The organism is Gillisia mitskevichiae, assembly GCF_003634585.1.
Lineage (GTDB): Bacteria > Bacteroidota > Bacteroidia > Flavobacteriales > Flavobacteriaceae > Gillisia > Gillisia mitskevichiae.
In genome coordinates, this window is sequence record NZ_RBLG01000003.1 from 1 (window position 1) to 115,343 (window position 115,343).

The 115,343-nt window shown below is 33.9% G+C and carries 97 protein-coding genes and 3 pseudogenes (1 of these 100 running past the window's edge); 49 read left to right on the forward strand and 51 right to left on the reverse strand.

The genetic code is table 11. The features are described 5' to 3' along the window. Positions 1-507: 507 nt before the first annotated feature. A complete protein-coding gene (locus BC962_RS10910; RefSeq protein WP_121346069.1) occupies positions 508-1,227 on the reverse strand; it encodes a DUF4294 domain-containing protein in 720 nt (239 codons plus the stop codon). Between the two features lie 157 nt (positions 1,228-1,384). Between BC962_RS10910 and BC962_RS10915 the strand changes: the two genes are divergently transcribed. Next, positions 1,385-2,473 carry a M42 family metallopeptidase gene (locus BC962_RS10915; RefSeq protein ID WP_121346070.1) on the forward strand — a complete coding sequence of 363 codons (1,089 nt, stop codon included), beginning with the start codon at positions 1,385-1,387 and terminating at the stop codon, positions 2,471-2,473. A gap of 221 nt (positions 2,474-2,694) precedes the next feature. Here the strand turns inward: BC962_RS10915 and BC962_RS10920 are convergent, their stop codons facing one another. Beyond that, positions 2,695-3,336 carry a hypothetical protein gene (locus BC962_RS10920; RefSeq protein ID WP_147405651.1) on the reverse strand — a complete coding sequence of 214 codons (642 nt, stop codon included), beginning with the start codon at positions 3,334-3,336 and terminating at the stop codon, positions 2,695-2,697. A gap of 596 nt (positions 3,337-3,932) precedes the next feature. On the opposite strand from BC962_RS10920, the gene BC962_RS10925 reads away from it, so the two are divergent. Beyond that, the gene (locus tag BC962_RS10925; RefSeq protein WP_121346072.1) at positions 3,933-5,012 is read left to right on the forward strand and encodes a DNA topoisomerase IB; all 1,080 of its coding nucleotides are present in this window, start codon (positions 3,933-3,935) and stop codon (positions 5,010-5,012) included. Here BC962_RS10925 and BC962_RS10930 read toward each other — a convergent pair. Continuing rightward, a complete protein-coding gene (locus BC962_RS10930; protein WP_121346073.1) occupies positions 5,009-5,686 on the reverse strand; it encodes a hypothetical protein in 678 nt (225 codons plus the stop codon). The two genes, BC962_RS10925 and BC962_RS10930, sit on opposite strands and share 4 nt — an antisense overlap. A gap of 173 nt (positions 5,687-5,859) precedes the next feature. Here BC962_RS10930 and BC962_RS10935 point away from each other — a divergent pair, with 173 nt between their 5' ends. Further along, positions 5,860-6,618: a glycoside hydrolase family 16 protein gene (locus BC962_RS10935; protein ID WP_121346074.1), complete on the forward strand. Its 759-nt coding sequence runs from the start codon at positions 5,860-5,862 to the stop codon at positions 6,616-6,618. A 4-nt stretch (positions 6,619-6,622) separates the two neighbouring features. Here BC962_RS10935 and BC962_RS10940 read toward each other — a convergent pair whose 3' ends face one another. Next, a complete protein-coding gene (locus BC962_RS10940; RefSeq protein WP_121346075.1) occupies positions 6,623-7,588 on the reverse strand; it encodes a phosphoribosylaminoimidazolesuccinocarboxamide synthase in 966 nt (321 codons plus the stop codon). A 60-nt stretch (positions 7,589-7,648) separates the two neighbouring features. After that, positions 7,649-8,602, reverse strand: coding sequence for a PhoH family protein (locus tag BC962_RS10945; RefSeq protein ID WP_121346076.1), 954 nt, complete (start codon positions 8,600-8,602; stop codon positions 7,649-7,651). 198 nt (positions 8,603-8,800) lie between these two features. Between BC962_RS10945 and BC962_RS10950 the strand changes: the two genes are divergently transcribed. From BC962_RS10950 to dnaN, 5 genes are all read left to right on the forward strand, one after another. After that, positions 8,801-9,634, forward strand: a complete 834-nt coding sequence (locus BC962_RS10950; protein ID WP_121346077.1) for an SAM hydrolase/SAM-dependent halogenase family protein — start codon at positions 8,801-8,803, stop codon at positions 9,632-9,634. After that, positions 9,635-9,931 carry a putative quinol monooxygenase gene (locus BC962_RS10955; RefSeq protein ID WP_121346078.1) on the forward strand — a complete coding sequence of 99 codons (297 nt, stop codon included), beginning with the start codon at positions 9,635-9,637 and terminating at the stop codon, positions 9,929-9,931. It abuts the gene before it with no gap. A gap of 31 nt (positions 9,932-9,962) precedes the next feature. Further along, on the forward strand, positions 9,963-10,700 hold the full coding sequence (gene gldF / locus BC962_RS10960; RefSeq protein WP_121346079.1) for a gliding motility-associated ABC transporter permease subunit GldF: 738 nt from the start codon (positions 9,963-9,965) through the stop codon (positions 10,698-10,700). Positions 10,701-10,703: 3 nt separating this feature from the next. Then, a complete protein-coding gene (gene gldG, locus BC962_RS10965) occupies positions 10,704-12,377 on the forward strand; it encodes a gliding motility-associated ABC transporter substrate-binding protein GldG (protein ID WP_121346080.1) in 1,674 nt (557 codons plus the stop codon). A gap of 190 nt (positions 12,378-12,567) precedes the next feature. Further along, complete coding sequence (gene dnaN, locus BC962_RS10970) at positions 12,568-13,686, forward strand: DNA polymerase III subunit beta (RefSeq protein ID WP_010232309.1); 1,119 nt, start codon at positions 12,568-12,570, stop codon at positions 13,684-13,686. Positions 13,687-13,773: 87 nt separating this feature from the next. Here dnaN and BC962_RS10975 read toward each other — a convergent pair whose 3' ends face one another. Beyond that, positions 13,774-15,201: a capsule assembly Wzi family protein gene (locus tag BC962_RS10975; RefSeq protein WP_121346081.1), complete on the reverse strand. Its 1,428-nt coding sequence runs from the start codon at positions 15,199-15,201 to the stop codon at positions 13,774-13,776. Between the two features lie 346 nt (positions 15,202-15,547). Beyond that, the gene (locus BC962_RS10980) at positions 15,548-15,886 is read right to left on the reverse strand and encodes a DUF4870 domain-containing protein (RefSeq protein WP_121346082.1); all 339 of its coding nucleotides are present in this window, start codon (positions 15,884-15,886) and stop codon (positions 15,548-15,550) included. Between the two features lie 108 nt (positions 15,887-15,994). Here BC962_RS10980 and mnmE point away from each other — a divergent pair, with 108 nt between their 5' ends. From mnmE to BC962_RS16385, 3 genes are all read left to right on the forward strand, one after another. Next, positions 15,995-17,410, forward strand: coding sequence for a tRNA uridine-5-carboxymethylaminomethyl(34) synthesis GTPase MnmE (gene mnmE, locus BC962_RS10985; RefSeq protein WP_121346083.1), 1,416 nt, complete (start codon positions 15,995-15,997; stop codon positions 17,408-17,410). Positions 17,411-17,632: 222 nt separating this feature from the next. Then, positions 17,633-18,775 (forward strand): tyrosine-type recombinase/integrase, encoded by a 1,143-nt coding sequence (locus tag BC962_RS10990; RefSeq protein WP_121346084.1) that lies wholly within the window; start codon positions 17,633-17,635, stop codon positions 18,773-18,775. Between the two features lie 388 nt (positions 18,776-19,163). Then, a complete protein-coding gene (locus tag BC962_RS16385; protein ID WP_183075497.1) occupies positions 19,164-19,484 on the forward strand; it encodes a hypothetical protein in 321 nt (106 codons plus the stop codon). Positions 19,485-19,491: 7 nt separating this feature from the next. Here BC962_RS16385 and BC962_RS11000 read toward each other — a convergent pair whose 3' ends face one another. Both BC962_RS11000 and BC962_RS11005 read right to left on the reverse strand, forming a co-directional pair. Next, positions 19,492-20,721 carry a type II toxin-antitoxin system HipA family toxin gene (locus BC962_RS11000; RefSeq protein ID WP_317127956.1) on the reverse strand — a complete coding sequence of 410 codons (1,230 nt, stop codon included), beginning with the start codon at positions 20,719-20,721 and terminating at the stop codon, positions 19,492-19,494. A 30-nt stretch (positions 20,722-20,751) separates the two neighbouring features. Continuing rightward, complete coding sequence (locus BC962_RS11005; RefSeq protein ID WP_121346087.1) at positions 20,752-21,039, reverse strand: helix-turn-helix domain-containing protein; 288 nt, start codon at positions 21,037-21,039, stop codon at positions 20,752-20,754. A 290-nt stretch (positions 21,040-21,329) separates the two neighbouring features. Here BC962_RS11005 and BC962_RS11010 point away from each other — a divergent pair, with 290 nt between their 5' ends. The 6 genes from BC962_RS11010 (at position 21,330) to BC962_RS11035 (ending at position 25,615) form a co-directional block, all read left to right on the forward strand. Then, positions 21,330-21,614 (forward strand): helix-turn-helix domain-containing protein, encoded by a 285-nt coding sequence (locus BC962_RS11010; protein ID WP_121346088.1) that lies wholly within the window; start codon positions 21,330-21,332, stop codon positions 21,612-21,614. 81 nt (positions 21,615-21,695) lie between these two features. Further along, positions 21,696-22,814, forward strand: a complete 1,119-nt coding sequence (locus BC962_RS11015; RefSeq protein ID WP_245984155.1) for a virulence-associated E family protein — start codon at positions 21,696-21,698, stop codon at positions 22,812-22,814. Between the two features lie 355 nt (positions 22,815-23,169). After that, positions 23,170-23,871: a toprim domain-containing protein gene (locus tag BC962_RS11020; protein WP_245984157.1), complete on the forward strand. Its 702-nt coding sequence runs from the start codon at positions 23,170-23,172 to the stop codon at positions 23,869-23,871. A 107-nt stretch (positions 23,872-23,978) separates the two neighbouring features. Then, positions 23,979-24,275, forward strand: coding sequence for a mobilization protein MbpA (mbpA, locus tag BC962_RS11025; RefSeq protein WP_121346091.1), 297 nt, complete (start codon positions 23,979-23,981; stop codon positions 24,273-24,275). After that, positions 24,272-25,150, forward strand: coding sequence for a relaxase/mobilization nuclease domain-containing protein (locus BC962_RS11030; protein WP_121346092.1), 879 nt, complete (start codon positions 24,272-24,274; stop codon positions 25,148-25,150). Before mbpA ends, BC962_RS11030 begins: the two co-directional genes overlap by 4 nt. A gap of 12 nt (positions 25,151-25,162) precedes the next feature. Then, complete coding sequence (locus BC962_RS11035) at positions 25,163-25,615, forward strand: DUF6730 family protein (RefSeq protein ID WP_121346093.1); 453 nt, start codon at positions 25,163-25,165, stop codon at positions 25,613-25,615. A 290-nt stretch (positions 25,616-25,905) separates the two neighbouring features. Here BC962_RS11035 and BC962_RS11040 read toward each other — a convergent pair. Continuing rightward, positions 25,906-26,618 (reverse strand): annotated as a pseudogene (locus tag BC962_RS11040) (hypothetical protein); the annotation flags it as partial. A gap of 413 nt (positions 26,619-27,031) precedes the next feature. Here BC962_RS11040 and BC962_RS11045 point away from each other — a divergent pair. From BC962_RS11045 to BC962_RS11060, 4 genes are all read left to right on the forward strand, one after another. Next, positions 27,032-28,372: a TolC family protein gene (locus BC962_RS11045; protein WP_121346094.1), complete on the forward strand. Its 1,341-nt coding sequence runs from the start codon at positions 27,032-27,034 to the stop codon at positions 28,370-28,372. 1 nt (position 28,373) lies between these two features. Next, a complete protein-coding gene (locus BC962_RS11050) occupies positions 28,374-29,429 on the forward strand; it encodes an efflux RND transporter periplasmic adaptor subunit (RefSeq protein WP_121346095.1) in 1,056 nt (351 codons plus the stop codon). Positions 29,430-29,439: 10 nt separating this feature from the next. Further along, positions 29,440-32,601 (forward strand): efflux RND transporter permease subunit, encoded by a 3,162-nt coding sequence (locus tag BC962_RS11055; protein ID WP_121346096.1) that lies wholly within the window; start codon positions 29,440-29,442, stop codon positions 32,599-32,601. Positions 32,602-32,685: 84 nt separating this feature from the next. Beyond that, positions 32,686-33,285 (forward strand): TetR/AcrR family transcriptional regulator, encoded by a 600-nt coding sequence (locus BC962_RS11060; RefSeq protein ID WP_121346097.1) that lies wholly within the window; start codon positions 32,686-32,688, stop codon positions 33,283-33,285. Positions 33,286-33,362: 77 nt separating this feature from the next. On the opposite strand, the gene BC962_RS11065 is transcribed toward BC962_RS11060, so the two are convergent. The 8 genes from BC962_RS11065 to BC962_RS11100 all read right to left on the reverse strand — a co-directional run bounded on the left by BC962_RS11065 (position 33,363) and on the right by BC962_RS11100 (position 43,445). Continuing rightward, positions 33,363-34,223, reverse strand: a complete 861-nt coding sequence (locus tag BC962_RS11065; protein WP_121346098.1) for a lysophospholipid acyltransferase family protein — start codon at positions 34,221-34,223, stop codon at positions 33,363-33,365. 389 nt (positions 34,224-34,612) lie between these two features. Then, on the reverse strand, positions 34,613-35,227 hold the full coding sequence (locus BC962_RS11070) for a phosphatase PAP2 family protein (protein WP_121346099.1): 615 nt from the start codon (positions 35,225-35,227) through the stop codon (positions 34,613-34,615). Beyond that, positions 35,224-36,381: an adenylate/guanylate cyclase domain-containing protein gene (locus BC962_RS11075; RefSeq protein ID WP_121346100.1), complete on the reverse strand. Its 1,158-nt coding sequence runs from the start codon at positions 36,379-36,381 to the stop codon at positions 35,224-35,226. The genes BC962_RS11070 and BC962_RS11075 overlap by 4 nt, the downstream gene beginning before the upstream one ends. Before the next feature lie 29 nt (positions 36,382-36,410). Then, a complete protein-coding gene (locus tag BC962_RS11080) occupies positions 36,411-37,250 on the reverse strand; it encodes a phospholipase A (RefSeq protein ID WP_121346101.1) in 840 nt (279 codons plus the stop codon). A 40-nt stretch (positions 37,251-37,290) separates the two neighbouring features. Beyond that, the gene (locus BC962_RS11085) at positions 37,291-38,682 is read right to left on the reverse strand and encodes a TolC family protein (RefSeq protein WP_245984161.1); all 1,392 of its coding nucleotides are present in this window, start codon (positions 38,680-38,682) and stop codon (positions 37,291-37,293) included. Further along, positions 38,642-41,758, reverse strand: a complete 3,117-nt coding sequence (locus BC962_RS11090) for an efflux RND transporter permease subunit (RefSeq protein WP_121346102.1) — start codon at positions 41,756-41,758, stop codon at positions 38,642-38,644. Before BC962_RS11090 ends, BC962_RS11085 begins: the two co-directional genes overlap by 41 nt. Before the next feature lie 15 nt (positions 41,759-41,773). Beyond that, positions 41,774-42,865 carry an efflux RND transporter periplasmic adaptor subunit gene (locus tag BC962_RS11095; protein WP_245984163.1) on the reverse strand — a complete coding sequence of 364 codons (1,092 nt, stop codon included), beginning with the start codon at positions 42,863-42,865 and terminating at the stop codon, positions 41,774-41,776. Then, positions 42,855-43,445, reverse strand: coding sequence for a TetR/AcrR family transcriptional regulator (locus BC962_RS11100; RefSeq protein WP_121346103.1), 591 nt, complete (start codon positions 43,443-43,445; stop codon positions 42,855-42,857). Before BC962_RS11100 ends, BC962_RS11095 begins: the two co-directional genes overlap by 11 nt. Positions 43,446-43,636: 191 nt before the next feature. Between BC962_RS11100 and BC962_RS11105 the strand changes: the two genes are divergently transcribed. The 7 genes from BC962_RS11105 (at position 43,637) to BC962_RS11135 (ending at position 49,732) form a co-directional block, all read left to right on the forward strand. Then, complete coding sequence (locus BC962_RS11105; RefSeq protein ID WP_121346104.1) at positions 43,637-44,200, forward strand: TetR/AcrR family transcriptional regulator; 564 nt, start codon at positions 43,637-43,639, stop codon at positions 44,198-44,200. A 339-nt stretch (positions 44,201-44,539) separates the two neighbouring features. Then, entirely contained in the window at positions 44,540-45,025 is a 486-nt protein-coding gene (locus tag BC962_RS11110) for a glutathione peroxidase (protein ID WP_121346105.1), read from the forward strand. A 4-nt stretch (positions 45,026-45,029) separates the two neighbouring features. Beyond that, a complete protein-coding gene (locus BC962_RS11115) occupies positions 45,030-45,806 on the forward strand; it encodes an SDR family NAD(P)-dependent oxidoreductase (RefSeq protein ID WP_121346106.1) in 777 nt (258 codons plus the stop codon). 34 nt (positions 45,807-45,840) lie between these two features. Beyond that, positions 45,841-46,827, forward strand: a complete 987-nt coding sequence (locus BC962_RS11120; protein WP_121346107.1) for an aldo/keto reductase — start codon at positions 45,841-45,843, stop codon at positions 46,825-46,827. 271 nt (positions 46,828-47,098) lie between these two features. Then, on the forward strand, positions 47,099-48,130 hold the full coding sequence (locus BC962_RS11125) for an aldo/keto reductase (RefSeq protein ID WP_121346108.1): 1,032 nt from the start codon (positions 47,099-47,101) through the stop codon (positions 48,128-48,130). Between the two features lie 91 nt (positions 48,131-48,221). Further along, positions 48,222-48,683: a PaaI family thioesterase gene (locus BC962_RS11130; RefSeq protein WP_183075499.1), complete on the forward strand. Its 462-nt coding sequence runs from the start codon at positions 48,222-48,224 to the stop codon at positions 48,681-48,683. A 239-nt stretch (positions 48,684-48,922) separates the two neighbouring features. After that, positions 48,923-49,732, forward strand: a complete 810-nt coding sequence (locus BC962_RS11135) for a DODA-type extradiol aromatic ring-opening family dioxygenase (protein ID WP_121346110.1) — start codon at positions 48,923-48,925, stop codon at positions 49,730-49,732. 89 nt (positions 49,733-49,821) lie between these two features. Here the strand turns inward: BC962_RS11135 and BC962_RS16510 are convergent. From BC962_RS16510 to BC962_RS11165, 6 genes and pseudogenes are all read right to left on the reverse strand, one after another. Next, positions 49,822-50,160: pseudogene (locus BC962_RS16510) on the reverse strand (IS1595 family transposase); the annotation flags it as partial. Between the two features lie 22 nt (positions 50,161-50,182). Then, positions 50,183-50,842 carry an IS1634 family transposase gene (locus tag BC962_RS11145; RefSeq protein ID WP_317127960.1) on the reverse strand — a complete coding sequence of 220 codons (660 nt, stop codon included), beginning with the start codon at positions 50,840-50,842 and terminating at the stop codon, positions 50,183-50,185. Positions 50,843-51,094: 252 nt separating this feature from the next. After that, positions 51,095-51,253, reverse strand: a pseudogene (locus BC962_RS11150) (TolC family protein); the annotation flags it as partial. 358 nt (positions 51,254-51,611) lie between these two features. Further along, the gene (locus tag BC962_RS16600) at positions 51,612-51,827 is read right to left on the reverse strand and encodes a hypothetical protein (protein WP_317127957.1); all 216 of its coding nucleotides are present in this window, start codon (positions 51,825-51,827) and stop codon (positions 51,612-51,614) included. 53 nt (positions 51,828-51,880) lie between these two features. Further along, the gene (locus tag BC962_RS16605) at positions 51,881-52,105 is read right to left on the reverse strand and encodes a hypothetical protein (RefSeq protein WP_317127958.1); all 225 of its coding nucleotides are present in this window, start codon (positions 52,103-52,105) and stop codon (positions 51,881-51,883) included. Between the two features lie 797 nt (positions 52,106-52,902). Further along, positions 52,903-53,496: a hypothetical protein gene (locus BC962_RS11165; protein WP_121346113.1), complete on the reverse strand. Its 594-nt coding sequence runs from the start codon at positions 53,494-53,496 to the stop codon at positions 52,903-52,905. 345 nt (positions 53,497-53,841) lie between these two features. Between BC962_RS11165 and BC962_RS11170 the strand changes: the two genes are divergently transcribed. Next, a complete protein-coding gene (locus BC962_RS11170) occupies positions 53,842-54,687 on the forward strand; it encodes a universal stress protein (protein WP_121346114.1) in 846 nt (281 codons plus the stop codon). 215 nt (positions 54,688-54,902) lie between these two features. Here the strand turns inward: BC962_RS11170 and BC962_RS11175 are convergent, their stop codons facing one another. Further along, positions 54,903-56,057, reverse strand: coding sequence for a porin (locus BC962_RS11175; protein WP_121346115.1), 1,155 nt, complete (start codon positions 56,055-56,057; stop codon positions 54,903-54,905). A gap of 612 nt (positions 56,058-56,669) precedes the next feature. Here BC962_RS11175 and BC962_RS11180 point away from each other — a divergent pair. Then, entirely contained in the window at positions 56,670-56,879 is a 210-nt protein-coding gene (locus tag BC962_RS11180; RefSeq protein WP_010228566.1) for a hypothetical protein, read from the forward strand. A 322-nt stretch (positions 56,880-57,201) separates the two neighbouring features. On the opposite strand, the gene BC962_RS11185 is transcribed toward BC962_RS11180, so the two are convergent. Together BC962_RS11185 and BC962_RS11190 are read right to left on the reverse strand one after the other, a co-directional pair. After that, a complete protein-coding gene (locus tag BC962_RS11185) occupies positions 57,202-57,813 on the reverse strand; it encodes a hypothetical protein (RefSeq protein WP_121346116.1) in 612 nt (203 codons plus the stop codon). A gap of 44 nt (positions 57,814-57,857) precedes the next feature. After that, a complete protein-coding gene (locus tag BC962_RS11190; protein ID WP_121346117.1) occupies positions 57,858-59,705 on the reverse strand; it encodes an adenylate/guanylate cyclase domain-containing protein in 1,848 nt (615 codons plus the stop codon). 620 nt (positions 59,706-60,325) lie between these two features. Here BC962_RS11190 and BC962_RS11195 point away from each other — a divergent pair. Continuing rightward, on the forward strand, positions 60,326-60,916 hold the full coding sequence (locus tag BC962_RS11195; RefSeq protein ID WP_121346118.1) for an HD domain-containing protein: 591 nt from the start codon (positions 60,326-60,328) through the stop codon (positions 60,914-60,916). A gap of 108 nt (positions 60,917-61,024) precedes the next feature. Here BC962_RS11195 and BC962_RS11200 read toward each other — a convergent pair whose 3' ends face one another. The 7 genes from BC962_RS11200 to BC962_RS11230 form a co-directional block, all read right to left on the reverse strand. Further along, positions 61,025-61,246 (reverse strand): CDGSH iron-sulfur domain-containing protein, encoded by a 222-nt coding sequence (locus BC962_RS11200; protein WP_121346119.1) that lies wholly within the window; start codon positions 61,244-61,246, stop codon positions 61,025-61,027. An 84-nt stretch (positions 61,247-61,330) separates the two neighbouring features. Then, positions 61,331-63,181 (reverse strand): glycerophosphodiester phosphodiesterase, encoded by a 1,851-nt coding sequence (locus BC962_RS11205; protein ID WP_183075500.1) that lies wholly within the window; start codon positions 63,179-63,181, stop codon positions 61,331-61,333. 5 nt (positions 63,182-63,186) lie between these two features. Beyond that, positions 63,187-64,623 (reverse strand): glycosyltransferase family 2 protein, encoded by a 1,437-nt coding sequence (locus BC962_RS11210; RefSeq protein ID WP_121346121.1) that lies wholly within the window; start codon positions 64,621-64,623, stop codon positions 63,187-63,189. After that, positions 64,624-65,697: a HEAT repeat domain-containing protein gene (locus BC962_RS11215; protein ID WP_121346122.1), complete on the reverse strand. Its 1,074-nt coding sequence runs from the start codon at positions 65,695-65,697 to the stop codon at positions 64,624-64,626. It lies immediately after the preceding gene. Positions 65,698-65,764: 67 nt separating this feature from the next. Further along, a complete protein-coding gene (locus BC962_RS11220) occupies positions 65,765-66,127 on the reverse strand; it encodes a response regulator transcription factor (protein WP_121346123.1) in 363 nt (120 codons plus the stop codon). Further along, entirely contained in the window at positions 66,127-66,882 is a 756-nt protein-coding gene (locus BC962_RS11225; protein ID WP_121346124.1) for a response regulator transcription factor, read from the reverse strand. The genes BC962_RS11220 and BC962_RS11225 overlap by 1 nt, the downstream gene beginning before the upstream one ends. Before the next feature lie 43 nt (positions 66,883-66,925). Further along, a complete protein-coding gene (locus BC962_RS11230; RefSeq protein ID WP_121346125.1) occupies positions 66,926-71,656 on the reverse strand; it encodes a PAS domain-containing hybrid sensor histidine kinase/response regulator in 4,731 nt (1,576 codons plus the stop codon). A 283-nt stretch (positions 71,657-71,939) separates the two neighbouring features. Between BC962_RS11230 and BC962_RS11235 the strand changes: the two genes are divergently transcribed. Genes BC962_RS11235 through BC962_RS11245 form a run of 3 tightly spaced genes read left to right on the forward strand, consistent with a single transcriptional unit; the run spans position 71,940 to position 73,560 of the window. Then, on the forward strand, positions 71,940-72,497 hold the full coding sequence (locus tag BC962_RS11235; RefSeq protein WP_121346126.1) for a hypothetical protein: 558 nt from the start codon (positions 71,940-71,942) through the stop codon (positions 72,495-72,497). A gap of 2 nt (positions 72,498-72,499) precedes the next feature. Further along, positions 72,500-72,919 (forward strand): hypothetical protein, encoded by a 420-nt coding sequence (locus BC962_RS11240; protein WP_121346127.1) that lies wholly within the window; start codon positions 72,500-72,502, stop codon positions 72,917-72,919. 11 nt (positions 72,920-72,930) lie between these two features. After that, on the forward strand, positions 72,931-73,560 hold the full coding sequence (locus tag BC962_RS11245) for a class I SAM-dependent DNA methyltransferase (RefSeq protein WP_121346128.1): 630 nt from the start codon (positions 72,931-72,933) through the stop codon (positions 73,558-73,560). 9 nt (positions 73,561-73,569) lie between these two features. On the opposite strand, the gene BC962_RS11250 is transcribed toward BC962_RS11245, so the two are convergent. The 4 genes from BC962_RS11250 to BC962_RS11265 form a co-directional block, all read right to left on the reverse strand. After that, positions 73,570-74,166, reverse strand: a complete 597-nt coding sequence (locus tag BC962_RS11250) for an HD domain-containing protein (protein WP_121346129.1) — start codon at positions 74,164-74,166, stop codon at positions 73,570-73,572. A gap of 17 nt (positions 74,167-74,183) precedes the next feature. Then, positions 74,184-74,723, reverse strand: a complete 540-nt coding sequence (locus tag BC962_RS11255) for a phosphatase PAP2 family protein (protein WP_121346130.1) — start codon at positions 74,721-74,723, stop codon at positions 74,184-74,186. A 168-nt stretch (positions 74,724-74,891) separates the two neighbouring features. After that, positions 74,892-76,151, reverse strand: coding sequence for a sensor histidine kinase (locus BC962_RS11260; RefSeq protein WP_220660185.1), 1,260 nt, complete (start codon positions 76,149-76,151; stop codon positions 74,892-74,894). A 1-nt stretch (position 76,152) separates the two neighbouring features. After that, positions 76,153-76,827 carry a response regulator transcription factor gene (locus BC962_RS11265; protein ID WP_121346131.1) on the reverse strand — a complete coding sequence of 225 codons (675 nt, stop codon included), beginning with the start codon at positions 76,825-76,827 and terminating at the stop codon, positions 76,153-76,155. A gap of 281 nt (positions 76,828-77,108) precedes the next feature. Between BC962_RS11265 and BC962_RS11270 the strand changes: the two genes are divergently transcribed. Genes BC962_RS11270 through BC962_RS11280 form a run of 3 tightly spaced genes read left to right on the forward strand, consistent with a single transcriptional unit; the run spans position 77,109 to position 80,124 of the window. Beyond that, entirely contained in the window at positions 77,109-77,822 is a 714-nt protein-coding gene (locus tag BC962_RS11270) for a glycosyltransferase (RefSeq protein WP_121346132.1), read from the forward strand. After that, positions 77,819-78,451, forward strand: coding sequence for a lipid-A-disaccharide synthase N-terminal domain-containing protein (locus BC962_RS11275; RefSeq protein ID WP_121346133.1), 633 nt, complete (start codon positions 77,819-77,821; stop codon positions 78,449-78,451). Before BC962_RS11270 ends, BC962_RS11275 begins: the two co-directional genes overlap by 4 nt. Before the next feature lie 44 nt (positions 78,452-78,495). Further along, a complete protein-coding gene (locus BC962_RS11280) occupies positions 78,496-80,124 on the forward strand; it encodes an ArnT family glycosyltransferase (RefSeq protein WP_121346134.1) in 1,629 nt (542 codons plus the stop codon). Positions 80,125-80,133: 9 nt separating this feature from the next. On the opposite strand, the gene rimK is transcribed toward BC962_RS11280, so the two are convergent. Both rimK and BC962_RS11290 read right to left on the reverse strand, forming a co-directional pair. Further along, positions 80,134-81,009: a 30S ribosomal protein S6--L-glutamate ligase gene (rimK, locus tag BC962_RS11285; protein WP_121346135.1), complete on the reverse strand. Its 876-nt coding sequence runs from the start codon at positions 81,007-81,009 to the stop codon at positions 80,134-80,136. Between the two features lie 195 nt (positions 81,010-81,204). Beyond that, positions 81,205-81,627, reverse strand: coding sequence for a lipocalin-like domain-containing protein (locus tag BC962_RS11290; protein ID WP_121346136.1), 423 nt, complete (start codon positions 81,625-81,627; stop codon positions 81,205-81,207). A 207-nt stretch (positions 81,628-81,834) separates the two neighbouring features. On the opposite strand from BC962_RS11290, the gene BC962_RS11295 reads away from it, so the two are divergent. Next, the gene (locus BC962_RS11295) at positions 81,835-82,410 is read left to right on the forward strand and encodes a pseudouridine synthase (RefSeq protein ID WP_121346137.1); all 576 of its coding nucleotides are present in this window, start codon (positions 81,835-81,837) and stop codon (positions 82,408-82,410) included. Here BC962_RS11295 and BC962_RS11300 read toward each other — a convergent pair. The 4 genes from BC962_RS11300 to BC962_RS11315 are packed head-to-tail and all read right to left on the reverse strand — an operon-like array spanning position 82,405 to position 89,424. Further along, a complete protein-coding gene (locus tag BC962_RS11300) occupies positions 82,405-82,983 on the reverse strand; it encodes a biliverdin-producing heme oxygenase (RefSeq protein WP_121346138.1) in 579 nt (192 codons plus the stop codon). The two genes, BC962_RS11295 and BC962_RS11300, sit on opposite strands and share 6 nt — an antisense overlap. Next, a complete protein-coding gene (locus BC962_RS11305; protein ID WP_121346139.1) occupies positions 82,973-83,530 on the reverse strand; it encodes a response regulator in 558 nt (185 codons plus the stop codon). The genes BC962_RS11300 and BC962_RS11305 overlap by 11 nt, the downstream gene beginning before the upstream one ends. 39 nt (positions 83,531-83,569) lie before the next feature. Further along, positions 83,570-85,777: an ATP-binding protein gene (locus BC962_RS11310; RefSeq protein ID WP_121346140.1), complete on the reverse strand. Its 2,208-nt coding sequence runs from the start codon at positions 85,775-85,777 to the stop codon at positions 83,570-83,572. 20 nt (positions 85,778-85,797) lie between these two features. Then, positions 85,798-89,424, reverse strand: a complete 3,627-nt coding sequence (locus BC962_RS11315) for a chemotaxis protein CheB (RefSeq protein ID WP_245984166.1) — start codon at positions 89,422-89,424, stop codon at positions 85,798-85,800. A 264-nt stretch (positions 89,425-89,688) separates the two neighbouring features. Between BC962_RS11315 and BC962_RS11320 the strand changes: the two genes are divergently transcribed. Next, entirely contained in the window at positions 89,689-91,923 is a 2,235-nt protein-coding gene (locus BC962_RS11320; RefSeq protein ID WP_121346142.1) for a M3 family metallopeptidase, read from the forward strand. Between the two features lie 77 nt (positions 91,924-92,000). Here BC962_RS11320 and BC962_RS11325 read toward each other — a convergent pair whose 3' ends face one another. The 3 genes from BC962_RS11325 to BC962_RS11335 form a co-directional block, all read right to left on the reverse strand. Then, positions 92,001-92,213: a hypothetical protein gene (locus tag BC962_RS11325; protein WP_121346143.1), complete on the reverse strand. Its 213-nt coding sequence runs from the start codon at positions 92,211-92,213 to the stop codon at positions 92,001-92,003. 198 nt (positions 92,214-92,411) lie between these two features. Continuing rightward, the gene (locus BC962_RS11330; protein ID WP_121346144.1) at positions 92,412-92,624 is read right to left on the reverse strand and encodes a hypothetical protein; all 213 of its coding nucleotides are present in this window, start codon (positions 92,622-92,624) and stop codon (positions 92,412-92,414) included. A 19-nt stretch (positions 92,625-92,643) separates the two neighbouring features. Next, positions 92,644-92,907, reverse strand: a complete 264-nt coding sequence (locus BC962_RS11335) for a zinc ribbon domain-containing protein (RefSeq protein WP_121346145.1) — start codon at positions 92,905-92,907, stop codon at positions 92,644-92,646. Positions 92,908-93,372: 465 nt separating this feature from the next. On the opposite strand from BC962_RS11335, the gene BC962_RS11340 reads away from it, so the two are divergent. The 6 genes from BC962_RS11340 (at position 93,373) to BC962_RS11365 (ending at position 98,681) form a co-directional block, all read left to right on the forward strand. Next, positions 93,373-93,861, forward strand: coding sequence for an Hsp20/alpha crystallin family protein (locus tag BC962_RS11340; RefSeq protein ID WP_245984168.1), 489 nt, complete (start codon positions 93,373-93,375; stop codon positions 93,859-93,861). Positions 93,862-93,999: 138 nt separating this feature from the next. Continuing rightward, on the forward strand, positions 94,000-94,854 hold the full coding sequence (locus BC962_RS11345; protein ID WP_121346147.1) for a universal stress protein: 855 nt from the start codon (positions 94,000-94,002) through the stop codon (positions 94,852-94,854). 84 nt (positions 94,855-94,938) lie between these two features. Continuing rightward, the gene (locus BC962_RS11350) at positions 94,939-95,361 is read left to right on the forward strand and encodes a hypothetical protein (RefSeq protein ID WP_121346148.1); all 423 of its coding nucleotides are present in this window, start codon (positions 94,939-94,941) and stop codon (positions 95,359-95,361) included. A gap of 458 nt (positions 95,362-95,819) precedes the next feature. Beyond that, positions 95,820-96,623, forward strand: coding sequence for a pyrroline-5-carboxylate reductase (gene proC / locus BC962_RS11355; protein ID WP_121346149.1), 804 nt, complete (start codon positions 95,820-95,822; stop codon positions 96,621-96,623). A 39-nt stretch (positions 96,624-96,662) separates the two neighbouring features. Next, positions 96,663-97,433, forward strand: coding sequence for a glutamate 5-kinase (gene proB / locus BC962_RS11360; RefSeq protein WP_121346150.1), 771 nt, complete (start codon positions 96,663-96,665; stop codon positions 97,431-97,433). A 48-nt stretch (positions 97,434-97,481) separates the two neighbouring features. Then, positions 97,482-98,681, forward strand: a complete 1,200-nt coding sequence (locus BC962_RS11365) for a glutamate-5-semialdehyde dehydrogenase (protein WP_121346151.1) — start codon at positions 97,482-97,484, stop codon at positions 98,679-98,681. A 203-nt stretch (positions 98,682-98,884) separates the two neighbouring features. Here the strand turns inward: BC962_RS11365 and BC962_RS11370 are convergent, their stop codons facing one another. Continuing rightward, the gene (locus tag BC962_RS11370) at positions 98,885-102,925 is read right to left on the reverse strand and encodes a T9SS type A sorting domain-containing protein (protein ID WP_121346152.1); all 4,041 of its coding nucleotides are present in this window, start codon (positions 102,923-102,925) and stop codon (positions 98,885-98,887) included. Positions 102,926-103,113: 188 nt separating this feature from the next. Here BC962_RS11370 and BC962_RS11375 point away from each other — a divergent pair, with 188 nt between their 5' ends. The 4 genes from BC962_RS11375 to BC962_RS11390 all read left to right on the forward strand — a co-directional run bounded on the left by BC962_RS11375 (position 103,114) and on the right by BC962_RS11390 (position 110,577). Further along, positions 103,114-104,991, forward strand: coding sequence for a M61 family metallopeptidase (locus tag BC962_RS11375; protein WP_121346153.1), 1,878 nt, complete (start codon positions 103,114-103,116; stop codon positions 104,989-104,991). Between the two features lie 233 nt (positions 104,992-105,224). Further along, positions 105,225-107,225 (forward strand): cation:proton antiporter domain-containing protein, encoded by a 2,001-nt coding sequence (locus BC962_RS11380; protein WP_121346154.1) that lies wholly within the window; start codon positions 105,225-105,227, stop codon positions 107,223-107,225. A 136-nt stretch (positions 107,226-107,361) separates the two neighbouring features. Further along, positions 107,362-109,032: an AarF/UbiB family protein gene (locus BC962_RS11385; RefSeq protein WP_121346155.1), complete on the forward strand. Its 1,671-nt coding sequence runs from the start codon at positions 107,362-107,364 to the stop codon at positions 109,030-109,032. 51 nt (positions 109,033-109,083) lie between these two features. After that, complete coding sequence (locus tag BC962_RS11390; protein WP_121346156.1) at positions 109,084-110,577, forward strand: S10 family peptidase; 1,494 nt, start codon at positions 109,084-109,086, stop codon at positions 110,575-110,577. Between the two features lie 58 nt (positions 110,578-110,635). On the opposite strand, the gene thrC is transcribed toward BC962_RS11390, so the two are convergent. The 3 genes from thrC to thrA form a co-directional block, all read right to left on the reverse strand. Continuing rightward, positions 110,636-111,931, reverse strand: a complete 1,296-nt coding sequence (thrC, locus tag BC962_RS11395) for a threonine synthase (protein ID WP_121346157.1) — start codon at positions 111,929-111,931, stop codon at positions 110,636-110,638. 73 nt (positions 111,932-112,004) lie between these two features. After that, complete coding sequence (locus BC962_RS11400) at positions 112,005-112,928, reverse strand: homoserine kinase (RefSeq protein ID WP_121346158.1); 924 nt, start codon at positions 112,926-112,928, stop codon at positions 112,005-112,007. A 2-nt stretch (positions 112,929-112,930) separates the two neighbouring features. Then, positions 112,931-115,343, reverse strand: the 3' portion of a protein-coding gene (gene thrA / locus BC962_RS11405; RefSeq protein ID WP_121346159.1) for a bifunctional aspartate kinase/homoserine dehydrogenase I. Its footprint extends 35 nt past the window's final position; the window shows 2,413 of its 2,448 coding nt (coding positions 36-2,448); the start codon falls outside the window, past its right edge; its stop codon occupies positions 112,931-112,933.

Genomic DNA, 115,343 nt, shown 5'->3' on the forward strand with positions numbered 1-115,343 from the left:
CTTTTACTCTCAAAATTTACATCGTATTCTCACTAATCAAGGAACTTTTTGTACCGCTAAACGCGGCTGCAAATATACCAACTTTAATTTCATTCTAGCAAACTTATTTTGAACTTTTTTTTAGTTAAATTTTAACCTTAAAAACGCTCGTGTCTCCCAGTATACAATGAACTTCACCTCCCAAATCAACTACTCGTTGATCGCTTAGCGGGTGCAAATATACGTCCTCTTTTTTCTTACCCGCAAACTTTTACTAAAGTATTTTTTAAAATAATTTTAATCTTTTCTTAATACTTTGGTAATACGAGAGTTACCGGGAAAGTTTTTTTCTTCATTTACGGGACTGAAAGGTTTTTAATATAATAAAAGGCATCAGTGATGCCCAAGCGTTAGGGATTGAAGCGGTAGCTCCTAATGAAACAACGTGGAATTGGGACTACAGGCGTAAAGCCCGACCCCGAACTTTGGGAGGGGAAACGCACAAAAAAGAAATGAAATAACTAAAAACTATCTACCCGAGGTCCATTTATTGGTAAGCTCATGGAAATTAAAATCTAATAGACTAGGTTGAGGCTCTAATATTTTAGATTGAAAAGAGCGCTGAAGAATATCTTCTATTAAATAATCTTCTTGATTTGATTCTGGATGGTACTCTTCTTTTAATGATATATCAAATAGACTTGCTGTAGAATTATACCAGAAAGCACGCCAACCACTTTTTAGTTCTCTAATAAGTTCGAAAGCCGTTTCGCCAGTTTGCCTATGAATGAGCTTTACTAGAATCTGACCTTCTGTGCGGGTTAACTTTTTAAGTTCTGCAGAGAATTGATCATCTATATAATTTTGTACTATTTTAGTATATCTCTTTCTATCCCGTTTAGTTTTAATTCTATCTAATCTAGATTCTAGTTCTAATAATCTTTCTGAAGCCAATTTAGCATAGGGATAAACCTTTCTGGTTTTTCTCCTTAATATAAGGTAACGTCTTCTTGCCTTATCTGAATCGAACTTTATTCTACCAAGAATTAGCACCTCATCTAAATCTATTGTCTCCCGAACAACAGTATCTCCCATAATTATAAAATACTCCCTTTGAATAGTATCCTGCTCTGGATTGTTAGTCTGGCTCCATGCACTTGTACCTAACAAAAGAAAATAGAAAATATATGTTAGCTTAAATTTCAAATTACAATCTTTTAAATTTTGATTATCATTTACTAAAACCATTCCAAATTTACAATTATTGCACTTGCATAAAATTTTATTCTTATTAAATTCGTGCTAAATATTAGGTAAAATTGTTCCTTTTAGCTTATAATAGGAATGTTGCTGGCTTCATAATAGATTAAAGAACCAGTTATTTAAAGAAATAATAAAATATACTATGACTAAGAAAGAATTGCTTGACAAAGATTCTATGGAATTCCTTGAAAAATATCTAAACAACGCCTCCCCTACAGGTTATGAATGGGAAGGACAAAAAATTTGGATGGATTATCTAAAACCATATGTAGATGAATTTATTACCGACACTTATGGTACTGCCGTAGGTGTGATTAATCCGAAGGCTAAATTTAAAGTAGTAATTGAAGGTCATGCAGATGAAATTTCTTGGTATGTAAACTATATATCTGACGAAGGCTTTATATATGTAATAAGAAACGGGGGAAGTGATCATCAAATAGCTCCTTCTAAAAGAGTAAACATACATACAAAGAATGGAATTGTAAAGGGTGTTTTTGGATGGCCAGCTATTCACACTAGAAATAAAGAAAAAGAAGAAGCACCTAAATTAGACAATATTACAATAGATGTAGGCTGTTCTACTAAAACTGAAGTTGAAGAATTAGGAGTACATGTTGGTTGTGTGATCACTTATCCGGATGAATTCTTTATACTTAATGATAACAAATTTGTTTGCCGAGCTTTAGATAATAGAATGGGAGGTTTTATGATCGCACAAGTTGCTCGCTTACTGAAGGAGAACAAGAAAAAATTACCTTTCGGATTGTACATTACCAACTCTGTACAAGAAGAAATTGGTTTACGAGGAGCTGAAATGATCACTCAGCGTATCAAACCAAACGTGGCAATTGTGACAGATGTTACTCATGACACTACCACACCCATGATAGATAAGAAAGTTAATGGCTATGCGAAAATTGGTGCTGGTCCTGTAGTTTCATATGCTCCGGCTGTCCAAAATAAGTTAAGAGAATTAATTATTGATACAGCAGAGAAGAAAGAAATTCCTTTTCAAAGAAATGCAGCATCTCGCGCGACTGGTACAGATACCGATGCATTTGCCTACAGTAATGGAGGTGTAGCATCTGCACTTATTTCTTTACCACTACGCTATATGCATACCACAGTAGAAATGGTACATAAAGACGATGTAGAAAATGTGATTAAATTAATCTATGAAAGCCTATTAAATATTAAAGACGGAGAAACTTTTAGTTATTTTGAATAAATCATTTATCTGAAACAAAAAAAAGGCCGCTAAATAGCGGCCTTTTTTTTTGTTTTTATTTTCACTTTACTTTCAATCTAATGGGGTTAATTTCCATAACTCCAAACGGCAAACTTTAAACAATGTTAAAATTATTTGTAAAGATAGTATCGGATAACATTTGAAAGTATTTCGGAAATATCTTTGTTTTATTTCCACAATCATAAATGATAAATTAAATTTTAATCATTCCCATAGAATTCCAAAAAGTGTTTGATCTTATCTATGTTATTTACGTTATGTGATTTTAAATAATTTTCGGCTACGGAATTTCCAGCAAATAATTGTTTTAAATCCTTAGTTCTGAGGTGAATTTCTTTCATCTCATTATCTTTAAGAATATAATATTTATAATCCTGAAAAATTAATATGTTATCAATTCCCATGATATCGCTATTTTTCCTTGTAGCTGCAAGGCTCGGTTTAGCTAAGAATTTCAAATTCTCCCTATTAAAGTATTCTAAATAATATGATTTTTTATTTGCTTCTTCTTTTAATAACAAGCCATAATCTCCAAAATCATATTTAATATTATCAATTTTAGGTAGAATTCTTGTTTCAGAACCGGGAGTGAGCTTTATTTCGACAATATCCTCCAGAAGATTATATCTTAAATAAGCGGCTTGTGAAGATCCATTCTGGATATCTAAAACATTACCAAGTACAAAATCGTCATTTAAATAAATGCTCCCTTCATACTTGTTGTATTTTTCATAACGATCATCATTAGGAAAATATGTAGTATATATTATACTTGGTGGTATCTGGGAGAACATTGTTAAATGAAAAACCGAAAACGCCAAAATAAAAAAAGTCTTTTTCATATTAGAAAATTTATTTATTCAACAAGCTCGCATATCTTGTCGAGCTGAAAATTTATACATCTCCTATTAATATAACTATTTTTTATAATTCTACCAATTCTATAAATAACAGCTATTTAACTAAGCTTACATAAAGTTGATAACTACAGAACAGTTTTTAATACAAAAGCATTTCCTTTAATAATTGCTTCCCTCCTACCTTTCCTTTATATTAATAGACAATAATTTATAATTGCTTACAATGTGAGAGTAATGTACATCCAATAAGAAGAAGAATTTATTTCAACTTTTAGATAACTGATTGGGCATACCATAGAATCCACTGTGATTGCGGGTGATTTACTCGGATGTTTTTGCTGAATAACGATTAATTCATTGTCTTGTTCATAGATCCTCGCAATGTGGGATACACAAGCCTTCAGATATCTATAATAGAAGAAGCGACTTTCAGTTATCTCGACTAAGGAACAAAGTTCATTATAATTTAAAACACTTGTTTATTTTAAAAAAAAGCAATCGTTTTTTAATTGCGAGAATTTTCACAAATAATTATAATCTGTTTGTTTTGAATCGTTTTATCTTTAAATAAAAAATCGATGACCTTAACAAGTGAAGAAATTGATGATCTAATAAACGATCCTGCACAGGCTGCGAGTATTGCAAATCTTATCTATATTTCTGAAGCCAATCTTAGCGTAGAAAGAAAAAAGAGAGGTCGTGGGTATATCTTTAATAGAAATGGCAAGAAGGTTTTAGCAGGAAGGGAACTAGACAGGTATAAAAGTTTAGTAATTCCTCCCGCCTGGAGAAATGTGAGAATTTCTCATCTCCCAAACGGACATCTACAAGTAGTTGGCTTAGATGAGAAAAGCAGAAAACAATATATGTATCATCCCACTTGGTCTGAGTTAAGAAATAAAACCAAATTCTTTAAAATGATCACTTTTGGAAAATCTTTACCAAAGATTAGAAAAGCGGTGGATGAGGATCTTGATATACCACAAATGAACGAGCGTAAAATCCTTGCTTTAGTAGTTCGCTTAATGGAAGAAACACATATAAGAGTAGGAAATGAATATTATGCTAAAAACAATAAGACCTATGGGTTAAGTACTCTAAGAACACGACATGTAAAAACTTCTAAAAGTAAAATGAAATTTGAGTTCATTGGAAAAAAAGGCAAGGAACACTCAATAACAATCACAAATAAAAAATTGATCAAATTAGTGAATCAATGCGAAGAAATTCCAGGATGGGAATTATTCAAATTTTATGATGAATTTGGAGAGAAACAAATAGTAGACAGTGCTATGATAAATAACTACATACAAGAAATTAGCGGCGAAAGTTTTACAGCTAAAGATTTTAGAACTTGGGCAGCTTCTAAAATATTTTTTGAAACTTTAAATGAAATTGGATATGAGGAAGATGAAAAGGCAAATTCAAAAGCAATATTAGAAGCTATAGATGCTGCCGCACACGGTTTAGGAAATACAAGATCGGTTTGTAGAAGTTATTATGTTCATCCATTTATCACAGAAAATTATGAGAATGGACAGATCGTTTCTTATTTCAACAAAATAAAAGAGGAAGAATTTAGTAATTCTTCCTCTTTATCTAGTTCAGAAAAAATAATGCTAGATATGATAAGTGCTTATGAAGTGGAACTAAATTAAGAACCTAGACTTTCATAAAAATCAATCATTTTTTTCACATCATTTATATCTTTAATTTTATTATCACTAAAATATTGCTTCATTTCTTTAGATGAGGGAAGAATATTCTTAAAATCTTTTTCTCTTAATTTAATTTCCTGAAGCTTATTATCCCCTAATCCAAAATAATAGTTTATCCCAACATTTAAACTTGCAGGTGTAGCTTTTTGATATCCAGTTTTTGCTGCTTGGGCTTGAGTAATAGTTACAAATGGTTTTCCAATAAAAGTAACCTTATCACTTTGGTGGTATTTATTTACAAAACCTTTTACCAGACCAACACCCTCAACGTTATAAGATCCTAAAACATAAGAATAGTCTTTTAATTGATAGATGAATTTTTGCTGTCTAGGAAGGATATAAATATCTGATTGACTAGGTGAAACTTTTACTTCCACTTGATCATCTTTAACATTATACCTAAAATATGCATTTTGTTGATTACCCCCTACTTCTTCTATAATCCCGGGAGTAAACATCTCTTCAAAATAAGGAGAGCCAACAATTTCCGATTCTACACTTTTCTTGGTTTGCACCTGCATAGAAGAATTACTAGGATTAAAAGGATCTCGCTGAGCGTTTGATGATGTAATTCCGAAAATAGCTAATAAAATAAAAGTCAGAAATTTAGTCATATTTTATGTTTTAGTTTTTTATAAATATTCAACAATTATACCATAAATATCACAATTACTATAAGAATGATAGTTTAATAATACTTAAAGATAGATCCTTAATAATTTTGTGGTTTTATTTTTAAATTAATGGCATACTTTTAGCAAGTCCTCATCATTTGAAAGTTATATAAATGCGAACATTAATCTATTTATTTTTATTAATATCCCCTTTTATGCAATCTCAGGAGCGTAGTCTAGTTTGGGCAGAAGAGTTCGATGGGCAAAAGATCGATACCGATATTTGGAATTTCAACAAAGGTTTGGGTCATAATAATGAACAGCAATATTATACATCGAGATCTAAAAACATTCGAATTGAAGAAGGTCTGCTAGTAATTGAAGCCAGGAAAGAGGATCATAAGGGATCTAAATATACTTCAGGGAGAATAAATACGATAGATAAAAAGCTTTTTAAATATGGAAGAATTGAGATAAGAGCGAAACTACCTGAAGGTAAAGGGACTTGGCCAGCAATATGGATGTTGGGAGAAAACAGAGAGCGAGATGGTTATCCCGCTTGTGGGGAAATAGATATTATGGAACATGTTGGGAAATCTCCAACAGAGATCCATGGAGCAATTCACTACCCTGAATTAGATAATAAGGAATTAAACTCTTCGGCAAAAAGCTTTGAAATTCCTTCATCTGAAGATGACTTTCATACTTATGCGATAGAATGGGATGAAAGAAGCATCAATTATTTTATAGATAATAAACCGTATCACAGCTTTAATATTGACGATGCTGAGAGAGAAGGGCGAGACAATATTTTTCAAAAGCCATTTTATCTAATAATAAATTTAGCTCTTGGAGGAAAATGGGCCGGAGAAATAGACGATTCCATTTTTCCAGCCCGTTTTTATATAGATTATATAAGGTATTATATATAGACCTTTAATTCTTAACCTTTCTGTGTTTTAAGTAATCCAAAACGTTGCTTTCTATACGATCCTCAATATTGGAAATATCTGCTTTTTCGAACGGGAAACCCGTTATCTTTTCATAAAGCTCTATATACCTTTCTGAAACAGAATCTATGTAATCATCGCTCATTTCTGGAACTGTCTGACCCTCCAAACCTTGAAAATTATTTTGGATGAGCCATTGTCTTACAAACTCTTTAGACAATTGCTTTTGGATCTCTCCATTTTTCTGTCGCTCTTCATAGCCTTCAGCATAAAAATATCGAGAAGAATCTGGCGTATGGATCTCATCTATCAATACAATCTCTCCATCTATAGTTTTTCCGAATTCGTATTTAGTATCTACCAGAATTAAACCTCTAGAAGCAGCAATTTCAGTTCCTCTTTGGAAAAGTTTTTTGGTGTAATCCTCAAGAATCTCATAATCTTGTTTAGTAACGATCTGACGTTTTAAAATATCTTCTTTTGAAATATCTTCATCGTGATCTCCCATTTCAGCTTTGGTAGCAGGAGTAATAATGGGAACAGGGAATTTATCATTTTCCTTCATACCATCTGGCATAGAAACCCCGCAAAGTATACGTTTTCCTGCTTTATATTCTCTTGCTGCATGACCAGATAAATATCCGCGAATTACCATTTCCACTTTAAATGGCTTACATTTTTTCCCGATCGCCACATTAGGATCTGGGGTTGCTTCTAACCAATTAGGAACAATATCCTGAGTGGCAGCCATCATTTGAGTGGCGATCTGATTTAATATCTGGCCTTTATAAGGGATTCCCTTAGGCATCACCACATCAAAAGCAGAAAGCCTATCTGTGGCAACCATAACTAAAAGATCGTTTTCTAAATAATAAACTTCTCTAACTTTTCCTTTATAAACTTTAATTTGTCCTGGAAAATTGAAATTGGTGTCTGTAATACTGTTCTTCATGAATACTATAGAATCTCTTTATAGAGATCTCTTTATTATTTAATTATATTCTGTAATAAACTATTCTGCATGTTCTATTTTCTTGTAAGCTGCAATAATGCTTTTAACAAGCTTATGTCTTACAACATCCTTATCGTCTAAATAAACCATTCCAATACCTTTGGTATCCTTAAGTACAAGTAAAGCTTCTTTTAAACCAGATACAGTTCTTCTTGGGAGATCAATTTGCCCTGGATCCCCAGTGATCATGAATTTTGCATTTTTTCCCATTCTAGTTAGGAACATTTTCATTTGTGCATGGGTTGTATTTTGACCCTCATCCAAGATAACGAAAGCATTATCTAAGGTTCTTCCACGCATAAAGGCTAAAGGAGCTATCTGTATAATCCCTTTTTCAATAAATACCTCTAATTTTTCATGCGGAATCATATCCCTAAGCGCGTCATATAGTGGCTGCATATAAGGATCTAGTTTCTCTTTTAGATCTCCAGGTAAAAATCCTAAATTCTCTCCCGCTTCTACAGCAGGTCTCGTTAAGATTATACGTTTTACTTGTTTTTCCTTTAGTGCTTTAACCGCAAGTGCTACTCCCACATATGTCTTTCCTGTTCCCGCGGGACCAATTGCAAAGATCATATCATTCTTCATAGCTAATTCTACCAATTTGCGCTGATTGGCAGTTTGAGCTTTTACCAACTTACCTCCTACTCCATGAACCAAGGTTTGTCCACTTTCGGTAGATGTTGAATAATCTTCTCTTCCATTGCTGGATAAAACACGTTCAATGACATTTTCATCCAGCGTATTGTACTTACTAAAATGATCTAATAACATTGTAAATCGCCTATCAAACTCCTCTAACATGTCTTCATCCCCATAAACCATGATCTTGCTGCCGCGAGCAACGATCTTTAGTTTTGGGTAATATTTTTTAAGAAGTTCAATATGTTCATTTTGTTGTCCAAAGAAATCTCTTGGGCTAATTTCGGAAAGTTCGATAATGAGTTCGTTCAAAAGCAGTCGGTTTAATGTTAGATTTTTATATCAATTTCAGTTTTTACTGTAGTAACAATGTAAGATATTACTTGTTTAAAAATGTCAATTTTTATATAAATTTCTTCCGGATTTGGATGAAATAAATTTATCTTCGCCTGTGTTACAAACTTACAATAAATAACAAGCTTCAGCTTTAAAAAATATCAACAATTGTCTATGGCGATCATTACTTTAACGACAGATTTTGGGGAAAAAGATCACTTCGCTGGGGCCGTTAAAGGAACTATTTATTCAGAAATGGATGATGTTAGAATTGTTGATATTTCGCATTCTATCTCTCCATTTCATATAACAGAGGCTTCTTATATTATAAAAAATGCTTATAAATGTTTCCCAAAGGGCAGTATTCATATTATAGGAATAGATTCAGAATTAACTCCAGAAAATAAACATGTAGCCATCTTACTGGATGACCATTACTTTATTTGTGCAAACAATGGAATTCTTTCTTTAATTGCTTCAGAAATTAAACCAGAAAAGATCGTAGAGATCAATATACATAACACAGTAGAAACTAATTTCCCTGTATTAGATGTTTTTGTAAGAGTAGCTTGCCATATCGCTCGCGGAGGCACCTTGGAAGTAATTGGAAAATCCATAGAAAGCATTAAATATTTAAAGGAAATAGAACCATATATTAATTCTGAAAAAAATCAGATCATTGGACATGTTCTTTATATTGATAACTACGGAAATGTAGTAACCAATATTACCAGAAAAATATTTGAGAACGTTGGTAAAGGAAGAAAATTTAAGATCACGGCACGAACTGCTAAATTCTCTAATATTTATAATACTTATAGTGATGCTATAGATTTTAAACAGGATAAAGACAAGCGAGAAGAAGATGGGAAAAAACTAGCCATCTTTAATTCTGCTGGGTATATAGAACTTGCCATTTACAAAAGTAATCCTAGCACTGTAGGAAGTGCTTCCACTTTATTTGGGTTGGAATTAAGGGATACGGTAACCATTAAATTTGAATCTTAAATGTTTGTACGCATAGTTAAAATGGGCTTTGTACCAGAAAAAGTAGAAACTTTTTTAAGTGATTTTGAAGCTATAAAATCTAAAGTTAGAGGATTTAAAGGATGTCTTTTTTTAGAACTATATAGAGATAAAAACAATACAAATCAGTTTTTTACGTATAGTTATTGGGAAGATGAACAGGCTCTACAGAACTATAGAGATTCCGATCTCTTTAAAGGAGTCTGGAAAAACACAAAACAATATTTCAATCAAAAACCAGAAGCTTGGAGTGTAGACAAATTAGTAAGTCTAGATTAAGAATTAAGGTTTAAAAAACACATAAGCAGCATTGATAGCGATCCTCAATAAAGAAATTCGATCATTTTTTTCTGCTCCAACAGGCTATTTAGTAGTTGGAATATTTTTGACGCTTTGTAGTCTATTCTTATTTGTATTTAGTGGCTCCTATAATATTTTGGATAATGGTTTTGCAGATCTTAAACCTTTTTTTGATCTCGCTCCCTGGATCTTTCTGTTCCTAATCCCAGCTATAACGATGAAATGTTTTGCTGAAGAAAACAAGCAAGGCACTATGGAATTATTGTTAACCAAACCCATTGGGACTTGGAATTTAGTAATAGGGAAGTTCTTTGGAGCTTTTTTAGTTACCTGTATTGCCATTCTTCCATCTTTATTTTATGTAATTACTATTTACCAGCTTGGTGATCCAACCGGCAACTTAGATATTGGTGCTACTCTGGGGTCTTATCTAGGTCTATTACTATTGGTCGCAACATATACTTCAATAGGAATTTTTGCTTCAGTATTTACAAATAACCAGATCACGGCATTTATAATTGCTGTGTTTTTATGCTTTTTATTATTTTTTGCTTTTGAAGGTATTGCCGACTTTAAGCTATTTGGAAATACTAATTATGGAATTGAATATTTAGGGATGAGTTATCATTATAAAAGTATGAGTCGCGGGGTAATAGATACTCGAGATATTATCTATTTTTTGAGTCTTATCACCCTCTTTATCTCATTTAGCTATTTCAGGATCAATTCAACTAAAACTAAAGTCTAGCTCTTGAAAAATTTAAATAAATACAAAGGGCTGTTTATTGTGATAATCGCTTTATTGGTTATAAATAATATTGCTTCCAAAGTGCATTCCAGATTCGATCTTACGCAAGATCATAGATACACCCTATCGCCTGCAGCTAAAACAATTATAGATAAAATTGAATCGCCTATTATAATAGATGTATTCTTGAAAGGCAGTTTTCCTCCTGAATTCAGAAGATTACAAAATGAAACAAGACAATTTTTAGAAGAGATGTCTGCCTATAATTCCAATGTGAAATTTAATTTTATAGACCCTTTAGCTGAAGGTGATGATGCGAATGCTGTGGCTCAGGAATTTTACGAATTAGGAATGACACCAGCTCGTATAAGTATAATGGAAAATGGGAAAGCGAGCGAATCTCTTATTTTCCCATGGGCAATAGCTAATTTTAATAATAAAACTGTAAAAATCCCACTACTTAAAAATAAGTTGGGAACAACAGATGAGGAGCGCGTAAATAATTCTGTACAGCAAATGGAATATTCTTTTGCCGATGCCATTGGACAATTAGTACAGCCTAAAAAGAAGAAAATCGCTATCATGCGCGGTAATGGAGAATTTGGTGATGCTTATATCGCAGATTTCATCAAAACCATTAGACAGTATTACTTTGTAGCTCCTTTTACCTTAGATTCTGTTGCCAACTACCCTAATAAGACATTAGAAGACTTAAAAGAATTCGATCTTATTATTGAAGCGAAACCCACACAAGCCTATTCTGAGAAGGAAAAAATGGTTTTGGATCAATACCTAATGAATGGAGGAAAATCCCTGTGGCTGATAGAGCAAACTGCTATGGAAAGCGATAGTTTATTCAATCAAAGCGGAAGTGCATTTGCCCTACCAAGAGACCTAGGTTTAAATGACTTTTTCTTTTCTTATGGCCTACGGATCAACCCTGCCTTAGTAAATGATATTTATTCGGCACCTATTATTTTGGCTAGTGGAAATGGAAATGATACCCAGTTCTCCCCTTACCCTTGGTTTTACAGTCCGCTTACCACTTCTCCAAACTCACACCCTATAATTAATAATATTGAAGCAGTAAAATTTGACTGGGCCAACCCAATAGATATTTTGGGTAACAATATTAAAAAAACAGTATTACTATCCAGTTCTCCTCAATCTAAAATAGAAGGAACTCCGCGGGAAATAAGTCTAAATTTAATAAATACTAGGCCTGATCTTTCTACTTATACTGCAGGAGAATTACCTATGGCCGTATTATTAGAAGGTGAATTTAAATCTGTCTATAAGAACAGGGTAAAACCCTTCGAACTGGATGTTGCTATAGACAATGGAAAATCCACTAAAATGATCGTAATATCCGATGGGGATGTTATAAAAAATCAGCTTCAGAAAGGGCAACCGGTGGAATTAGGTTTCGATCGATTTACGGGAAATACGTACGGTAATAAGGAATTTCTACTAAATGCTGTAAACTACCTTTTAGACGATTCAGGATTAATAGATATTAGATCTAAAGAAATTAGTATTGCTTTTTTAGATTCAGAAAAGACAGCTCAAGAGCGTGAAAAATGGCAAGTTTTAAATCTTATTATTCCGTTAGTGTTGTTGGGAATGGGTGCTTTTTTCTTTACCTACCTCCGCAAAAGAAGATATGTGAAAAATTAGACTTTTAGTGCATAAGTTTTCTTCATAATTAAATATTAACAAAATTCTAAACAATATTTTCAGGAAGCCTTTAATTTCAAGGAGTTGGCATAATTAATTACATTTTTTCTGTTAATAAAATATCATCTATTACACTTCGGTTTTTAAAGGATTACGATATATTTGTATTGATTAAATAACCGTTAGATCCATGAAATTTATAGTATCCAGTACGTATTTATTAAAACAGCTTCAAATATTAGGAGGCGTTATTAACAATAATAACACCCTTCCAATTTTAGACAACTTTTTATTCGAATTAAAGAAGGACGAGTTAACGGTTTCAGCTTCCGATTTAGAGACTACCATGTCTGCTAAACTGAAAGTAGAATCAGATTCTGAAGGTTCTATCGCTGTTCCTGCAAGATTGTTATTGGAAACCTTGAAAACGTTCCCAGAACAGCCACTTACATTTGTAGTAGAAGATAATAATACCATAGAATTAAGTTCTAACCACGGGAAATACGCCTTAGCATACGCAAATGGAGAAGAATTCCCAAATGCAGTGGAATTGAGTGATCCTAGCAGCACTATCATCCAAGGAGATGTGTTGGCTATGGCTATTAGCAAAACCATTTTTGCTTCTGGAAACGATGATCTTAGACCTGTTATGAGCGGAGTGTTCTTTCAGTTCTCTACAGAAGGTTTAACTTTTGTAGCTACAGATGCTCATAAATTAGTAAAATATTCTAGAGAAGATGTAACCGCTTCTCAGGCAGCAGAATTCATTATGCCTAAAAAGCCTTTGAATCTTTTAAAAGGGATCTTGGCAGGAAGCGAGACAGATGTTCTTATTGAATATAATGAGTCTAATGCCAAATTCATTTTTGAAGACACTCAGTTGATCTGTAGATTGATCGATGGGAAATACCCAAATTATGAAGCGGTTATTCCAAAAGAAAATCCTAATAAATTAGTTATAGATAGAAGTCAGTTCTTAAGTTCTGTTAGAAGGGTTTCTATTTTCTCTAATAAGACCACACACCAAGTTCGTTTAAAGATCGCTGGTGCCGAGTTGAATATTTCAGCAGAAGATATAGATTATAGTAACAAAGCAGAAGAGCGATTGACTTGTTCTTACCAAGGGGACGATATGCAAATTGGTTTTAACTCTCGTTTTTTAACAGAGATGTTGAATAACCTAAATGCAAATGAAGTTCAGTTAGAAATGAGTTTACCAAATCGTGCAGGAATTCTAACTCCAGTAGATGGATTAGATGAAGGAGAAAAGATTACGATGTTAGTTATGCCAGTGATGCTGAATAGCTAAAAAATATACTTTTTATATAAAAAAAGATCCTGTCTCATAAAAAGGCAGGATTTTTTTTGTTCTTTTTTCTAAGAAAAGCAATTGCTATTAGAAGGTCTTATTGATTTTTATTCCTACTCCCAGATTACTATTCTCTGATGAAAAATCTGCTCCAAGTTCCAAATTAATATTCAAAAAAGAATTCAATAGATTTACATCTAAATAGGTAGATACGATTTCATGAGGTAATATTATCCTACCTCGAGGATCATCCTCGCGAAATTCCTCCCCATCAAAATCGTTTAGGTTTCTTACATGCCCATTATTATTTCGATAACTAAGAAATAATTTGTAGGGTATTTTCTGCATTAGATTCCCCTTTAATCCAAAGTGATGAACTATTATCCGATTATTACCAATCGATGGTTTTTTATCATTGCCATATTGATTAATCGTAAAAAATGGCAAGCCCAAAACATTATCCTTATAAGTCCATCCAGATTGATATAATCCATTATTAAAATAATTATCCCACTTATGTATTAATGGACTTCTCTCATGACTTTGATCTTTAGTGTAGTAAAATTCATACATAAACTTCTGTATCCAAGGTTTTTCTCGTAATGAATATTCTGTGAGATCTACAAAAATCCCATATCTACCATCTGGTCTATTATAATATAACATCCCAGAGCCATCTTCGAAGGGATGACTATACATAATCTCATAATATATATTATTTATAACTTTACTTATTCGAAGCTCGTAACTTCCCAGATGATTTCCTAAGGCATTTGTTTGCTCTCCTATAAACGCATCCTCTTGGCCGCCTTGCCCAGTAATGATCTTTAAATAATCTGAAAAGCTTTTAGGCTGGATTCCAATATGAGACTCTGGAGATTCCCCTCCCCATTGCACAAAATGTTCAATACCTAATTTAATTTTTAGTTCATTATTCGATCTATAATTTATAAACAAACTCTTCTTATGAATTTTAATTTTTTTAACAAACCTGTTTTTATCATTATCTAATAGAAATTCTCCCCAGGTTCCTGAAATACCAAGATGCTTATTAAATAAGAAATAAATGGGTTTTACTGTATTTAATTGAATACCAGGGATTGGCTTTGCATTTAAGGACCATAACATATTACCATTCGTACCGCTTAAACCATCATATAATTCATCTATTTGTTTTATACCTCCGATAATCCTAATCCAAGAATTTTTATATTGAATATATAATTCATCTAGATCAACTTCCTCCTCTGCAGCATCTTGATATAAAATTCCTCCGCCAATCTCTAAATCTGCATTCTGATTAATTTTCCAATTCTCTCTAGCTGTAAGAAATAAAGAAACTGTGGTACTATCATTTATTCTACCTCGTTGATTGGAGTACAACCAAAATGGTAATTTGTCTTCAGAAGAAATATAAACTCTAGAAGTTGCCTCTCCTGAAAAATTTAATTGAGAAAATCCAATAAATGAATTAAAAATAAATAGAGTAAAGAAGAGTCCCCGGCCTATATTCATAATAATTACTTTTAAAAAGCCTACGCCTAATTAAGGCAGCCTATTAAGTTAAAAATGAAAAGGGGGAGCTTGGAAACTATAGGGATGTATACCAATGAATTTGAAAATGTAAATAAATTCTACATGAATTTAATACAAAAAATTCAATAATTGAAACTTGTAAATAAATTGCTTCGCTAATTTTTAAATTAAATATGTTATTAATAGAATCAAATTCTATTTCTAATGGTTAAAATCTTTAGATATAATAGTAAACTAAAATCAAAAATTTCATCGTTTTTAATTCTCTAATTTTCATTTAGTCTCAACCTTTTAAAATTATTTGAGAATTCTAATTATACAATATTTATTTAATGAACTCAATAGATAAAGGATATGTTGGGATCTCTCCATTGCTCACTTTTATAGCATTTAAAATGGGGAATACTAAGGCAACAATTCCAATTCCTATCAATAAAATAATACCTAGTCCAAATAAAAAGATCAACGGAATACTGATAATAGAATAGATAAAAAGACTGATTTGAAAATTAAGGATCATCTTCCCGTGAACATCCATTCCATAGACCTTATCTTTTTGAGTGAGCCAGATAACTAAAGGCACTACAAAACCTCCTACTCCGGTAACAAGATCTAGTAACTGACTTAAATGCATTAATACTAATAATTGATTATCTTCTCTCATGATGTTTGTTTGATTGATTGATGAATGTATCTTATAAGTAGTAAAATATCCTAATATGTTACAGACTAAGGACTAAACAAGCTCTTATTTCTTTACTATCTTTGCTGCATGATTTTAAACGATACCATAGTAGCATTAGCTACCCCATCTGGTGCTGGAGCAATTGCCGTGATCCGTGTTTCAGGTCCAGAAGCGATAAATATAGTCTCTCCAATTTTTGTAGCTAAGTCTAAAAAGGAGCTAAAAAGGCAAGCAACACACACCCTTCATTTAGGGAACATTATAGAAGATGCACGAATAATAGATGAAGTTCTGGTTTCTATATTTCATGGGCCTAAAAGTTATACAGGAGAACATACTATAGAGATCTCCTGCCATGGAAGTCAATATATTCAGCAAGAGATCATTCAACTTTTAATACGTAAAGGATGTCGATCTGCAGAAGCAGGGGAATTTACGTTGAGAGCTTTTTTAAATGGAAAAATGGATCTTAGTCAGGCAGAAGCCGTAGCAGATCTTATTTCTTCTGAAAATGCAGCTTCTCACCAAATGGCAATGCAACAAATGAGAGGTGGTTTTTCCAATGAAATTCAGAAGTTGCGTCAGGAATTACTGAATTTTGCTTCCTTGATAGAACTGGAATTAGATTTTGCTGAAGAAGATGTAGAATTCGCTAACAGAGATGAATTTCAAAATTTAGTAACACGAATTCAACAGGTACTTAAAAAATTGATCGATTCCTTTGCAGTAGGAAATGTGCTTAAAAATGGAATTCCTGTAGCCATCGTTGGCGAGCCTAATGTTGGTAAATCTACTTTGCTAAATGCCCTACTAAATGAGGAACGTGCCATCGTTTCCGAAATTGCCGGTACTACGCGGGATACTATTGAAGATGAAATAAGCATTGGGGGAATAGGATTTAGATTTATTGATACTGCAGGAATCCGAGAAACTCAAGATGTTATTGAAGGTCTTGGAATAAAAAAGACATTTGAGAAAATAAGTCAGGCGCAGGTGGTTATTTATCTATTAAGTGCAGATAAATTCAAAATTCAGAATTCAAAATTCCAAGTAGAACTACAAAAGATCCATAATCAGTTTCCACAAAAGCCATTACTAATCATTGTAAATAAAGTGGATACTTTGGAGTCTACAGAATTAGAAAAATTACAACAGGAATTGGAGGTTATTTCCCGCGGAGTAGAAAAATCCCAATATCTATTACTATCTGCTAAAACAGGAATGGGCGTAGAAGAACTACAAGAAAAATTGTTACAATTCGTGAATACTGGCGAATTAAGGAACAATAATACTATTGTAACTAATAGCAGGCATTATAATGCGTTGCTAAGCGCTTTAGAAGAAATAAACAAGGTACAACACGGATTAAACGATAATCTTTCTGGAGACCTTATGGCTATAGATATTCGCCAAGCACTGTATCATTTTGGAGAGATCACAGGGGAAATCACCAACGATGATTTGTTGGGCAATATTTTTGCTAATTTCTGTATTGGAAAATAAACAGAAGATTTTATTTGATACCAAATGACATCAAATAACACCAAATAATACTAAAATAGAGGCTTAAGAGCCTCTATTTTATTTTCATATTTTCCGAATCTAATTTCTTTTTACACCTTTCTTTACACTTAATTTACACCTCGTTGTTAAATTTCATCAATGAGGTGTATTTTTTTACACCTCAATATTTATTTTTCTTATATTTATAGAAATTAACCAGTTATGAAAATCAAACTCAAAAAGAAAAAATTAAAGACTGGAAAGTATAGCCTTTATATTGAATATTATAAAGGCTTCATCCAGAATGATAAAGGTAAGATTGAACATAATAGGGAATTTGAATATTTAAAAGAATACCTTATTATTGAACCAAAGACAACTAAAGAACGCCAAGAAAATGCTGAGGTCCTGTTGAGAGCCGAGCAGGTGCTATCAATCCGTAAGGCTGAATATGCACAAGGCAAATATGGTATAAAAGATAAAAATAAGGATAGACTACTCTTTATCACTTATTATGATAAACTTAAAGAGGAGCGTTATGAAAGCAAAGGTAATTACGACAATTGGGATGCTGCTCAAAATCACCTTGAGGATTATATAGGTAAGAGAAAAATAACATTTGAAGATGTTGATGAAGATTTTGTTCTAGGCTTCAAAAAGTTTTTAAATCATAAATCCCGAACAAAATCGAATACTCCTCTATCTCAAAACTCAAAGTATACTTATTACAATAAATTTAAAGCAGCTTTACGGCAAGCTTTTAATGATGGCTATACGCGAAGAAATTTCGCTGCCACGGTCAAAGGATATGCCCAGGGTGAAACCTCCCGAGAGTATTTAACTCATGAAGAATTACAGGGGCTTGCTAAAGCCAGATGTAAACATCAAATACTAAAAAATGCATTTCTATTCAGCTGCTTAACCGGTTTAAGATGGAGCGATATTAATAAATTGAACTGGGCCGAAGTTCGAGATGAAGATGAAGGCTCCCGACTTATTTTTAAACAGAAAAAGACTGCCGGTCAGGAATACCAGTATATTTCAGGTCAGGCCAGGAATTTACTAGGAAAAAGAAGAAAAGAAAATGATCGGGTTTTTCAAGGTTTGAAGTATGGTGCACATTTTAATGCAGAAATTCTAAGGTGGTGCATGCGGGCCGGTATTACCAAGCATATTACCTTTCATAGCGCCAGACATACTCATGCAGTACTATTACTTGAAAACGGAGCAGATATTTATACGGTTTCAAAAGTACTCGGCCATAAAGAAATAAGAACCACTCAGGTATATGCTAAAATCGTAGACAAAAAGAAAAAAGAAGCAGCCTATTTAATTCCAGAGTTACAAATGGATTATGAATTTTGATATAATTACATATCTATCTTTCTTTGCATTTATATACGTCTATAGTCGTTTAGCTATTCATTATCTCCCCGTAATTTATTCACACTTTTTAAATGAAAATTTAAGCTTAGTCAATTCAGTAGAAAAACCAAGATTATTATTTCATTTTACTGGACTAAGTTTTATGCATTTGATGTCTAATTTTCATCATTCAAATCAAACTTCAAATTTGGCCGTCCAGCTTATAATAGTATTAGTCTATTTGCTAGGATTATATTTCTGCCTTACTTCCTGGAGAGAAAATTTTAAATCTTCTTTCTTAAAAAAAATAATCTCTAATTCGGATAAGTCTCCAAATAATTTCAATCTATCCATTTCGGATATTCATTTAACTCAATTATATAATGAAATGGTACGCTTTGATTTAATTGACCAGGAAGCAACTTCCCTACTAGATTTTAAAAACGTTTTACTAGAGGATTGGGGTAATCAACGCTCGAGAATTCATTTAAAAATGGACGGTCCTAGTTGCAGAGAATTTTATGATCACCTAATTAAAACATTTCCACACAATTCAATAACCTTGAAAAATCTATTTGTTACCTCTGGATTACTTATTAGACCTGATGGCAAGAAATACAATTATAACACGTTGAAAAATGCTCCTACCCGCTCTCCTATTTCTAAGCAACATGAAGCATTAGAAGCCATTTTTCAGAAGTTTAAATAAAGGCTTTTTATAGTTCCACTTTGAAAGCGGGTTCCATAATTAATTGCTCTTTCTGGGCAATACCAATCTTTTTTGCATAGTGTTTCCAATTACTTATTACAGATAAAATTTCTTCAATAATCTGATTCATATCATCTTCCCCTAAACGAAAATATTCTCCAACGCCTATGGCTAGATCTAAATCGAGTGCATTGTCGTCTGCATCGATATTCAATGCTAGTCCATCCTTTTCCACAGAAGGATTTATATCATAAGCCGGTGATAACTCCCATCCTTTTTCATTCATTATAAAGCCGTGATTTCTTAAATGATCATCAGTATTTGATACAGCGATATTAAAAATTAAACGGCGCCATAATTGATGTAAATTCTCCTCCACATTAATACCATAATTTTCAATTACATCAACGATATCAAGATAACTTGGACTAACATTTTTTAAAGATTCTTCGGTATTACCGGTCATTGTCATTGCTGAAGAAAAATGAATTCTTTGTCTGTCTTCACGATCGAACCTCTTTGTCAAAAATGTATGGTAAGGTCCTGTAATTTTTTCAATTTTCGATTCTGCCATTTCTATCCCACAATCAAGGGCTAGTCTATATGTTAGGAATTCCCATGCCCCCTTGTCAATTGTATCCGTTTTAGAAGGAAATTTTGCAATCCAAAGATCTCCATTTTTCCCTAATACATTGGCCTTTGGTCTGGCACCGCCAAGAGAAGATCCTGGAGCAATCAGTACAGCAAGCCATTGTCTGATAGTATTAGTTTCCGAATCACTTTCTATGTGATTTACCGCCTCCTGCAGATCGCCCAAAGAGGACCACGGCGGAGTTGGATTCTTAGTATCGTTATCTAAAAATGGTCCCTTCCTATCGGTCTTAAATCGTAAAGCCCCCATTCTACTTTCATCATAAACACCTAACAAGTAATCAATTTCATAGAGTTTGGGTATTTTTTCATTTCTAGATCTGGCCTCCTGTGCCGCCCTCCTCTTCATCAAAGTTTTACCCCATGTATCGGGCATACTATCTAAGAAAACTCCAAAATTTTCTTTATCTGTCGGATACTGAGGCCCGGAAAAAAAATTAATTTCAGGGTCCAGTAATTGATAAGAATTGCGCTTCAACCAATCTTTGTTGTACTCAAAGCTGAATGCCTTTTTGCCTTTAGCAAATTGTGCTGAAAGTACTCCGATCTCGGTGGGAGCTTCTAGTCCTTTCCAGTCGGCATACACGTATATATTGATTTTTCCTTCCGCCATAATTTAGAGTAAATCCAGGTCCTGAAGTTTACGACCAAGTTTATCATCATTTGCCAGATTAGCAAAATCCTTTTCAAGATTTAATACTTTCAGTACATTAAAATAGATACCTATTGCAACGGAAGGATCTCCCTTTTCTACTCTATGTAATGTTGCACGATGGATGCCCGCTCGTTCAGCCACCTGTTCAGCAGTTAGTTTTCTGCGTTTACGAGCAAGCTTAATATTTTCTCCTAATCCTGCGAATATCTTTTGATATCTCGGAAGAATTAATGCTTTTTTAGAATTCATATGTCGCTTATTTGCATCAAATATATATATTATGATATAAATAAACTACATTATAGTATATTTTTCACTATTAGAATGCAATGTTTTAAGGAAGGTCTTTCTTTTTCATAAATATACGAACTCCATTATCCCTATTATCCTCCTGCCACATATTTTCTCTTACATACCATTCAAATAGATTTGTATACCCAGCACGCATAGCACACCTTCCCTTTTATTTCACTTGCTAGTTTGGCTCCATGAATCGCTCATAAAGCGAAAATCAATCTCTAACTAATAACACTTTAATCATGGACTCATTACAAATACTTGAAAAACTTGACCGAATAGAAAATATGGTTCGCGCCAATAAGAATGTGTTAACCATTGAAGAGGCTGCGGAGTATACTGGTATCTCACGTAGCTACCTGTATAAACTAACTGCCAACGGAGACATTCCATTTTCAAAACCTCGTGGTAAAATGATTTACTTCTCAAGAGAAAAACTGGATGAATGGCTGCTATCCAGTCCCAGTAAATCAAAAGCTGAAATTCAACAGGAAGCGCTTAACTATACTTTCCGAAACAGGAGATAATTTTCTTGATCAGTTATGGACAGTAAACCACCAAATATCTATATGGTCGAGAATCCCAAGAAGAAAACCATTTACGATTATATGGAGGAATATTTATTTGATAAATACCAAATTCGATATAATGAGATAAGCCAGGATTTTCAAATCTCCCTGAAAAATTCTAAAAACTGGGAAGAACTTGAAGTTAATTCAGTTCTTATTGAATTGGCCAAATGTAATATTGAGGTTCCTCCCAATAAACTTGAGATCTTTCTAAGATCCTATGTTGTTCCGCATTTTAATCCTATTAGTAAATATTTTGAAGAATTAGAAGACTGGGATGGCCAAGATTATATTTCCAAATTATGTTCCTATGTTCCAGTTCAGGATTCTGATAGTTTTGCCTATCATTTTAAAAAATGGTTGGTTAGAACTATTCGATGTGCCCTGGAGGAAAGTTATTTTAATAAACAATGTCTAGTTTTAGTCCACAACCAACAGAATTCAGGCAAATCAACCTGGTGTCGCTTTATATGTCCTCCCCCTCTCTCTAAATATATAGCAGAAGACATTAGTAATGATAAAGATGCCCGAATTCAGTTAACCCGAAATTTTATTATTAACCTCGATGAACTTTCCATGCTAAACAAAAAAGACATAAATAGTCTTAAAGCATATTTTTCTAAAACATTCATAAATGAACGATTGCCTTATGACAGAAAAAATTCAACGCTATCTAGGACCTGTTCATTTATTGGTTCAACCAATCAGGCTAATTTCCTGAATGACGAAACAGGTTCTGTCCGTTGGTTATGCTTTAAACTTCTTAGGAAAATTGATTTTAATTATTCCAAGGAAATTCAGGTTAACCAGATTTGGTCACAGGCATATCATTTGGCCTATTCTGATCCTGATTTTTCTCCGGAACTAACTCTAAAAGATATTGAGGAAAACGAAGAAAGAAATCGCGAGTTTCGTCAGTTATCTACGGAAGAAGAATTAATCACCAAATATTTTGAACCGAGCCAGGATATAAAAGATTTTCATACCTCTTCCGAAATTCTAGCTAAACTTTCATGCCTCAATATAAGATTGAATGTAGTTTTTATCGGCAGAGCTCTGAATGCTTTGAACTTTCAACGAGTGAAACACCCTAAACGACAGGTCTATGGTTTCTTGACAAAACAATTGTTTACATCGAGCCCTTGGGAAATAACATAAATACTACTTACCTACTTACCTAAAGTTAGATCATCCCTTTTATGACAAGGCTTAAGACCAGGTAAGTAAAACTTAATTCATCTTACCTAAGTTACCTAAAACCTGGAATTTAGGTAAGATAGGTAACTAAAGGTAACTAGCATTTTTATTTGAAAAGCCTTGCTATGACTGGAAAAGGTAAGTAGGTAACTAAAATTATAGAAAAATGAAACTTCAAAAACTAACCTGTGAAAGAGCCCGCAATATTTGCATCGTGGAAACCCTCGCAAAATTGGGCCACTTCCCCAGTAGGAAAACGGAGAAAGAAGCCTGGTTTCTGAGTCCCCTTCGGTCAGAAACACAGGCCTCTTTCAAAGTGTCTTTAAAACTGAACCGATGGTATGACTTCGGAATTGGTGAAGGTGGGAATATCATTGATCTGGTGTGTCTACTATCAAATTGCAGCGTTGGAGAAGCACTGCAGTTTCTCTCGGATGAATTGCCTGTATTTAGCTTCCAGGGTACTATAACCGATACTTCAGAAAAGGAATGCGGTAATACCATCATACAAGTAAAACCGATCACCAAGAGCTACCTAAAGAAGTATGTAAGATCTAGAGGTATTTCCCTTGAAGTTGCCAGAAGCTACTGTAAGGAAGTCTGGTACGAATGCCGGGAAAAATCTTATTATGCCATCGGACTTCAAAATAAGGATGGTGGCTGGGAACTGCGCAGTCTCTATTTTAAAACTTCCAGTTCTCCTAAAAGCTATACCTACCTCCAGAATGAAAATGATAACCTGGTCGTCTGTGAAGGAATGTTTGATCTATTATCCATTGCTGAAATATATCCGGAGGAATTAAATGGTTCGGATATCATCGTTTTAAACTCGCTTTCATTTTTACAACAGATAACATCCTATTTCAAAAACTATACGTCGGTTGATCTCTACCTGGATAATGATCAATCCGGGAAGAAAAACGCAAAGAAATTATTTCAGTATTATCCCCACTTAAAAGACCAGAGTAATCGCTATAAAAACTATAAAGACCTTAATGAAAAACTAGCTTGTGGGTAGTCGATTTACAGTGGCCATAAATCGTTTTGAGTAGCAAAGCAAGATGTGTCATTGTCATGACAATCTTGCTTTGCGCCCGGAGGTTGCAAAGAAAATAAATATTAAAAATGAAACGGGAATACATCCAGATACGCTGCTCGATCTACGAGAAAAAGCTACTCAAAAAAAGAGCGGCCCGGGCAGGAATCTCCCTTTCAGAATATCTCCGGGCTACCGCTTTTAAAATCAATATCGTGGAACGATTAACTCCGGAACAAGTAGAATGCTACCAGCTACTGATCCAGTATAAAAACAATTTTATGCGAATCAGTAATATGTTTAAAAAAAGTGATCCCCGGCTGGCGAAAAATGTTGAAGATCTCGCTGAAGAAATTAGAACGCACCTTCAAAACTTTAAAAAATGATTGGCAAAGGACAGTCTATAGCAAGCACCAAGGCTTCCCTCGACTATGGATGGAATCAGGAAAAAGAAGCAGAAGTAGTTCTCAAACAACACCTGGCCGGTGATACGCCCGGGCAGATCACCGATGAGTTTAAGATCATTCAATCTCAAAATGACCGCTGTACTAAAAATACCCTGAGTTTTATAGTAAGTCCAACCATCAAAGACGGGAAGGAATTAAGCCACCAGGATTTAGAAAAGATTGCCCAGGGATTTATAAAGGAAATGAATCTCCAGAATAATCAGGCCATTGGTTTTGTCCATAAAGACAAGGAACATACCCATATTCACATCTATGCAAATCGTATCAGCTTAATAGGGGAAGTTTATAAAGATAGCTTTATAGGAAAACGAAGTCAGATCGCAGCAGATAATGTAGCCAAACAATTAGGACTAACCCGGGTAAGAGAAGTACAACAGGGAAAGCTACAGGAGTTAAAATGGCAGCGACTGGCCATTAAACATATCCATAACAAAGTTCTGGAATCCAGGCCCAAAACCCTGGATGAGTACATACAAAAAATGAATGCACGTAATGTAAAAGTCCTTCCCAGTATCAACAAATCCAATCAGCTGCAGGGCTTCCGGTTCGAATATCAGGGCGCCAATTTAAAAGGAAGTGAGGTCCACCGGTCCATGAGTGGTAGTAAACTAATCGCAGAAATTTCTCAGAATAATTGTTACAGTAAACTCAGGGAAGTACCTAAGACTTTAAAGCTGGTGAATAACACCGTACAACTTAGCACAAACATGGCCAGTAAAATAACTAAAGATCTGGCTAAACAGGTGATCAAGCGAGGACTTGATACCGATATGGGTATGGGAATGGGCTACTAAATATTAATGAGTATGAAAAAACTAGATGAGATCATGGAACTGATGGCTGATGAAATGGCCGATTTTAAAGTTTCTATTTTAAAACTGGATTTATTATCCAAAAAGCTCAATAAAATGAGTATTCCTATCAGTACAGCTGCTATTGATGAGAATCTAAAGAGCTTTCTTCAAAAACAGGAAGAGGCTGATGAATTAAAAAATGAATTATTTAGAGATATCAATATCCAGTTGGAAAGAGCCAGTCTGATCCCCAACTATATTCTTGTGTTATTTGGGAGTATTCTGATCCTGCTTTTATCCGGATTGGGATATTTTATTTACTCTTCCAAAATAACCGAAGGAGAGAAATTTCGGATCTATCGAACTATTTCTGAATCAAAACTTGAATCCTATCAAATCTTTTTTTCGGAAAATCTGGAAATAAAAGAAGGTTATTGCAATTGGCTGGAACAGTGGCATAAGTAAGTATGCGCCCTATGCTGTTTTTACTTTACGCTTAACTTTCCGTACACTATAAAAACAGCACAGGAACCACGCGCAAGGTTAGTTATGGGAGATATGGGGCCATAAATTGTGACTTCCTCGTAAAATAAATATTTGTGTTTGTTCCAGAACCAGATGGAATTTGTAAAAAGGTTGCATGCACGAAGAAAATAAAATAAGAAAGCCCACGCCGTTGTATATGCTTTACGCATTTAGTGAGTGCAACTAATGCCTCACATTACGGATATACAAGCACCCTCATAACCAAAACTTTAATCTATAATAAGTTCAATCCCGGCTTTCTCAGCCTTGTATTTTATTTTAGTGGTCAGCTCATAATAACTCCAATTTCTAGGACAAATTCCTCCTCTTTGGCAATGCCTATCTTATTTTCCTGGTTTATTAAAATTAGCGTTTCTGCTTGGTGTTTCACACAGAAATCAATTAATTTCCGGCTGTATAGGTGGAGGCGATGACTAACATAATTCTTTTCCTTTTCATGGAATCTTTGCACTGCTTTTGTTTTTCTTTTACGTCCTTGTCCTGATCTGGAAAAAGTAGCTCCTTCCTCTGCCCTTTTCCGTGCAGCCTGTAGGGCTAACCTCCGATATAATAACTCTTCCCTGGTACCAATGCTAAGTTTTGTCATTCCGATTTTTACAACAATCGGGTATTCAAGGGATAAAGAAGCCTGGGCAATAACATCCGGTTTCAGGGTATGCCTTTCCTTTTCAATTTCAAAAACCGCCAGTAAATAGGTTTTATTATCTTTCAGTTGAATCTGCGAGGCGCATAGCTTAGTTTCGCCTGCTACTAACCGCTCTAGCAGTCTACGTTTATCGGTGTAATCTTTTCCTAAGTAGGTTTTCATAGGAACTGAAAATAAACGAAAACAGAATGCTTTTTTCTCTTCGTTATAGGTTAATCCACTGATACCTTCCATATCAAAAGGAAAAGCCAGATCTCTTTTGAAAATCATCAATGAAGCTTACAGATAACTTAACTAAACTAGTAACATTGTACAATTTTTGGTGATAATGATAGGTCGACTACCAGCTCAGACACCTGTTTCCTACAGCGTCCTGACGTATGACAGATGCTATTGGATCCCGATCATATATGAGATCGTTTGTATCATATAGTAGAAATGATCTTGGGTCAGTACATGACTTCCTTTTAAATCATAGGCATAAATTTCTTCATTTTTAATTGACATGATCCTATTTGATCAGAACGAAAACAACCGGTTCTAGTGGGGGCATCCTACCATTAAAAAAAAAATTCATTTTTACTGGAGACTAATTGAGAAAAAACAATAAAACTATTTTTGTATCATAGTTTCCTTTGTTTACCTTTGCGCCTGATTTCAGAAAAGCAGAAATTAAAAATAAAGTTTAAATGAAAAAAATACTGATATGTTTTCTTCTGGTAACGAGCCTTTCTTCTGGGCAGGAACCAGTTATTTTAAGCCTGCCAGAGGCTGTTTCTTATGCTTTAGATCATAAAGCCGAAGCAGAAAAAGCACGTCTGGATATTATTAAGGCCAATGCGCAAATCGCCGAAGTAAGATCTAACGCACTGCCACATCTTAACGGAAGTGCAAATACATCTTATAATCCTCTTTTGCAGGAGAATATCCTGCCCGGGGAATTTTTTGGAAGGCCGGGCGAAGATATAGCTGTGGCATTTGGAAGAAAATGGAACTCGACTGCCACGGTACAATTGACGCAAACGTTGTTTAACCAGGCGGTGTTTACCGGCCTTAAAGCGGCCAGATCCACAAAGGAATTTTATCAACTGAATGCACAGCTTACGAACGAAGAAATTATTGAAAAGGTTGCAACTGCATACTATCAGGTATATCAAACCCTGCAAATGCTTGAAAATGTGGAGAGCAATCTGAAGCTAACAGAGCAAACTGTTGAAATCGTAAAAGGCCTTTATGAAACCGGACTGGCAAAAAAGATTGATTATGACAGAAGTAGAGTGGCATTGAATAATCTTATCGCAAACAGGCAGCGGATGATTAATGCCGTTGAGCTGAGAGAAAATGCCCTGAAATTTATGATTGGGATGTCTATTAGTCAGGAAATAAAACTACCAGAACAAAATTTTCAGCCTTCATTACTACCCAATGAAAGTCTGGAAATGACTGACAGAACAGAGCTTCAATTGTTGGCAAAGCAGATCGAGCTTTTAAACTGGCAGAAAAAAGCGACCCTTGCCGAATATTATCCTTCGGCATCTCTTTCCGCTAATTATGGCTGGCTTGGCCAGGGTGACGAGGTACCCATTTGGAACGGTGAAGATAAAGGCGTTTTCTGGTCAGATCTTGCATCTGTTGGAATCAACATCAGAATTCCCATTTTTAACGGTTTTGCTACCAAATCCAGGGTAAAACAAAACCAGATCGACATTGAAAAGGCGCAGGCAGATTTTCAGGAAACGGAACTTGCTTTACAACTGGCCTATAGCAATGCTGTTGCACAGCTAGAGAACAGTTTTATCACCATAGAAACCCAGGTAGAAAATGTAGAGCTTGCGCGGGAAGTGCTCGAAGACAGTCAAAACAATTATGAATTGGGACTGGCCACACTAAATGATCTTTTAGATGCTGAAAGAGATTGGGCTACAGCCAAAAATAACTTAACCAATGCCCGCCTTGACTATAAATTAGCCGAAGTAGAAGTATTAAAGTCACAGGGGAAAATAGAAATACTAAAAGAAAATAAGCTTTAAGATGAAAAAGAAATCAATCATAACCATTGTAGTGCTAATCGGCGTCGCCGTAGCTTTCTTCCTGATCCTGCAAAACAATAAAAAAAATAATGAAGAAGAACTGGAAATAGTTGCTCAGAAAAATTCAGAAGTAGCTGTAAGAACTGCCACTGTTCAAAAAGAAAGCCTTAGTGGAATGTTTACTGTAAATGGCACTTTTGACGCTCAGACAAGGGTGAAAATTTCAGCCGAAATGAATGGACAGGTTGTGGCTATTTATGTTGAGGAAGGAAGCCGGGTTAAAGAGGGACAGGTTGTTGCAAAGCTTTCTGGTGATAAGACTAATGTAAACGTGACCAATGCAAAAGCCAATCTTGATAACGCCATTTCCAATTTGAATAGATTTGAAGCAGCTTTTAAAACGGGAGGCGTAACCGCAGCACAACTGGATCAGGCAAGGTTGCAGGTAGAAAATGCGAGAGCACAGTATCAATCTGCACAAATAAGTTCCGGAGATACCAACATCCGATCTAAAATCAGCGGAATTGTAAATGAAAAAATGGTAGAAGCAGGAATGGTTATAGCTCCTGGCACTCCCATCCTAGAAGTAGTGGATATTTCTTCCCTTAAATTACGTGTAGAGGTAGATGAAGCTTTGGTAAGCCAGTTACACATGGGCGAGGTTGTAAAAATGGTGCCCAGCGTGACCAAAGATACCATTAGTGGTAAGATCAGTTTCATTGCGCCTGCCTCTAATGGAGCCCTTAAGTTTCCTGTGGAAATTACTGTGGCCAATTCTGAAGGAACTTTAAGAGCAGGAATGTATGCTACTGCAGTATTTAACGAAGCAGGGCTGGATAATATTTTGACCATCCCAAGAGAAGCATTTGTAGGTAGTGTAAGTGATAATAAAATATTTCTTGTAAAAGATAGTATCGCACAGCTTACCACCATTAAGACAGGTATAAATTATGGCGATAAGGTTCAGGTTACCAACGGCCTTTCTGAGGGTGACGTGATCGTGACCAGTGGACAAATCAATCTTACTGACAATGCTGCGGTGAGAATCATAAAATAAAGAAAAACAAATGAAATTAGCAGAATTATCTATAAAAAGGCCTAGCCTTGTAATTGTAATGCTAGCATTACTAATTATTGGTGGTCTTTTTAGCTATAGCCAACTCAGCTATGAGTTGATCCCAAAATTTGAAGTAAAGGTGGTTACCGTCATGACCGTTTATCCCGGTGCTGCTCCTGCCGAGGTGGAAAACACCGTTTCCCGTAAAATAGAAGATGCAGTGTCTTCCCTTGAGAGCATTAAAAAGATCCAGTCGAAATCTTTTGAAAGCCTGTCGTTGGTGACTATTGAATTTGAAAACGAAGCGGATGTCGATTTTTCGCTCAATGAAGCACAGCGAAAAATAAACGCCATTCGCTCTGATCTTCCTGATGACATAGAGGAACCTTCGCTCTCACAGTTCTCAATTTCAGATCTACCTATAATGAGTATGGGAGTAACCGCAAATCTCACAGAAAGTGAACTTTATGATCTAATTGATGAAAAAATAGAACCTGCCTTTTCACGGCTTCGGGGTGTCGCTCAGGTGAATCTTGTGGGAGGACAGGAAAGAGAAATCAGGGTAAATTTGGATCCTGACAGGCTTCAGGGCTACGGGCTTACCGTTCCAATGGTGCAGCAAATAATAAGTGCTTCAAACCTGGATTTTCCTACTGGAAACCTTACAACCAGAGAGAATACTACACTTATCCGCCTCTCTGGAAAAATTCAGTCTGTAGAGGAGCTGAGAAATCTTACAATAGCTTCTCAAAACGGACAGAATATTAAACTTTCTGATGTTGCTGAAGTTCAGGATACGCAAAAGGAAGTAGAAAAGATTGCACGTATTGATCGTCAAAATACCATATTACTTCAGGTTCAAAAACAAACCGATGCGAATGCGGTGACTGTAAGTGAACTTGTCCAGGAGAAAATTGATGAAATGGAGCAGCAATATGCCGAGCAGGGAATACAGATAACAATAGCAGATGATTCTTCAGAATTTACACTTGAAGCGGCAAATTCAGTAATAAAAGATTTATTTATCGCTATTGCACTTGTAGCATTCATAATGCTTTTCTTCCTGCATAGCTATCGAAATGCCCTTATCGTAATGGTTTCCATTCCTACTTCGCTTATTGCCACTTTTATAGGAATGTATTTGATGGGATACACCCTCAACCTGATGAGCTTACTCGCACTTTCCCTGGTAGTGGGAATCCTGGTGGATGATGCCATTGTGGTTATCGAAAATATACACCGCCATATGGAGATGGGTAAAAATAAAATTCGTGCCGCATATGACGGTGCTTCAGAAATTGGGTTTACGGTAACAGCGATCACTTTGGTTATCGTGGTGGTTTTCCTCCCTATTGCGATGAGTACGGGCCTTGTGGCAAATATTATTGCGCAATTTTGTGTCACTGTAATTATAGCAACCCTCTTGTCCCTGTTGGTTTCCTTTACTGTAGTGCCATGGTTATTTTCCAGATATGGAAAACTGGAGCTTATAACTGATAAATCTTTCTTCGGAAAGATAATAAATAAGTTCGAAGCAGGGATTTCCTGGTTTACTGCAGAAGTAACAAATATCCTGAATTGGTCTCTTGACAATAAGATTAAGACTTTTCTGGTAGTGATTGGTTTATTTGTAAGTTCTATTGCTCTTGTTGCAATGGGCTATATTGGATCTGATTTCTTTCCGGAAACAGATAGGGGAGAGTTTCTTGTTCAGTTAGAAATTGATAAAGATGCCTCCATTGAAGAAACCAACTTTATCACTCAACAAGCAGAAGCTTACCTACAGGACATGCCACAAGTGGAGAGTCTTCTTACCACCGTTGGCCAGTCCAGTAGTGGGGGAATGGGCGCTGCGCAGGCTACCACTAATAAATCTGAGATCAATGTTACTTTAGTTGACAGATCTGAAAGAGAAGATAAAACCAATGTCTTTTCTGCTAAATTACAACGTGCTCTTGAGCAGAAACTAGTGGGTGCTGAAGTAACTGTCGTCCCAGTGGGAATAATGGGGGCCGAGGCCGCCCCACTCCAAATGACTGTTACTGGTAATTCATTTGAAGAAGCTTTCGCCTATGCTCAGGCTGCTGAGGAAGTCTTACGTACTGTGGATGGTGCCACCGAAGTGGAGACAAGTGTGGAAGAAGGCAATCCTGAAATCTCGGTAAGTGCAGACAGGGATAAAATGGCTTCCCTGGGATTAAATGTAGCCACAGTTGGGCAAACTTTGCGCACAGCGTTTAGTGGCAATACAGACAATAAATTTAGAACCGGAGACAACGAGTATGACATTAATATTATTTTTGATGAAGCAGCGAGAAATGATATAGAAGATGTAAGAAATATCCAGTTTGTTAATAACAGTGGGCAAAGGATTAATTTGGCCCAGTTTGCAGATATTAATTATGAATCTGGCCCTTCCCTGCTTGAGCGTTACGACCGTTCGCCCTCTGTAACCGTTTCGGCACAAACAGTAGGTAAAACTACGGGAGCAGTGGCCCAGGAGTGGGAAGAAAAACTTGGGAATATCGAGCAGCCTAAAGGTGTGGAATGGACCTGGGGCGGAGATATGGAGCGCCAGAGCGAAGGTTTTGGTACGCTGGGAATTGCCTTACTGGCAGCTATTATGTTGGTTTACATGATCATGGTGGTTCTTTATGATGATTTCGTGAAGCCGTTTATAGTGCTGTTCTCTATCCCTCTATCCTTCATTGGAGCATTATGGGCACTGGCTCTTACCAACCAAAGTTTAAACATTTTTACCATTTTGGGTATAATAATGCTTATTGGGTTGGTTGCTAAAAACGCGATTTTATTAGTAGATTTTGCCAATCATAGGCTGGACCATGGAGAAAAAATAAGAACAGCTTTAATCCAGGCAAACCATGCGAGGCTGCGTCCAATTTTAATGACGACCATTGCCATGGTTTTCGGGATGCTTCCTATTGCACTGGCCTCGGGAGCTGCTGCGGAGATGAATAATGGTCTGGCAATCGTAATTATTGGAGGATTATTATCATCGTTATTCCTTACCCTTATAATTGTACCGGTGGTATATATGATTTTTGTACGCCTGGAGGAGAAATTCTCTTCTAAGGAGGAAAAGAATTATGAGGAGCTGATGGTAGCAGATTATGAGCACATTCATCCTGAACAAGAATTAGAATTTGATTAAAAAGTAAAAGCTGATTGTTAAAGGGCAGTCAGCTCCTTTTTTATAAATACCAGATACCTAATAAAATTTTTAAAACCAGAACATATGGTGAAAGATATTGAATTACTAGAGAAGGTAGCAGATCTTTTCATCTACTACGGAGCCAAGACAGTGACCATGGATGACATAGCCCAGGAACTAAAAATTTCTAAAAAGACGTTGTACCAGAAATATAAAAATAAGGAAGTTCTGCTGGAAGAGGTGCTAACCTATAAGTTGGAAAAAGTTCTTTTAAAGATGAGAAATCTTGATGAAACCATAGATAACGCCGTGGAAAGGATGTTTGCCAGAGATGAGGATATTGAAAGAGCTTCAAGAACTAACGATTCCATTATGCTAAGGCAGCTAATAAAATATTATCCCAGGATATTTAATAGACATATGCTGTATTTTTCTGAAAAACTTTCGGAAATTCTTGTGCATAATATTGAAAGAGGTAGAAAACAGGGACTCTACAGGGAAGATTTTGATGCTAATCTATATTCAAAACTTTATTTTCAATTAACGATGACCTATGATAATTCACCTTTTTTGGATACCACTGAAATATCCAGGGCCCACTATCAGCATGAGTCGTTAATGTTTTATATGAATGCTATAACTAATGAAAAAGGTAAGGTAAAAATGAAAAGCATTATTTCTTAGATCATCTAAGTGCCAAAAAACCGCTAAGAAATTTAATTTTCGATAATGTAAGCTTAGCCTTAGCCTATAGTGAGTATCTATGAGCTCAATTTCCATCTTTTGTGACTCCATAACCATAATTCAGGACTTTTTCTTATGGAACTTTCCAAAAGTTTAATATAATTATCTATAATACTGCTTGTCTCCGTCTTTTCGACAATATGAAACTGTAACTCGTAATGTCCTCTTTTTATTTTTCTAAAATTTGGAAAAACCACGGCGGGTCCAGTTCTATCGGCGATTTTTTCTGCACCGGTCAAAAAAGCTGTTTCCCTATTCATAAATTCTTTCCATATTTTTGCCTGTTTTCGTTTGGGGCTTTGATCACCTATTATACAGTTCATTACGGATAGGTTTTCATTCTTCTGTCTTATGATAGTCCTGTATCCTTTTTTCGCCGCTATACATTTTACCCCGAATCGTTCTCTTATAGTTAAAAACAGTTCATTGAAATATCCATTTTTTAATGGTTTGTAAAAAGTATATGAAGGAATTTGAAAATATATTGGCAAGTACACTAACCACTCCCAATTTCCCTGATGTGCGGCATACATTAATATACTCTGGTGCTTTTTCTGAAAATCTAGTAACAATTCTGGATTACGTATAATTAATCGCTTTTTGATTTCTTTTTCACTTATTGTAAGTGTTTTAATAGCTTCTACTGCAATATCACAAAGATGGTGATAGAATTTCTTTTCGATTATATTTATTTCGTATCCAGTTCTTTCTGGAAAAGCATTTACAAGATTATATCGAACTACCTTTTCTCTATAGCTAACAACTTTATAAACAATAATATATAAAACATCAGATATTAAATATAAAATAGGCATTGGTAATAGGGAGATCAAATAAAAGGGGAAAAATTTTAGACGGGCAATGTGTGTTAACTTCATATGATTGAAATATTAGTATTATTAAATCCTTTCTAAGCTAATAACCATGGTTTTCCATATGATTTAATATCTTTTATTAATATTAAGTTTGACTTATAAACCATCTTAATGATAGAATATTGTTTGGGTATTTTTTCAAAACATTCTCACAAATTCTTCTAATTTTTAATTAAAAAATCAGAAAGTCCCACTTAATCCTACCCTTGCTAAGCTTATATTAAATTTTTAGCTTATCCTATTCTTAAAACCTTGGACATAATTTTTTTAGGTTTAGGTAATTATCTATAGTATCAACTTCCAAAATACTTATAACCATGATGTGTCCCACATCCGTTAGCCAATGAGCTCCTGCCCAACACGCCGAAACTGGGGCAATCATTCCCACTCCGTTAATTGTTGCTTTTAGCAATGGATTTAAATTGTTTCCTTATAGCATAGGCTGTGGTAAATGAAAGAATGGTGTGTCCAGAAGGGAAGCTATGGAAACCATCCTCTTTGCTAAAGGACTTGACAGAGCCTTTGCCTTCTCCGGCACCAGGACGGCCTCTTCCTACAGTTATTTTAGAAATGGTTTGAATAAGGCCAGCTGTAGAGGCTGCTGAAATTAGCAAAACCCCAGTTTTTCGTATTTTTTGGTTTTTCGTTATCAAACCGTACAGATACACTACTCCATTTATTGCGTAATTATTTTGTGGACTGCCATAATACCAGCCGAAGTCTTTTATTATTCCTGGAATATCTTTTTCTTGATTTTCAAACCATATATTAGACTCTTCGTCAATTAGATACAATGCTCCTGTACCTATTATTATAATTCCAGCTGTCAGAAAATTGTTTTTTTTCCATTTCAAAGGTTTTGTGTAGGTGGTAGTTAGTCCATTGAAAGTACTGACTCCATCATATTTTAAAAGTTCCAGTATAGTAGGAAGGCTGTCATTTTTTTTATTTTGGCTAAATAATAAAGACTGAAATACCAAAAAAGCGATAAGGTATATTTTTTTCATTTATCTAAATTTTTATATTTATTTGTGTGGCGTCTTACACTAAATACCTCTAACGGTGACTCACGACCTTCCAAATTTTTTTGACCCAAAAAAGTTGTATGATACCTGTTTTGATCCTGGATAGAATTTTTTACCTCTCCGGAAATTAACAATGAGCTATCGTAGCTTTTACAAAGGTTTTCTAGCCTTGAAGCAACATTCAAAGTATCGCCATGATAAGCCAGTTCCCTTTTAACATCTCCTACTTCTATAACTGAAACCATACCCATATGTATTCCAGCTTTAAAAGTAGGAACCTCTCCAAATTGTTTATAGTAAAAATCCTCTCTAGAATTAAGTTGATCTTGAACTGAGAAAAGGAAACCTATTGGAGAGTTACCTTGGAATTTTTGAAGTGGCCAGCTAATTACGATTTCATCCCCCACGTATTGATAAATTTCGGCATGATATTCCCTGACAATTCTATTTATATCCAGAAAAGAATGCTGAATAAGTGAACTATATTTTAGATGGCCCAATTCTTCGGCTAATCTCGTGGATGAATTTAAGTCCAAGAACATAAAAACCCTCTCTTGCTCTCGAGGAAAGCGGAATGTACCTAGAATCATATACCACAAATAGCCTGGGCCGAATTTAGAAGCTATTTGATTGAAGAAACTGATTACGAGTGTCATCAAAAAAGTATATATCAATAAAATATATTCAATACGTTCTCCACTTTCTTCTAAGATTATTGCAGATAAGGAATTTTTCTCTATAAAATAGTTCGAAAAAACCTCACTTGCAGATCTAATAGCAATTACAAGTCCCGCAAGTAGACAAAAGTAAATGAGCCCTCCAGCCAGAATATTTAATCCTAATGAGTGATTTCGATGATAAATTTTTGTAAGTAAATGATCCAACAAAGCCAACGATGTTCCAAAAATAACTCCTATTAAAACTGTAAATTTAACAGGGGGATCTCCTACTGGGAGCCCCTGATTAATTTCCAATTTTTGGCCTATCACACTATACATTGCAAGTAGATTTTGATGGGCAATGAACATTAGGAGACTGTAGGAAGCTATCCAAAAAACTATATATTTAAGAATTTTAGATAAAAGGGGGTTGCTATGGATCAAATAAATAAAATCAATATTATAGTTTTGTTTCATAAAATCTATTTTAATATAAAGGACAAAACCTACCTAAGCTGCGCAGGTTTTAATAGTTGAAGGTCGGTTGACCTGATAATATATCCAATCCGGAGCATACTTCTATATTTGTCAAAAGCAATCAAATTTTCTCCATAGCCATTAAACCATTCCAACATAATGTACTGATTCGTTCTTTTAGCTATTGAATAAATCAAGCGACTTCTTAAGCTTCCTTTCCAGTTCCATTGATTGCCCTTTTTAGCATTGAGTTCCAATTGTAAATCATTACTAATATTATGAACCAAATTTATTTCACCATATCCTATATATTTTATTAGCTCTGGATTATCTGATTTATAGGAGAATGGAAACCAGGTCTTTATACTTAAAAGTGTTTTCTTGCTAATTCGTGTATGGTAGCTAAGGGATATACTGTTCCAACTCCTAGAATAAATACTATCGCGACCATTAGACTCATGCTCAATTTTAAATTCTGTAAGACCAACCAGTTTATCATCATTATTGAACAGAGGTTTTCCCAAACCGATTCCTGGATTAAAATTTACTTCCTGAAACGGACTGGAGAATGCATATACATCCCAAAAAGACTTTTGGGTGTACGTAATAAACAACTGAGTATTAAAAGGCAATGTATGCCTTGTTATTAATTGCTTAAAACTTATCTGGTATTTGGCATCTGCAGTTTCTTTAGAAATTCCAGTATGGGTGGGAACTCCTGTTATAAAATAAGTATCCTTATAGATTGAAAATGAAGGAAATATAGTATCTTTTAATTCATCTCTCGTAAGACGCTGAGATTGGACCTGGTGAAAGGAAAGTAGCGCTATAATGGTCGTGTAAAAAGATAATTTGAATGATATAGGCATCTTAAATGCATATTTAATTGTGGCTAAACATGATAAATTTTTAATTGAAATTTTGATAGTGTTCAGAATATTTATCTTCTAAATTATCTGTAACAAACAAGTATTTAGATTCTGCCAGTTTATAATTAGCATAAGCATTTATATATTCCGCCTCAGCTTCTTCTTCCTGTTGTTGAGCATCTAATAGATCGGTCAAATTATTTAGGCCACTATTGTAATTATCCCTTTGAACTTTTAAATTCTCGTTGGTATAATACAAATTTTCTTGGGCATAATTAATTTGCTTGTAGGCATCGATAAGATCATACCAGGATTTCATAATACCAATTTTAAGCTGGTCTTTTTGCTCTTCCAGATTATTTTGAGCTATTTTTTCCTGAAGTATTTTTTGCTGAACTTTTTCCTTTCCTGCTCCCCACCAATCAGAAATTGGAATGCTTACCATTCCCAACCCAATAGGCTTAAACTGGCCAGGAAGATTATTGGAAAACGATCCAAAATAGGCGGCATTCACACCCACTGAAACTTGTGGTAGAAGATCGGCTTTAGTTATTTTTGTCATTAATCTGGCGGCTTCAATCGACTTTTCGATAAGTCGGTAATTATCATTGCCGGTCAAGTCTAAATCTGGTTCAGAATATTTAAGCTGTGGTGGGTTTACTTGTCTTAAAGTATCTATTGCAACCGTAGTAGTATCATAAATTTTTCCTACATATAAGCCAAGGTCCAATAATGCCAGTTTCCGCATATTCGCAAGTTTACTTTGTTGTAAAAGCACACGACTACGATTTGTTCTCACTCTTAGTAATTGATTTTTTGCAATAAGTCCGGCTCCTAACAGGTCTTCTTGTTGTTTCAACAATTCGGTGAGGTATATTTTGCTTGCTTGTATGGACCTTAGTTGTTCCTGTACCTTTACTAATTGCCAATACTTATCTTCGGTTGTATAAAGTACAGAATCTATAGACTGCTCTGCCTGTATTGTCTTGGTTTCCACTTGTAAACCTGCTAAATTGCTTGAGTTCCTAACTTTCCCGCCCGCATAGATTATTTCTGTTGCCCCAGCACTGGCCAGATAGATATTATCAATACCAATAGGTAATATATTCTGGATAGGATCTATAATATTGTTGTTAAATCCGTAAAGAACGGTCCCCTGCCCATTAATTTGGGGAAAGTAATTGGCAATTGCTTCACGTTTAGCTGCTTCAGCCTGTTCAATTCTTATTTCTCCATTTTTTATACTATTACTATGAGATACCGCAGTTTTTTTAACCTCCTCCAGATTTAAGGTTTCCTGTGCAAACAAGCTTCCGAAGGATAGAAAGCTTAACAGGCTGCAAGCTATGATATAAGAACTATGCTTTGGATTCATATTTTCTATAGTTATATTAGGAATTCGCTTGATTTTCTTGGGATGCTTCACTTTCATTTTTTTTATTTCTGAAAAACAACCAGTACAATACCGGTAAAACAAATAATGTAAGCACCATCGAAACCATTAAGCCAAAAGCTATTACTGTACCTAAAGGCCCCCATAAAGTGGATCTACTAAGGATCATAGGAGTCACACCAACTGCTGCTGCAGAAGAGGTAAGGAAAATAGGTCGCATTCTTCTTTTGGCAGCCTGGGCAGCAGCTTCGAAAACTGAATACCCGTGATCTCTTCTTAATTCATCTGCAAAATCAATAAGGATAATACCATTTCTAACCACAATTCCACAAAGTGCTAAAAGCCCTAAGAAAGATGTAAACCCAAAAGGATACTGCATTAACAATAAGCCTAATGCTGCCCCAAATATGCTGAGTGGCATGGTGATAAAACTTAAAACCGCATATGTAAAAGATTTAAAGTGCCAAAGCAGGATAAGGAAAATAATGAAGACGCTTATTAATAGAGAAATGCCCATAGGTAGTAGATTTTCCTGGGACATTTCGTATTCACCGCCGTAACCAATTGTAATATTATCAGGAATTTCTAATTCTTCTATTTTTGGACGTAATTTTGCGAGCACTTCATTGGCAACAGCTCCTTTAGCAATATCTATCCGTACCGTTAAACATCGTATTCCATTACGCCTCACAATTTGTTCCTGTTCCCAATCGGGTTTGATATTCGCAATTTGCCGTAGGGGAATACTTGTACCTGTTCTAGGTGAAATTATTGCTAATTCCCTTATTGTTGATACTTTTTGGTCGATTGGGTTCTTAGATTTTATCTTAACGTTTATGCCATATTCATCATCCCAGACTTGCGTTGCTATTAGTCCCTCCATATTCATAGCAATAGTGTTGGCAATATGTTCTCTTGTTAGGCCTACACGGGACGCTTCTTCTTCTTTAACATCAATAGAGATGGTTTGCTGAATTTCACCATAATTAGTCCTGGACCAAATGGTTTGTGGGGTTTTGCGAGAAAGGTCAATAATCTTATCTCCATACTCCTTTAGTGTATTTATATCTTGCCCAAAAAGCCGAACTTCCACCTGTGCCGGTTTCGCTATCATATTAAGTTGTTTCATTCTTAAATATGCATTGGGAAACATGTTGGCGTATTTCGCATCATATTCTTTAAGCACTTCTACTGTAGCATCATCTGAGGAGGTGGTAACCAAAACCTGGGCATAGTTCTTTGCTGGAAGATTTGGGGCATAGACCATATGAAAACGTGGCGAACTTTCACCTATAAAACTTGTATAATCTTCAACGCGCTCATCTTTTGCAAGGATCTTTTCAAATTCTTTAACTACGCTTTGCGTTTCTTCAAGGCTGCTATTTTTAGAAAGGTAGACCTCTACGGCAAATTGATTTCTTTCGATTACCGGGAATAATTCTTGCGACAAATTGGAGAAAAGAAATATACCTATAAGGACTGATGCTATTCCTGCAACAAGCGTAAGTTTATAGTGTTTCATCGCTTTTTCCACACTCCTATCAAAAATATTTTGTAAGCGGTCTAACAAAGATTTTTTCTGCTTTTTTTGATTATTTTTTTTGTTCTGCAATCCTTTTTTAATGAATAAGGTATTAAAATAGGGTACAAGCAATACAGAGATGGCGAGTGAGAGGAATAATGCGATCATTATGGTGTATGGAAATGTGCTAAGGAAGTCTTTTGCGGTTCCCGACATAAAAAACACCAAAGGTAAAAAGGTAGCAGATATGGCCAGTGTTGCAGTAAATACAGAGGGGAAAAGTTCTAAGGCACTATTCTTTGCCGCTTCCCAAACAGATTGTCCTTCATCTAATTTTTCTACGTGATTATCAATTACAACAATGGGATCGTCTACTACTATCCCTAATACAATAATTAGTGCTGCAAGGGTAACGGTATTTAGTTCCATTCCCAACATATACATAAGTGCAAGTGTAGATAAAATAGTAATAGGGATAGTTGCTGCCGCAACAGAAGCTATCCTAAAAGGCAGCAAAAACAAGGTAACGATGACCACTCCTAATAGAGCATAACCAAATTCTTTTAAAAAGTGGCTTATAGCATCTTGTACAACATTAGGCTGATTAGCAATTTTCCTTACTTGGATATCTTCTGGAAGCTGATCTTTAATTAAATCAAGTTTTTCATCTATCCTATCTCCAAACTGGACAATATTGTTACCAGATGCCATCTCTAAGGTGATGATCATTGCTTTTGTTCCGTTGGCAGTAATGAATGAATCCGGATCTTCGTACTCTCCTTTTACTTCAGCAATATCTTTGATCCTGACAACTCTCCCATCTTCACCGGTACTTACAATGTGATTAGCTATATCTGTTATGTTTTCTAAAAAAACGTCCATATGAATGGGCCTATCAAACCCTGGTGACTCTAAAGTTCCAGTTGGCCTTACAGTACCTTGTGATTGCAGGCTCTGCATTAACTCTCCTGGACTAATACGGTATTGTGCTAACTCATTTTGATCTATATATATAGCAATCTGCTCTGTAAGGCCACCAGAATGGCTTATCTTAGCCATACCTTTAACTTGACGCAGTTTGTCTTCAATCTCTTCTACATGTAGCTGTAGATCTTTATAAGGCCTGGTATTAGATTCCACCGTTATAATCATTGCGGCAGTACTTCCAAAATCGCTGTTAACAAGGATACCCTTAACGCCGGGTGGCACTTCGCGTTGTTGAAAAACAAGAATGTCGTTTTTTAGCTTATTCCAAAATTGCGAAGTTTCATTTGGCCCTACACGACTGTCTATTTCTACATAAATATACATTGCCCCATCCTGCGAATAAGAATAGGTTTTTTCTTTATCTACTTCATTGTAACTAAATAGAAAAGCTTCCACTTTAGCAGTAAGTTGCTCTTCAACTTCTTCTGAATTGGCACCGGGGTAAAATCCCATAACCAATCCTTGCCTAATGGTAAACTCCGGAAACTCGTTTCGTGGCATATTGAATAAGCCTAGCAGGCCAATCACAACAAAAACAAAAGCCAGTGCCACGGGAAAAGCTTTGTTCTGCATCGCCCATTCTATTATAGAACCTTGTTTTTTCATAAAATAAGGGGCTTATTATTTATTAACAATATTTACCGGTGTATTTTCGGTGAGTTTGTGATAACCAGAGGTTATAAGCTGTTCGCCATTTTTTAAACCTTCTGTAATGGCTATACCCTCGTCAGTTAATTTTCCGGTCTTTACAATACGCCTTTTGGCTTTATTTTGATTATTGACTATATATACGAAGTTTTCATTTCCATCGGTTACAGATACGGTTTCTACCGGTACTATTATGGTTGCAGAGCTCTCTTCTTTAGCTTCTAACTTTTCTAAAATAGAAACGCTGCAAGTCATCCCAGGTTTGATTTTTCCGGTAGGATTATTAATACTTATTTGTGCTGTATATGTGGGGTTAGAACTATCTGTCTGTACAGATATTTCCGTAATTTCACCCGCATATTCTTTATTTAACACATCTAGTTTTACTACGGCTTTGTCCCCTTTTTCATACTGGTTAATCTCGTCATCAGGAATAGGGATAATTGCTTTAAGCTTATCAATATTAAAAAAATAGACAACAGGTTGGCCGGGTGAGGCCAAGTCTCCTGCTTCCATCATTTTTTCCCCAACATAACCACTAAAAGGAGCCCTGATGCTGGTGTGTTTTACATTTTGATAGCTTGCTTCTGCAGCAGCTTGTGCTTGTTGGTAATTAGAGCGGGCCTCTACCATTCTAACTTCTGCAATACTTCCTTTTTCATACACTTCTTTTACCCGGGCATAATTATCCTCAGCCAGATCTGCCTGTGCTTTTTGGGTTTCATATTGCTTTTGATAAGTTGTAGCATCTATACTAGCGATGAGATCATTTTGTTTAACATATTCGCCCATCTTAACCGGGAATTGCTCGATAGTTCCAGATACCTGAAAACTAAGCTTCACATTTTTATCTGCAGCTATCCTTCCTGTAGCAGATAAAACATTACTATTATTTTTGAATGATTGCTCTCCAACCAGGATTGTTTTTACGTCGATAGGTTGAATTTCTTGTGTTTTTTCATCTTTTTTACAAGCTTGAAATATTATAAAAGTGATGCAGAGCAAAAGAATGGGATAGAATTGACGCATACGTTTAGCTAATAGTGAGTTTAATTTATTGATCATATTTTAGACCTTTTATAAGCAGGCTAACCAGCCACTGTAATCTAATATCCATATTGTCCACGGTACCATATAGGAGCATTTCTTTTTCTAAACTATTGAGAGCAGTACCCATGGCCATTGCCAAAAATTTAATATCATCATCGCTTATAGATGCGATTTCATCATTCTCCAAAGCCCAGGTAAGAATGTTTGTGAAGATTTCATTTTCTAAATGCCTTATTTTAAAATATATTAAGTTATTGAGGTGGGGATTCTGTTTTATATCTTCAACTAAAAATCTATATCCTTCTATTTTTTTGAATAGGCTATTGAGTTTACCGGCGACATATCCTGTTAAATTTTCCTCAATGCTGCGAGAGGGAGCAATTTTTGTTTTAGCAGGCTGTATAATAGTTAAATATTCAAGTAAGGCAACTTCCTCAAAGACTTCTTCTTTATTTTTAAAATAATAATAAATAGTACTTCTTCCTTTGTTAGATGCATTTGCAATATCACTCATCGTAATTTGGCTGAAACCACGATCTTTAAATACATTTTTTGATGAATTTATAATATGTGCCTTTATTAAGTCGTTGTTCATTTGACAAAATTTATAAAATTGTCTAATTTTAGACAAATATAAATATATTGTCGAATCCATGGATTTTGATCAGAGAATATCTTTAACTTTATTATGCTGATAAATTGAAGTTGGTAATTCCTGAATTATTTGAAACAATTAACTATAATAGGTTTTTAAAAAGCCTGCGATGAATACAATAATTAAATAAAATGACCCGATTGGAGGAGATATTGGAGGTTGCATGTAAACTCTATTACCAGCAAGGTATAAAATCAGTCTCTATGGATGATATCGCGGAGAGTCTAGCTATCTCAAAAAAAACTTTGTATAACACAGTGAGTAATAAAAATGAGTTACTTATCCTGGTCACAAAAAATTTATCGTCTATATTCATAAAATCGTTGCATGATATTAATGTAAGAAATAATATTACGCAAAAAGAAAAATTAAAACACATAGCTAAATTTATTCTGACATTTACCTGTGAAAACTTTCTTTTTATTCAACAACTTAAAAATACCCATAGGAGGTTGTGGGTAGAATTGGAGTATGACCAACATACTGCCATTTTGAAAATTATGGGTCCTATTTATCAAGAATTACGAAAGGAGAAACTACTGAAAAGATCAGTGAACAAAGATTTGCTAAATTTTATTTTTCTAGGCATGTGTAAGGTTAAAAAGGATCATTTAAACTCAATGGAAAGTTCACAAAAACGTATAGAGATTTCAGAACTATTAATTGACGGATTATTTGTTAACTTAGAAAATTAAATACTTACCTCTATAATTATTATTCAAATAAATCCTGGGAAATCGTTTTTGTATGTCCAAAGAAGTACCTATTAAGTTTTAAATAAAATTGTACCCAAACAAATCAAAGCAAGCTTGTCCATTAGATTGTTCAGAACAATGAAATTAGGAATACTTTTGGCATCAAACGCTTTTATTTACTATTGTGATTGTATATAGAGGGGTCCAGCAAATCAAGAATTTTTTGTCAAAACCGAAACTACGGTTAGATATAACAAGTAATTTAAAAGTTCAGTAGATGGGAGAAACAGGGAAGATAGCTTTTTGCTAAAAAAATTTATTGTAATAATTAATAATGCTATGGAATCAGAATTTTATCAGTTACAAGTTAAAAAGCCCACTGGAGAAATTATTGAAATGAAAAATTTCGAAGGTAAAACAATATTGGTTGTCAATACGGCGACAAAATGTGGCCTGGCCCCACAATTTGAAGGTTTAGAAGAGTTGCATCAAAAATACAAAGACAAAGGGTTGGTTGTTTTAGGATTTCCTTGCGCGCAATTTTTAAATCAGGAACCTGAAACAAACGATACGGTTGAGGAAGCTTGCAAAATTAATCACGGAGTAACCTTTCAGCTTACCGAAAAAATTGTTGTAAACGGGAAGAATGAACATCCTGTTTACACCTATTTGAAAAGTAAGAAAGGCGGCTTTGGGGGAAGCAAAATCAAATGGAACTTCACCAAGTTTTTGGTTGACAAAAATGGAAATGTGGTAGAAAGATATGCACCAACCACTAAGCCGGAAGCCATTGAAAAAGATATTTTGAAAATAATAAATTCTTAAAATAATGTCAGACAATCTTCAAGGAAAGAAAATTATTATTACAGGAGCCACTTCAGGCCTTGGTTTAGCCATGGCAAAAGCTGTGGCTGTAGCAGGTGCATCGGTTCTAATTACCGGGCACTCGGAAGAAAAAATCCATAACGCTGTTGAAGAAGTAAAAGCGCTTAATGCAGATGTATACGGACTGATGATGAATGTGAGAAACGAAACCGAAATAGAAAACGCCGTACAGTGGGTAACAAATAAATGGGGAATATTAGATGTGCTTGTGAATAATGCAGGTATTGGTATGCGCACGGTGAATCCTTCGTTTTTAACAAAGCCAGAGCCATTTTATAAAATAACTGCCGAAGGATTTCGTAACCTCATCGACACCAATCTCACCGGGTATTTTCTGGTTGCCAAAGCTTTTGTACCCCTCTTTTTGCAAGCAGGCAAAGGAAAAATCATCAACATATCTATGAACCACGAAACGATGCGCCGCAAAGGATTTGTGCCTTATGGCCCATCAAGAGCAGGTGCCGAATCGTTGTCACTGATTATGGCAGAAGATTTAAAGGAAAAAAATATTGCCGTTAATATGTTGCTCCCTGGAGGTGCTACTGAAACAGGCATGATACCAGATGAGTTTAGGGAAGAAATTATTCAACATTTTCAGTTATTAAACCCCAATGTGATGGCTGCACCAATTGTATTTCTTTCGTCCGATGAAAGCAACGGAATAACAGGGCAGCGAATTGTAGCCATTGAATTTGAAGCATGGAAAAGCAAATTGAAGTAAGGGAAAAATAAATTCATTTTAAAATAAAAGCATTATGAAAAAAAGAAAATTAGGAAATCAAGGATTAGAAGTGTCTGCTATAGGACTTGGTTGTATGGGCATGTCTGAATTTTACAGCCACCGGGATGATGAAGAATCGGTTGCAACCATTCATCAAGCTCTTGAAATGGGACTTATTTTTTTAGACACTGCCGATATGTATGGAGTAGGTGAAAATGAAGTGTTGGTAGGCAAAGCTATTAAGGGACAAAGAGATAAATTTATCATAGCCACAAAATTTGGAAATGTGCGTGATGAAAAAGGAAATTACTTAGGCATAAACGGCACTCCAGAATATGTAAAAAAAGCATGCGATGCCAGCCTTCAACGCTTAGACATAGATTGCATTGATTTGTATTATCAGCATCGTGTGGATACAAATACGCCCATAGAAGAAACGGTAGGTGCAATGGCAGAATTGGTTAAGGAAGGCAAGGTTCGCTACTTAGGACTTTCAGAAGCCTCACCGGAAACTATTCGCAAAGCACATGCTGTTCATCCGATTACGGCTTTACAAACAGAATATTCGTTGTGGAGCCGTGATGTGGAAGATGAAATATTGCCTGTTTGCAGGGAATTGGGAATAGGTTTTGTTCCGTATAGTCCTTTAGGCAGAGGTTTTTTAACCGGTCAAATCAAAGTTTTTGATGATCTGGCAGAAGATGATTACCGCCGGTTTTCACCTCGTTTTCAAGGCGAAAATTTTGAAAAAAATCTTCATTTAGTAAAAAAAATAGAAGAATTAGCCCAGCAAAAGGGCTGTACTGCTGCTCAACTTGCCCTGGCCTGGTTGTTGGCACAAGGCAATGATATTGTTCCTATTCCAGGCACTAAACGCAGAACGCATCTTGAAGAAAATATCGGTTCATTAGAGGTTATGCTATCCAAAGAAGAATTAAAAGCCATTGATGAAATTGCTCCCAAAGGTGTGGCAGCAGGCCAACGATATGCTGCTCCGCAAATGTCTGCATTGAGCAAATAAATATAAATAAAATTCTTGCCAAAAAATAAAAACTTGTGGTTAAGGATATTATTAATAAAATGGGAAAAATCAAATTAAGCATACTCGATCAATCGGTCATTAAGCCTGGCGATGATCAGTGAAAGAACAGCTCATTAAATTATCAAAGGATTTTGGAAACCTATGAAATTATAATTTCCTCAATATCTTTTGATATGAGGCGTACAGAAAATTATTTGAGTTAAAGGCTTTACATTAATATTTTTAATAATTAATACTTAAAAACAAAATTATGAAGTACAGACAATTAGGAAAATCAGGTTTGATGGTATCCGAACTTTGCTTAGGAGCCATGAGTTTTGGCGGCGAGGGCTACTGGAAAGTAGTAGGTAACCTGGATTACCCAGCCAGCAAAAAAATAGTGGATATGGCTCTTGATGCCGGCGTAAACTTTTTTGACACGGCCGATGTATATTCCCACGGTCAATCTGAAGAAATTCTGGGTAAAGCACTAAAAGAGAAACGTAACGAAGTAGTGCTTGCCACTAAGGTAAGGGGGCGGATGAGCAAGGACATTAATGATGTGGGCTTGTCCCGTAAACACATTATTGAGAGCTGTAATAATAGTCTAAAGAGATTAGGCACCGACTATATCGACCTTTATGTGATGCACAGTTTTGATCCTATTACCCCGCTTGAAGAAACTTTGGGTGCTTTATCAGATTTGGTGCATCAGGGAAAAGTGAGATACATTGGCGCCAGTAATTTCACAGCTTGGCAGTTGATGAAAGCTCTGGCAGTATCAAAAGAAAATCATTATGAAAAATTTGTATCACTTCAAGCTATCTATTCGTTGATTTCCAGGGATGTTGAATATGAATTGACGCCGCTGCTCGAAGATCAAGGTTTAGGATTGACCCCATGGTCGCCGCTGGGAGGTGGTTTCCTGACAGGAAAATATAGGAAAGACAAACCCATGCCCGAAGATTCCAGAAGAACCAATGAAGAGCAAAACTTTATCCCGATAGATGAGGAAAAAGCTTATGTTATTGTAGATGCCCTGGAAGAAATTGCTAACAATCACAATGCGAGTATTGCGCAGGCAGCATTAAATTACCTGCTCAGAAAACCTGTGGTTTCTTCAGTGCTAGTGGGTGCTACCAAACCACACCAACTGGAAGATAACCTTAAAGCAACCGAATGGGAAATGAGTGCTGATGAAGTAAGCCGTCTGGATGAATTAAGTAAATTAAACCCAATTTATCCACATTGGATGTTGCAATTCACTTACATGGACAGAACCAGTACCGAAAATTTCTTTTAAATGTAATTGTTAGACCAACAGGATCCCCCCGAGACCTTGCCTCTGGGGGATTCATTAATTGAGATAAATCACTAGCGTAAAAATGAATAACATGAAAATTCCGGATGAATTTCAAAATTTAAAACCTTATGATATGAGTTTGTACACGTATTCATTTGTTTCAGGGAAGCAACAGAATTACATAGATGTACAATATTATCATGATGGAAGCTTGTTGAAATTCTACGTGAGGGTTTTATTTCACGTTGAAACCCAGGGAGCCCCTGGAATTGTTCACGGTGGTGCCATTGCATCTGTAATGGATGAAGCCATGGGAGGGGTAGCCTTTTTAAATCATATGCCTGCTGTTACCGCAAACTTAACGCTAAATTATCACAGGCCATTACCGGTTGAAACCACCATGTATATGACTGCCACAATCGAAAAAACTGAAGGTCAAAAAGTCTATATCGCGGGAAAAATGTTTGATGGAGATGGGGTGCTTTTTGCCGAATCAGAAGGAATTTTTGTCAAAGTATCCCATGAAAGAATTGGTTTTACAAATAGCAAATAAAATTTTTGTCAATGAAGAAAATAATTATTCGTTATCGGCTACTGTAGAAGAGGCACTGTACCATTTAAGTGTTGTATGAACAATGAAATTATCTGGTTTACTTTCGCTATGCACCGATTTTGAATACTTCAGCGTTTGTAAACCTGCTGCAATGCACTAAAACAATTTAAACACGAGGCTCGCCCAACTAATAAGTGGGGAAACTGCATTGAAAGCGATAAGAAAAAAAAGGACATAGAATGGGAAAGTTACCCGTATATTTTATACCTCATGGTGGTGGTCCGTGGCATGTAACTAAAAATGCCATGGGCGACCCTATTGGATATGGTCGGTTAAGGGAATACCTTAAAAATTTTGGTGAGCAATACAGCCAAAAGATAAAAGCTATTCTTGTTGTTTCAGGACATTGGGAAGAGGATTTGCCGACGCTGCAATTCGGTTCAAATCCACATTTGCTATATGATTATTATGGCTTTCCTGAATCTACATATCATTTAAAATGGCCAGCTCCCGGTAATCCCGAATTGGCTGAACAGATTGAAAATCTATTTAAAGCAAGGAGGGTTAAAACAAAAAGAGACTATGAAAGAGGCTTTGACCATGGAATATTTGTGCCTTTAATGATTGCTTTCCCAAAAGCCAATATTCCGGTGGTTCAGCTTTCCCTGGTCAATTCCTTTGACCCTGAAACGCATATAAACCTTGGCGAAGTGCTTGAACCTTTACGAAATGAAGGTGTGTTGATTATAGGTTCAGGAATGAGCTACCATAATATGCAAGGGTTTATGTCGGGTAGTTCTTCAGCTACAGGTGTTTCAATGCAATTCGATGGTTGGCTCACCCAGACAGTTGAGATAAATGATGCTAAAAAACGGAATGCAATGCTCATTAACTGGAAGAATGCACCGAAAGCAAGAGAAAGCCATCCAAGAAGTGAACATCTGGCACCACTGTTTGTAGTTGCCGGTGCTGCTGGCATTGATCAGGGTTCTCGTGATTATTCGGGATTGCTCATGGGTGTTAAAGTTTCAGGATATAAGTTTGGATAATTGATAAGAATTAAATTTTATAGAGGCCAGTAGTTACTTATAATTTGTTTCTGATACGCCTTTCTATGGGCCTTGATCATTTTTTTCTATCAGGTTTCCTTGCTTTGGGAACAATCGCTCCTAAAGCAGAACTTGTTGAAATACCTGTAGATATCAAGGTTGTTCAACGAAGACTCCATGACTTTATCTGTGGTCTCATGGTATGCAGGGCCCTGAAGTTGGTTCCGTTCTTACTTTCTATCTAATCGATATCATAGGCCTTTGCAATGGATCTGTCTCCTTTCCATTTATCAGTGGTGACCTTTGCCTCCCTACTGATGTTGTTGACAAAGATTGTAGCGACTTTACCGAGAAATGCTCTATGCGCATGGCTTACATGCGCCTGACCTTCCTTCTAGGGGAAGTTGTACGGCTTTGACCGCTTTCTCCTATCTTCAGCGTTGCAATACCCTAGAAATTTTTCTCGATGATTTGATATAATTCAGCCTGCTGATCATCCATTTTCAGGAACTTTGATTTAGTTTGTTTAGAATCAGGAAGGGTATAAGTTATTTGATAAATATTATGTGTGAGTTCTGCTGCTTTTCTTAGTGATATAGTAGATTTTTCGGCATGGAGCTGCCTTTCCAATTCCTTGTAAATACTATAAGCCGTAAATGAGATGCAGATATGGGCTTCGATCCGGTGACGCAATCTGTGGTAAATGGGCCGTATTCGTAAATCGGTCTTTGACATTCTGAAGGCTTTTTCAATATGCCATAAGTTTTTATAATTTTCGACTACGAGTTTACCTGATAGTCCTGTATTGGTTACGTAGCCTTTCAATCCATCCCAGGCGTTGTCTTTCCAGAATTTTTCATAATCAATTTCAATGGTCACATCTCCCTGCATTTTTAGATATTTATTGTAACCCTTATTGTTGATGTTGGATTTGGTGAGCTTTCCAGATTTTATCCGCTTTTCCAGGCGCTGCAATCCTCTTTCTCGGTTGTGCTCATCTTTTGCCGCTCGATTGTTCGAATAGGCAAAAATCAGACGGGTTTTTTCAGCCTTTGGTATTTTGATCATTTGGCCATCAGTAAGCTTTTTTGTCAGTATCTGTTTCTTTATTTTTTTGGTTCGTTGTGTGCTGTGAGTGAGGGCAACTTAAAAGCATTAAAAAACACCAGTTTTGTATTTAACAGTTGAGCTAATGATGCTGAATACAGAACAGCATTGTCTGATGTTTTAGAAAAATTTGTCGCAACTAGGATTGAGTACATAGTTTTGGTTAAAAAGGTTTATTAAGTATTTAATATTATCTCCATCCGCCGCGCAGCGCTTCATATTAGTCTACAAGCGAGACTAATTGTTGTAACTTTCTTCAACTTCATTTTTTCTAAACTCGAATTTTTTAGTTTCAGATTCAAAGGTAAACAACGCATTAGATACTTCACTCCCGGCAATCAACAAGGTCTTCTTAAACTCAAGTAAGGCTTGCTGTTGCTGTGCAAGTGCAACTTCTTTTTGAGTCTTGGCTTTACTTGTGCCACATTGATAAGTGCTTTGCGGCTGCAGCACCTTGACTCAACGGCTGTGTCTCTAACTTATATAACACTTCGCATTTTCGTAATTTTTTGCCCTTCGTCCACCAATACTTTTTGAATGTAACCAGATGTTTTAGCTCTAACATCACTGTTTATTATGCCCTCACTGGCTGCCGGGTATTCTGTAAATCCTGTAACTGTTTTAGGTTGCAGTTGTGTTACTGGAAAAGGTACAGGTGGCCTTTGAGAAACTTGTGGGTTTTCTTGTTTATCACTACAACTTACAATGACTAAGCATACACTTAGTGACTAGATGGTTTTCAGTTTTATTGGATTTCATTTTTAATCTGACTTTAAATATTAAACTGGTTCTCTCTTAATTGTTTTATTGACATACTTGCTTCATCTAAAAATTTGATATAGTCATTATGAAAATTTAAATCGAATTTTTCTTCTTCATTTATAATTTTTTGTGTGTTAATCGTCTCTTTATATTTCTTTATTTCTAAATGTAACGCTTTAACTTCTTGCAATTCATTTATCATAGCATCGATGTGCTGAACAATCAAATCCTTATTTATAATGAAATATCTTTTGCGATCTCCAGTTTTTGTGATATAAACTATTTTTTTTTTAAATCCTGTAAATGATTGAGGTGTGTAGAAATAGTACTCTTACTTGCGCGAAGGATTGTCACCATATCGTCAAATGTGGTACCTATTTTACCTGTAAGAATGATATAAGCTAAAATACGTGCCGCAAATGGACCTAACTGTTCTCTATTCTCTAAATGCACACCTAGTTTTTCAACTAAGTCTATTTTTTCTCTGCATATTTTTTCTTTCATTTCGAATTGTTTTTTCTCCTCATTGTCGATAATTATTAACTCACCCACAGTAAAATCCAGGAAAAAATAGTTATGGTTTCGAACAAACCGAACTATTCGAAGTTAAATTTTTATTGATTATTGTTTATATATGATTCTACGACGTTTTTAGCTTAGTTTATAAATATGTGGTGTTGAGAAAATCCTTCATAAAATTTCAATAAGAATCCTGAAACTAAAGCTTCAGTTGGGTCTCTCCAGGATTTGCTCCCACAGAACTTTAATTTCCTTACAAGGGATAACCATCCCCATTTTACATTACTTGCAGTTATTATTTCGTTTTCAGGGTTTGTGTGGTTTATTGTTGGTTTTTCCGGCTTTATAGAGTAGGCACCTACTTCGTGCGATTAGTTGTTTTCTAGTATCTCCATTTTCAAAGATTAGTCACTGGAAGGTTTTTGTTTTTTAAGAGGGCTTGTTTGATTTGTTCATTCTCTAGGTCTATGGCAAATCTTGTAAGGCTTCTAATGTAAGTTTTTGTACCTGGAAGTATTTTTAAGTAGTTGTTCTATGATGGGTCCTACTTTGAGCCAATTCGAAGTATAAACTCAATATTAGCTCAATGCCTTATTTTACTAATATCTTTTAATGACTGTATTTTATGCAACATTTTAGTAGTTATTTTAAGATGTTAGAAATGGGTTTGTACCTGGATTACACCTCGTTTTTGGCTAAGCCCAGTTAAACCGGGAATTGAAAACTTCTGTATTGGGAAGTAATCTATTCTAGACTAATAACATCTATTTAAAACTGTTTAGCTATTTCCATATTTTAAAATTTATCACAAGCTTTTTATTTTGAATAAGCGTTCGCCAGTCTATAAAGAAAAGGCAGAAAAGAAAAACTATACTCAACACTAAACTTGCAATTGACTGCCAAGAAAATATATTCTCTATCAGACTATCAATATTTTCCGATGCGTATTTACCTAAGTGTAATGCGATAGAGTCACTAGTGAATTTGCCAATGATAAAAGCGGGAATAATATAGATGGGCTTTAATCTGGAAATGCCCGCCCATAAGAAGAGTGGTGTAGTTGGAAGTGGCAATAAGGAATATGCAAGGATAATTACTTGACCCTTCCATTTATTATCTCTCATTTTATCACCAATAAATTGAATGTCATTATTCTTCGATTCTTTTAAATACTTATTCGCTAATAAAGGAGCATATAAAAGCAAAATATATCTACCTAAAACCGAGCCAGCTACGCCTATAATAATTACTGCCCAAACATTCAATCCAAAAATGATCTGAATAGACATCATTATGGTAAATGCAGGAGGAAAAGGAAAAGGAACTATATCAAACAATAACGCACCTATAAAAACTAAAACATATTGCCACCACATTTTTATCTTTTTACTTAGTCTTCTGTCGAAAAATTAATACACAACATTATATAAATAAATACTTATTTTTTTAACTTTAGAATAACTGAAAGATAGCGAATCACATTGGATTAGGCTTTTTTTAATCAGGCTTGGTGTTATAGTACAGAAAATAGATTTGATTGAATCCTAAATCTTTTTTTAGCCGAAGCTGGAATCAGGCTTTGAATATTTAATTAGCAAATATGCAACTGGTTGATCGCTTATTGCCCTAATTTAGAGTAGGTATTTCGGCTTGGAAATAGAAATATAGGGTAATTAGTTTTAGTATATTTACAGAAATCGTTTAATAATTCAAATTATTCTATGGAAAAGAAAATTCTTATTCCTACCAATTTTACCAAACATGCATGGAATACCCTGGTGTATGCTTTAAATTTTTATAAAAATATCCCCTGTACTTTTTTTATTCTGAATACTTATGAAGTTCCCACAAGGATTTCCCTAAGCAAGAATCAAAATACCGAACTTGAAGCAGCAAAGGCTGAATCGGAAAAAGGACTACAGAAGATTCTTCAAGGTTTAAAATTTAGACAAGAAAACAAGAAGCATCAATTTGAAACAATATCGCGAAATGAGGATCTAGCTGAAGCCATACAAGAATGCATAGATACTCATAAAATAGATTTGATTTTAATGGTTTCCCGTGGCGAAAATGTTTCCATTAACGCAGATTTTGAAAATGAAATTTCAGAAGTGACCGAGAAGGTAGAAAATTGTCCTTTTTTAGTTCTACCTGAACAAATGCAAGAACTTCCAGAATCCAACAGAGAAATAGTTTTTCCTACCACTTATAAATTTCCATTTAAAAACAAAGAAATTGTAGCCCTTATTGAAATGGCTATTTATTTAAATGCAAGCGTCAGGATTTTATATATAAATAGCGATAACAGACCACTCACTAAAGAGCAGGAACAAAATAAAGAAACGTTGAAAACCTATTTTGCTGACATTGACTTTAGCTTTCATAAACTCACGCAGACAACCCTTACTATGGGTGTACATTTATTTATTGAAAGTAGGGAAAGTAATTTTCTCGCACTTTATAAACGAAAACAGGGATTTTTTAGTAAACTCTTTTCACAGCGAAGTAAGGAAGACATCAATTTTAGTCCAAAGGTGCCGGTATTAATTTTAAAGGAATTGGAATAAGAATAAGGAGGTAATTAAATTTCAGAGCTAAAAAGCTATCGATGGTCTGCCTAGACTTGATTATTTAATTAAATTACTTAGTTTCTTTAAAAATTTACTGTCTATTTTAAATAGCCGGTATTGTATTTTTTTATTCCAATTCTAATATTCTTTTAAGCATTAGGCCTGATACTTCTGAAATAGATGTTCAGAATTAGATCTAACAACTGCACCCTTTACAACAACAATAATGGAGCTATAAAACCAATTCTTACTTCATTTCTATTATAATTGGCTGCATTAAATTGTTTTGTTGCAAAATTAGAATAGTCATAATATCTTCCAATATAAGCAAAGAAAAACCGAACGTCAAGGTTTTTAAACGGACTATAATATACAGTAGGAACCATTCCGTAACTAGTTCTTAAAAGCTCACGGCCAGATTCAAAATCACCATAAGCATTGCTAGTCATTAGACTTAGTAATCCTCTAAATTTAGGACTGAATTGATATTCTGCTCTCAACCAGTTCTCTATATACAAGGCATCCTCTGCTAACACATCATTCTGAATAATACTAGTAACAATGCCTTTAGTATCAACCTCTTCATAACTATAATTAAAGTCATACATCAAGGTGAGATTCTTGTTTTGATATTTATTACCTAAAGTAAAAAAATAAGTCCCTCTTTTTTTCACCTGATTCGAATAACTTAAACTATAAATTGTTTGAAATTTCTCCTCGAAAAAACTTCCTCTCCAGTTCCCAACAAAAGCCACTGGCCAATCGGGTTCCTGAATATTTTCTGCAACCACATCGCCATAAAGATCATCATAAAGCATGGTTCGGGAATTTAAAATCTGGAATCCTAATTTATGCTGTTTTGAATTTTGATACGTAATTCCTGCGCCGGTTACAAATGCCAAAGCATTGCTTTGAATATCATTATATTCTAATACGTCTAGTGCTTGAAACTCATATTCATAACCTCCATAAAACGCATAGGTTTTCCCTAGAATTAGGTTGAATCTTGGACTGGCTTGAATATCAATGTAAGCCAATTCAATATTGCTCCCTAATTGATCTAAGGATTGAACTTCGCCACCTTTATTAAAACGATTTCTAAAATGAAAGTCCACCTTTTCATGTAATTTTGCTGAAATCCCTAGAGCGGTATAGCCATTTTCAAACTGCAAACCATTATAATAGCTATCACCTCCCCTAAAGGTATAGGCTTGAAACTCCATACGCATATCGAAAGTGATATTTATATTTTTTAGAAGTGTTTCTTTTTCAAGAGAGATTAAAGGCTCAGCTAAACTGTCCCTTATTTGAGAGAATCCAGTTAAGGTACATAATAGGAAAAGAAATAAAAAAAATGGTCTTATCATAAATGAATTTAGAATTATCAGCAAATTTTGAACTAAAAACTAGGAAGGATTACCATCATTACATTGCCTTTAGTTCAATAGAAAATGTAAAATAGGATTATCTTCATAAAACTACATAATATAATTTAAAATGGAAAGTTTAAAGATTAGGTTCTGCTTTCTTCTATAAAATCTTAACCCATTTGGTCTTACATCTTCTCTTTTAAATAATTCATATGTATAAAAACATACCTAATCCCTCATATACTGGGATTCAACTCAGGAAATACTTTTTGTTTATACCTCTGGTACCTCCTATATTTTATAAACATTAATTTTCTTTTTCTAAATTTATTTATGAAAAAGTTGTATTGATAACGCCTAATTAAGCGGAAATTACAGGAGAAATACTTACCTTTGCATTTAATTAAAGAAAACGCCAATTTTTGTAAGACTTTCTTAGTCCTTTTGTAAATCGAAATCCAACAAGACGCATAGATTGCCCTATAGATGAATAAATATTGGCTTGGGAAGTAATGATGTTCAATAAAATTTCTTTTCTTCCTTTTTTTATTATATGTTTAATAATTAAACCTTTAGGTTACATAATATGTAATCATTGAAATAGCAAATATGGGAAGACCTTCCACTAAACCAAAAGATTTAAGAGACGGATTTTATATAGAAGTTCGAAATAAAAATCAAAGAACTGCAATAAAAATTCGCAGAGATACTAAGGAGCAACTAATTCTTGCTATAGAGGAGTATCGAAAAAACAAAGAAGTTACAGTTCTAGGGGAATCCAAGAAAGGTAAAATGATTGAGATCCCCGGAGTAAGTTAACATTCCACATTCATTTTTAGGATGTGTATAGTAAAATATACACATCCCGGAAAAGAAGGCCTTAGTAGAGCCTGTTCGTTTCTTAATACAAATCCAATTTCATTAAGTAGGATCCCAATAATTCTTCTACCAACTTAGATAAATTATTAATATTGGTTTCTTTCCTTCAAGTTGCGTCTTCAACTTAAAATCGAATACTCACAAGCTGCTATATTACTATTCAGTATAATATCACCCACTTATAATGTTTAAATATTATTTAAACTAGGATAATTAGTGTTGCGGGATAGTTCTTAGGAAACCTATGATAATTATAATCAGATTAAATTCCTAGTCCCATCTGTAATTTAGGGTCAACTGTAAAATACTTTATGTTATTCCCTTCAGTAATACTAAATTTAACATTATAAAGTTCTTCTCCTTCTACGTCTTTATTTTTAATTTTCATCTCTAAACCTTTTTTTTGATGATTTTTCGTGCTAAATCTAAGAATTTTTGCGCCACCATTCGGTTTTCTCTCAATATCTAAAATCTCGATTACAGCATTACTATTGCCATCTTTAGGCTCTCCACTCCAGTAAATTTTCATGTTCTTATAAACAGTAGTTACAAAGTCTTTTGGGCTTCCAGAATTTGTCACCGAATTACCTTCCACATTAGAAAATACCACTGTAGAATCTAAATTACGCTCATTTATTTTTCCTGTATCTATAGTTAAAAGCACATACGCATCCTTAGAAACCAGCTCTGCTTCATTATCCATAATTCCTAATTCCAAGTTAGCGCTACTATTTGAGTTAAAAATAAGCTGTTCTGAGTTCTCGATAGAACCGTATGAAACCGGCTCTTCACTTTTGAATGAAATTAAAACAAGAAAGATTGTTAATAAGCCAGCGAATTTAATTGTACGTTTTAGTAATGTTTTCGTTTTCATGATTTTAAGTTTTGGTTGTTTATTAAAAAAATCTATTTGATTTTTTAGCTCATATTAGTGGACATTCCATTATGCTTTAAAGTCGAGGTATCCTTAAGGTTTTCCACAAAATACATGGGTATCATGCCTTTATTTTTCACTTTTATTTTACCTCTTTCCTTACAGGAGAAGGTACTTTTCACCAAATGATAGGTATCTTCGGAAATATTGATCTTTCCAATTTCGGAACAAGATTCCATTCGTGAAGCAATATTAACTGCATCTCCCCAAATATCATAAGCGAATTTTTTGCTCCCCACTACTCCTGCTATTAATGGACCACTATTGATCCCAATTCTAATTTCAAAAAGAGCTCCAATACCCAAATTATCTCTTTTTGTCTCTTCCACAAATTCTAATATCTCAAGCGCTGCATACATCATTGCAACGGCATGATTTTCCATAGGATAAGGAACCCCTGCAGCACACATGTAAGAATCCCCAATTGTTTTGATCTTCTCCAAACCGTGCTTTTCAATAATTTTGTCAAATTTTGAAAAATAGAAATCAACACTTTTCACCAATTCTTCCGGAGAGAGACTCTCCGAAAAATGTGTAAAATCCACGAAGTCTGTAAATAAAACACTAACTGAATCAAACTTTTTGGCTTTAACTTTTCCTGTTTCCATAAGCTCGAGAGCCGTTCCTTCTGGAAGAATATTTCTCAATAAATGTTCAGACCGGATCTTTTCACGTTCAATAATTAAATTGGTGCGTCTAATAAAATTATTTCTTCTATATAACCCAAATGCTAAGAGCATTAAGAGGAATAGCGCAACTAAAACTCCTATAACTATATTCTGTTGATTCTTTTTCTGTTGATTCAATAAATCGACTTCGGTTTGCTTTTGGGAGATCTCAAAATCTGTACGTAAATTGGCCATTTCTCGGATAGATTCTAAATTTCTTACACTATCGCGATACGTTATATAATCCTTATAATATTGAAAAGATTTTGCAGTATATCCTATTTGTTCATATAATTCTGAAAGTTTTTGATAGGCATCTGCTATATAATTCTTAAAACCATATTTCTTAGAAATTTCCAAACTTCTGCTAGCATAGCGAAATGCCTTATCCATATCTCCTTTTTCCGAATATACATCGGAGAGAGAAACAAGGAATTCGGCAATAGCATTATGGGCATTTAACTCTTCAAGCAATATTATAGCAGTGTTTAAATTCTCTTCTGCCAAATCATCATTACCTAATTCAGCATTAATTCTACCAAGATTTCCCAAACTATAAGCCCGTCCCAAGGGATAATTTACTTTCTCAAAAATAAGCTCTGCTTCCTTAGTGAAAATTTTAGCTTTTTCTAAATTCCCTATACGTAAGTATTCATCTCCGGCATTAAAAAGTGCACTACCCAAAGAGGTTGAATCTTCTCCGCTTCGCAACTCATCTATACCTTTATTATAATAAAGATCTGCATTAGAAGTATTTCCACTTAATGAATAAACATTCCCAATCTCAATATTACTGTAAGCGATTCCCTTCTTATCCTTAATTTTATTGGCATAATCCAAGCTTTTAAAATATGCTTTTAATGCTTGTTTAAGGTCCCCTTTTAGACGTAATCCATTTCCAAGTTGGCGATATCCACTATATACTTTTTCGTCATTCCCTATAGCTATCCCATGTGTTATTAACAGTTTAGAATATTTTGTTACACTATCGGGCTCTTCTTCATTATTAGCTATATCCCATAATAAATCCAAATCGACTGGTTTTCCTGCTCGAGAGTTAAATATGTTCTTTAAACTATCAGAAATTCCAGATTTTTGAGCAGTACTGTTTCCACAACAAAGTAAAATTGCTATTAGAACCAAAAAGGAATACTGTCTTCTCATATGTAATAATTAAATTAGATCCCATTTTTAGGGTATTTCTAAAATATTTTATCAATAGCTTAATTATAATTCTATCTAATGAATTTTAATTTTTTGCATTGCATACTTTAGAATGAACGAATTGTGGGGAGAGGGTTCTTTGAACTACAAATAAGGGATCAAATAGGTAGTTCTATTATAAATTATAATGTAAAACTCTATTCATAATAAAAATAAGATCACATTAAAATTACTGATTATCAAGGTAGTGAAGATATAAATATTAAAAAAGAGATTTTCGGTGAACAGCTTCAAAACGCTTCTAACTACACATTTCTTTCAAAAAAAACTTAAAATTGAAAACTCATGCAAATTTTATATTACCATTTTCCATGAGTTCCCTTAACAAATCAAAAGTTTATAAAGTGAATTAAAATTATTTACGAAGTAAATATTGTGGTAATTTGGTTACTTTAGAAGTAAATACTCATCTATTATTAACAAATTTGAATTTTATAAGCTTCACATTAAGTTGATTTTAAATGTTTTAGTTGGTCTTTTATAAACCAACATATTGTTTATACTATTTCAAATCTATACCTTATAGAAAAAATTGGAACGCAGATCAAAAGATTCGTTTAATGGATAAGTTTCTTCCTATTTACAAAAAGGTGATTTCCAATCTGGAACAAAATTTACCTTTATGGCTTCATTATCATTGTCCAGAACATACCAAATATGTATTAGAAAAAGTTATTTATATAGCTAAAATGGAGAATTTGGAAGAGAACGAATTGTTTTTATTGAAAATTGCAGCTCTTTACCATGATATAGGTTTTATAATAAATAGAGAGGAGCATGAAAAATTAAGCTGTATCATCGCAACCAAAGAATTAAAGGAATTTGGATTAAAACCAGAGGAAATAACAAAGATCTGTGAGATGATGAAAGCTACAGAGATCCCACAAAACCCTACTTCACACTTAGCTGCAATTCTTGCAGATGCCGATTTGGAATATCTTGGTACCGATGATTTTTTTCATTGGAGCGAAAAATTATATCTGGAACTATTGCATTATCAGCCAGAATTAAGCCAGGAGAAGTGGAATGAAATACAATATGATTTTATTTCTAAACATAGTTATCATACTAGTTATTGCAGGCAAAACCGTGAACCAAAAAAGCTTGAAAATTTGAAATTAATTGAGGATAAATTGAAGAAAATCAAGTAAAACCTTCTTTCAGTCCTAAGCCTAAATACAAATAGCTCTTGAGATTAAAAGAAAGCTACAGCACCTATTAGTGCTGAAGCTTATCAAGCTATTATTAGAATTTAATATTTACTTCTTTGGAGGCAACGCAAATGCAACTGCATCATGTTCAAAATGATTTCTATGAGCTCCGTCGCAAAAAGGTTTATTCTGTGAAAGTCCACATCTACAAAGAGAGATCACATCTCTTCCTGCCAGATCGTATACATTTCCTTCTTTATCTACGATCTCAAAATCTCCTGAGATCTTAAGTGATCCGTTGTTGTTTACTTTTAAAGTTGTTTTAGACATATTATATATTTAGAGTGATTAAATTCATGCGATTCATATGAATATTGATTCAAAATTATTTTTTTAGAACTTTAATTTTAAAAACTAATTAGATTCTAAAATAGGAATTAGGGTCCAATTAGTTGTTGAATTTCCATCTTCAGAACTTATTGTAAGTATTTCGTACTTCTTATTTAGCGGAGTGAGATTTATTAAAGATCCAGATTCAATTGAGCTTTTAGCTCCATATGGGATATCGAAAAACAATTTAGTTTTAGAAAGGTCTACATTAGTGGAAAACTTTATATATACCTCTCTTTTATCCCAATTTACAATACTTGATGCTATTTCACCTGTGGCCTTTACGTTATAAATTCCAGAATTTCCTATTGGGATTCCTTTAGCATTCACATTTCCTAAAATGGCAATATCTTCAGCTTTCATAGAATAATTTCTAAGCTGAATAGCATTTACAAAGAATTCAGAAGTTTCATTATCATTGTCTGAAAAAAGTGAAAATCCTTGATCTTGTCCACCTGCAAATACATTGTATACAGACCACCTACCTCCAGAAATTTCGTTCTTTCCTATAAATTTCCCGTCAATATATTTATTAATCTCATTTTCTGAAACCACAATTCCTAACCTATACCAGGTTTCTGGTTTTAAGGGATTATGATATTCGTTACTTACTCCTATTCCTCCAGAATCAATAAATAATTCGGCATCATTATCATTATCTGGGTTTGTTTGAAACAGACTTATATACTGACCACTACTTTCTTTCGGAATATAAATATCCATTATAAGAGTATAGTTATAATGTAGATTAGCGTCTAAACCTGAAGTGAAATTGGTGAAAATGAATAATCCGTTATTAGGATCGAAGGCTGGTATTTTAGCTATTGGTGCTTCTATTCCATTTATAGGTTTAATATTAAAAGTACTGGTAGTCCCAAACTGCACAGGTTGATATGCATAATCTTTAGTATAATTTAAATGCCGTAGCTGGCTTCCTACTCCTGTACTATATAAGTTGCCTTTATCAAAATTCCAATTTCCGGTAGTTGCTCTTATTGGTTGCGTATCTAGATCTATTCCTTCGCAAATAGATTTTAATGCAGATGTAGCAATATCAGACTCCACTCCATCCACTCCAGCATTTTTTAATTTCTTTATTTCCTCTATATTATTAGAGGTAAATACCCAAACCTTTGCGTTGTTTTCGTGAACTTTAGAAAGAAAGGTTTTAAAGTCTTCGTTGGTTTCATCTAAAGCAAACGTATAATATGTTTCAAAGATCACACAGCCTAGATCAACCATTTCTTTATACCAATTATTATCATTTATGTTCTCTGGTAATCCTCCAAAATAAATGAATGATGAATTTGGACAGTAGGCTTTAAATTTTTTAGCCTCATCTATGGAAGCCACGGCTGGGAGCATCCTTTTAGGATCCACTTTCGAGTTTTGAAGCACTCTACACATGAGCTCATGATCTGTTTTTTTAGTATCTAAATATAGATATGCATCATATTTTTCAGCTAAAATTAAAGCTTCTTCTAAAGTCGCTATTTTGGTATTGGTAAACTGGCTTCCTTTCCATCTTCCAAAATCCAATTCTAATAATTCAGCATAAGTGGATGATACTACATATCCTTGGCCACTACTAGCTCTATACATGGTGGGTTGATCATGATATAATACATACACATCATCTGATGTTATATTAATATCGATCTCACAATATTTAACTCCACGTTTAAAAGCCTCCTCTATGCTTAAAAGTGTGTTTTCAGGATATACATCTGAATATCCTCTATGCCCAATAACTTCAAAATCACAATCGGAATAATTATATGAAGGAACATTTACTTGTGAAAAAAGGTCTTGTACACCTCCAAATAGTGTGACACTTAGAGCAACAATTCTAACTATTTTGAAGGATAGAACCACTAGATTTATTTCTTTTGTTTTTTAACAGGATTGGATAATCCGGCCCTACTCATTACACCCCAACTGTTTTTTCCCCTTAGTAGATCGAAATTACCCATAACTGCAGACCACATAATTACCGGATGATAAATAATAGGTTCCAACATCGCTGTCCCAATTAACCTAAAGATATAACTAGGCTTTTTATATTGTTGAAATGAATATTCTTCAAAAAATAAAGCAGTAACAGAAAACAATATTGCAAAACTATAAACGGCTAAAAAGAAGGTTAAAAATATTTGCCAGCTTACTTGTCCAAATATAAATAGAATAATAAAAAATAAAATTCCGGTAAATTCAATTAGAGGCGCTAACCATTCAAAAAAGAACCAAAATGGAGTGCTTAACATTCCTAGCACTTTATATTTAGGATTAAACATCATTTTCTTATGCATCCACAGAGTCTCGGCTGTACCTCTGGTCCATCTATTACGTTGGCGCTGTAATACTTTCCAAGTTTGGGGAACTTCTGTCCAGCACAAGGGATCTGGCACAAAGCCAACGGTGTACGGTTCATCTCGCTCTTGCATCATTCTACGCATACGCACTAACAACTCCATATCTTCCCCAACAGTATTGGTATTATATCCTCCTGCTTCTATAACAATCTGTTTATCGAACATACCAAATGCTCCAGAAATTAGAAGTAATCCATCTACTCTAGACCACGCCATTCGTCCCATTAAGAAAGCTCTGAAATATTCTAAAACTTGAACTCTAGCAACAAATGTATCTGGTAATTTAACTTCAATAATTCTTCCATCTTCTATAACACAAGAATTAGCAACTCTAATAACTCCACCAGAGGCAATTACCTTATTACCGTTATTTAAAAATGGTTTAATCAGTTTAAGCATGGCATCATTCTCCAAAATACAGTCTACATCGATGCAACAAATAACACTGTTTTGGCAAATATTTATTCCCGTGTTCAAGGCATCGGCTTTACCTCCATTCACTTTATCTACAACAGTAAGATTTTTAAATGCTTTGTTTTTGGATTTGTAAATACCTTTTATATCCTTTGTTTCAACGAAGTTATGATAAAGAATATCCTTTTTTTCAAGTTCATATTCTGCGAAAAGCAATTCCATAGAATTGTCGCTACTTCCATCATTAATAATTACAATCTCAAAAGAAGGGTAGTTAATTGTAAGCAGGGAACGAACATTTTCAACAATATTCAATCCCTCATTAAAAGCGGGTGCTAATATGGATATGGCTGGAAGATTTAGAGATTGTAGAAGCGCTATATCATCTTCAAAGTTATTCCTGCGCTTATAATCTCTTATTTCTATAAGAGAATAGATGGCAGTAAATAAATAGCCACTAATTATTATTGATCCATAAATCAAAAAAAACCAACTTGCTATTTCTGTAAACTGACTTAAATTTGAACCCATTTATATCTCGAATCTCTTCTCTAACATGAACTGCGAATATATGAGTTCTTTTTTTTCTGGAAGAAAGCCTTGTTCTATATTATGATATTTTATTCTCAATTCCCAATCTATAGGTGCTAATTGCGCTCCTACCCTCTTTAAGTCCTCATAACTACCCAATTGTTTTACAGCCTCCAAAATTTGTAATTTTATAATTCTACTATTTTCTGAAAAATCTGGAATTAATAATTCTAGCAATCCTGTGTCTTCTAAATTGGTAAGAGAATTTATAGCCTCGCATTTTAAAGTGTCATTTTTTGATTTAAGGAAAGGAATTAATTTAGGAATATTCTCGAATTGGTTATATCTCGCAATCATTCTAATTGAAAATTCTACGACACTCGTTAATTCATGATCTAACCATTGCGAAAAATCTGGGGCAGGACCTTTATAAAAATTCTTTAATGCATTTTCTATATAAATCTGTTGCCATGTGGTTAATGGTCTTACTGTTTTATCTAGGAATTTCAAAGGTTGCTCTTTAGCTAACTTTAGAAAGTATAATTGAGACTGTTGTCTAACCTCATTTCTAGATTCGTTTAGATACGCTTCTATTCTATCATTCGGTACTTCTATACTAAGCTCAGACAAGGCATTTATAGCTCTTGCAGTGGTAAACCAGCGGCCATCATCTAAATCCATCAACGTGAACTCCACCAAGCCCAAATTTCTAAATAAAACCTCTAGGTCTCGTGCAGATTCACCTTTTAAATTTTCATGGAAATGTAATATCTCCTTAATAGTTACTTTAATTTCTAAAGGAGTCTTTAAATGGTTTTCTTTGAAATTCTTAATTTCTAGTTCCTTATTAAAATCCTCATCAAACAAATAGGAATTCAAAAAGTCTATTAACAGGCCTTGTTGCTTTCTCTTTTTCTCATTTCTATAAATCTTAAAAATGCGGATCCAAATAATAGAAATAAAGAAAATTAAAGCCAGAGATATAAAGAAAAGAGCAATAAATATATTCAATTTCATTATCCATGGAGTAGAATCCAGAAACAAATAGAAGTTGAAATTTTCAAAATTAAACATAAGAGAATTATAGATTGTAAGTGGGGTAATCTAAAAAATCATCAATAAATAGATCTTTAGTATGCTTTTAATTTTTAATTAATAAACGTTTTACTCTTAGAGATAATTCATTGGGACTAAAAGGCTTTGTTATAAAGTCGTCTACCCCCATATTAAAAGCATCCATAATAATATTTTCTTGGGTTGATGTAGAAAGAACTATAATAGGAGTATCTGGGGTGTTTTTTTTAATATAACTTATTAATTCATTTCCGGTTACAAATGGCAACATGAGATCTGTTAATATTAAATCGTATTTATTATCCTTTAACAATTTCATCGCCTCTCGGCCATCATGTGCAATTGTTACATCATTACCATCCTTTTTTAATTTAAATTCCAAGGATTTAATAACCATTGCATTATCTTCTATTACTAATATTTTTTTCATTATCTCAAGTTTAACTCGGGAAAGTCGTTTATTAATTGCTTATTAATATTTGCAAACTCTGCATTAAGTTCACTTACAAGTTTAGACATGTCTTTTTCATTGGCCTCAGAATCTAATAAGCGACAGATTGCTTTACCTTTCTCATTTTCAATCATATCGAAAGAAGGCTTTATACCGTGGGCTATTTCCCGTATTCTAAGGTAATCTTTTTGGCCTAAAGATTCATTTAAAGTTTTTAATTCCAAATTAATTGTAGAACTAAATAGCTCTATAGTTTCCTGAATAAATTGCTTATCCCCTCCTGAAAGTTCATTTAAATAATTAAGGGAGTAATAATCATTTTGCTTCGGAGAAATTTCTACAGCTTTGGCTAAAGTCTTTCTAATTTGAAAAACAGTAATTCCTTCTATAAATGGTTTTTTTATAGTAGTTTCCACATAAGATAACATTCTGTTTTCCTGCTTAATTGGTGTTTTTCCTGTAGAAATTATCACCGGCATGGCTAAGCCAAGTTCAGATTTAATATAATCGGCTATTTGATACCCATTAATTGGAGAGGAATTTTCTTCGATCACAAGCAAATCGGCATTGCTGTTATCATTTAACCACTGGATAACATCTAAACCATCATCACAAATAACCAATTTCCACCCTTCCAAAACAGAGATTCGGTTAAATTTTTCGCGTTCCAGTAAATTGCTTTCCACAAGGATAACAGTAGCATCCTTTTCAGGGGAGTCCAGTAGGTTTTTCATAGGTCTCGGCGATTTGGGCTTAAATTACCTTGTCCAGATTTTTTTAAATTAAATCTAAAACTATATTTATTTCTTTTTTAATGTTTTTATTATGTGCCAAAAGTACAGATTTTTTATCAGTATTTATGTGTTCTAAAGCAGAAGCTAGTTCGTTTAAAGCATAAAAAGTGCAATTTAACGATGATCCTTTAAGACTGTGTGCTACTTTTCTTACAGAATCAAGATCCTGAATTTCAATTGCATGATCAAGTTTTAATTGAATCCCACTTAAATTCGTTTTAACCATATCCATAAGTTGCGCATAACCTTCTTCATCTCCATCCAACTTATCCAGCAGTTCCTTTTTATTAAAATGTACCGCCGTAGCTATTTCTATAGGTTCAACTGGTATTTCTTTAATTGAAGGAAGAATCAAGAACTTTTTAATAATATCGCTAATAGTATTAAATACAACTGGTTTGGTTACATAATCATCCATTCCAAACTCTTGGCAGCGTTCCTTTTCTCCCTTAACAGTTCTTGCTGTTAACGCAATAATTGGAATACGTTCCCCTTCAGCTTCTAGCTCTCTTATTTCTTGTGTAGCTTCAAACCCGCTTAGGATTGGCATTTGAACATCCATAAAAATTAAATCGATTTTTTCAGACTTAAACATATTTACAGCTTCCTCGCCATCATCTGCTTCTAAAATATTGGCGTTGGGTAAGGCTTTCTTTATTATTGTTTTGGCTAAAAATTTATTAACCGGGTTATCTTCAGCTATTAATAAATTAAAAACTATATCGGTCTCTTCCACCCTATGTACGATTTCGTTACTAATATTTTGAGTTTGTGGTTCTTTAATATTCTTTAACATATTAAATAACTGATCTATTTGAATAGGCTTCGTGATATTAAATTGCACATTCAATTCCTTACAAGCTTTATGTATTTTTTCATCATCTGCAGAACTATGTAACAGTATGAGAGGCAAATCTGCAGATGTATATTTAAGCTTATTACGAATTTGAGTAATTAATTCCACTCCATTCATATATGGCATGTTAAAATCTACAATTGCTAGATCAAATCTATTCTCTCCTTCTAGTGCCTTTAGTGCTTCAATTCCATTTGAAACTAACTCTGTTTCTACATTTCCGATAGCCAACATCTCTTGAAGAATAACTCTATTATTCTTATTATCATCTATAACAAGAACTCTGTTTATTTCTTTAGAATTTTCCCGAAGTGAGTTATCCCCTTTCTCTGTTTTAAATACAATCTTAAAAGAGAATTCACTTCCAATTCCTAACTCACTACTAAGCTCTAATTTACTGCTCATTAAGCCTAACAACTTATTACTTATAGTAAGTCCTAGACCCGTTCCTCCATATTTTCGGGTAGTAGAAGAATCCTCTTGATCAAATGCATTGAAGATCTTTTTTAAATTATTCGGAGCAATTCCAATTCCAGTATCCCTTATTTTAAAGGTATATAGCATTTCATCTGGACTATCACCAAAAGGTTTAGCATCAATTCTAAGTTCCACTTCTCCAGACTCGGTAAACTTTACTGCATTACCCAATAAGTTGGTAATAATTTGACGTATTCTAATAGAATCGGCATATACGTATCTATTGATATCTGAAGATATATTTAATAATACTTCCAAGTTCTTTTCATGAGCTTGGTGTTTTATAATATCTATAGTTTGCCCACATAGATCTAAAAGATCTGTTTTCTCCTCACTAATTTCCAGTTTTCCAGCTTCAATTTTAGAAAAATCCAGAATATCATTTATGAGATCTAATAGGGCATTAGCCGAATTATACACGGTACCCATGTATTGTTGTTGGCTAGGATTTAGCTCGGTTTTCATTAAAAGATCTGTAAATCCAATAACTCCATTTAGTGGAGTTCTAATTTCATGGCTCATATTTGCTAAGAATTCAGATTTGGATTTATTTGCTGTCTCAGCTTTTAATTTTGCATCCACCAAAGAATTTTCCATTTTCTTTCTTCGTGTAATATCTTGAATTGTAGAAAGGATAATCTTTTTTCCAGTGGAATCTTTCATTTTTACTCCTGAAATTAAAACAGGAAAGGAGGAGCCAGCCTTTTTAAGAAAGACAGTCTCGCATGCCTCTTTGGTTCCAGATTTTAGAAATTTTTCTAATTTATCCTTATTTTTCGTAAAGCTTGCACGAGTTACTAGATCTTTGAAATTATGAGAAGTGAATTCTTCTAGATTATAACCTACAGATTTTAAAAGTGCTTTATTCGCATTTAGAAATTTCCCAGACTTTGCTTCAATTACACCAATTCCAATTGGTGATAATTCATATAAGGATCTAAATCTAGCTTCATTCTCCAATATTAATTCTTCTGCAACTTTCCTCTCTGTAATATCGCTTTGTGTTCCTATCATTCGCAAAGGCTTCCCAGAATCATCCCATTCTATGATCTTTCCTCTATCCAAGATCCATTTGTAAGTTCCATCTTTACAACGAACTCTTTTCTCTATATTATATTCCTTTACTCGACCTTCAAAATAGTCTTTCAATGCTAGGTCAGACTTCTCTCTATCTTCGGAATGAATTCTATTATCCCATTTACTAATATCTGTTAAAGATTCTTGTGGATCAAAACCTAGCATTTTTTTAGCCTGGTCAGACATATATTGTTTTCCCTCGGGAATGTCCCAATCCCATACTCCATCGCCAGAGCCTTCTAGAGCAAAGTGAAAACGTTGTTCACTTTCACGAAGGTTATCTTCTATTTCTTTAATTAAAGAAATATCTGTTGCAATACCCAAAAATCCAATAAGTTCGCCATCATTATTGGTCACTGCAGTAGTTACCAATTGAACTGGAAACGTTCTACCATCTTTTCTGGTATAAGTCCATTCATGAGAATCAAATTCATCATGTTTAGCATTAAATGTGAGAATTTCAAATCTGTTGGTTTCATCCTTACTATCCAAAGAAAGATCCTGGGCTCTTTTAATTAATTCTTCTTTATCATGAAAGAAAAGCACATTTTTCTTACCTACGACCTGATTTGACTTATAGCCTAATAAATTCTCTGCCCCTTTATTAAATTTTTTGATGATCCCATTTAGATCCGTTTCAATAATGGAAACCTGCGTAGTTGCTGCCATTACTGTTTCCAAATCGTTTAAACTAGTTTTTAAAGCTTCTTTAGCTACAATACTTTCTGTAATATCATTTATTTGAGCAATAAAATATTGGGGAACGCCATCTATATCTCTTAATAAGGAAACATTAATTAATCCATGTACAATGCTTCCATCTTTATGCAAATACCTTTTTTCTACTTTATAGGTTTTAGTCTTATTAGCAAATAAATTCTGAAGATTTTCTAAATCTAAGTTTCTATCTTCAGGATGAGTGAATTCAGTAAAATCCTTCTTTAAAAATTCCTTTTGGGTATAGCCTAAAAATTGAGAAAGTATTTTATTAACCTTTAGCCATTTCCCTTCTAGAGAAACCATAGCCATCCCGTTTGGAGAAAACTCGAAAGCACTCTTAAATTGAAGAGCATTTACCTCCGCTTTCCTCTCTAAAAGTTTTCGGGAGGTGATATCTTCTATTTGACTAACTATTAAGCTTGTTGCGGCAGAATCTGTTCGAACAATGGAGGTATTTACATCGCACCAAATAATTTCCTTGAGTTTATTATAATATCTTAATTCTAATTTGTAATTATCCATTTCACCTTTTAGCAACTTTTCTCTATATGAGTTTGCTATCTCTAGATCTTCTGGATGAATAAGTTCCTTAAAAGTTGTATTTCTAATAGAATCCTCATCACTTTTTTTAAAGCCAAAGATCTTATTAGTGGCTGGGTTAGCCATTTGAATTTTGTTTTGAGTATCCACTAAAACGATCCCTATTGGGGAGCTTTGAAATACTTGCTCAAATCTATCTTTATGTTTTTGAAATTCTAATTCCAGTTTTCTATCATTATTTATATCCTGAAAAGCACCATAAACCCTTACGCATTCACCTTTTCTCATTTCCGGCTTACCAAAGGCTCTTACCCAAATTTCCTTTCCTTTGGCAGTAACAATTTGTAATTCTGTATCAAAAGGCTTCCCTTTCTCTACAGCAATTTTAAATAATTCATTAATTCTATCTCTGCTTTCACCTTCTTTGTAAAAATTTATACTCGTATCTAATGTCGGCTTGTAGTTTTGAGAAACCTCGTGAATATCTTTAGTAACTCTTGTCCATGTCAAAGATTGGTCTGCTAAATTAATTTCCCAACCACCAGTACGAGTAAGTTCATTAGCTTCTTCAAAAACATCGTTCAGCTTTTTTAAAGACTCGTTTTCATCTAATAAATACTGGAGATTCTTTTCATTTTGAGTAACGTCTGTATATGTGATTAAAATACGAGGAGACGAAAATTCAGGATTGTTTAAAATTTTAGCTTTTCCTTCGAAAAGCAATATTTTATGGTTTTTGTTTTTGAACTTAAAATAGGATTCAAAATTAATTTTAGGATTTGCACTTTCCTTTAATAACTCAAACTCTTTTAATCCATCAGAATATTCTATAACATCTGATAATTGGCTAAAGTTACTTTTCTCTCCATCTACATAACCCAAAGATTTCCAAAATGAATCGCTTATCCATAAACTTTCTGGATCATCTACTTTACCAAACCAGATTCCATTAACCGTATTTTCACTTATCCATTGAAATATTGACGGATCACTTTTGAGAAGATCATAAAATTCTAATTGAAAATTCGGTAGGGGTTTATGCATTTACAGGGTAATTATAGGATATTATATAATATTATAAACGAATTTATAATTTTAGAAAGGTTCGAAAATAAGTATTAACCTTCAAGTTTCAATCATTTATAAATATTATGTTCAAACTTTTTTTGAAGATGTATAATAAAATTCGTTCATCTAATAGATTTTAAGCGCTAATCAATATAAACAAAATAAATAAATCTTTAAGACGTAATTAAAATTCATTACTAACAAAAAATATATCTTTGTTTAATTTGTTAATTAAGTAAATCCAGGAGTGAATTTTAAAATGATAAAGCTATATAGAAGGACCTCTATGGTAATTTTGGTATTGTTGCAACTAGCATTTGTATCTGCGATTTTTTATGATGTTCTAAATGAATTTTCTGTTCTTGTCTTTATTGGGGCAATAAGTTTCCTAGGGATATTTAGTTTGGTTAAAATGGCTCATGAATCTCATGAAAAACCTACAAAAAGTTATATTCTTATCCTTTTTGTGACTTTTGGAGCTCTTGCTACGTTCATTCTGAATTTAAAACTAAATATAGGCCCCGTAATCTCAGCATCGCTTGTAGGGTTTATAGCAACACTTATTCCTGGGATTTTTAAAAACAAAAATCACCAATTAATTAAAGAAATGCCTCCAGCTATTTATTGTGGGACATTTGTAGGTATGACATCTGCAAATATTGGAGCCACCTATTGGTTTATCAGTCTCGCTGGTATTGTTGCTGGAATTTTATATGTACTTGCAACAAATACTTTTGTAAGAGTTGGAGGGAAACTAGGAACCGTTGCTTTTGGTGGAGTTGCTTTCGTTTTTTTAATAAGCCTAATAATTAGCTAATAATGGAAATTGCAGCAATTTTAATAACCGCCATTATCGGAGTGATATCTACTTTTTTTGTTAGTACCAAAATGGAACATGGGACTGTAAGAGCATCCGCAGGATTATCCTTACTTGTGGGATTATTCTTTTATTTTTTCCCAGAGTTACTTTCTTCTTACCTCACTCATAATATCCCTCTAGCTTTTATGGGTGCATCTTTCGTGGGTATGGTTTCAGAAAAAATAATCCATAATTATTGGGTGTTGGCCTTTGCTGGAATTGTATTTTCTATTCTCTATATTAATACCGGAACTTACTTTGAAGGATTTGGGGGAGCATTGGGAACCACAGCATCTATTAGCGTTATAGTTATAATGGGATTAGTTCTCCTTAGGAAAAGATTTAAAAAAAGAATGTCAAAATCTGTAAGCAGTACTTAAAAATTCATAGTATGAGTATAGAAAAATCATATAATTCTTGGGCTTCCAGTTATGATGAAATGCATAACAAAACCCGTGACCTAGAAGCCACAGTTGCTAGAGAAATTCTGGGAGAATGGTATTATACTAATATATTAGAATTAGGCTGTGGAACTGGTAAAAATACGCAGTGGCTATTAGATAAATGCGATTCTCTGATCGCTTTAGATTTTTCTGAAGAAATGCTTACGAAGGCAAAACAAAAGATAAGTTCTAAAAAAGTTGTTTTTAATCAGCAAGATCTTACAAAGGATTGGAAGTTAGCTCCAAACAGTATGGATCTTATAACCTGTAGTTTGGTATTAGAACATATTCAAGATCTAAATTTAATTTTCAAAAAATCTTCAGAAGTCTTACATAAGGCAGGACAATTTTATATTTGCGAGCTACATCCTTTTAAGCAATATTCAGGCAGTAAAGCAAGATTTAATACTGGTAAGGTAATTCAAGAATTAGAAGTATACACCCATCACATAAGCGATTATACCGATACTGCTTTTAAAAACGGTTTTAAATTAATTCAATTAAATGAATGGTTTGATGAAGATAATAGGGATAACATTCCTAGATTAGTAAGCTTTGTTTTCAAAAAAGTCATTTAAAAAATATACTCAATTTTTAGGAACCAAACTTTGTTGTAATAACACCAAATTTTTCGATTTAGTTTTCTCCAAGACAGAACGCCCATAATTTGTATGATACTTATGATCTGTTAAGAATTGAATATTTAAAGTTTGCCATTCTTCATCAGAAAAATTCATATCTAAAAAGTATCTCCACTCTTTTCTAAGTAAAGAAATCCGTTGTAAATAATTAGGAGCAGAAAGATGTATAAGATCTGCATCACAAATAATTTTCTCTAAAAGATTTTCTGGATTTTGAGGCATTCTTGTTGCGTAAATACATTTATATACAGATGAAAGATGATCGAGGTTATAATTTTTTAGAGTTAGAAATTCTTCAGCAATCTCCACACTAACCTCCTCATGGCCCTTATAAATTCTAGAATACCCAGTATCATGAAAAAGTGCTGAGATTGAGACTATCTCTTTTTCATTGTTTGTAATATTTTCCTCTTCCGCAATTATACGAACACCCTCATAAACTTCCAGACTATGCATTAAATTATGAAAATGATAATTGGAGCAAATACTAGTAGAAAGTATGCCCTCACAAAACAATTTAGATTCCTTGATTATTTTGGACATACTTAAATTAATTTTTGCTAAAATTTATATATAAAACCCAGCAGATATTCTCCTTTACCAGAGCTCATTGTTAATTCCATATGCTCTTGTTGGTAAGGAGTTGTAAACAAGTAAGTACTACCAATTCCTACTGCAGCACCCGCTAGTATATCCCAGCCATCATGTTTTTGAGCGTCAATTCTGCTAAAAGCTGTAAATCCAGCCGCTAAATATACTGGAATACTATACTTAAAACCATATCGCCTATGAATAAAAGAGGCTCCGTGAAAGGTTGTGGAGGTATGACCAGATGGAAAAGCATTATCTCCATTATTATGCGGCCTTGGCTTATTTAAAGCTTCCTTTAGACCATAGGTAACGGCAGTATTAAGTAAAATTGCTTTTGTAAATTGCCAAGTACCCTTTTTATCATTTAGTATTAATGTTGTTCCCAATGTAGCTGCAGGAACAGCAAACAGAAAAACATCACCTGCCGTTTCAATCGTTTTATTTTGTGCTTGTAAATTGGTAATCCAAACAATAAGTAACAGCAGACTGAGATAAATCGTTTTATTCATATTCAACAATGTACAGATGATTATTAAAATTAAAGGCTTTGGAAGTTTTAGTTTTGCTTAAATTAACTCAGACTAATTAGTTACTAAACTCTTTTAAAATTTCCATAAAAGTAAAACTGAAATCTAAAGAGAGTTTAAAGAACGTCTAAATGGTATCTACTAATTACTTTAAATTCTAAAATTTACAGTAAAAATATGTCTTGCATCATGAAATTTATAACTGATTTCAAAACCATAGAGATCACATATTTTTTTTACGATAGCCAAACCCAACCCAGTGGATTGATTGCTTTTGGATTCTCTATAAAATCTATTGAATAGTTTTTCAGGATTCTCGATCTGCTTTTCTCCTGAATTTGAAATGATCATGGAATTATGAGAACAAGAAACCAGAATTTCATCTTTCTTAACATCATGCTTCACTGCGTTTGATATTAAGTTATTGCATAGCACTTCTACCAAATAAGGATCCATAGAAACAAATAAAGGATGTTTATATTGAAAACCAATTTCAAGATTGAACAATTCTTTGAAATTTTGAATGGTTTTCCCGAGACTGGCAGCAATATCTACCTTATCTATATTTATGAATTGATTGTTTTCAATTTTAGTCAACAAGGTTAAACGCTTGATCAATTGCTTCAGTCTTTGAATATCTTTTTGTAAAGAGGAAAATAATTTATACTGGTCATCATCAATTTTATTCGTGTTTATAATGTTTTCGATCTTTGCTTGCATGATCGCTAATGGAGTTTGCATTTCATGAGAAACATCTTCTGTTAACTGTTTTAAATTCTGATAATCGTCCTGTACCTTATTGGTGAGTAAAGAAATTTCATTGCTTAGTTCTTGAAATTCTAAAATATCACTGTCTACTAAAACTATTTGTTTCTCAGATTTCACCGAGAAATTCTTCATTGCCTCCAGGTTTTTGAAAAAAGGAAACCATAATTTCCTATTTCCTTCTACATTAGAATAAAAGAGAAATAGAAATACCAAAAGAATAATTATAAAATAAGATACGTCTATAGCAATAAGGATGTCTTTCGATTCCACTACCAAATTTCTTACAGTGATTCTATAATTCTTTCCATTAATTCTTTTGAAGGTGGAAAGTTCCCTAAAAACCTCATCTTCATTCTGTGAAGGATCATATATTAAAGTGTCTTTTAAAAAAAGTTCCTCTAATTCTTTAACTTCTACAACCTCTATAACAGGAGGTAAAGAAAATGAAATGTCATTTATTTTTATTGCACTTTCAATTCTAGCCTCGGTAGAGAAAAGTTCCTCTTCTACTTCATTCTTTAATAAATTTTTAGTGTAAAAATATAAAGCTATGGTACTAGCAATCATCAACACAGCACTTAATAGCAGAAAACTTTTAGATGCCTTTCTTAAAAGCTTAATTGGTTTATCCTTTTTGTGCAAACTAGTAGTTTATAAATTTATAACCGCTTCCATAAGCAGTCTTGATATATTTAGCAGTCTCCCCTGTCATCTTTTTTCGGAGGTTATTTATATGCACATAAATAAAATCGAAATTATCTATGAGGTCACTATCGTCTCCCCAAAGATGTTCTGCAATAATTTCTTTTGAAAGCACTCTCCCCTGATTTGTTATAAAAAACACCAAAAGGTCATATTCCTTTCTGGTTAATGTGAGAGATACATCATTTATATAAGCAGTACGAGATTTCGTATTTATTTTGATCTCGTTGAATTCTATAGTTTCGTCCCCGCCAAATTTCCCTCTTCTTAATACCGCTTTGATTCTAGAATTTAATTCGGCTAAATGAAAAGGTTTAGTTAGATAATCGTCTGCTCCAAGATCCAAACCTTCCAATTTGTCGTCTAACGAATTATTGGCAGAAATAATGATCACCCCAGCACTCTTCTTCCTCTTCTTTAAAGCTTTTAATACTTCTAAACCACTTCCAGTAATTAGATTAATATCTAAGATTATTACATCATAATCATAAAGTTCCACTTTCTCTAAAGCCTCATGAAAATCTGAAGCTACTTCACAAATATTCGCATCCTTTTCAAAATAAGTAACTATAGATTCTTGTAGATCCAATTCGTCTTCAACAATTAAAAATTTCATGTTTTACTTTTTTCTGTTTAGATTAAAATTTCAAAGTCCAACTCTTAATTTTTTATTGTGAATTTATTATTAATTCCTAATAGACTTTAAAAAAAATTAAACTCAAAGTTTCAAATCAACATTGTAAAAATATGTTAGCAATCTAAAGATATTTTAAAGTTATGATAGTTGATTATGATAGGCTCATTAGTAATCGGTAAAAGTATCAACTTTAGATTCAGTTTAGAATTATTACATACATTTGTGAACAATTCATAAGAAAACCATCCAATTCATATTTAATGCCAGAAGCACTTACTGTAATTGTACCCCTTTATAACGAAGAGGATAACCTGAAACGTGTAGAAAAAGAACTTTCCGAATATATAAAGTTAGCACATGTTCCTACACAAGTCTTATTTGTAAATGATGGTTCTAAAGATAACAGCCAACAGTTAATTGAGGATATTTGCAATGCTAATCCAGATTTTAAATTTATAAGTTTCGAAAAAAATTGTGGATTAAGTGCGGCTATTAAAGCTGGATTCGACCATGTTGAAACCACTTTAACTGGCTACATAGACTCTGATCTTCAAACAGACCCAATGGATTTTAATTTGTTATTAGATAATCTGGATGGTTACGATCTTGTTACCGGATATCGCAACAATAGAAAAGATTCTTTTGTGAAAAATATGTCTTCTACAGTTGCTAATGGAATTCGTAGGACTTTTACTAATGATGGAATGGATGATACGGGTTGTCCTTTAAAAATAATTAGAACAGATTACGCAAAGCGCATCCCAATGTTTAGAGGCTTGCACAGATTTTTACCAGCTATGATCCTACTTCAGCATGGAAAGATCAAACAAGTACCTATAAAGCATTTTCCTAGAATGGCTGGGACAGCTAATTTTGGAGTATGGAATAGATTATTAGGACCATTAATGGACTGCTTCGCATATGTTTGGATGAAGAAGAAATATATTAATTATAAGGTAGCTAAAAAAGGATGAGCACTTGGATAGTTTATAGTGTTGGTTTTTTAGCTCAGCTTCTTTTTTCTGGAAGATCTGTTTTTCAATGGATCTTATCTGAAAAAAGTAAAAAAGTCTTAACACCTTCCCTCTTTTGGAAAATGAGTTTAGTGGCTTCTTTCTTAATGTTCCTTTATGGATATTTAAGAAGCGATTTCGCGATTATGCTAGGACAAACGCTTACTTACTTCATTTATATTAGAAATCTACAGTTACAAGGAGAGTGGTCTAAATTTCATAAACTTTTACGGATTTTTTTATGGGTTTTCCCTTTGATCATTGTTATACTCGGTTTCAATAATAATATTTATGATGCTGCAAGATTATTTAGAAATGATGCAATTCCTTCTTGGTTATTAATTCTCGGGATCGTCTCTCAGGTGGTATTTACGCTTAGGTTTATATTCCAATGGATTTACTCTGAAAAACAAAAAGAATCCATACTACCATTAGGATTTTGGCTATTAAGTTTAATAGGTTCTACTTTAATTATAGTATATGGAATATTTAGAGCAGATCCCGTCCTTTTAGCCGGACATCTATTTGGAGTGATTATGTATGCACGTAATATGGTGATCTTACGCAGGCAGTTAAGAACAGAAACTTAAAAGAAAAACCTCTTTTACAACTTATTAAATTCTCAATAAACACTATGCAAGCAAAACTATTAAAACTGTTGCTTCTATTGTTCGTGGTATTTAATATTGGTCTTGGGAGCTTTGGTCTAGCTGAAACAAGCGAGGCTAGATATGCCGAAATAAGCATGGAGATGGTTAAAAGTGGGGATTATTTGCATCCTACCTTATTAGGTATCAAACACTACCACAAGCCACCACTCACCTATTATATAACTTCTCTAGGCTACAACATTTTTGGTGTTAACGAATATGGTGCACGATTTTTTCTTGGAATTGCGCTTCTACTACAAATCTATCTTGTTTATAGGATCGCACTGTTATTGTATAAAGATGAAAAGAAAGCGTACGCAAGTGCACTCATATATACATCTTTGCCCATTGTCTTAATAGCATCCAGAAATCTTACTACAGATGCTTTTTTAGCAACTTTTATTTTATGGAGTATTTACTTTTGGCTACAATTTAAACACCTTAAAAAGACAGGCTTTTTATATGGCTTTTTTATTGTTTTAGGATTAGCATTTCTCACTAAAGGTCCAGTAGGACTAATTCCATCTCTTTTTTTCATTATTAGTTGGAGTTTTTATAAAAAAGAAAATATAAAATTCACTTTTCATTTATTCACAGGGATACTTTTAATGTTCGCTATTTCAGGTTCGTGGTTTTTGGCCATAATTCTGGATGATCCAAAAGTTTGGGATTATTTTATTCAAGAACAAATAATAAATAGAGCAACCAATGCTAATCAATTTCATAGAACCCAGCCAATATGGTACTATCTAGCTATTATTCCTGCGCTTGGATTACCTTGGATTATTTTTATAATTTCCTTTCTCCTTAAGAAAAATAAACAGCTATTTCAAGAATCGGTTATTAGCAGAATCTTAATTATGACTGCGCTTAGTTTATTAATTTTATTCTCCTTGTTCTCTTCAAAATTGATACTTTATATTCTCCCAATTTTCTCTTTTATTGCGATCTTAGGAGGAAATTTAATATGTAGATTTTCAGAAAAACAGCTAAAATGGTTTAGTAGGATTTATTATATATGTTACGCGTTGTTAATTTTAGGTTTGATAGCTTCCCAGTTTATAAACAATATAGAAGTTCCATTTACTTCAGCGTTTTTGCTAATTCTTCTTTGCATAGGTGGCTTGTTATATTTTATTAAATTCAGCAAGATAGAAGCAACTTCAAAATTGTTGAACATAGGGTTTTACTTTGTTCTAATCTTACTCTTAGTTCATACTGTCGTGGCTTCAAATAATGCGAGCAGCATTAACTCATTTAAGGATGTGGCCGGATTTATTCAGAAAGTAAAAGGTAATGACCTAAATAGTGTAGTCATTTTTGACGATTTATTACCCTCGGCTAATTTTTATTTAGATGCAGATATAATTACGGTGAAATCTATTAATTATAAGACATTTAGAGAAACTCAATTTGAGGAGTATACTGAGTTTAAGAAGAATTACATAGATATTAATGTTCCTTCAGAATTAGAGAAATTTAAAAATGAATTTAAGCAAAAGAATCTTGTTTTTATAGAAACTAAAAAGTCTCCATTAAATGACTCTTTGAGTTATCTATTGGAGACTTTTACCCATAAAATTGAAAAAGACAAATGGGTGATTTACTATTAATTCAAAATGTTACTCTGCGTTTCGCTCTACATATTTAATTATCTGAAGCGCGATGTTTTTACCTGTTGCGCGTTCTATTCCTTCTAATCCCGGAGAAGAATTCACTTCTAGTATTAGTGGACCTCTAGCAGACTGTAGCATATCTACTCCTGCTACGCCAAGTCCCATAACACGGGCAGCTTTAAGTGCAGCATTTTCTTCTTCATCTGTAAGTTCTATGATCTCTGCAGAACCACCTCTATGTAAGTTAGATCTAAATTCTCCTTCTTTCCCCTGTCTTTTCATAGCACCTACTACCACTCCATCTACAACAAAGGCACGAAGATCTGCACCTTTTGCCTCTTTAATAAATTCCTGAACGATAACTCTTGCTTGTAAACCATTGAAAGCTTCTAAAATTGATTCAGCTGAATTTCTATTATCTGCCAAAACAACTCCTAAACCTTGAGTTCCTTCTAATAATTTAATCACTAAGGGAGCACCACCCACTTTATCTATTACGCTACTAACATCTTTAGAGTAATTACTAAATACTGTCTTAGGCAAACCTAAACTGGCTCTAGAAAGTATTTGTAAACTTCTTAATTTATCTCTAGATCTAACTAGGGCCTGAGATTCTGTAGCTGTAAAAACCTTCATCATCTCAAATTGTCTTACCACAGCTGTCCCAAAAAAGGTAACCGAAGCACCAATTCTTGGAATTACTCCATCTATATCTGTAAGCTCTTTCCCCTTATAAATTACAATAGGTTTTTTCTTCTCTATAACAAGATCACATTTGGTATGATCTACAACCATCATTTCATGTCCTTTCTTTTCACCAACTTCAACAAGTCTTTTTGTAGAATATAAATTTGGGTTTGCAGACAGTATTACTAATTTCATGTATTAAATATTAAGTTGGTTTTAATCGTAGGGAAGGTGAATTACAATGAAATAAAGCTTCCTGCAGAAAGGTATTTTTAACGTCTATAAGATACAGTGCAAATAAAACAAAACTGAAACTAATAAAGTTAAACTTTCAATAAAAAAAGCTGCTTTTTAAAGCAGCTTCAAATATAATTTTAAAAGTAAGTATTTCTAGTTCCTTTTAGCATACACTTCTGTGTAAGTTCCACTATAAATAATAGAGAATTTTTTATTTAGATCTTGGAAATTAATATTAAGTGTCTGATTAACATTGCTTCCATTAGGTGTTAACTTAAATTGATTTTCCCCTAAGTTTTCCCAAGTACCATTAACAATAACGGCTACAGAGCAATTTGTAAATCCTTCACCAGCATAGGTTGTTTTAGTATATGTTCTGGCATTTGTGAAAACGTAAGTGATTTGATTACTACAATCTATATTTTCTGTAACACTTCCATTCTGTACAAAATAATCTAATTCCCAAGTTCCATACAAATTGGTAGTTTCAACGGGTGGGTTTGAATCATCATCGCCAGAACAAGAGGTGAATAATAAAACTGGGAACGCAAGAAGCAAAAAAAGGATTTTTTTCATAGTGACTTATATTATTTATAATTGGGTTTAGATCTATCTAAAATTAAATGGCTAATTTATTCCAATCAAATGAATTAGCAAGGCTTAATTTTAATATTCGATCTTACATTTATATATTCATTTTTATCACTTCAAAAGTCGTTCCTCATTCTAAATTTCCCCTTCCTTAGTTTTTTTGATACTTTTGGCAATAAGTAAAATCGCATTATGTCCCATCAACATTTTAAGATCTATAAACCATATGGTTACCTCAGCCAATTCACTCACAATCATAAAACTAGGAGAAATAAGAAGTTATTAGGAGCTCTTGGGGAATTTCCAGATGATACTATGGCAATAGGTAGATTAGATGAAGATTCAGAAGGATTATTATTTCTCACCACAGATGGAAAAATGAGTGAAACGGTGAGAAGCTCAAATATTGAAAAGGAATATTATGTGCAATTAGATGGCATTATAACCCCCGAGGCTATTGAACAACTAAAAAAGGGAGTCAGTATTGGCATTAACGGAGTAAAGTACCTAACAGTGCCTTGTAAAGCTGAAATTTTAAATCCCGCACCTATTTTCCCGGAGCGATCTAAAAAGATAAGAGATGAAAGGCATGGCCCTACAAGTTGGGCATCCATAACCTTAACTGAGGGGAAATTTAGACAAGTAAAAAAAATGACCGCTGCGGTTGGTTTTCCAACTCTAAGGTTGGTAAGATATAGAATAGCAAATGAATATTTAAACGATATGCACTCGGGTGAAATAGTCCCAGTAGAAAATTTTAAACTATAATACAGAGTTGCTCTCTATATTATAAGCTCTAACTTCTGAAAACACCTTGCCGAAAAATGTAAATGTTTCTTTTGCTTTATTTGATGCTTGCAATTTCTCTTCTTCGGAAAAATCTTGAGAATTAATTAGCTTTAAAAAAGTTTTCCAACCAGCTGTATTATTACGATTCCCATTAAAGAAATGATGTTCTTTAATAGTTTCTAATTTCTTACAATTTTTCAATTCTTTAGCGATCATCATTCCACCTAGCACAGATCCTTCTAATACATATGCTGCTCCTAGTGCCTCTACTTTATTAGAACAAGAAATATCATTTTCAAAACCCTCCACCAAATTTAGATCTACATCTAGAAATTTTAGATCTTTTTCTAGTTGATCACTTTTAAGGCTCCCAAAATCTTCTATAAAAGGAAGAACTGCCTTTTCAACTGTCTTATATGAAATATAGTTTTGAAGTAATAAGGTTTTATACTCTTCCAGACTTATACTATGATCCATAATAAGACCGGCTAGATTATCCTTTTCTATCTCTTTATGCAAAGATCTAGTATGCTCTCTTAAACTATTTATCATCTTTATCTAATTCTATTTCGTCAATATTTTCCTTTATAATCTTTAAGTTCTCTCGCTGTTCTTCATTTTCAGCTTTTATACTATCTAAGTATTGATAAATTTGATTCACAACAATTTTATTTTTTCGAACTCTTTCTCTAACCACGTTTTGTTGGGAGATATTAAAAACCACTCTCTTTAATAAAGGATTTAATTTCTCTTGAAGCTTATGCATATTTTTCTTCAGAATAAACCCGCTGGCTCCAGCAAGAATAGTATTGGCTGCCATTTCTTCGTCTTCTATTGTTCCAGTTATAAAAATGAAGGGCAAATTAGCATCAAATTCCTTAGTTGCTTTAAGCATGTCTAATCCTGTACAAGTGGGCATATTATAATCTGAAATAACCAGATCTGGTACAAAATTTTGTAATTCTAGATTTAATTGAGGCAAATTATCTACCACTCTAATTTCCAACGTCTCCACTAATTGACCTAGATGGTAGGAAATCAATTCAGCATCAGTCTTATGATCTTCAGCTAATAATATTCTTAAAGGTATTGTGATCATTTTTTTAAAAATAAAATAAATATGTACTCTAGGTTAGTTTTATAGACTTGGAATACTAAAAAAGAAAGTAGTGCCTTTATCTAATTCAGATTCCAGCCATAATTCACCCTTATGGATATCTACCACTTTTTTAGCGATTGCCAGTCCAATTCCAGAACCTTCATATTCATCTCCCGCCAATCTGGAAAAAACATCAAAAATTTTATGATTCAAATTTGCATCTATTCCAATCCCATTGTCCCTGACATAATAAATATTCTCTTTCTCCTTTTTAATATAGCCAATTTCTACTAAAGGTTTTTCCGACTTAGATGAATATTTAAATGCATTACCAATTAGGTTATTTAGCAACTGGGAAATCATTCTTTTATCTGCTTCTATTTTAGGGAATTCTGAAGCAACAATTATCCTAGTATCTGGAAAATGTTTTGCCATGTTATGTTTAAGAAGAACGTCCTCAATCATCTTTTCAAGAGATAATATCTCTCTTTTTAAATTAGTTCTCCCAACGCTGGAGTAGGCCAAAATATCCTCTATTAACCTATCCATATCTTCCGCAGAATTTACAATGGTGTAAATGGCTTTCTTGCTATAATCGTCCAAATCTTCCATGTGGTGGTCCCGGAGAATTCTTGCGTAACCATCTATACCGCGTAAAGGAGCCCGAAGGTCATGTGAAATACTATAACTAAAGGTTTGCAATTCTTGGTTAGCATCAACCAATTGATCATTAAGATGTAGGATCTCATCTCGTTGCTTTTTTACTATGATATAGGTTATACTTTCCTGTAATGCAGCTACGGCTTGAAGATCGTAATTTTCCCATTGTTTAGAAATTCCAGCATTTTGCTGAGTCCATTTTTCAAACGATTTTCTTGGGCTTAAATATTCTATCCCTTCCTTAACATAGCCGATCTTCTCTGGGTTTCCACCCCAAAAAACAGTTTCAGAAATCTCCGGTCTAAACCATAATATATAGGATTTTTTAGCATCTTTTAAACGCAAACTTAATAGTCCAGAAGCAAGTTTGGTATAGCTTTTAGCTTTTGAATACTGTGCTCCAAGACTTTTGGTAAAAAAAACTTCCTCATCTTTTTTGAAAATGAAATTTTGTAGAAGATCCATAACTTCCTCTTTTTGAGGTGTAATTCCAACTAGTTTTAATTTCCCTTCTTGATAGTAAGCACCGCCAGAACATTCTATGATATCGGTGAATTTTGGACTGAAGTTTAAAAGTGAATCTTGGATATTGGATATGGATTCCATTTGAAGCACCAACTTTTTCCGAATCGCATCGGAGGCTTCCATTTGTAACAAAAAGGTCTTCGTGGTCTTTACAGTAAGACTATTACTAAACACCTGAGTAATAAATTTACAGGTTTGTCTTTGATGATAATTTATGAATTTTGGCGAATAATGATGACAAGCTAATAAACCCCATAATTCTCCCTCCAAGATTATAGCAGCGGTAAGACTTGCTCCTACCCCCATATTTTGAAGATATTCTATATGAATTGGAGATACGCTTCGCAGTTCAGATCTAGAAATATCTAAAGGTTGATTAGTGATTGGGGATATTTCAGGAATTAATTTGGACGGTATAAAATTTACATCGCCTATAATTCGCACTCCTTGTTTTAAAAATATATCGCGAGCTTGTTTAGGAATATCCCTAGCAGGATAATGCAAACCTAACCAGCTTTCCAAATGATCTTCTTTAACCTCCGCTATAACTTCCCCATTCCAATTATCATCAAACTTATACATCATCACCCTATCATACTCAAACAAATGTTTTATTTGAGATACTGCCAGCTTACACATTTCTGGTATGCTTTGGGTATTCTCGATTTCTGATAAAATTGCTGGAAGCAGGTTCAGATTTAATGATGAATTTAAACCTGCTCCTGCTGGTTCAAAATCTAAAACTAAATTACCTTGAGAAACATGTGGGATAATAAGGAACTTGCTGTTATTTATAACTTCCTCATCTGGTATTAAATTTTTACCTTGATCCAGCTTTTCCTTTATCTGGTTAACTTTTTCAGAAGAAATTAATATCGCTAAGTGTTGTCCTAATAAATGATCTACAGATAAACTAAACAATTGCTCTGCGTTCTCTGTACACTGAGTGATCTCTAAGCTAATTGGATTACATACCAAAATAACTCCATGTGCCTGAGAGCGCCCTATAATATGTATAGGTTCCTTCTCACAATTGGTGATAGTCGTTTTATGAGTATCCATATTTTTTGGAACAGTTATTATTAAGCTTTTTTAAGCTTTACATAAAAAGTACTTCCAACTCCTAATTGAGAATCTACCCAAACATTTCCTTCATGTAATTGTACGATTTTCTCTACATGAGCAAGACCTACACCAGTACCTTCATATTTTTCGGGAGTACGAACTCTATTAAAAATAGTAAAAATATTCTTCTGATCTTCTTCAGAAATTCCAATCCCGTTGTCCATAAAAGAAAAGATCCAATGCTCTCCTTCTGGATAAGCTGAAATTCTAATTTCGGGAACTCTATCCTTTGCTATGTATTTAAGAGCATTGCTTAAAAGATTTTGGAATAACAATCTCAATTCAATCTCATAAGCCATCAATTTTGGAAGGTTCCCTATATAAACTTTTCCCTTGGTTTCTTTCAACCTTTTACCAAGGTCATATTTTACAACTTCCATAAGCTCCTTAGAGTCTACCATTACCTTCTTAGAATCTCTACCAATTCTGGAATGCTCTAATAAACCTTTTATCTGATTAGCTAATCTATCTGAAGCCTCGTCTATATAAGAAATATACTCTTTTGCTTTATCATCTAATTTCTCTGCATAGATCTTTCCTAAAATATCGCTTCCAAATTTAATGGTAGCAAGTGGCTCCTGTAGATCATGAGAACAAATAGAAACAAATTGTTCCAGATCTTTATTTACTCTTTCAAGATCAGATTTCTGCTCTTTTAGATCTTCTTGGGCTTTCTTTAAAGCTGAAATATCTACACAAGTAAATCTATATGCAACAACAGTATCTTCATCATCTACTTCTAAAGTAGAATTCAAGATAATAGGTAGTTTCACACCATCTTTAGTGATCATTTCCTGCTCTACATTTACCAGTTCTCCACGTTCTTTAAATAATCTATTTAACTTAAGAACTTGAATTTGGGCTTCATCTTCATAAAGATCGAATATAGGTTTCCCTATGATCTCTTCTTTAGATTCGTATCCTAATTTTTCTAAGGTTTGCTTATTACATTGATTGATATTTAGTGTAAAAGGATCTACACTTATATGCATAATTGGATCTTCCTCATAAAAGGATTTAAATCTCTTTTCACTTACCTCTACCCTTCTCTTAGCCTTTTCTAAAGATTCGACATCTACAAAGGTTATTACGATCCCGGTACTTTTATCGTTAGAATCTTTATATACAGATATTCTCCTTAAATAGCTTTTATCATCTAGCGATTTAATATTACTAACAATCGTTTTTCCAGTAGCTAAAACTTCTGTACATTTCTCTAGTAGCGTTTTGGTTTTAGTAATACCGAAATTGGAATTGAAATTATTTATTGGGCGTCCAATATCTGAATTTATAAGGCTGAAATGTTTTTTAATTGCGGGAGTAAATTTTCGAATTCGCAATTCGTTATCCAAAAATATAGTACCAATATCTGTGCTTTCTAATAGATTATTAATGTCTGCATTTAAAGAAGCGAGATCATCAATTTTCTGAATATTTTCAGCATTTACCGTATTAATTTCTTCATTTACACTTTGCAATTCTTCATTGGTACTTTGCAATTCTTCATTAGAAGCTAATAATTCCTCATTTGCAGCTTGCAACTCTTCATTGCTTGTTTCAACCTCCATAATAGAGGATTGTAGTTCCTCTTTTGTTTTTCTGAGTTCCTCCTCCAATTCCAGAATATAATTTTGAGATCTGCTATCTACAGTAAGTTTCTCTACAGTATCAATTTGAGAGAGTTCTAAGTCTTTTTCAAGAAATGTAAGTACATAGTTTACTTCGTGATCTAAATTATGACGTTTAAAAGGTTTTACTATAAGATCTAAATTTTTATTTTCCTCTTGATGTATATAATTTGCATCCTTATATACAACTTTTTTGTTCTTTTTTACTGCCGCTTTTACAGTTGCTTTTACAATATGTTTAAGATCTGTACTTAACATATCTAACAAGTTTATAGAAAAACCATTAACTGGAAGACTAGCATATTTTCTAAATTCTCCAATTGCCTGCAGAATATTATATTCTGAATCTATAAAAATGCTGGCACCTCCAAATTGTTCCAGAATTGCTTCATTTAACTCATTGTTAATTTTTTGAACTGCACTTGATACCTGAGGACGAGTATTAGAAATTGGTCTAGCCTTAGATTTTTCTCTTGGCCTATTATTAGCCGAGGAATGAAGCACTTCAGTATTTAAACTTTTTCTCAACAACGTATTTTTATATATTTTCCATTTTCTATTAACTGCTTCAAAACTATCTGAATGGTTATTTATACTTTCACTAGTTCCTAAAACCAAAAAACCATTTTCCTTTAAGCTGTAATGCAACACATTTAAAGCTCTTTTTTGTATACTAGGTTGAAAATAGATCAGCATATTTCTACACAAAACCAAGTCCATATTATGAAAGGGAGGGTTTTTGATAATATTGTGATGAGAGAAAATAATCATATCTCTTAATTTCTCTACAGCCTGATATCCGTTGCTTTTTGTGATAAAATATTTCTGAAGCAAGGCTGGATCTATATCTGCAACTATACTTTCAGAGTAAATTCCCAGTCCGCCAATATCTAAATGTTCTTGAGAGATATCTGTAGCAAAAATTTTAACTTCAATCTTTTTATTTTGTCGCTCTAACTCTTCATTAATGTACATTGCTAAGCTGTAGGCCTCTTCTCCCGTGCTACAAGCCACATCCCAGATCTTAAGTTTTTCTCCATTAACTTTACCTGCAATAATTTCTGGGATCACAGATTCCTCCATAATTTCCCATACAGGAAGATCTCTAAAAAATTTAGTAACTCCAATTAAAAATTCCCTTGCTAATATGGGGATCTCAACTGGTTGAGATTTTAATATGTTATAATATTCTGAAAGTGAACTACATTGACAAACATTTACGCGTCTTGCCACTCTTCTTGCTAAGGTAGAATGTTTATATTCAGTAAAATCTACATCGATAGTTTCATGAATTAAATGTAATATTTTAGACAGGGTAACCTCGTCATATTGAATATCATCATCTGTAAAATGAAGGACTACAGGAGCATTAATATATTTTTGAAGCTCCTTTCCCATATCCTCTGTATTCAAAACATAGTCTACCAATCCTGTTTGAATTGCGCTTTGAGGCATCCCATCAAATTTAGCCTGAGTGGGATTTTGCACCATCACCAATCCACCTTTTTCCTTGATGGTTTTAATCCCTCGGGTACCATCACTTCCTGTACCACTTAAGATAACTGCGATCGCTTGGTCCTCTTTAAACTGAGCTAAGGATTGAAGGAACATATCTATAGGCAAATTCAATTTTTGTCCCTTTGGTTTGTCTACCAATTGCAAACGCCCATTTTGAATAATAAGATTACTAGATGTGGGGATAAGGTAAATGGTGCCCGGACTTATTTCGGTGTTTTCTTCAATTTCTTCAATAGAAAGGTCTGTAGATTTTTCCAGCAATTCCCCCATCATACTTTTAAAGTCCGGGGAAAGGTGTTGAATAACTATATAGCTATTGGTATCCTTGGCAGGAATACCTTCAAAAAAGGATTTTAATGCTTCTAATCCTCCAGCACTTGCTCCTACTGCTATAAGCCTGGATTCCATACTTTCAAGCTCCGAAGGTTTCTCGGACATAGCTTTTGTTGAACTTATCATATTAAAAAAGATGCAATTCTTAAAGGTAAATAAATGCGAATGAAATTTTCGGTGTAAAATTAAAAATAAATGATTAATAATTATAGATTTAAAATAAGGTAAGATGAAAAAATAAACCTAGATGATAATTATATTAACACATTAAAGTAAATATTGCTTTATAAGCTTTAACAAGAATCTTGGAACTTTTAAAAATGAAACAATTAAATTTATTTTTTTTTGAAATTAACCTTAACAACTATAATGAAAAGTAAACTTTTAAAGTATCAAAAAAAGTCTTTAGGACTTGCTGTAATTGCAACTTTGGGTATTTCTACCTTAGTTACAGTTCAAGCACAAGAGCACACTAAAACCAAAATGGAAAACAAAAAAACAAGCAACACAGAAAATATACTTCTATCTAAATGGACTGGCCCTTACAATGGAGTTCCAGCATTTAATAAAATGGAACTTTCCCAACTGCAACCAGCCATAGAGATGGGAATGGAATTGCATTTAAAGGAAATTGAGAAGATAGCAAACAATACTGCTCCAGCCACTTTTGAGAATACTATTGTCGAAATGGAAAAAGCTGGAAAAGAATTAGATAGAGCTTTTACATATTATGGGATCTGGAGCAGTAATGTTTCTTCACCCGAATTTAGAGAAATACAAAAAGACTTATCTCCAAAAATTTCAGATTATTCTTCAAAGATCTCGCAAAACAAAAAATTATTTGAGCGTATAAAAACGGTATATGATAATTCCCAGAAAACACCTTTGGAAGATGATCAGCAAAGAGTTGTAAAACTCATTTATGAGAATTTTGCGATGGAAGGTGCTAATCTAGATGAAAAATCTAAAGTGAGATATGCAGAGATCAACAAAGAGTTATCCCAACTTTATACACGTTTTTCTAATAATGTGTTACATGATGAAGAAAGTTATGTTACCTACTTAGAAAAAGACGAATTAGGTGGATTGCCAGATTCTTTTGTGAAAGCTGCTGCTAAAGCTGCAACAGATAGAGGAAACGAAGGAAAATACGCCATTACTAATACTCGTTCTTCTATGGATCCTTTCTTAACTTATTCTAATGAGAGAGAGTTAAGAGAAAAAGTATGGGAAACTTATTATTCTAGAGGAGATAATAATGATGAATATGATAATAACGAGCTTATATCTCAAATATTAAAATTGAGGAATGAGCGTGTTAAGTTAATGGGTTATAAAAATTATGCTGAATGGCGTTTACAAAACAGGATGGCAAAAAATCCTGAAAATGCCATGGAACTAATGAATGCCGTTTGGCCTGCAGCTCTTGCAAGAGTAGAACAAGAAGTGGCAGATATGCAAGCTATTGCAGAAATGGAAGATCTTGATATTACTATTAAACCATGGGATTATAGATATTTTGCTGAAAAAGTTAGAAAAGATAAATACGATCTTGACTCAGATGAAGTAAAGCAATATTTACAACTAGACAATCTTACCCAAGCCTTGTTCTTTACTGCGGGAGAATTATTCAATTTTAATTTTACTCCAGTTTCAGAAGGAAGCGTCCCAGTTTTTCATGAAGATGTGAAAGTATGGGAAGTAACAGATAAAACTTCCGGGGAACATATTGGACTGTGGTATTTAGACCCTTATGCAAGACCAGGAAAACGTTCTGGTGCGTGGGCAACAACCTATAGAAGTTACACAACTTTTGATGGTAAAGAAACGGTACTTGCCTCAAATAACTCGAATTTTGTAAAGCCAGCTCCTGGAGAACCTGCGCTTATCTCTTGGGATGATGCAACTACTTTTTTCCATGAATTTGGACATGCTTTGCATTTTTTATCGGCTAATGTGAAGTATCCAACTTTAAATGGAGGAGTTCGTGATTATACAGAATTCCAATCGCAGTTATTGGAAAGATGGCTTTCTACAGATAAGGTGATCAATCAATTCTTATTACATCATGAAACAGGAGAACCAATTCCTGCAGCTCTTGTTCAGAAAATAAAAAATGCATCTACATTTAACCAAGGTTTTGAAACCACTGAATTTTTAGCTTCTGCTTTAATGGATATGAAATATCATACTATTGATCCTGAAAATATCAATCCTAAGAATTTTGAGAAAAAAGCGTTGAAGGAATTAAATATGCCTGAGGAAATTGTGATGCGTCACCGTTCTCCACAGTTCGGACATGTTTTTTCCGGGGAAGGCTATGCAACTGGATATTATGGTTATTTATGGGCTGATGTTCTAACGGCAGATGCAGCTGAAGCTTTTGCAGAATCTCCTGGAGGGTTTTATGACAAAGATATGGCGGCCAAATTGGTGAAATATTTATTTGCCCCTAGAAATGCAATGGATCCTGCTGAAGCATATAGATTATTTAGAGGACGAGATGCAGCAATAGATGCCTTAATGAGAGATAGAGGTTTTCCAGTACCTTCAAAGGAAAATAACGAAATGAGTGAAGATCAAAATATTGAAAATAAGAACTAACTAAACTAAGCTCTTTAAAATAAGAAAGCCCGAACTCCTAGAGTTCGGGCTTTCTATATATTAGAAAGTTACTGTAATTAGTTTACAGCAGTTTCAGTCATTGCCTCTACCTCTACAGTATCTACATCAGTAGAATCCATAACTTCTTCAGAAGGAGTTTCCATAACTTCAACAGGAGCTTCAACTTCTTCGATTACTTCAACTTCAGTTTGTTCAGCTGATTCATCTTTACAAGAGGTAAAACTTAAAACTAATGCGATTGCAGCAAGAGTTAAAAATGATTTTTTCATTTTAAAATTTGTTAATTGATTTAGTGCGCCAAATGTAATTGATTTTAGAATACAAAAATCAAAAAATAAATAATTTTGAAAATAATTTTAATACCTGCAACCTGCTGTAATTCAATTGATTATATTGAATTCAAATAAAGTTTAAAATCAACAAAGGAATATTGATTAAAAAATAAATACGTTTTACCTCCAAACCAGTCAATTTATTAGATGTGTTTCTTTATGGTGAGATAAAAGTTGCTTAAGTGTTTCTAGATAATCCAATAGAACTTCAAAATTAATTTTTGGATGTTCTCTAAATGGGAGTGTCAACGTATCTTCATCTAAAAACTTATAGATCTCAGGAAATTTCGTTTCAATCTCCAAAGTTTTTAAAGTGATCTCATTTAATAAACCTGTGATACTTTTCATAACGTTCAAATTTTAAATTCTACATAATACTCATGTGCCAACGTTTTAAATAAGGCAACTTCTTTATAACAGCCTGTGCTTCCTCCAGTGTGATCTCCTCATGCACCTCTGCCATCTCCAAAAGTTTCATTTCCAGTTTATGAAGGGATAGAGAGTGATCAATAAATTTCCCATTCTCAAAACAACTTATACAGTATTCCTCACTTCTAGTTTTATCTCTATTAGTTCCCATTAATTCTTTTGTAAAAGGCAATCCACAACTCTGACAAATTAAAGTCTCCATAACATTTTACTTTTTAGTTAGTATTTGTATAAAACCCCTATTCAATAATCTTCTTTAATTTAATTAAAACTCAGCTTATATGAAATAATTTTCATCCTAAATATTAATAAATTATTTTAGTCTACAGCTACAAGCACATATATAATTAATTAGCTATCAAACACTTAAATTATTACTGATCTCATTTAAAAATTTATATTTAAAAAATTAGATTGTATACCTATAAATCTAAAACAGAGCTTTTAATAATTTTTGAGACTTCAATTAGATCTAGATAATACCCTTGATATCTTCAAGAAAAGCCGGAATTTATTTTTTTTATGCTCTCTTTATTTGGGACTATATAATGCTAATATTCAGTTATTTAATAATAAATTAGAATGACTTTTGTCATTTTTTTTCTTGAAATAAAACAATAATTTCGATATAGATAAAAATCAAATATTAATTTTTAATCCTGAAATTATGTCTTTAATTAAATCAAACCACCGACGTAGAATCCCAATGCTTAGTCAATCATTAATGCCACAGGATCCTTTTTTTTCTGAAATGATGAACCCGAGGAGAAGTCTATTTAATCTTAACAGACTTATGAATGCTGATTTTGATGATGAATTTGATTTGTTTCCATCCTTAAATGTAAAAAATCTTGAAAATGAATTTGAAGTAGAATTAGCTGCTCCTGGTCTTTCTAAAGACGATTTTAAAGTCACTATTGACAATGGAATTTTAAATATCTCTGCAGAAATTGAAGACAAACAAGAAGAAAAAAATGACGCATATATGCGCAAAGAATTTAGCTACCACTCTTTTTCTCGTTCTCTTACATTACCGGAAACTGTAGACGAAAATAAAGATGTAAAAGCCCAGTATAAAGATGGAGTTTTAAAACTTAAACTGCGCAAAGTGGATGGAGCAAAATCTAAACCTGCTAAAACGATCAAAATAGTATAGTATTAAAGTTTTAAAAAAAGATCCTGATAATTCAGGATCTTTTTTTTGCGATATATCCTTCTACTCTTTTTTAAGCTGATTTTAATCATAGTTTTCAAATAAGAAATCTCATAATTTTAGTCATAATTACCTGAAATTATGAGAAAAATACTAATACCCACAGATTTTTCTAATAATGCTTTTAACGCATTAAAATTTGCATTGAATCTTTTTAAAGATGATCCCTGCGAGTTTTACCTGATTAATGCTTTTCAACTTTATTATTTTACAACAGATAGCCTTTTAGCCCCTGAGCCTGGGGAACCTGCATATGATAAGGCAAAAATTGCTTCTAAAACTGGGCTGGAAGATCTGATAGAGCAAATTAGTGTTATGTCAGAAAGTAGTATCCATAAATTTCAAACGCTCTCAGCATATAACAGTATATTAGAAGCTATTGAAGAAGCTATTGAAGCCCACAAAATAGAATTAATTATAATGGGTACAAAAGGGAGTAATAATCAAGCTGCAAAATTATATGGCAGTAGTGCAGTTACAGTAATTCAAAATATAAAAAAATGTCCCGTACTTATAATTCCTGAACATACTCCTTATTTACATGGTGTTCAAAAAGAAATAGTACTAGCTACAAATTATAAAATATCATATAAGCTAGCTGAAATTAGCTATTTAAAAGATATAGCTAAAAAATATCATGCAGCAATAAGGGTTTTATATGTTAAAAAGCACAATGAAATTAGTGATGATCAACTCTATAATAAAAATTTACTAAAAGAATATTTTAAAGATATAACACATTCCTTCCATATATTAAACCAAGCTAATGTTTTGCAAGGAATTAGATCTTTTATAGAAAGTAGAGAAAGTACCATACTGGCGGTGGTAAATAAAAAGCATAATTTTCTCCATAATATTTTTTCTAAATCTATATTAAAAGAAATAGGATACGAACCAAAAATCCCAATCCTTATTTTACACGATTCTAGGCTATAAACTGCCGAGCAATTTCTTTGTAATTATTTTTTAAAAATCTTATCTTTATAAGCCCCGATTGTATAACAATTTAATACTTCTCCTATGGCTACATTTACTAAGAAAAGCGGTTCTGCTAATGAAAAAAATGTAGATGAATTAATCTCAGATACTAGAGAGTGGGACAAAAAACTTCAAACAAGTTCTGAAGAAATTAATTTTCTAAGTCAATTTATTACTGCTGATATTTTTCAGAAAAATATTCCAAATCTTTATGAAAATTTATTCGCATTTTCCAGCACCATAACCACCTTAAAAAATGAAAAAATAGAATTACATCAAGCTATTAGTAACCATAAAAATGATCTTATTGGGATGTTTGAATGTGAGGATATTTCCTGCGAAACCTTTTATTTTAAACAACATGAAAAACTTGAAAATAGATTAATGAAATTCCTTGCAGATTTCGATGAATTTCAAAAAGAACTCTTCAAATTTTGCACTAATAAACTGCGGATGCCTGATTAATTACTCTCTCGTTTTTTAATACTCCCGCTTAGCTAACTGTCAATATTGCCAATTTTGTCATAATGGCGCATTATTATTTAAATTAAAAAAAAATTATTTAATTATTATTTTCCATCAATTAAATTTAAAATAATTTTGAATAATGTGATAATCAATGAGAATAATACAACTTACTTTACATAGAATATAAATTCACTTAAAACCTTAAATCATTGATTTCTAGCTAATTAAACAGTAGCATAGAAATCATCTTAGTATATCTCTTTTTTCCATATCTATATATTTAAAGCTTATAATTGTTAATTCTACAGTTTCAAAATTTAAGCTAAAATTTGATAAACCTTTCTTAATTCATTGAATTAAGAATTACTGCCAGCCTAGTATGGTCTTTGCATTCTTAGAATAGAAAATCGACCGAAATTTAATTCGGGAGAAATCATTTAATAAAAAACAAAAAAATGAGAATATTAGTTATTGGCGGAGGAAACATGGGTTTAACATATGCAGAGGGTATGTCTAAATCCTTTCTTTTGAACAGACACAAATTAATGATCTATGATAAATCTGAAGAATTAATAGCATCCTTAAGAGAACATTCCCACTTTGATGTTTACGATAAAATAGAAGATTGCATCCCTCAAGCAGATGTTATTTTTCTGGCGGTAAAACCTTTTCATTCTGAAACATTATTCAATGAAATAAAACCATTAATAAATAAAGAGCAAATTTTTGTTTCTATAATGGCAGGTGTTACAATAGATACCATCCAAGAAAGCTTAGAGGTAAGAAAGGTAATTAGAGCTATGCCTAATCTTCCTGCGCAAGTTGGAAAGGGAGTAACTTCTTATACAGAATCTAAAGAGGTCTCAAGAATAGAACTTCTTATGGTTAGAAATTTATTGGATACTACAGGAGAATCTATAAGAGTGTCTAATGAGAATTTTATAGATGCTTCTACAGGAATTTCTGGTAGTGGACCAGCATATGTATTCTACTTCATGCAATCTATGTTGGAAGCTGCACAAAAAATGGGCTTTTCTACAAACGATTCTAAAATACTTGTTAGCAAAACCTTTGAAGGAGCAGTGGAATTATTTAATCAATCTGATCTATCTCCAAATACATGGATGGAAAGAGTAGCATCTAAAGGAGGAACCACTAGAGCAGCTTTAGATTCTATGGAAGATAACAATGTAAAAGAATTAATTAAAGATGCTGCCTATGCCGCTTTTGACAGAGCAGTAGAATTAGGAAAAGAGTAATAATACAAAAAATAGAACACGAATATTAAGATCAATAAAATGGAGAAGAAAAGAATTGTTGTAAAAGTTGGTTCTAATGTAATGACCAATAAAGACAACAGAATTTTAGTACCGGTATTGAAAAATCTCGTGAAACAGATCGCTACCCTATATGAAGAAGATATCATGGTAGTTCTAGTTTCTTCTGGTTCTGCTATTGCAGGAATGGAAGTTTTAGGAGATATCAGTGTCAAGGATGAATCAAAACGAAGACAAGTATTTTCATCTGTAGGTCAGCCAAGGATGATGCGCCACTATTATAGCCTTTTTCACGATTATGGAATGCGCTGTGGACAAGTCTTGGCTACAAAAAGAGATTTTAGTCCTGGAATGCACAGAGAGAATATGATAAACTGTTATGAATCTTTACTTTCTGAAGGGATTATCCCAATTGCAAATGAAGATGATGCAGTATCTGTAACCATGTCTATGTTCTCAGATAATGATGAATTGGCGAGTTTAGTTGCAGAACTTATAAAAGCAGATTGCTTAATTATACTTAGTGACACCGAAGGACTTTACACAGGACATCCTGATGATGACGATTCAGAAAAATTGAATAAAGTTGATGGAGATGAGGATGTAGAGAAATATGTGCAAGTATCAGAAAAAGGTGAAGGTGAAGGCCGAGGCGGAATGGAATCTAAAATAAAGATCGCAAAAGAAACCGCTGCTAAAAACATCCCTACTTATATCGCAAATGGTAAAAGAAGGAATGTCATACTGGATATTCTAGCAGGAAAACCTGTTGGAACCAAGTTTACGGCATAAACATTTCAAGAGAACAAGAAGATATAAACGTTTTAAAAGAGAGATAATATGAAGTTGATAAAAACAGATATAAAAAATAATGTGCTTAAAGCGATGATCCGAATTTTGGATACGAAGCGAGTACAAATTATAGAAGCAAATAAAAAAGATCTAGAAGCCTTTGGAGAGAAAGAAGGTGCTATGTACGATCGTCTTATTGTAAACGATAAGAAAGTAGATGGGATGATCCAATCTATAAAGGAAGTAATGGGACAAGAAGACCCGGTTGGAAATACTATTTCTCACTTAGTATTGGAAAACGGGTTGGATATTACCAATAAAACTGCACCCTTTGGAAATATTATGATCATCTATGAATCTAGGCCAGATGTAACTATAGAAGCTGCCGTACTTGCTTTTAAAGCAAATAATAAGATCTACTTAAAAGGTGGAAAAGAAGCAATTCATAGTAATAAGATTTTAGAGGCATGTTGGCACGAAGCTTTAACAGAAAATGGTCTGGAAACTAACTGGATCGAGCTTTTACATTTAAACAGAGAGGAAACTCAGGAATTCTTGAAAAATCCACCTGTGCAATTAGATCTTATAGTACCCCGTGGCGGAGAGCGTCTAATCGCTTTCGTAAAACAACATGCAACTGGTGCTGTATTGGTTAGTGGAAGAGGAAATAACTTTTTATATGTTTCTGAAAATGCCGATTTTGAGACTGCCAAAAAAGTGATCTTGAATGCCAAGACAGATAAAATTTCTGGTTGTAATGCATTAGATAAGGTATTGATAGATCAAAACCTTCCCGAATACGAATCTAGATTGAAAGAGCTTCAGAAATTATTGAAGGATAATAACGTAGAGATTTTGGTTGATGAAAAAATTTCGGAGATATTAAGTTCCGAAGAAAAGCTGCCAAATGAAGATACCTGGTATGAGGAGTTCTTAGCTATGAAGATCGTGATTGGAAGCGTAGATGGAATTGATAATGTTATTAATAAGATCAATAAATATTCTGGCGGACATTCTGCGGTGATCATTACTAAAGATAAAAGTGAAGCTATAGAGTTCATGGAGCAAGTAGATAGTGCTGCCGTATACCATAATGCCTCTACCCGCTTTACAGATGGCGGACAAATGGGCGTAGGTGCAGAATTAGCTATTAGTACAGATAAATTACACCACCGTGGACCTCTTGGACTAAAACAATTGGTAACCAATAAATATTACGTGTTGGGTGATGGCCAAATTAGGGAATAAGGCAATTAAATTTTAGCCAAAATAAACAAACTTAAAAATGCGTCATTCTGAATTTATTTCAGAATCTCTATAAATTAGTTATTTCACCTACAGAGGCCCTGATTCAAGTTTAGGGTGGCGAAATTCATTATTTGATAGAGATAGGTCAAAAAAAAAGAGGCGCCAAATGGCGCCTCTTTTTTTTATGATTTGAAATAGCAAAACTAGTATTTCATCACCTTCAAAGGTGTACTTTCAAAAGTTGCTCCTTTCACTTGGATCACATACATTCCAGTGATCATTTTAGAAAGATTCACTATAAAGTCTGAATTTCCTTTCTTAAGCTGAACCTTTTGAGAGTTCAATAAAATTCCGTTAAGATCGAAAACCAATACCTCAGCCTTATAATTCTCAGCACTGCTCACTCTAATGGTAGTAAAATTATTCGTTGGATTTGGAGCAGCAGCAATAGCTTCAATCACCACATTTTGACCAGAACAACTTCCTAATATTGCTCCTTTTCTTAAATGAGCTTCTACCGCTGGCATTGCCACACATAGAGATTTTCCATTAAAACAAAGTTGAACTTTATCTTGGCCATTCCCATTTCCACAAGCAACATCTTGAACTGTTACCACAACAGAATCTTCTGCAGTACACCCGTTAGAATCTGTGATAACAAGAGTATATTCTGTGGTTTCAGAAGGACAAACACTAATAGTTTCTGTAGTTTCCCCAGTACTCCAAGAATACATATATTCTCCTCTACCTCCACTAATTTCCGTAGCACCAAGTAAAGTACACGTTGTATCGTACCCAGAATAAACCAATTGATCTTCAATTAGTGTTAATTGTAAGGCAGCAGCTTCAGAAATAACAATATTATTTGATATAACTGTATTTCCTAATCCATCTGTAACTTCCACAAAATAAGTTCCAGCGACTAAATTAACTGCTGTTTTAGAAGTCTGTCCATCACTCCAAGCGTATGTATATGGCAAAATCCCACCATCTACATTTACAGTTGCTGTTCCTGTAGCAGTTCCATTGCAGGTAACCTCGGTGATTTCTATAGATGTTATTTCAACATTTTTAAGAATCATTCTTACTGATACCGGGAAGTGATCTGAAGCTGTGGTAGTGAATTCACTATCATAATATTCATAATGAACTCTAGCACTTCCGTCTACAAAATTCTCAGAAAGTTCTGATGTTACCATTATATGATCTATCATATTTTCTCTAAAGGCATAAGACCTAAATCCTTGTTCACTTAAAATCGCAGTTAGAATATTATAATTTTCTGTATCATTAACATAGGCTTGATAGGTAGACACCGTCGTATTTATGCCATCTGCAACTGTTACATCTACATCATCATTATAATCTCCAAGGATCATGACATTTTTATTAGCATAGTACATATCCAAAGAATCCTTTAGTACTTCAACATCATATTTTCTCATATCATATCGAGATTGAGAATCTGTACTTCCATTTGCTCTTGCATGAAGACCAACAAAATTAATGGTGCTCGTTTGTCCATTTAAAGTAACATCTGCTTCCATCATAAATGGTAATCTTCCACTTGCATAGAATCTATCTGCACTTTCAGGATAATCTGTAAGTAAAGATCCATCTCCATCATAAAATGGATGTACAGACTTAAACATTGCTCTGGTAGATTTTACAGAAATCACATCTGTTCTATAAATAAATCCAACTTTTTGACCTCCAGGAGATTCTGGATAAGAAGTAGCATCAGAAAGTACATAATCATAACCTTCCATTTCAGAAACCATTTGTCCGAATAATACATCATCTGAGATCTCTTCTACTCCAATAACATCTGCGTCCAGATCCAATAAAATCGCTTTTACTTTTTCCTTCTGAATTTCATCTGAATTTGGATTATTGTACACAGGAGTATTTGTTTCATCTCCAAACCATTCAATATTCCACGTAACCACATCTAAAGTAAGTTCTCTTGAAATTGCTGAATCTGTTCCTGTATTATCATAAGCTCCGGCACAAGGGAAGTCTTCTAATATTCTAGGAATAATATTGAAATAAACATCTGCTGCAATTCCAGTAATTTGCACACAACTGGCGGGGATCGCTTTTCCAACAAACGCTGAAGTTTGAGGATCTATTCTAAAAACTCCAGGTCCGCTAGCATCTGAAACATTATAATTCCCACCGCCAAAGATCAAATCTCCAACAGCATCTTCAGAAAAAGTAATATCTGTTATGGTCACTAATTCGTCGGGATGCTGAGATAACTCAGCAAGTGTGATTTGTAGTGGCTCAATTGGATTAGTTGCTTGTCCCTCAAAATCTACTCTACTAACCGGACTAATTTCAATTTGTCCATTGTAAGTGATTTTAGTACCAGTAACAGTAATAGAATCTCCAATTTTAAAATTATCTCTTCCATGAACCAAGGCATCGTAAATTGCCATTGCCCCAGTTTCATCTTGTATATAGGCCGGTCCACTAAATTGATCTGATACTGTTAAAGTTCCTGTGATTGTTACCGTTTCATTATCTGCTACAACTCGTGCTTCAGCTATTGATAACAATTCTGTTTGAGGAACTATAGCACCATTTTCTGTTCCTGGAGATGGTTTTGCAGCAATATAAAATGCTGTATTTCTTACCCCACCTTGCCCATTAGGAAATCTCTGTAAGGATTCATCTGCCTGACTTCCATTTGCGTTTTCATCTGCTTGTATTTGCCCTTCATTTAAAAGAACTATTAATTCTTCATCTTGAGCATCGTCTGTTCCATATACTAAAGCGTCTACTAAATTATCTAAAGTGATTTCGGTTCCGTTAGGAAAATTAGATATAACGTCTTGATATAATGCTACTGCATCTGCCCCATTTTGAAAGGTATTACTAGAAACGACCATGTTTACGTTTTCAACGTCGGCATTACCCATAACAAAATACCCTTCTGCATTTGTAACTTGTCCTGTAAGATCGTAAGCTCCGTAACTTTTATCACCATTCCCATTATAGGTTACAACTATAAATCCATCCAAAGGTGTATTCCCTTTTCCGCCATCATACAATTCAAGAAACTCTTGAGAGTCGCTTCCTGGAGTATCGGCATCAAGTTCGTTAATAACTAAATTAACAGGTTCTGTGATATTAGTATTAGCTTTTCCGGGAGTTGGCAGGGCTTGAGTATAAGTAATAGTATTTCTTAAACCACCAGATCCATTTGGATAACGTTGAGAAGAATGAGCATCTTTATCTCCCATTCCATCTTCATTTATTTGTGGTTGTGCTTCATTTAATAAGACTAATAGTTCTGCCTCATCAGAATCATTGGTGTCATATACAAAAGCATCAATTAAATTATCTGTAGTAACTGCAGTTCCATTAGGAAAATTAGAAGCATTGCTTTCATATAATGCTACTGCATCTGCTCCATTTTGAAGTGCATTGCTTGGGATCACAATCCCCACATTTTGCACAGCAGTATTCCCGATCACAAAATATCCATTCGCATCTGTAGAATAACCAGTAAGATCTATAGCTCTATAACTAAGCTTATTAGATCCGTTAAAGAGCACTAATGCTTTGCCATCCAGAGAAGAATTTCCTACTCCTCCATCATAAAGTTCTACGAATTCTAAAATATCTGTTCCATCAGTATCAGAATCCACTTCATTAATCACTATGGTTGGAGGAACAACTTCTCCGCCAAAATCCTGTGCATTATTTACAGCATCATAGGTGTTTAATGCTGATTCTTGCCAAGTAAAATCTTGATATTGTTGTCCCGTACCAGCTAGCTGAAGGGAAAAATCTACTGCTGAAGTTCCAGATTCACTAACTCCAATATCTGTACTTGTGAATCCGTTAGCAATTCCATCCGTTGCAATTATCACCCCTTCATAACTTAGAAATTGAACAACTTCATTTAAATTATTCACTAATGCGAATCCATCTGGAGATCCATTTTGTAATCCAGAAATTGGAAAGAAAATCACTCCATAACCTCCTTGGAGATCTGGAATTACTCCAGATAAATTGGTAGTTCCAGAAGTTCCTCCTCCATTTCCGTTGTATTCTACAATACTCCAACCTGCTAGATCTGTCGCTGCTGGTCCAGCAATCTCGATTCCTTCGCCAATATCGCCACTGTTATTATCATAATGAATTTCATTTACAAAAACTTCTTGTGCCGTTGCTGTGATGCTAAAAAGTAAAAAGATTACAAAAAATAATCTATAGGGTAGTGTTTTCTTCATTTTTTCAGTTTTAAGATGTTGCAAGTACGCTCATTTTCAGGGATTTCACTTTATGAATTTATTAACAACTTATTAACGAACTGTAAATAATAACACAAAATTCTACGAGCATTAGGGTTTTGCTCTAAGGATGGTGTAACATTTGATATGTGGCTAAGTCTAATCGATATAATTAAAAAACTTTGTTAATGAAGAAATTAATCTATTCCATTGCACTTATAAGTATAGCAGTTGGATGTAAAGCCCCTAAAAGCATTACGGTAGATAATCTAGATAGAACTGTTGTTAATCTAGATCTTGTAAATATTAAAGAAGATAGAGTAAAAGTTACTGTAGATCCGGGAAAATTCACCTCTCAAGATATTACTTTCCATCTTCCAAAAACAGTTCCGGGTACCTATTCTATAGATAATTATGGAAATTTTATAGATGATTTTAAAGCCTTAGATTATTTAGGAGCTGAACTGTTAGTGGTTAAGACCGATGAAAATTCTTGGAAAATTGATAATGCCGCAAACCTAGATAAGATCACCTACTTGGTAAATGACACTTTCGATATCGATGGTGAAAAAGGAGTCTTTTCGCCTACTGGTACTAATATCGACGCAAAAAATAATATGCTATTAAACTTACATGGTTTTGTAGGGTATTTTGATGGTTTAAAAGAAAAACCTTATCAATTGATCATTAGCAGACCTAATGATCTATTTGGTAGTACTTCTCTTAAGCTTTCTGAAAGCATTAATTTGGAGAAAATGCCAAATTCTAAAAAGGATATTTACTTAGCTCAACGTTATTTCGAGGTTGTAGACAATCCTATTATGTATTCCAAACCAGATACCACTTATGTAAATGTAGAAGGGATCAAGGTTTTACTTTCTGTATATTCCCCGAACAAGGCACACACAGCCAAAAGTATAAAACCACAAATTGCAACAATGATCGCAGCACAAAAGCGATTCTTGGGAAAAATAGACAATACCTCTAATTACTCTATTTTATTGTACTTAGCCGATCCTTCAAAATTAGACGCCAAAGGGTTTGGAGCTTTAGAGCATCACACCTCTACTGTAGTGGTTTTCCCGGAAACTATGCCATTAGAAACTTTAAATGGAGCAATGACAGATGTAGTATCTCACGAATTCTTTCATATTCTTACCCCATTAAATGTACATGCAGAAGAGATTCATTATTTTGATTATAACGAGCCTAAAATGTCTCAACATTTATGGATGTATGAAGGAGTTACAGAATATTTCGCAAATCTATTTCAGGTTAACCAAGGCTTAATTGATAATAAAGATTTTTATAAGAGAATATCCTCGCAAATAGAATCTTCTAAAAACTATAACGATAGCCTATCTTTTACTTATATGAGTAAAAATGTGTTGAACGAGCCTTATAAAGATGAGTACTATAATGTATATCAAAAAGGTGCCTTAATAGGAATGGCATTAGATCTTAGACTTAGAGAATTGAGCAATGGCGAAATGGGAATTTTAGATCTTATGAAAAAATTAAGCGAGAAATATGGTAAGAACACTCCTTTTAAAGATGATCAATTAATTCCTACTATAGTTTCTTTAACCTACCCAGAAATTAAAACTTTTTTTGATACTTATGTTATCGGAAGTACTCCGATTCCTTACGATCAATTTTTAGCAAAAGTTGGTGTTTCCTTCCAGACTGAAGAAACTGCCACCTCTTTCTTTTTAGATGGTCAAGTACCTTATATTGATGGAAACCCGGAGAACATGAAATTGTTCTTTAGAAAAGGGATTAAACTGAATTCTTTTTTAACTCAATTAGGAGTGAAAAATGGAGATGTAATTAAGGAGGTTAATGGAACTGCTTATAGTATTCAGAATGTATATGATCTAGTTATGGGTTCTCAATCCTGGAATGAAGGAGATGATATAAGCATGTTATTGGAAAGAAATGAGGAAGAGGTGTTGTTAACTGGTAAAATCACTGCACCTACAACAGAGAAAACGAGTCTAAAAGAGATGGATCTTCCTGCAACCGATTCCAGAGTTATATTAAGAACAGCTTGGTTAAAAAATTAGATCAACAATAAAGTTTAAAGAGGTTATTTAATTGGAGACATGATCATTCTGAATTTCTTTCAGCTTGATACATTGCTTCTTTTAAAATAACCTCTTTTTCTTTTATGCAAAATCAAGTTTCCTTTGCCATACTTCAGCAAGAATTAAAAAATTAGACACAAAGACCAGTTATAATATTATAATTGAACTCCTATTTGTAAATTCGTTGCTAATTAAAAATCAATATTAGCAGAATGGATATACCAATCCTTAAGGACATCGTTATAATTTTAGGGCTTTCTATATTTATAATTCTTTTATTTCAGAAGATTAAAGTTCCTTCTCTGTTAGGTTTTTTACTTGCAGGTATCATCGCAGGTCCATATGCGTTCAATTTAATTAGTTCGCAACATGAAGTGGAACTCCTTTCTGAAATAGGGATAATCTTTCTACTTTTTATTATTGGGATCGAACTTTCCTTAAAAGGTCTTGCAGCTATTAAAAAAACTATCATTATTGGTGGTGGTATCCAAGTTGGTGGAACAATATTATTAACTGCATTTCTAGCAAATATTATAGGAATTCCATTGAACACCGCAGTATTCATCGGGTTCTTATTTTCCCTGAGTAGTACCGCCATAGTTTTAAAAATATTACAGGAAAAGGGAGAGATTAGTTCACCACACGGAAGAATAATAGTCGCAATCCTAATATTCCAAGATATTATAGTAGTTCCTATGATGCTGCTTACACCCTTATTAACTGGGCAAGATGAAAACATATGGAACACCTTGGGCATTCTTCTAATCAAGATTATTGGGGTACTTATTATTATCTACCTTTTAGCAATTTATATTGTTCCTAAGATTTTTGAAATGGTTGTAAAAACCAAAAATCAAGAATTATTCATCTTAACAACGATCGTATTTTGCTTTTCTGTAGCATGGCTTACCTCTGCCATTGGACTCTCCTTAGCATTAGGAGCATTTTTCGCAGGTTTAATTATTTCTGAATCAGATTATAGTCATCAAGCTACCGCGAATGTGTTGCCCTTTCGAGAAATTTTTATCAGCTTCTTCTTTATCTCTGTAGGATCCTTACTAGATCTTAATTTTTTTATGGCTAATTTCCTTTATGTGATCTTACTTGCCATTGGGGTAATTCTTTTAAAAATGATCATTATAGCAATTACCGCATTAACACTAAGGTATCCAGCTAGAACAATGTTCTTTACCGTTTTTTCTATATTTCAGGTGGGAGAATTTTCCCTATTATTGTCTACTGTAGGTTTAGAAAATGGATTACTACCTACAAATATTTATCAGTACTTTTTAGCAATTTCAATCATTACAATGGCTCTCACTCCATTTTTAATGAATTTCGCTCCCAATATCACATATTTTTTACTGAAGATACCAATACCAAAGGCTATTAAAAAAAGGTTACATACCTATCATAATATTCAATTACAAAATCACTCAAGTATTGAAGAACTTAAAGATCATTTAGTAATCATTGGATATGGAATTAATGGAAAGAATATTTCTAAAGCAGCAAAAAGCACTAATATTCCTTATGTAATTCTAGATCTTGAGCAAGAGGCATTTCAAGAGGCTAAAAAGAATGATGAGCCAATAGTTTTTGGAGATGCAGCAAATCCTGTGATTCTAAAACACGTTCATGTGCAAGAGGCAAGGGTGGTTGTTATTGCTATTTCCGATCCCAATTCTACGAAGCAGATCATAAATGAAGTTCGTGGGCTTTCAAAAACGGCTTGTATTATTGTTCGTACTAGATATGTAAAGGAAATTGCAGAAAATTTGAGAATGGGTGCAGATGAAGTAATTCCTGAAGAATTTGAAACTTCAATTGAGATTTTTAGTAGAGTTTTGAGAAAATATCTGATCCCTCATGACCAAATTATGGATTTCATTAATAATGTTCGGTCTTCAGATTATGAAATGCTAACAACGCTTAAAGCGGGACCACATACACCAGCATATCAGCATTTAAATATTCCAAATAAGGAGATCGTAACCTTAAGTGTAAAGCAAGGTGCAAATGCAATTGTAGAAAAAACTGTGATGGAATCTGGGATTAGTAAAAATTATGGAATTACCGTTTTGGCAATTAAAAGAGACAATCATTACATTACAGATATTACCCCAGATGCAGTTATAAAAACGGGAGATCTACTCTATCTTTTTGGCGCGCCTTCCAATATTAATAAACTTAATAAATTGCTATCTCTATAATTAATTACTTTTAGGATCCTGTGCAATCCAACATCGAATTGTAATAAAAGGATGTTAAGATTTAAGAAACGAAATTGCGTTTAAAATATTTAAAAGATATATTTAATTTTTTAACAACTTAAATAATAGGACGACCATGTCTATACTTCCCGAAAATCTTCAGCGATACCAAAAATTTATGATCTTTATGCTGAAGTATTGGAATAGCGATCTCTTTGCTAAAACCGCTTCCACAGCATTAAATGAGGACGATCCAGATGAAAACAAATCTGAAGTATACGACCAAACACCTGAAGAGTTAGTAGAAGATCTAAAAAATATGGGTCCAACCTATATTAAGTTAGGTCAACTTTTATCTACTCGTCCAGACCTATTACCAGATCCTTATTTACAAGCATTGGCTAGCCTTCAAGATGATGTTCCACCTATAGATTATAGTGTGGTTCAAGAAATTGTTGAAGATGAAATAGGGTCGAGAATTTCTAAAGCATTTAGTTCCTTTGATGAAGAACCTTTGGCAAGTGCATCTATTGGACAAGTTCATAAAGCTACTTTAAGATCGGGTAAACCGGTTGCAGTAAAGATCCAGCGACCAGGAATTAGAAAACAGTTCTTGGCAGATTTAGACACCTTAAAAGAAATGGCCGAATTTGCTGTTAAGCATACAGAGGTGGCTAAAAAATATGCTTTTGATAATGTGCTGGCTGAATTAAGACATATTCTTTTACAAGAGCTAGATTATAATCGCGAAGCTCAAAATCTAATTACACTTGGAACAAATCTAAAAGAATTCCGCAGTCTTATTGTACCTCAGCCAATTTTAGATTATTCCTCTTCCAAGGTGCTTACTATGGATTTCATTCAGGGTAAAAAGATCACTTCTATCTCGCCAATGAAAAAATTGGAAAATGATCTTAGTCCTTTGGTAGATGAATTGGTAGAAGCATATTTAAAACAAATAATTACAGATGGATTTGTTCATGCAGATCCTCATCCGGGAAATATTCATATTACAAATCAAAATCAGATCGCTTTAATAGATCTTGGAATGGTTGCGAAATTCACAACTAACATTCAAGAAAAATTACTTCAACTTTTAATAGCATTAAGTCAGGAAGACGGAGAAGCAGCGGCAGATGTTTTATTGAATATGAGTGAATTAACAGATCACGCAGATGTGAAGAATTTCCGAAGAAATGTAAATCAGCTAATTATGGATAGCCAGGTTACAGCGGCTAAAGAAATGGAAACCGGAAGACTGCTAATTCAAATGAACAGGATCGCAGCAAATAATGGGATTTTAATCTCTGTAGAAGTAAATATCCTAGGAAAGATCTTCCTGAACATGGACCAAATAATCGCAGTTTTAGATCCCGACTTCGATCTTAAGGAAGCTATTAGGAAGCATGTGCATAAAATGATGCGTTCTAAGATGTATAAGGAATTAAAGCCTGAGAATTTATTTTCTGTAGCCTTAGAATCTAAAAAATTAGCCGAGCATCTCCCGGAACGATTAAATAAAATTTCAGAAAATCTTGCTAACAATGAATTTAAGATTAAAGTAGATGCTATAGATCAGCAGCGCTTTACAGATGGATTTCAAAAAGTTGCAAATAGAATAACCCTAGGGCTTATTATTGCTGCAATGATCGTTGGTGCGGCAATGCTAATGAGAGTTCCATCTTCTTTTGTTATTTTTGGTTATCCCGGGCTTGCTATTATATTTTTTATGATCGCTGCATTAGGTGGAATCATACTGAGCTATGTTATTATAGTGAAGGATGAAGGATTTAAACTGAAAAAATAATTATATTCAATCCCTGCTAGAGCTGGCAACATTTTTAAATTAAACTATTCTATGAGAATTATTACACTTATTAGTCTTTTCACCTTATCTCTAACAGCATTTTCCCAACAAGTAAAATTACCCATAGATACCATGGTTGTCTCCAATCATTCTGTAAATATAAGTGGCAAGAATATTAACTATACCGCTCAAACCGGGACACAACCAGTGTGGAATGAAAAAGGAATTCCTGTTGCCAGTTTATTTTATACTTATTATAAACGAAGTGATATTAAAAATACCGAAAATAGGCCTCTAGTGATCTCCTTTAATGGAGGTCCGGGATCTGCATCTGTATGGATGCATCTTGCGTACACAGGACCCAGGATTTTAAAGATAGATGATGAAGGTTTCCCTGTACAGCCTTACGGGGTGAAAGAAAATCCATATTCAATTTTAGATGTTGCAGATATCGTATATGTAAACCCTGTAAATACAGGTTATTCCAGATTAATAGATCCTGAAGAAAATAAAACTGATAAAAAAGATTTCTTCGGAGTTCAGGCAGATATAAAATATCTGGCAGAATGGGTAAATACTTTTGTTACACGAAAAAACAGGTGGTTATCGCCAAAATATTTAATTGGTGAGAGTTATGGAACTACCAGAGTTTCAGGTTTAGCTTTAGAACTTCAAAACAGTCATTGGATGTATTTAAATGGAGTTATTTTAGTTTCGCCAACAGAAATCGGGATAGAGCGTGATGGTCCAGTAGAAATAGCTAACAGACTTCCATATTTTGCTGCCGCAGCTTGGTACCATAAAAAATTGCCAACAGCGCTTCAAAATAAAGATCTGGATGAAGTCTTACCAGAAGTGGAAAATTATGCCATTAATACCTTGTTACCAGTATTGGTGAAAGGTGGGTTTATAGAAGAAACTAAAAAGAAAGAAATTGCAGCTAAAATGTCCGGCTACTCCGGGATCTCAGAAAAGGTGATTTCCCAAAATAATCTTGCCGTGCCTTTTCGTTATTTCTGGAAAGAACTAATGAGGGAAGATGGTGGATTTACTGTGGGGCGATTAGATTCTAGGTATTTGGGAATTGATAGCAAAATCGCAGGTGATTCTCCAGATTATAATGCCGAATTAACTTCTTGGCTACACTCCTTTACTCCAGCAATTAATTATTACCTGCAACAGGAATTGAAATTTGAAACAGATATTAAATACAACATGTTTGGTCCTGTGCATCCTTGGGATAGAAGTGGCGATAACAGCGGAGAAGATTTAAGACAAGCAATGGCACAAAATCCAAATTTAGACGTATTGATCCAGTCTGGGTATTTTGACGGTGCTACCACCTATTTTAATGCGAAATATTCTATGTGGCAATTAGATCCTAGTGGAAAAATGCAAGATAGATTAAGCTTTAAAGCTTATAGAAGCGGGCATATGATGTATTTGAGAAGTGAAGATCTTAAAAATGCCAATAATGATATCAGAGATTTTATTATGAAATCTTTACCTAAAGAAGGAGAACCAGCCAAGTATTTGGTAAAATAAAAACCATATTTAGAACAGTAATGCCCTTTAATTTTAATAATTATAGGGCATTGCTTTTTTAGCTTAAAAGATGTGCTTTAAGATCCTTGTAATTTTTTATTTGAAATGCCTTCTTTTCCTTATTCATTAAAGCTTTTATAGAGTCTGGAATTTCTAGTTTATGATCTATAGCATTCTCGACAGTATCCAAAAATTTAACCGGATGGGCAGTTTCCAAGAAAACACCTGAATAATCAGGATTAGTGGCTAAGAATTTTTTAAGTCCTAAATATCCAACCGCACCATGAGGATCTAATACATAATTAGATTCTTTAAAAACCTTTCTCATAGTGTCTTCCGTTTCCAAATCAGTAAAACTATAAGAAGATAATTTCTCTTTAAGTTCATTAAACGTTTGCTGAAATAATTCCTGAATTCTTATAAAATTACTAGGGTTTCCAACATCCATAGCATTAGAAATGGTTTGCACACTTGGTTTAGGTTCGTATTTTTCAGAAGCAAGATATCTGTCTACGACATTATTTGCATTGCTGGATGCCACAAAATGATGGATAGGAAGTCCCATTTTAGCAGCCAACATTCCGGCACATATATTCCCGAAATTTCCACTGGGAACAGAAAATACCACTTTCTTATTATTTAGTTGAAGTTGCTGATAGGCTATAAAATAATAGAACATTTGCGGTAACCATCTGGCAACATTTATGGAATTAGCAGAAGTGAGCTGTCTTTTATTTTGAATCTCAGTGTCCAAAAATGCTCTTTTCACCATATCCTGGCAATCATCGAAAGTACCATCAACTTCCAAAGCAACGATGTTCTGCCCTAAGGTTGTAAGTTGTTTTTCCTGAATTTCACTCACTTTACCTTTCGGATAAAGGATTACAACATCTATTCCTTCTACTCCTAAAAATCCGTTTGCCACTGCTCCACCTGTATCTCCGGAAGTTGCTACCAAAACAGTGATTTTCCCTAAGTTTCCTTTTTTGATAAAATACCCTAAGCATCCCGCCATAAATCTGGCTCCCACATCTTTGAAGGCCTTTGTTGGACCATGAAAAAGTTCTAAAACCTGAATGTTTTTTTCTACAGGAATAACAGGAAAATCAAAATCGAGGGTATGTTCTATAATGCGTACTAATTCGTCTTTTGGAATCTCTTCACCAACGTAATTTTTAATTACAGAATAAGCAATTTCGATTTTAGATAGTGTTGGTAGAACCTCAAAAAAGGATGCAGGTAACTGGGCTATTTCTTCAGGAAAGTATAAACCTTTATCTGGAGCCAATCCTTTAACAACTGCATTTTCAAAGGTAGAACTATGTGATTTATTATTTAAACTAAAATATTTCATCTATAATATTATTTAAACCAAATACTTTCAAAAACTCATCGAGAGATATTGAACTATTAAAAGCATCTCATTTTTATTCAAGTATTCTTATTCCTGTTCTATTTATTGCAGAGTGATGCAAATCAAATTCGATTCCCTTATCCTGATAGAAAAGCTGCATTGCCTTCTTAACATTCGCTGTAGCAGTATCTCCTTTGCACATCGCAAAAACTGATGGACCGGAACCAGAGATCCCAAAACCCAAAGCACCATTTTCTAAAGCTATATTTTTTAGTTCTTCAAAATAAGGTATTAGTACAGATCGCATTGGCTCTATTATTTTATCCTCAAGGCTTCTGCCTATCAATTCATAATCTTCAGTATACAAACCACTCACAAATGCAGCTAAATTTCCCCATTGCCCAATTGCATCTTTCAATTGAACTTGTTGTTTTATTACCGCTCTGGAGTCTTTAGTCTTTAGTTCTATTAGGGGATGTAAAATGACAAATCTTATTTCTGGTGGAGAGGGCAAGGACAGCACTTCTAATGGGTGGTAACTTTTAACCAAACTAAAGCCGCCCATTAATGCAGGAGCCACATTATCTGCATGGGCATTGCCGCTTGCTAGCCGTTCTCCCTCCATAGCAAATACTATAAGTTCTTTAGAATTGAAAGGTTCTCCCAGCAGCATATTGGCGGCAAATACCGCTCCTGCAGAACTTGCAGCGCTACTTCCAATCCCACTTCCGGCTTTTATATTTTTATCTATTTCAATATCGAAACCTTGGGTAGAACCCAAGGTTTTAAGCATCGCATCGATCGCTACTGTTGCCACATTGTTTTCTGACTCTAATGGCAAATCCTGACCTGTAATTCTGAGTATTCTTAGTTTGTTTAGGTTATTCTTTCTCAAGATCATCTGGTCTCCAATAGTATCTAAGCAACAACCTAGCACATCAAATCCACAAGAAAGGTTTGCGACAGTAGCGGGAGCAAAAATTTTAATTTCTTCCATATCTATTTCTTACCTATTCTAATAATATCTGCAAAGATCCCGGAAGCTGTTACGTCTGCCCCTGCTCCGGCACCTTTAACTATAAGTGGTTGTTCACTATACCTATTGGTATAAAACAGAACTATATTATCGCTCCCATTCAAATTATAAAATGGATGCTCCGGCCCTACTTGTTGTAAACCTACCTTAGCATGTCCATTATCCAATTGGGCAACATACTTTAATTGTTTGTTATTTTCTGAAGCACTTTTATACATCTCCTTAAATTGAGATTCGTCTTTTTTTAATACCTCAAAGAAATCTTCGTTAGTAGCTGTTTTTAAACTTTCATCAGATAAAAAACTGTCATTTTCTATCTCATTAAGTTCTAATTGTAATCCGCTTTCTCTTGCAAGGATCAATATTTTTCGAGAAACATCGATTCCGCTTAAGTCGATTTTTGGATCCGGCTCTGTATAACCTTCTTTCATAGCTGCTTCCACTGTTTTATAAAAAGGTGCTTCCGCATTATAAGTATTGAAAACAAAATTTAAACTTCCAGAAAGCACCGCCTGTATCTTATGTACACTATCTCCAGATGCCATAAGATTCTTCAAAGTATCTATAATGGGTAAACCTGCTCCTACATTGGTTTCATATAAAAAAGAAGCCCCATATTCTCTAGAAAGATCTTGCAGTTTCTGATAATTCACAAAATCATCTGCACAGGCAATTTTATTGCAAGTAACCACAGATATAGAATTTGCCAAATATTGTTTGTACCAATCTGCAATCTCTGGGCTAGCCGTGTTATCTACAAAAATGCTGTTACGTAAATTGAGATCTTTAACCTTTTCAAAGAAATCTTCTTTAGATGCAGTTTGTCCCTTTTCAAGCTCTTGCTGCCAGTTGTTTAAATCTATCCCATCTTCAGCAAATATCATTTTTCTAGAATTTGAGATCCCAAGAATACGAATCTTTAGACTCAGTTTTTCCAATAGATATCCTTCCTGTTGCTTTAGTTGTTCTATCAATTTACTACCCACATTCCCAACTCCGGTAATAAACAAATTGAGTTCTTTGGAAGGCACCTCAAAAAACTGCTCATGTAAGGTGTTCAAAGCCTTTTTAACGTCCTTTTTGGCAATCACTGCAGAGATATTTCTTTCTGAAGATCCTTGTGCTATAGCTCTTATGTTTATGTTGTTATTTCCCAGGGCGCTAAACATTTTTCCGCTTAATCCATGATGGCTTTTCATTCTATCTCCTACCAAGGCTATAATTGCTACATTGTCTTCTATCTCTACCGGTTTGATCTTGAAGTTTTGTATCTCAACTTCGAAAGCCTCGTTAATGGCATCTTTTGCTTGTAATGCTTCTTCATTTCTTACCGCTATACAAATACTATGTTCAGAAGATGCTTGTGTAATAAGAACCACGTTTATCTTTTCCTGAAATAATACTTCAAAAAGCCTTTTAGAAAATCCAGGAATACCTACCATTCCGCTACCTTCAATATTTAATAACTTTATAGAATCTATATGTGTGATCCCGGTAACCCATCTAAAATTCTCCTGACTCGATTTCGAAACTATAGTACCAATTTCAGAAGGTTTGAAGGTGTTCTTTATATGGATTTCAATTTGTTTATTTATTAAAGGCTGCAAAGTTGGCGGATATAAAACCTTGGCTCCAAAATGAGATAATTCCATTGCCTCTTCATAAGAGATGTTTTTTAAAGGATATGCATGAGTTACTATACTTGGATTAGCAGTATACATTCCATTTACATCTGTATATATTAAAACTTTATCGGAATCTAATGCACCCGCAAAAATAGCCGCAGTAAAATCTGATCCTCCTCGTCCTAAGGTACTAGGAACTCCTTGTTCATTTTTAGCCACAAATCCAGGTGCTACAAAAAGATCGGCTTTATTATCCTTAAAATAATTCAGGATATTTGCATTGGTCTTTACATAATTCACCTGCACCTTTTCATTTTCATTTTTACAAACGATAAGGTCTCTGGAATCAATGAATTTTACATTTGTTTTTAAACTTCTGAAATATTCTGTAATTATTAGTGAAGACAAGATTTCACCATAACTAGCGATTACATGTTTAGTTTTATTTGAAAGTTCATTTAACAAATAGACACCTTCATATAGTGTTTCCAAACTATTAAATTCGGTTATCACTTTGCTTAGAATAGCACTCTGATTATTTATTGGAATAAGTTCCTTAACAGCATCTAAGTGTCTTTTTTCGTTTTTCTGTAGAATTTCCTTATAGTCTAAATCGCCGGCAGCAGCAAGATCAGCCATTTGTAAAAAATCGTTCGTTACTCCACCAAATGCTGAAAAAATTACCAGGCTTGTACCTTCTTTAAGTTTTTCCTGAATGGTTTCTGAAACTAATTTTATTCTACTTGGAGAG

Excerpts from the sequence above, each read along its gene's own strand:
- BC962_RS10910 (WP_121346069.1), bottom strand. The coding sequence starts at position 1,227 with ATGGTTTTAGTAAATGATAATCAAAATTTAAAAGATTGTAATTTGAAA.
- BC962_RS10915 (WP_121346070.1), top strand. The coding sequence starts at position 1,385 with ATGACTAAGAAAGAATTGCTTGACAAAGATTCTATGGAATTCCTTGAA.
- BC962_RS10920 (WP_147405651.1), bottom strand. The coding sequence starts at position 3,336 with ATGAAAAAGACTTTTTTTATTTTGGCGTTTTCGGTTTTTCATTTAACA.
- BC962_RS10925 (WP_121346072.1), top strand. The coding sequence starts at position 3,933 with ATGACCTTAACAAGTGAAGAAATTGATGATCTAATAAACGATCCTGCA.
- BC962_RS10930 (WP_121346073.1), bottom strand. The coding sequence starts at position 5,686 with ATGACTAAATTTCTGACTTTTATTTTATTAGCTATTTTCGGAATTACA.
- BC962_RS10935 (WP_121346074.1), top strand. The coding sequence starts at position 5,860 with ATGCGAACATTAATCTATTTATTTTTATTAATATCCCCTTTTATGCAA.
- BC962_RS10940 (WP_121346075.1), bottom strand. The coding sequence starts at position 7,588 with ATGAAGAACAGTATTACAGACACCAATTTCAATTTTCCAGGACAAATT.
- BC962_RS10950 (WP_121346077.1), top strand. The coding sequence starts at position 8,801 with ATGGCGATCATTACTTTAACGACAGATTTTGGGGAAAAAGATCACTTC.
- BC962_RS10955 (WP_121346078.1), top strand. The coding sequence starts at position 9,635 with ATGTTTGTACGCATAGTTAAAATGGGCTTTGTACCAGAAAAAGTAGAA.
- dnaN (WP_010232309.1), top strand. The coding sequence starts at position 12,568 with ATGAAATTTATAGTATCCAGTACGTATTTATTAAAACAGCTTCAAATA.
- BC962_RS10975 (WP_121346081.1), bottom strand. The coding sequence starts at position 15,201 with ATGAATATAGGCCGGGGACTCTTCTTTACTCTATTTATTTTTAATTCA.
- BC962_RS10980 (WP_121346082.1), bottom strand. The coding sequence starts at position 15,886 with ATGAGAGAAGATAATCAATTATTAGTATTAATGCATTTAAGTCAGTTA.
- mnmE (WP_121346083.1), top strand. The coding sequence starts at position 15,995 with ATGATTTTAAACGATACCATAGTAGCATTAGCTACCCCATCTGGTGCT.
- BC962_RS10990 (WP_121346084.1), top strand. The coding sequence starts at position 17,633 with ATGAAAATCAAACTCAAAAAGAAAAAATTAAAGACTGGAAAGTATAGC.
- BC962_RS16385 (WP_183075497.1), top strand. The coding sequence starts at position 19,164 with ATGGTACGCTTTGATTTAATTGACCAGGAAGCAACTTCCCTACTAGAT.
- BC962_RS11005 (WP_121346087.1), bottom strand. The coding sequence starts at position 21,039 with ATGAATTCTAAAAAAGCATTAATTCTTCCGAGATATCAAAAGATATTC.
- BC962_RS11010 (WP_121346088.1), top strand. The coding sequence starts at position 21,330 with ATGGACTCATTACAAATACTTGAAAAACTTGACCGAATAGAAAATATG.
- BC962_RS11015 (WP_245984155.1), top strand. The coding sequence starts at position 21,696 with ATGGAGGAATATTTATTTGATAAATACCAAATTCGATATAATGAGATA.
- mbpA (WP_121346091.1), top strand. The coding sequence starts at position 23,979 with ATGAAACGGGAATACATCCAGATACGCTGCTCGATCTACGAGAAAAAG.
- BC962_RS11030 (WP_121346092.1), top strand. The coding sequence starts at position 24,272 with ATGATTGGCAAAGGACAGTCTATAGCAAGCACCAAGGCTTCCCTCGAC.
- BC962_RS11035 (WP_121346093.1), top strand. The coding sequence starts at position 25,163 with ATGAAAAAACTAGATGAGATCATGGAACTGATGGCTGATGAAATGGCC.
- BC962_RS11045 (WP_121346094.1), top strand. The coding sequence starts at position 27,032 with ATGAAAAAAATACTGATATGTTTTCTTCTGGTAACGAGCCTTTCTTCT.
- BC962_RS11050 (WP_121346095.1), top strand. The coding sequence starts at position 28,374 with ATGAAAAAGAAATCAATCATAACCATTGTAGTGCTAATCGGCGTCGCC.
- BC962_RS11055 (WP_121346096.1), top strand. The coding sequence starts at position 29,440 with ATGAAATTAGCAGAATTATCTATAAAAAGGCCTAGCCTTGTAATTGTA.
- BC962_RS11060 (WP_121346097.1), top strand. The coding sequence starts at position 32,686 with ATGGTGAAAGATATTGAATTACTAGAGAAGGTAGCAGATCTTTTCATC.
- BC962_RS11065 (WP_121346098.1), bottom strand. The coding sequence starts at position 34,223 with ATGAAGTTAACACACATTGCCCGTCTAAAATTTTTCCCCTTTTATTTG.
- BC962_RS11070 (WP_121346099.1), bottom strand. The coding sequence starts at position 35,227 with ATGAAAAAAATATACCTTATCGCTTTTTTGGTATTTCAGTCTTTATTA.
- BC962_RS11075 (WP_121346100.1), bottom strand. The coding sequence starts at position 36,381 with ATGAAACAAAACTATAATATTGATTTTATTTATTTGATCCATAGCAAC.
- BC962_RS11080 (WP_121346101.1), bottom strand. The coding sequence starts at position 37,250 with ATGCCTATATCATTCAAATTATCTTTTTACACGACCATTATAGCGCTA.
- BC962_RS11085 (WP_245984161.1), bottom strand. The coding sequence starts at position 38,682 with ATGAAAGTGAAGCATCCCAAGAAAATCAAGCGAATTCCTAATATAACT.
- BC962_RS11090 (WP_121346102.1), bottom strand. The coding sequence starts at position 41,758 with ATGAAAAAACAAGGTTCTATAATAGAATGGGCGATGCAGAACAAAGCT.
- BC962_RS11095 (WP_245984163.1), bottom strand. The coding sequence starts at position 42,865 with ATGATCAATAAATTAAACTCACTATTAGCTAAACGTATGCGTCAATTC.
- BC962_RS11100 (WP_121346103.1), bottom strand. The coding sequence starts at position 43,445 with ATGAACAACGACTTAATAAAGGCACATATTATAAATTCATCAAAAAAT.
- BC962_RS11105 (WP_121346104.1), top strand. The coding sequence starts at position 43,637 with ATGACCCGATTGGAGGAGATATTGGAGGTTGCATGTAAACTCTATTAC.
- BC962_RS11110 (WP_121346105.1), top strand. The coding sequence starts at position 44,540 with ATGGAATCAGAATTTTATCAGTTACAAGTTAAAAAGCCCACTGGAGAA.
- BC962_RS11115 (WP_121346106.1), top strand. The coding sequence starts at position 45,030 with ATGTCAGACAATCTTCAAGGAAAGAAAATTATTATTACAGGAGCCACT.
- BC962_RS11120 (WP_121346107.1), top strand. The coding sequence starts at position 45,841 with ATGAAAAAAAGAAAATTAGGAAATCAAGGATTAGAAGTGTCTGCTATA.
- BC962_RS11125 (WP_121346108.1), top strand. The coding sequence starts at position 47,099 with ATGAAGTACAGACAATTAGGAAAATCAGGTTTGATGGTATCCGAACTT.
- BC962_RS11130 (WP_183075499.1), top strand. The coding sequence starts at position 48,222 with ATGAAAATTCCGGATGAATTTCAAAATTTAAAACCTTATGATATGAGT.
- BC962_RS11135 (WP_121346110.1), top strand. The coding sequence starts at position 48,923 with ATGGGAAAGTTACCCGTATATTTTATACCTCATGGTGGTGGTCCGTGG.
- BC962_RS16605 (WP_317127958.1), bottom strand. The coding sequence starts at position 52,105 with ATGAAAGAAAAAATATGCAGAGAAAAAATAGACTTAGTTGAAAAACTA.
- BC962_RS11165 (WP_121346113.1), bottom strand. The coding sequence starts at position 53,496 with ATGTGGTGGCAATATGTTTTAGTTTTTATAGGTGCGTTATTGTTTGAT.
- BC962_RS11170 (WP_121346114.1), top strand. The coding sequence starts at position 53,842 with ATGGAAAAGAAAATTCTTATTCCTACCAATTTTACCAAACATGCATGG.
- BC962_RS11175 (WP_121346115.1), bottom strand. The coding sequence starts at position 56,057 with ATGATAAGACCATTTTTTTTATTTCTTTTCCTATTATGTACCTTAACT.
- BC962_RS11180 (WP_010228566.1), top strand. The coding sequence starts at position 56,670 with ATGGGAAGACCTTCCACTAAACCAAAAGATTTAAGAGACGGATTTTAT.
- BC962_RS11185 (WP_121346116.1), bottom strand. The coding sequence starts at position 57,813 with ATGAAAACGAAAACATTACTAAAACGTACAATTAAATTCGCTGGCTTA.
- BC962_RS11190 (WP_121346117.1), bottom strand. The coding sequence starts at position 59,705 with ATGAGAAGACAGTATTCCTTTTTGGTTCTAATAGCAATTTTACTTTGT.
- BC962_RS11195 (WP_121346118.1), top strand. The coding sequence starts at position 60,326 with ATGGATAAGTTTCTTCCTATTTACAAAAAGGTGATTTCCAATCTGGAA.
- BC962_RS11200 (WP_121346119.1), bottom strand. The coding sequence starts at position 61,246 with ATGTCTAAAACAACTTTAAAAGTAAACAACAACGGATCACTTAAGATC.
- BC962_RS11210 (WP_121346121.1), bottom strand. The coding sequence starts at position 64,623 with ATGGGTTCAAATTTAAGTCAGTTTACAGAAATAGCAAGTTGGTTTTTT.
- BC962_RS11215 (WP_121346122.1), bottom strand. The coding sequence starts at position 65,697 with ATGTTTAATTTTGAAAATTTCAACTTCTATTTGTTTCTGGATTCTACT.
- BC962_RS11220 (WP_121346123.1), bottom strand. The coding sequence starts at position 66,127 with ATGAAAAAAATATTAGTAATAGAAGATAATGCAATGGTTATTAAATCC.
- BC962_RS11225 (WP_121346124.1), bottom strand. The coding sequence starts at position 66,882 with ATGAAAAACCTACTGGACTCCCCTGAAAAGGATGCTACTGTTATCCTT.
- BC962_RS11230 (WP_121346125.1), bottom strand. The coding sequence starts at position 71,656 with ATGCATAAACCCCTACCGAATTTTCAATTAGAATTTTATGATCTTCTC.
- BC962_RS11235 (WP_121346126.1), top strand. The coding sequence starts at position 71,940 with ATGATAAAGCTATATAGAAGGACCTCTATGGTAATTTTGGTATTGTTG.
- BC962_RS11240 (WP_121346127.1), top strand. The coding sequence starts at position 72,500 with ATGGAAATTGCAGCAATTTTAATAACCGCCATTATCGGAGTGATATCT.
- BC962_RS11245 (WP_121346128.1), top strand. The coding sequence starts at position 72,931 with ATGAGTATAGAAAAATCATATAATTCTTGGGCTTCCAGTTATGATGAA.
- BC962_RS11250 (WP_121346129.1), bottom strand. The coding sequence starts at position 74,166 with ATGTCCAAAATAATCAAGGAATCTAAATTGTTTTGTGAGGGCATACTT.
- BC962_RS11255 (WP_121346130.1), bottom strand. The coding sequence starts at position 74,723 with ATGAATAAAACGATTTATCTCAGTCTGCTGTTACTTATTGTTTGGATT.
- BC962_RS11265 (WP_121346131.1), bottom strand. The coding sequence starts at position 76,827 with ATGAAATTTTTAATTGTTGAAGACGAATTGGATCTACAAGAATCTATA.
- BC962_RS11270 (WP_121346132.1), top strand. The coding sequence starts at position 77,109 with ATGCCAGAAGCACTTACTGTAATTGTACCCCTTTATAACGAAGAGGAT.
- BC962_RS11275 (WP_121346133.1), top strand. The coding sequence starts at position 77,819 with ATGAGCACTTGGATAGTTTATAGTGTTGGTTTTTTAGCTCAGCTTCTT.
- BC962_RS11280 (WP_121346134.1), top strand. The coding sequence starts at position 78,496 with ATGCAAGCAAAACTATTAAAACTGTTGCTTCTATTGTTCGTGGTATTT.
- rimK (WP_121346135.1), bottom strand. The coding sequence starts at position 81,009 with ATGAAATTAGTAATACTGTCTGCAAACCCAAATTTATATTCTACAAAA.
- BC962_RS11290 (WP_121346136.1), bottom strand. The coding sequence starts at position 81,627 with ATGAAAAAAATCCTTTTTTTGCTTCTTGCGTTCCCAGTTTTATTATTC.
- BC962_RS11295 (WP_121346137.1), top strand. The coding sequence starts at position 81,835 with ATGTCCCATCAACATTTTAAGATCTATAAACCATATGGTTACCTCAGC.
- BC962_RS11300 (WP_121346138.1), bottom strand. The coding sequence starts at position 82,983 with ATGATAAATAGTTTAAGAGAGCATACTAGATCTTTGCATAAAGAGATA.
- BC962_RS11305 (WP_121346139.1), bottom strand. The coding sequence starts at position 83,530 with ATGATCACAATACCTTTAAGAATATTATTAGCTGAAGATCATAAGACT.
- BC962_RS11310 (WP_121346140.1), bottom strand. The coding sequence starts at position 85,777 with ATGGATACTCATAAAACGACTATCACCAATTGTGAGAAGGAACCTATA.
- BC962_RS11315 (WP_245984166.1), bottom strand. The coding sequence starts at position 89,424 with ATGTCCGAGAAACCTTCGGAGCTTGAAAGTATGGAATCCAGGCTTATA.
- BC962_RS11320 (WP_121346142.1), top strand. The coding sequence starts at position 89,689 with ATGAAAAGTAAACTTTTAAAGTATCAAAAAAAGTCTTTAGGACTTGCT.
- BC962_RS11325 (WP_121346143.1), bottom strand. The coding sequence starts at position 92,213 with ATGAAAAAATCATTTTTAACTCTTGCTGCAATCGCATTAGTTTTAAGT.
- BC962_RS11330 (WP_121346144.1), bottom strand. The coding sequence starts at position 92,624 with ATGAAAAGTATCACAGGTTTATTAAATGAGATCACTTTAAAAACTTTG.
- BC962_RS11335 (WP_121346145.1), bottom strand. The coding sequence starts at position 92,907 with ATGGAGACTTTAATTTGTCAGAGTTGTGGATTGCCTTTTACAAAAGAA.
- BC962_RS11340 (WP_245984168.1), top strand. The coding sequence starts at position 93,373 with ATGTCTTTAATTAAATCAAACCACCGACGTAGAATCCCAATGCTTAGT.
- BC962_RS11345 (WP_121346147.1), top strand. The coding sequence starts at position 94,000 with ATGAGAAAAATACTAATACCCACAGATTTTTCTAATAATGCTTTTAAC.
- BC962_RS11350 (WP_121346148.1), top strand. The coding sequence starts at position 94,939 with ATGGCTACATTTACTAAGAAAAGCGGTTCTGCTAATGAAAAAAATGTA.
- proC (WP_121346149.1), top strand. The coding sequence starts at position 95,820 with ATGAGAATATTAGTTATTGGCGGAGGAAACATGGGTTTAACATATGCA.
- proB (WP_121346150.1), top strand. The coding sequence starts at position 96,663 with ATGGAGAAGAAAAGAATTGTTGTAAAAGTTGGTTCTAATGTAATGACC.
- BC962_RS11365 (WP_121346151.1), top strand. The coding sequence starts at position 97,482 with ATGAAGTTGATAAAAACAGATATAAAAAATAATGTGCTTAAAGCGATG.
- BC962_RS11370 (WP_121346152.1), bottom strand. The coding sequence starts at position 102,925 with ATGAAGAAAACACTACCCTATAGATTATTTTTTGTAATCTTTTTACTT.
- BC962_RS11375 (WP_121346153.1), top strand. The coding sequence starts at position 103,114 with ATGAAGAAATTAATCTATTCCATTGCACTTATAAGTATAGCAGTTGGA.
- BC962_RS11380 (WP_121346154.1), top strand. The coding sequence starts at position 105,225 with ATGGATATACCAATCCTTAAGGACATCGTTATAATTTTAGGGCTTTCT.
- BC962_RS11385 (WP_121346155.1), top strand. The coding sequence starts at position 107,362 with ATGTCTATACTTCCCGAAAATCTTCAGCGATACCAAAAATTTATGATC.
- BC962_RS11390 (WP_121346156.1), top strand. The coding sequence starts at position 109,084 with ATGAGAATTATTACACTTATTAGTCTTTTCACCTTATCTCTAACAGCA.
- thrC (WP_121346157.1), bottom strand. The coding sequence starts at position 111,931 with ATGAAATATTTTAGTTTAAATAATAAATCACATAGTTCTACCTTTGAA.
- BC962_RS11400 (WP_121346158.1), bottom strand. The coding sequence starts at position 112,928 with ATGGAAGAAATTAAAATTTTTGCTCCCGCTACTGTCGCAAACCTTTCT.